This is a genomic window from Pseudooceanicola marinus, assembly GCF_002786295.1.
In the GTDB taxonomy this organism is placed as follows: domain Bacteria; phylum Pseudomonadota; class Alphaproteobacteria; order Rhodobacterales; family Rhodobacteraceae; genus Pseudooceanicola; species Pseudooceanicola marinus.
Genome location: NZ_PGTC01000009.1, coordinates 449,357 through 562,512 on the forward strand (window position 1 = coordinate 449,357; position 113,156 = coordinate 562,512).

The window sequence follows — 113,156 nt, forward strand, 5'->3', positions numbered from 1 at the left end:
CGAAGGAGACCTGCCGCTGATCGTCGTGTCGCACGGATCCGGCAGCAGCATTGACGGAACCGCCTGGCTGTCTGCCGCTCTGGCCGAGCGTGGCGCAATTGTCGTGGTGATGAACCATCCCGGGACAACGACCGGCGACAGCTCTCCCCGCCGGACAGCGCGCCTGGCGGAGCGCGCGGCGGATATGGGGGCGGCGCTTGACCACGTCCTGTCGGATCCTGAGATCGCGCAACATATCGACCGCGAGCGGATCACGGCCCTCGGCTTCTCGCTTGGTGGATCCACGGTGATGGGACTTGCGGGTCTGCGTCTCGATCCTGACGCTTACCGCGCCTATTGTGAAAGGTTCGGCGAGACCGCGCAGGACTGTCTCTTTCTGATGCGTGGCGGGGTCGACTTCGACAACCTGCCGCCAGAATTCTCGGCCGATATGTCGGACCCCCGCTTCACCTCCATCGTCGCCGTCGATCCTGGGTATACCTATGCTGCGATCCCCGAGAGCGCGGCGGAGATCGACGTCCCGGTCCAAATCGTGTCCCTGGGGGATGACTTTCCCTGGTTCGCCACGGATGTACGGACACAGGGCAGCGGGCTGATCGACATGCTGCCGAATGTGGAGCATGCCGTGATCCCCAATGCCTGGCATTATTCGTTCCTGCCGACCTGCAAGCCGAATGCCGGGCAGTTGCTGATCGAGGAGGGCGAAGATCCGATCTGCGATGATCCCGAAGACTGGGACCGCGGCGCGGCGCACGCTGCGTCTGTGGAGGCGATCGCGCAGTTCCTGAACTTGTCAGCGCGTTGATCTGGTGGGGCCCTTCCGCGGAATACCGGCGGAAGGGTCATCCTGTTCTTGTCAGAGCGCTATCTCTTGAAGCAACCCTGACGCCGCCGTTTGGACGCGGCAATCGAAAGGCTGGGTCGACCCCATACGTACCGCGCCGGGCGGCACAGTCGCTCGCAGGGCATCAAGCCGTCGTGCCGGACGGTCGATCCAGGGGCAGTACCAGGGAGGCCGAAAGACGTGTCTCCCTCGTCATGGAACCAAGGGCTGCTTCTGTTGTGCGTAGCTATACGACAAGTTGCGCAACAGCCGTCTTACGATCAGCTTATGTACGGGCGAAATCAGAAAGATATAGCAATATCCGAAGCCGTTGTTGCGACGTACCAGAGTGGTCAGCCGCACCGCGCGACCCGCCTCCTTTTCGAGGACTTGGATCACGATCCTGAAGTCCAAATGCCAGTCGTCAAAGCCGTAGACGGCAACCTCCTCCGATTGGAAGACGGCGGGGAAGGCGCCTGCCTGTGTCTCGTCGATAGAGATTTGGCCCGACTTGATCCCGAACAGTCCGACGATTTTGTTTCTGGTTACGTTCAGAAAGCGCACCCATAGGGGCGGGGCCTGACCGAACATCGCCCCGACCGCATCCGCCGCGTTCAGGTTCTCCGACAGATACCGAAATTCGTAAGCGTCGGCCCAGTTCGCGCCTTCCAGAAAGACAGAAGGCAGCGCAACCGCAACCTTGTCGATGTTATAGTTTCCCACGTCATGCCTTTCCTCGGCCCAGACGCCTCATCCGGTTGGACGGCCAGCCTGCGCTTGCTATATAATATGTAGCAAATGCCATACGCTACATAATTTGTAGCATCAAGCGAAAGATCGAGATGAGAAAACCAGGCCAGCCGAGCCGCGGATCAACCTCCGGCCGCCCGATCATGGTACTGCTTGATGTGTTGGGAAAACGCTGGACGCTGCGGATACTGTGGGAATTGACGCAGGGCCCCGCCACATTTCGCGAGTTGCAAAGACGATGCGACGGTATCTCTCCGACAATCGTCAACGACCGGGTCCGTGAGCTTCGGGAGCTCGGATTTGTAACGCGAGAGGCAGAGGGCTATGGCCTTACGCCGATCGGTCATGACCTTGCCCAACAGTTCGTCAACCTGGAGGCCTGGGCCAACCGTTGGGCGGAAATGACGCCCGAGCAATAGCTTTGCCCTGACCGAACAGCCGGAAGAGGCCGGAAAGTAAATAACATGAGATTGGAAATGGAGCGGGCGACGGGAATCGAACCCGTATCTCTTGCTTGGAAGGCAAGGGTCTTACCATTACACAACGCCCGCTCGGGTGGGGGACTGACTAGAACATCACGGCAGGGCCGGTCAAGCGGGATCTGGGCCTGACGTGGTCGGGAAATGCGGCCTCTTGCCTGCTGTCGTCCCCGGTGCGTCGCGGCTTTGCCCGGCAGGGACGCCGGGGAGCGCCCGCCTGCGGTAAAATCGCCTGCAAAGGCTGGCCTTGCCGGGCCCATCCGTGCATTCTCCTCACGGATTTTCACGAAACCGCCAGCCAACGCCAGGGGAGGGGAGTTGCATGGAGGACTTGAAAGGGGCCGTTCGGCCTGAGGAGGACTGCGTGACGCGGGAGGACAGCCAGGCTCAGGGGACGGGCGCGGCCGGGACGGAAGCGGAGGCTCAGCCCTCGGGGAAACGACGCCTCGATCTCGATCACTATGCGCCGTTCCTGCTGGCTGCCGTCCACACCGCCTGGAGCCGCCAGATCGCGGGCCCGTTCCGCGACGGCTATGAGCTGGGCGTGGTGGAATGGCGGGTCATCGCCATGCTGAGTGTCCATCCGGGCGCCTCGGCCTCGCAGCTTTGCGCGCTGCTGCGCATGGACAAGTCGGCGATCAGCCGGTCCCTGCATCTGCTGTCGAACCGTGGCTACCTGGACTGGGAGGCCAGCCCCGGCGATGTGCGTCGCCGCAGCTGGTGGCTGTCTGACAGTGGGCAGGAGCTGTTCGAGGCGCTGCTGGACATCGCTCTGGACGCCGAAGCGCGTATGCTGGAGGGCGTCAGTGTCGCCGAGCTGGAGACCTTCATGGGGGTCATGCGGAAGTTCCTGACGAACCTCGAAGAGGAGAGCGACTGAGCCCGCCGTCTGGTGTCAGGCCCGAAAACGGAAAGGGGCGGCCCGATGCCCGGGCCGCCCCTTCTTGTTTTGCGCGTCGCGGGCCGCTCTAGACCAGCGAGGGCAGGAACAGCACCAGAGACGGGAAAATCACGATGATCGCCGTTACCACCAGATCCGACAGCAGGAAGGGGCCCACGCCCTTGAAGACCTGCATCGTGGTGACATGCTCGGACGCCACGTTGCGGATGACGAAGACGTTCAGCCCCACGGGCGGGGTGACCATGCCGATCTCCAGCAGCTTCACCACCAGCACGCCGAACCAGACCAGGCTGATCCCTTCGGCGTTCAGGATCGGGATGAAGATCGGCAGGGTGACCAGCATGGCGCCGAACGGCTCCATCACCATGCCCAGCAGGAAGTAGATCACCACCACGATCAGCATCAGGTGGTAGTAGCTGAGGTCGGAGCCGCTGACCTGGGCGGCGATGAAGTTGGACAGGCCGGTGATGCCGAGGAAACGGGTGAACATGGCCGCGCCGATGCCGATGATCAGCAGCGAGGCGGTGGTCTGCAGCGTTTCCAGCAGCGAGGTGCGCAGCACCTTCCAGTTCAGGCGCCCGACGAGCAGGGCGCAGATCAGCGCGCCCGCCGCGCCGACGGCACCGGCCTCGGTCGCGCTGAAGAGGCCCGAGAACATGCCGCCGAAGACCAGAACGATCAGCGCCAGCACCGGCCAGGTGTCGATCAGGGCCTGGCCCAGCGGGGGCGATTCGCCCTCGATCGGGCGGGGCGGCACCAGGTCGGGACGGATCCAGGCGCCGATCAGGATGACCAGCGAATAGGCCACGGCGGTCATGATGCCGATGGTGACGCCGCCCATGAAGACCTGGGTGATCGAGGTCTCGGCGAAGACGCCGTAGATGATCATGATGATCGAGGGCGGGATCAGGGCGCCGATGGTGCCGCCCGCCGCGATGGCACCCGCCGCGATGGAGGGCGAATAGCCTGCCTTGACCATCTCGGGGATCGCGATGCGCCCCATGGAGGCGGCGGTGGCGATGGAACTGCCGCAGACGGCGGCAAAGCCCGAGCAGGTGAAGACCGAGGCGATGGCCAGCGCGCCGGGGATGCGTTTCAGCAGCACCTTGGCGGCGGTGAACAGCCCCGAGGTCAGGTTGGCATGGAAGGCGACGAACCCCATCAGCAGGAACATCGGCACCGCCGACATCGTCCACTTGGCGGCGAAGTCGTAGGGCGTGTTCTGCAGGATGCCAATGGCGGGCGCGGTGCCCAGCAGGCTGACGATGCCGCCGAAGCTGACGGTGATCATCGCCAGCGCCACGGGCACCCGCAGGATCAGCAGGATCAGCAGGGCGGCAATACCGTAGAAGCCGGTTTCAACACTCATGGGTGGGCACTTTCCGGGCTGGAGCCTTGGTCCTCCGAGGGACCTTTCAGAAGCAGGATCACGCGCAGGGCCGTCATCAGCGCGGCCAGGAAGAACCCTGCGGTGGGCAGGAAGTAGCTGGGCCAGACGGGCAGTTGCCGGCCCAGGACATCGACGAAGGTGCCGATCTCCATGTTCTTCAGGGCCACGGTCCAGGTCACCCAGCCGAGCGAGGCATAGATCACCGTGGCCAGCAGGCCCACGGCGGCATCGGACAGGCGACGGCCCAGCGGGCCCAGCACCATTTCCATCACCTCGACGGTGATCATGGTGCGCTGCCGTTCGACCCAGGCCAGCGGCAGGAAGACGATCAGCACCATGTAGTAGCGCGACACGACCTCGTTCGTGGCGGGGACCGGCAGGTCGAAGATATTGCGGGAGATCACGTCGATGGAGATATGCACGAGCATGGCCATCAGGCCGATGGAGCCGATCAGGGCCAGCCCCTGCGATAGCAGGTCCGCGACCTTTTCAAGACGTTTCATGGCAGGTGTCCTGGTCTTGAGAGTGGAGAGACGGCAGGGAAGGGGCTGGCGGCCGGGACAGACCCGGCCGCCAAGGGGCATCACGTAGTATCAGCTACCGTAGGTGGAGAAGTCGACCTTGCTCCAGACCTCGTCCCAGACACGCTGGGTGATGGCGTCCTTGTCGTGGTCCAGCTCTTCCGAGATGGCTTCCCATTTCTCGATCAGTCGCACGAACTCCTCGACGCGCTCTGCCGCATCGTCCATGTCGAAACGCTCGGCCGAGATCTCGGCGGCGGCGACGCGGTCGTCGACGGCGAACTGGGTCGCGGCCTCGACGAACTCGGGCGCGGCTTCCTCGATGGTGATGCCGGCCTCCAGGGCCTGTTCACGGGCGATCTGCGGGAAATCGTAGCCCCAGCGTTGGGTCATGTCCGCGTTGGCCTTGTTGGCCGCACGCGCCATGGCGGCGCGGTCCTCTTCCGACAGGCTGGCCCAGGTGGGCTGCGCCACGGTCATGTTCGAGGTGGAGAAGTAGGTGCCCAGCGGGATCAGCGTGACATGTTCCACCAGTTCGATCAGGCGGAACGCCAGAAGGTCCCCGATGGAGGCCATGGAGCCGTCGATGGTGCCCTGGGACATCGCCTCGAAGGTGTCCAGCACCGAAACGCTGACCGGGGTCGCGCCGAAGTGTTCGGCCCAGCGGGCATAGGGCGCACCGCCCGAGCGCAGGCGCAGGCCGGCCACGTCATCGGCGGTGCTGACCGGGGTCCTGGTCAGCAGGGCATACTGGTCGGACGAGCCGGAGCCCAGGTAGACTATGCCGAAGTCCGACAGCTCCTGCTGGCACATCTCGCAGTTGACGGTGTATTCGGTCAGCGCCGCGCCCATGGCATGGGCGTCACGGCCTGACAGGGACAACTCGCCCGCCAGGGCGAAGTTCGGCAGCTCGGCCGGGAAGTAGAGCGGCAGCAGGTTGCCCACGTCCACCAGCCCGGTCTGCAGCGCGTCCTTCATCTGGCCCAGGCCCACGACCTCGGTGCCCAGCTCGATCGTGCCGAGAGAGCCGTTCGATTCCTCCGGCAGGTATTCCGCGAAGGGCTTGTAGAGGAAGCCGTTCGACGGGTGGGCCGGCGGGGCGCCCGAGGCGATCCGCAGGTCCCGTGCATCCGCGGTTGCCGCAAAGGCCATCCCTGCCGTTGCCGCGATCATCATCGTCTTCTTGAAAGCCACCATTTTCTCCTCCCTGGTTGCTTAACAGTCTTGCTCTTAGATCTTCAGGAGACGCCTCGCGTTTTCCTTCAGGATCAAAGGTTTGACCTCTTCCTTGAGGTCGAGATCCTGAAATTCGGACACCCAGCGGTCCGGCGTGATCGCCGGCCAGTCAGAACCGAAGAGCATCTTCTTCTTCAGGATCGAATTCGCATATTTCACGAAGATCGGCGGGAAGTATTTCGGCGCCCAGCCCGACATGTCGATGTAGACGTTGGGCTTGTGCTGGGCCACCGACAGGCCTTCCTCGGTCCAGGGGAAGGAGGGGTGCGCCAGCACGATGGGCATGTCGGGGAAATCCACCGCCACGTCATCCACGTGCATCGGATTGGAATACTTCAGCCGCATCCCCATGCCTCCCCGCATGCCCGAGCCCACGCCGGTCTGTCCGGTGTGGAACAAGGAAATCGCCCCTTCCTCGGCGATCGCCTCATAGAGCGTATAGGCCATCCGGTCGTTGGGGAAGAACCCCTGCATGGTGGGATGGAATTTGAACCCCTTCACCCCATAATCGCGCACCAGGCGGCGCGCTTCGCGGGCACCGGCCTTGCCCTTGTGCGGGTCGATGGAAGCAAAGGGGATCAGCACGTCGGCGTTCTCCGCCGCCAGCTCCGCCACTTCCTCGTTGGAATAGCGGTGGAAGCCGGTCTCGCGTTCCGCATCGACGGGGAAGATCACCGCGCCGATCTTGCGCTCGCGGAAATACTCGGCCGTCTGCGGCACGGTGGGCAGCATCCCGTCGGCCCCGGCGGGGTTCTTGAAATACTTGGCCATGCCGGCCTGGAACTCGTTGTAGCCGTCGTCGCGGCTGCACTTGCAGGGTTCCTCGGCGTGGGTGTGGAAGTCGATGGCGATCAGCTCATCAACGTTCATCGTCCGGGTCATCGGAATCCTCTCCCTTGGTCTTGTCGAGGCCGTTCAGCTTGATCAGCAGACGGCGCAATTCGGCACCTTCGGCCGGCGTCAGCGCGGCCTGCGTGCGGCGTTCTATCTCCGGGAAGCGCGCAGTGATGCCCGCGATCATCGCTTCCCCCTCCTTCGTCAGGCGCAGTTCGATCGCGCGACGGTCGTCCTCTGGCACGGCGCGGGCCACCAGACCCTCACGTTCCATCTCGCGGATCATCTTCGACATCTGCGCGCGCTTGATCTTCAGCGTTTTCGACACCATCCCCTGCCGGATCCCGGGGTTTTCCCGGATCAGGTCCAGCACCGTCGCCTCGCCCGGGCGCACCTCCTCGTCGCCCAAGACGGCGAAGAAATGCCCGAAAGAGCGAAGCTGGGCGACCCGCAGCAGAAAGCCGAGGGAGCCGCGAAGGCTCTCGGTCGTGATCTTCTGCGCGGGGGCTATGGGGGTGGGGCTGGCCATGGTCAGTCCGCCAGCACCTTCTTGGCGCGCTTCTCCAGGAAGGCGCGCAGGCGGTCCTGGGCTTCGGGCGTCATCGAGGCCAGGGCCGAGACCATGGATTCGACGAACAGACCGTCTTCCGAGGACATGTCACGGATGCGGGGCAGGGCGTTCATCACCGCGTAGTTGGAAAACTCGGAATTGCTGGCGGCCTCTTCGGCCAGTTCGATGGCCTTGTCGATGGCGCCGCCGGCGGGAGCAAGGTAGTTCACGCCGCCCCAGCGTTCCATTTCCTCGGCCTTGGCGACACGGCCGGTCAGCATCATGTCGGTCATCCGCGATGTGCCGATCAGCCGCTCGATCCGGACCGAGCCGCCACCGCCGACGAAGATGCCGCGCTGGCCTTCGGGCAGGCCGAAATAGGTCGTCTCATCCGCCACGCGGATCTGGCAGGAGGAGGCCAGCTCGAAGCCGCCGCCGACGACCGCGCCGTGCAGGGCCGCGAAGAAGGGGATGGTGCCGCGCTGCATCCGGTCGAAGACCTCGTGCCAGCGGCGCGAACCCATGATCGAATCGAGCAGCGGCTTTTCCGAATGCTCCGCCAGGTCCAGCCCGGCGCAGAAATGCTGCCCTTCACCGAAGATCACGGCGGCCTTCGCCTCGTTGCGTGCGCGTTCGATCACGAGGGCAAGCTCTTCGATCACCGCGTCGCTGATCGCGTTGCGCTTTTCCGGCCGGGTCAGGCCGATCAGCGCAACATTGCCGCGCAACTCATAGGAAACAAACGACTTTCCTTCGGTCTCCGCCATCGGACCGCACTCCTTCCACATCGTCTTTCGACTGTTATTTGTTTCCTAGTAGACAAAATAAAATTGCTGAGTCAATCTCTGATCAACCAAGCCCGGGCAGTGAGGAGAGTATTGTCCGGGCATTTTGGAAATGGAGGAGACACATGTCCGACAGTTCTCGGGCCCAGGATTTCTGGGCGCCCGTCATTCGTCACGAGACCCGCGAAGACGGCTCGATTCTGGTCTGGCAGGAGGAGGAGCTTGGCCCCTATCCCCGCTGCATGACCGAGAAATTCATGCATTGGGCAGAGGTCGCGCCGGACCGCAGCTGGATGGTCGAACGCGGCGGGCCGGACGGTGCCTGGCAGCACATGACCTACGGCGAGGCGGCGCGACAGATCCGCGCCATCGGATCGGCTCTGCTGCAGATGGGCCTGTCGGCGGAACGGCCGCTGCTGATTCTGTCGGGCAACTCGGTGCGTCACGCGATCATGGCGTTGGCGGCGCAACACGTGGGCGTGCCCTCCGCCGCGCTGGCGCCCGCCTATGCCCTGGCCAAGGGCGACCTGGCCAAGCTGATCGACGTAGCCGCCCAGCTGACACCCGGCATGATCTACGCCGAGGACGCCACGCCCTTCGGACGCGCCATTCATGAGGTTTTCGACGCTTCGGTTCCCGTGGTCAGCGTCACCGGCCAGCTGAAGGACCGCGAGGTGCTGCGCTTCGACGACCTGGCGGCGACGGAGCCCTCGGCGGAGATGGAAGCCGCCTTTGCCGCGCTTGGCCCCGACACTGTGGCGAAATTCCTCTTCACCTCCGGCACCACCGGCTCCCCCAAGGCGGTGATCCAGACCCAGCGGATGCTGTGTTCCAACCAGGTGATGATCAACGACAGCTACCGCTTCCTGAACCATGAACCGCCTGTCGTCTGCGACTGGGCGCCGTGGAATCACACCGCTGCCGGCAACAAGGTGTTCAACCTGATCATCTACAACGGCGGCACGCTCTACCTCGATGATGGCAAGCCGACTCCGAAGGATATCGGCAAGACCATCCGCAACCTGCGCGACGTTTCACCCACCTGGTATTTCAACGTGCCGCTCGGCTATCAGATGCTGCTGGATGCGATGGAACGTGATGCGGACCTGCGGAAGACCTTCTTCAAGCGGGTGAAGATGCTGATGTACGCGGGCGCCGGCATGTCGCAACCCGTGTGGAATCGGATCACCCGTATTGCCGACCAGGAGGTCGAGGGCGGCGTGGTCCTGGCCACCGGCTTCGGCTCGACCGAGACCGGGCCGTTCTCGCTGATGTGCTGCGAAAAGCAGGAAACGGCGGGCAATCTCGGCGTGCCGTCGCGCGGTATCACCCTGAAACTGGCGCCCCAGGGCGACAAGTACGAGGCGCGGGTGAAGGGGCCCAACATCACCCCCGGCTACTGGCGCAACGAGAAGCTGTCGGCGGAGGCCTTCGACGAGGAGGGCTTCTACTGCTTCGGTGACGCCTTCCGCTTCGTCGAGCCGGGCAACCCGGCGGCGGGCTTCTACTTCGACGGGCGCCTGGCCGAGAACTTCAAGCTGGCCTCGGGCACCTGGGTCGCCGTCGGCGCCCTGCGCGCGCAGCTGACCAACGACCTGAAGGGTCTGGCCTCGGACGTGGTCGTGGCGGGGGAGGGGCATACCGAACTGGGCGCACTGGTCGTGCCCGACTGGGATGCCCTGGCCGCCATGGTCGACGAGGACGTCTCCGACGAGGCGCTGTTGAACCACCCCAAAGTGCGCCGCGTGGCCGCTGACCTGCTGGATGCCCATGCGGCGCGGGCCACCGGCTCGGCCAGCCGGGTGACCCGGATGATGTTCCTGGAGGTGCCGCTGTCCTTCGAGAAGGGCGAGGTGACCGACAAGGGCTCGATCAACCAGCGCGCGGTGCTGCGCCACCGTGCCGACCTGGTGGAGAACCTGTGGTCCGAGGACCCGCGGGTGATCTCCCTGCATATGGAAAGGACCTGAAGACATGAACCTGACCGACGCACATGTGGCCGTCACCGGCGGCGGCTCCGGCTTGGGCGCGGCCACCGCGCGGCGCCTGGCCAAGGCGGGCGCCAAGCTGACCATCGTGGATCGGAACGCCGAGGCGGCCGAGGCCGTGGCGGCGGAACTGGGCGGCGTGGCCAAGGCGCTGGACGTGGCCGACCCGGTCGCGGCGGAAACGGCCCTGGACGAGGCGATCGCGGCGCAGGGTCCCCTGCGCGGGCTCGTGAACTGCGCCGGCATCGGCGAGGCGGGCCGCGTGGTGGGCCGCGAAGGCCCGCTGCCCTTCGAGGACTTCGAACGCACCATCCGGGTGAACCTGCTGGGGTCTTTCAACATGCTGCGGCTGGCCGCGGCGCGCATGGTGCCGACCGACCCGCTGGAGGACGGCGAGCGCGGCGTGATCGTCAACACCGCCTCGGTGGCGGCCTTCGACGGGCAGATCGGCCAGGCGGCCTATTCGGCGTCCAAGGGCGGCATCGTCGCCATGGCCCTGCCGATCGCACGCGAGCTGGCGAAGTTCGGGGTGCGGGTAAACACCATCGCCCCGGGCCTTTTCCTGACCCCGCTGCTGGAAGGCCTGGGCGAAGAGGTGCAAAAATCCATCGCCGCCACCATTCCCTTCCCGCAGCGTCTGGGCGACCCGGATGAATATGGCCGCACCGTGCAGTACATCTTCGAGACGGCCTACCTGAACGCCGAGGTGATCCGCCTCGACGGCGCCGTGCGGATGCAGCCGAAATGAGCGCAGAGCTGATCTCCGACATCCTGCACCTGACCCCCGGCTGGGCTGCCCAGGCCGAGGCCGCGGGGCTGGAGAAGGACGATACGACCATGATCCTCGGCGAGGCTTCGCGCCTGGCCGAGGAGGTGCTGGCGCCGCTGGCCGGGCGGGCCGACGAAGAGGGCTGCACGGTCGAGAACGGCCGGGTGCGCACACCCCAGGGCTACCGCGAGGCATTGGCCAAGCTGGGTGCCGACGGCTGGCTGGCCGCCGACCTGCCGGAGGACTTCGGCGGGCAGGGCCTGCCGACGGCGGTGCATGTCGCCGCCTCGCTGGCGTTTGAGGGTGCGGCGATGCCCTTCATGATGATCGGCGGCTCGACCCGGGCAGGCGCCCATTGCCTGATCGCCGCCGCGCCGGAGCTGGCCGCCACCTGGGCGCCGAAACTGGCCTCGGGCGAATGGACGGCGACGATCTGCATCTCGGAACCCGACGCGGGCTCCGACGTGGGGCGCATCCGTACCCGGGCGACGGATCTGGGCGATGGCCAGTGGTCGATCACCGGGCCGAAATGCTGGATCTCCTTCGGCGATCACGACATGGCGGCCCGCATCGGCCACCTCTGCCTGGCGCGCACCGGCACGCCGGAGGAGGGCACGCGGGGCCTGTCGCTGTTCCTGGTGCCGGACGTAAAAGACGACGGCAGCCGCAACGCCATCCGGGTCGAACGGATCGAGGAAAAGCTGGGCCTGCACGGCTCGCCCACCTGTGTCCTCAGCTTCGAGGGGGCCGAGGGGCAGATGGTGGGCGAGCCGGGCCGGGGCCTGGTCACGCTGTTCCGCATGATCGAGCTGATGCGCCTGCAGACCGGCTGCCAGGGGGCCGGTGTGGCCCTGCGGGCGGCGGCGCTGGCGCGGCATTACGCGGGCGAGCGGTTGCAGGGGGGCAAGCCCTCCGAGCCGCCGGTGCCGATCCTGTCTCACCCCGACGTGCGGCGGCAGTTGCTGGACATGCAGTCCAATGCGGCGCTGCTGGCCGCCCTGGTGGCGGAGGCGGCGGTGACCACCGACGCGGCCCGGGCGGGCGATGCGGAGGCCGAGATGCGCTCCGCCTTCCTGCTGCCCCTGGCCAAGAACTTCGGCGGCGAGATTGCTTTCGAGGTCGCATCGGGCGCAGTGCAGGTGCTGGGGGGCGCGGGCTATACCCGCGAATGGCCCGCCGAACGCTACCTGCGCGACGCCCGCATCATCACCATTTACGAGGGCACCACGGGCATGCAGGGGCAGGATTTCCTGATGCGGCGCCTGCTGAAGGACGAGGGCCGCAGCCTTGATGCCTTCACCCGTGCCGCCCGGGCAGAGCTGACAGCCTCCCCCCATGAGGCCGAGGCGGCCCGCGCCGCCGCAATGCTGGACCGCTTCATCGCCCTGGCCGACAGGCTGATGAGTTCCGGCGCGTCCACGAAAGTCCTGCTGGGGCAGGCCGACGGCTACCTGCGCGCTGGCTGGACGGCCGTATCTGCCCTGATGGCGGTGCGGCTGGCTGGACTGGGCGAGGAGGGACGCGCCTGGGCGCGCTACCGCCTGCACTTCTCGGAAGCTGAAATGACGCGCGCCGAAGCGTCCTGCAGTCTGCCGCCCGAGTTGCTCGACAGCGTCGTCTGACCTTGACGCGCGGCCGCCCCGGGTGGCCGCGCGGTCGTCCGGCGGGCCGGTCCGTAGGCCCCTGGCTCCGCTGGACGTGCCGCGGCCGCGACAACTTGCGCACAGAAACCACTTGATCGCCCGTTCCGCATCACGCTTAGATGCGGACGCTGTCATTTTCCGTGTCTTTCTGTGTGGTTGGTTGATGAGTTTCACAATGAATGCGGGAGGCCTGTCCATGGATGTCGCCGCCTTGCGCAAGGCTACGCCGTCTCTGCCCGGACTGGCGCATTTCAATGCTGCCAGCAGTGGACTTTTGTCGTCCGAGGTGGTCGAGGCACTGCAATTCCACCTGGGCGAAGAGATCCGCACCTCGTCCCATGCCGCCGGCCTTGCCGCTGCCGAGAAGATCGAGAATGCCCGCGACGAGATCGCCTGGCTGATCGGCGCCACTGCCCCCCAGATCTCCTTCATGAGCAGCAACAGCGAGGCCTGGAACCTGGCTGTCCTGTCGCTGCCGCGTCTGCGGCCGGGGGACCGGGTGCTGGTCGGCGGCGGGGAATGGGGCGGCAACATCCTGACGCTGGCCCAGGAATGCGCTGCCGTCGGCGCCCGGCTGGGACGGATCCCCGAGCTGCCCGATGGCCGCATGGACCTGTCGGGCCTGGAAGAGATGATGGACGACCGTCTGCGGCTGATCGCGGTGACCTGGATCGGGGCGCATCTGGGCCATGCCGTCCCGGTGGAGCGGATCGGTCGGCTGGCCCGGGCCGCCGGCGTGCCGTTCGTCGTCGACGCGGCCCAGGCGGCAGGGGTCCTGCCCATCGACGTGAACCGGATCGGCTGTGATATCCTGACGGCGTCGGGGCGCAAGGGGCTGCGCGGGCCGAAGGGCAGCGGGTTCCTCTATGTCCGCGAGGGCGCGCTGGAGCAGATGGTGCCGAGGCCGATGAACCTGCGTGCTGCCAGCCTCGTCGCGGGCGAGGTGGTGCAGAGGCGCGACGGCGGACGGTTTGAAGCCTCCGAATACGCCCCGGCATTGCGCCTCGGCCTCGGCGCGGCGGTGCGGCTGGCCAACCAGCTGGGCGCCAGGGCGATCGCGGCGCGGATGCTGGAGCGAACGACGCGCCTGCGCGCGGCCCTGGCAGAGGTGCCGGGGTTGGTCCTGCGGGAAACCGGCCCGGCGGAAAGTCATATCACCACGTTCCACATGCCGGAGATCACGCCTGCCCAGGTTCAGCTGGCTCTGGCCCGTCGCGACGTGACGATCACCACGGTCAACACCTCCTATGCGCCGTTTTGCACCCTGCCGATGCCGCAGGGCTCGGTCTGCCGGGCCTCGGTCAGCTACTTGACCGATGATGCGGAGATCACGCGGCTGACCGAGGCGCTGTGCGAGATCGTCGCGCAGCATGCCAAGGCTAGCGGGCGCCGGGCCCGCCTGATGGCTCAGGGCCAGGCGGGCAGGTCGGGCGCGTAGCGGGCGCGCAGGTAGCGGGCCAGGGCGGCGATGTCCGTCTCGGGCAGGTCTGCGGCAAAGCCCGGCATGTCGCGCAACTCGGTCCCCAACGGGCCGGAGAGACCCTCTCGGATCACCGTCATCGCCGTTTCCGGGCTCGGGGCGCGCAGGGCGGGCGACCGGCCCAGCGGGATCTGCGCCGCCGTCAGCAGGTCGGCGAAGGCGGGTTCGTGGCAGCTGGCACAGGCGGATTCGTAGATACGGTGCATCCGGTCGGGCGTTGCGGGCAGGACGGGCTCGGGCACCGGCGCGGCACTGCCTTCGGCCAGCGAGGCCAGGTAGGTGGCCATGGCCGTCAGATCCCCCTCGGGAAGTTGTGACGTGCCCTCGATCACCTCGGCCATAGGCCCGGAGGCCGCCGAGAGGCCGGGCGCGGTGCCGGTCTTCAGGTAGCGGGTCAGCGTTGGCACGTCCCAGCCGCGGGCACCGGCCTCTGGTCCAGCCAGGGCAGGGGCGAACCAGTCGCGAATCATCGCCCCGCTCAGCGCGCGCGTCTGGTCCTCGACGCCAAACGTGCCGCGCGGCGTGTGGCAGGCGGAACAATGGCCCAGGGTTTCCACCAGGTAGCGGCCCCGGTTCCAGGTCGCATCCTGCGCCGGGTCGGGGGACAGCGTGTCGACCTTGTGGAACAGCGCGTTCCAGGCGGCCAGCGCCGGGCGTGGGACCTGCATCTGCGCGGCGGGCACCTCGGCCCGGATCGGCTCCAGCGACTGGATATAGGCGTAAAGGGCCTGCAGGTCGGCCTCCGCCATCTTCGCGAAGGAGGTATAGGGGAAGGCGGGGTAGAGGTTGCGCCCGTCGCGGCTGACACCGTGGCGCATGGCACGGGCGAAGGCCGCGTAGGACCAGCGGCCCAGCCCGGTTTCGGCGTCTGGTGTCAGGTTGGTGGAAAAGACCGTGCCGAAGGGCGTCTCGACCGGTTTGCCGCCCGCGTTCTTCAACCCGCCGGTGGCGGTGTGACAGGACGAACAGTTGCCGAGCGCAAAGAGCGTTTCCCCCCGTGCCAGTTGCTCCGCCGTGGTGGCGATCTGCGGCGTCACCGGCGCGATGGCACGATGCAGAGGCAGGGAGGCGGCGCCGAGCCCGGCCAGCCCCATCAAGCCGATGGCGCCGGCGGCCAGGCGCGTGCGTAGGGGCAGGCGCGGTTTGCGCGGGGGCGGGGGAAGGGCTGTTGCCGGTGTTTCCGTCTGTCCCAGGGCCGCGCGCATCTTTTCGGGGGTGAAGGGCGCCTCGCGCATCCGCACGCCGGTGGCATCGAAGATCGCATTGGCGATGGCGGCGGCGGCGGGCACGGCGGCGCTTTCACCGACGCCAAGGGGCGGATCCTCGGGGCGTTCCACCAGCAGGGTGCGGATCTCGGGCAGCTGCGGGAAGGTGGTGAGGGGATAGTCGGCAAAGCTCTGGTCGGTGACGCTTATCTCGTCGAAGCTGACCTCCTCGGTCAGCACCCGTCCGGCGGTCTGGATGACGTTGCCGTGGATCTGCTGGCGCACCCCGTCGGGGTTGATGACCAATCCCTGATCCTGGCCGACGAAGACGCGGGACAGGGTGACCTCGCCGGTCTCGGTGTCGACCGCCACGTCGACGACCCAGGCGGCGGCGGCCGCTGCCACGCCGGGGAAGGGGCCGTGGACATAGGTGGCGAAGGCGAAGCCTTGGCCATAGGCCATGCGGCCCTCGCGTTGCAGCCGGGGACCATCATGTTCCTCCCACCCCGCCTCTTCGGCGGTGCGGCGCACCAGTTCGGCCTGGCGCGGGTCGTCCATGTGGCGCAGGCGGAAGGCCACCGGGTCTTCGCCCGCCTCCGCCGCCAGCTCGTCGATATAGCTTTCGTGGGCGAAGGTATTGGGCAGGGCCGAGACGCCGCGCAGCCAGGCGGCGCGCACGATGGGCGCCATGTCATGTGCCACGATCCGGCGGTGCGGGATGCGGTAGGGCGGCACGGCCGTCCGGTCGCCCATGGTGTCGGGGCGCGGATCGGGGCTGATCCGTCCGGTCAGCAGCAGCGCCAGGTTGGGGCCGCGGTTCGACGGATACCAGCTTTGGAAGTCGTAGGCGTGAAAATCCTTCGCGGCATCCAGGCCGCCGCGGATCTCCATCAGCTGCGCGGCCCCCTTCGGTTCCCACAGGCTTTCCTGCGCGCGGGTCAGCTGCACCCGTACGGGCCGCCCGCAGGCGCGCGACAGCAGCAGGGCATCGCCCGCCACGTCATCGGCGCAGTTGCGCCCGTAACAGCCGGCGGCCTGGTGGCGGCGGATCTCGATCTGTTCCTCCGGCAGGTCGACCAGCACGGCCAAGTCCCCGCGTAGCATGTGCGGGTTCTGGGTGCCCGACCAGACCAGCGGTGTGCCGCCGTTCCAGTCGGCCACGGCGCAGCTGGGCCCAATGGAGGCGTGCATGTGCCACGGCCAGACATAGCGCCGGTCGAGCCGATGCGCCGTCTCGGCCAGCCCGGCGTCGATGTCGCCGCTGGCCAGCAGCGGCCGGGGCGTCGAGGGCTGCGCCTTCAGCGTATCGGCGATGCTCTCCATGTCGGGCAGGGGCGGCGGCAGGCGCCAGTCCACCTTCAGCGTCTCGGCGATGGCGCGGGCCTGGGGCGCGGTTTCGGCCAGCACGGCCAGGAAGTCACCCTCGTGGTGGATGCCCAGGTAGCCCGGCATGCCCTCCACGCTGGTGGCGTCATAGCCGATCAGGCTGCGACCGATGAAATCGCCGCTGTCCCGGCCGGCGTAGGGCGGGCGGATCACATGGCCGTGGATCATGCCCGGCAGGCGCACGTCCTGGATATAGTCGAACTCGGCCCGAAGTTTCGCCGGCAGGTCCAGCCGCCCGGCCTTGCGGCCCACGACGCGATAGCTGGCCGGATCCTTGACCGGCGCGGCCTCGTCCAGGGGCAGCGCCTCTGCGTGGTTCTGCAACAGGGCGTCGTAGGGCAGGCGCCGGTCCTGCCAGAGGCAGGCGCCGTCGAGGGTCGTGATCTCCGCCTCGGGGGCATCACACTGCCGGGCGGCCTGGGCCACCAGCCAGGCACGGGCCTGGGCGGCGGCGCGGCGCAGGGGCGCGGCGGTGATCTGGATGGTTTCAGAGGCGATCGTCGGCCCCTGGTTCGGCGTGTGGGCCGTGTCGCCCAAGTGGATGGTCACCGCCTCCAGCGGCAGGTCCAACTCCTCGGCGACGATCTGCGTCAGGGCGATGCCGATGCCGGTGCCCAGGTCGACGTGGCCGTTGTAGCCGGTGGCGTGGCCCTCGGGGGAGAGCGTCAGGAAGACGTCACGCCCGCTTTCGGTGGCGCGGTAGATGGTCAGGGCATTGGTCACGGGCGGCGCCCCTTTTCGGCACCCGGGCAGAGGTCACGCATGGCCGGCCTCCCGCATCAATTCCGCCGCGCGGCGGACGGAGGCGATGATTTCCAGGTGCGCCCCGCAGCGGCAGAGGTTGTGGCGCAGGGCGCTTCGGATCTCCGCCTCGGACGGGTCGGCGTTGGCGCGCAGCAGGGCCGTCGCGCTCATCACCATGCCGTTCAGGCAGTAGCCGCATTGCGCGCCCTCCATCTCCAGGAAGGCCTGCTGTGTGGGGGAAAGGGCGCCGGTGTCGGGATCGGCCAGACCTTCCAGCGTGGTGACGGACCGCCCGGTTACGCGCTCTGCACGCAGGATGCAGGACCGCGCGGGCGCGCCGTCGACCAGCACCGTGCAAGCGCCGCATTGCGCCAGGCCGCAGCCGTACTTCGGGCCGTTCAACCCCAGTTCCTCGCGCAGCAGATCCAGCAGGGTTAGCCCCGCAGCACCGCCGCAGGTGACCTGCGTCCCGTTCAGGGTGAACCTCAGTTCCTCCCGCATCCTTCCCTTCCCCGGGCGCATGGCTGCGCCTCTCTTGCTGGCCCTGTCCCGTCGTTGCGGGGCGGACAAATTGCTTGCGCACGAACAATGTCCCGAAACCTGTCCCCGCGCCAGAGGGAGTGAGCCACGAAATGCCCCCGCGGCTCAAGTTTGCTCTGCGGCTGCGTAAGGGCTGGGCAGCGCTGCGGGGCGTCGCGCCTGGCGCCCTGTCGGGGCCTGCGCTTGACCGGGACGGCGCGGGGGGGCATGAAGCCCCTGTTTTGCGCCCGCAAAGGAAGGAGCCCCCCTTGGCCCGACGTCCCCAGACCGATCCCGGCCAGCTTGATCGCGACCCCTCGCGCCGCGTCGGCGCATTGGGAGAGCTCTGGCCCTTCCTGCGCCCCTACCGCGCGCTGCTGATCGGCGCGCTTCTGGCGCTTGTGCTGACCGCCTCCGTCTCGCTGGTGCTGCCCCTGGCGGTACGCCGCGTGGTCGACAATTTCGAGGAGGGGTCGGCCCAGATCCTCGACCAGTATTTCCTGGCCGCCATCGGCATCGCGGCGCTTCTCGCCCTGGGCACGGGGCTGCGCTATACGCTGGTCACAACCCTGGGCGAACGCGTGGTGGCTGACATCCGCAAGGCCGTCTTCGGTCGTGTCATCGGGATGAGCCCGGCGTTCTACGAGAGCACGATGACCGGTGAGGTCCTCAGCCGGATCACCACCGACACGACCCTGATCCAGTCGGTCGTCGGCTCCTCCGTCTCGGTGGCGCTGCGCAACGTGCTTATCTTCTTCGGCGGCTTCGTGATGATGCTGCTGACCTCGGCCAAGCTGACGGGGCTGGCCCTGCTGATCGTGCCGCTGGTGGTGGTACCGATCCTGACCCTGGGCCGCCGCCTACGAAAACTCAGCCGCGAGAACCAGGACTGGATCGCGCAAAGCTCGGGCAATGCCTCCGAGGCGCTCTTGTCGGTGCAGACGGTGCAGGCCTTCACCCATGAGACGCAAAGCCGCGCAACCTTCGATGCGGTGACCGAGGAAAGCTATCGCTCCGCCATGCGGCGCATCCTGACCCGTGCGGTGATGACCGTGATCGTGATCTTCCTGATCTTTGCGGGCATCGTCGGCGTGTTGTGGATCGGCGCCAATGACGTGCGCACCGGGCTGATGACCACCGGCGGGCTGGTGCAGTTCGTGATCTACGCGGTGATGGTCGCAGGCTCCGTCGCGGCCCTGTCGGAGATCTGGGGCGAGCTGCAGCGCGCCGCCGGCGCCACCGAACGGCTGGTGGAGCTGCTGACGGTCGAGGATGCTGTGCAGGACCCGGCCGTGCCGCTGGCACCGCCGTCACCGGCGCGCGGGCGGATCGGCTTCGACGGTGTGACCTTCCATTACCCCTCGCGCCCCGCGCGGGCGGCGCTGGACGAAGTGAGCCTGCAGGTGAACCCGGGTGAGACGGTGGCCGTGGTCGGCCCCTCGGGGGCGGGCAAGTCGACCCTGATCCAGCTGATCCTGCGCTTCTACGACCCGGAGGCGGGTGCGGTGACCCTGGACGGCACCGACCTGCGCCAGATGGCGCGGGATGCCTTCCGCCGCCACGTGGCCCTGGTGCCGCAGGACCCGGTGATCTTCGCGGCCTCGGCGCGCGACAACATCCGCTTCGGCCTGCCGGGCGCCAGCGATGCGGCGGTCGAGGCCGCGGCCCGTGCCGCCGCCGCGCATGAGTTCATCGAGGCGCTGCCCGAGGGCTACGACAGCCCTGTGGGAGAGCGCGGCGTGATGCTCTCGGGTGGCCAGAAACAGCGCATCGCCATCGCCCGCGCCATCCTGCGAGATGCCCCGGTGCTGCTGCTGGACGAGGCGACCTCGGCGCTGGACGCGGAAAGCGAGGGCCTGGTGCAGAAGGCGATCGAGACCGTGTCCGAGGGGCGCACCACCATCATCATCGCGCACCGCCTGGCTACGGTGAAACGGGCCGATCGGATCGTGGTGATGGAGGAGGGCCGGATCGTGGCCCAGGGCCGTCACGACGACCTGGTGGCCGAGGGCGGCCTCTACGCCCGCCTGGCGCGACTGCAATTCACCGACGGATCGGCGGCGGCCTGAGGGCCCCGCCGCCCGTCCTGCGCCTGTCTCCCGTCGGCCCCTTGCGGGGCGGGTCCGGGCGGCGTTCTCTGACTCTTCCGACATTTTTTCTCGCCAATTGTCTTTCCATGCTAGGCTTTACGTCACGTTGCGCATCGGAGGGGAAACGCAGCGTAATGCTTGCCTTTGAAGCGGCGAAAGAAAATCTAGCGAAGAGCGCAAGGAGGCGCACGAGGCGATGGGAGGAGAACGCATGACCTTTACAGGCGTGCCTGATGTCAAGCGGATCGAAGCGGAGATGCCCTGGGAGGCGCGGGACGTTCCGAAGACGGTATTCGGAATGGTGGAGCGCACGGCTGCTGCCTTTCCGTCGAACAAGGCGGTCACATTCCAGCTTGAATCCGGGCCGAAGGACAAGGCCGAAACCCTGAGCTGGAGTGAGCTGAAGGGCAAGGTGGCGCAATGCGCCAACATGTTCCGCAAGCTGGGCGTCGGGGAAAACGACGTGGTCGCGCTGGTCATGCCCAATTCGATGGAAACCGTGGTCGCCACCCTGGGCGGCATGACGGCGGGCATCGTGAACCCGGTGAACCCGCTGCTGGAGCCGGAGCAGATCTCCGCCATCCTGCGCGAGACCGGCGCCAAGGTCGTGGTCACGCTGAAATCCTTCCCGAAGACCGACGTGGCGCAGAAGGTGGCCCAGGCGGTGCAGTTCGCCCCCAATGTCCGCACCGTGCTGGAGGTGGACCTGAACCGCTACCTCAGCCCGCCGAAAAGCTGGATCGTGCCGCTGATCCGTCCCAAGACGTCGGACCGGCACCATGCCGACGTGCTGAACTTCGGCGAGCAGATGGCCGGCCAGCCGAGCGAGCTGGCCTTCGCCGACAGCCAGACCGACCGTATCGGCGCCTATTTCCATACCGGCGGCACGACGGGCATGCCGAAGGTGGCGCGCCACCTGCATTCGGGGCTGGTCTACAATGCTTGGGTGGGGGCCTCGCTGCTCTACACCGAAGAGGACAGCATCATGTGCCCGCTGCCTCTGTTCCACGTCTTCGCCTGTCACGTGATGCTGATGGGGGCCTGCATGTCGGGCGCCCATGTGGTCTTCCCGACGCCGGCGGGCTATCGCGGCGACGGCGTCTTCGACAACTTCTGGAAGCTCTGCGAGCGTTACAAGACGACCTTCATCGTCTCGGTGCCCACGGCGATCTCGGCGCTGATGCAGCGTCCGGTCAATGCCGACATCTCGACGGTGAAGCTCTGCTTCTCGGGCTCGGCGCCCCTGCCGGTGGAACTGTTCAAGCGGTTCGAGGCGGCGGCCGGCCTGAAGATTCTCGAAGGCTACGGGCTGACCGAGGCGACCTGCCTTGTGTCCTGCAACCCGGACCAGGGGGAGCGCAAGAACGGCTCGGTCGGCGTGCCCTTCCCCTATACCGACGTGCGCATCCTGGATGCCTCGGGCGGGGGCGAGCCGCGCGAATGCGCCGTGGACGAGGTGGGCGAGATCTGCGTCGCCAACCCCGGCGTCTACGCGGGGTCGACCTATACCGAAGAGGCCAAGAACCGTGAGCTCTTCCACTATGACCGCTACCTGCGCACGGGCGACCTGGGGCGTCTGGACGCCGATGGCTACCTCTTCATCACCGGGCGCGCCAAGGACCTGATCATCCGCGGCGGTCACAATATCGACCCGGCGGAGATCGAGGAGGCGCTGCTGGCCCATACCTCTGTCGCCTTCGCGGGCGCCATCGGCCAGCCCGACGCGCGCACCGGCGAGCTGCCCTGCGCCTATGTCGAACTGGTGGACGGGGCCGAGGTGACCTCCGAAGAGCTGCTGGCCCACTGCAAGGTGCACGTGCACGAACGCGCCGCCATCCCGAAATACGTCGAGGTGATGGACGAGCTGCCCAAGACCGCCGTCGGCAAGGTGTTCAAGCCCGCCCTGCGCAAGAGCGCGATTCAGCGGGTCTACAACGCCGCCCTGGCCGAGGCGGGGATCCCGGCCGAGGTGGTCGAGGTGGTCGACGACAAGAAACGCGGCCTGACCGCGCGGGTCGTCCGCAAGGGCGAGGTGGATGAAACCGCCCTGAAGACCTTGCTGGGCAATTACACCAATCCCTGGGAATGGGCCGAGGACGTGTCGGAACTGGCCTGAGCCGTCGCCGCTCCCTGATCAAATCAACAAGCCCCGGCCTCAGCGCCGGGGCTTTTTCGTGCTGCGTCGCAGGTTTCCCCTGCGGGGAAAGCCTTCGGCGAGGATGTTTTCAGGACCGGAAATGGAGAAAGGGGATGGTCCCTCATCCCAAGGGCACCCCGGCTACCAGGTAGAGCGCCCCCTTCCATTCATTTGTGGGCCGGAAATATCCTGGGGGGAGGCGTGCGGCACGCGCGGCGGGGGGCAAAGCCCCCTCTGACCGGAAACGCAAAAAGGCTCCCCCGCATCGCTGCGGGGAAGCCCTGGTGCTCATGCGGAGTTCAGTACCGCGTTCAGGCGATGTCGAACCGGTCGGCGTTCATCACCTTGGTCCAGGCGTTCACGAAGTCGATCACGAACTTTTCTGCCGCATCGTCCTGGGCATAGACCTCGGCATAGGCGCGCAGGATCGAGTTCGACCCGAAGACCAGGTCGAGCCGCGTCGCGGTGCCCCGGATCTTGCCGCTGTTGCGGTCGCGGATCTGGTAGACCCCCTCACCGGCGTCGACCCAAGTGTAGGTCATGTCGGTCAGGGTGGTGAAGAACTCGGTCGTCAGCGCGCCAGGCGCCTCGGAGAAGACGCCATGCGCCGTGCCACCGTGGTTGGTGCCCATGGCACGCATGCCACCGACCAGGACCACCATCTCAGGTGCGGTCAGGCCCATCAGCTGCGTGCGGTCCAGCATCAGCTCCTCGGGCGCCACGGCATAGTCCTTCTTCAGCCAGTTGCGGTAGCCGTCGTGGATCGGCTCCAGCGGCTCGAAGCTTTCGGCGTCGGTCATCTCGTCCGTGGCGTCGCCCCGGCCCGGTGCGAAGGGCACCGTGATGTCGAAGCCAGCCGCCGCAGCGGCCATTTCCACGCCGAGGTTGCCGGCCAGCACGATGGTGTCCGCGACCGAGGCGCCGAACTGCGCCGCCAGCGGCTCCAGCACCGACAGGACGCGGGCCAGGCGTTCAGGCTCATTGCCCGCCCAGTCCTTCTGCGGGGCCAGGCGGATGCGCGCCCCATTGGCGCCGCCGCGCATGTCGGACCCGCGGTAGGTGCGGGCGCTGTCCCAGGCGGTGGTGACCATGTCCTGCTGGCTGAGGCCCGAGGCCGCGATGGCCGCCTTCAGACCGCCGATGTCGTAGTTCGACGGACCTTCGGGGATCGGATCCTGCCAGATCAGGTCTTCGGCAGGCACATCGGGGCCGATGTAGCGCGCCTTCGGGCCCATGTCGCGGTGGGTCAGCTTGAACCAGGCGCGGGCGAAGGTATCGCGGAAGTACTCGGGATCCGCCATGAACTTCTCGCAGATGGCGCGGTAGGTCGGGTCGACCTTCATCGCCATGTCCGCGTCGGTCATCATCGGGTTGCGGCGCTTCGTCGGATCGGAGGCGTCGCGGGGCTTGTCTTCCTCCTTGATGTCCACCGGCTCCCACTGGTTGGCCCCGGCGGGGGATTTGCGCAGCTCCCACTCATGGCCGAAGAGCATGTCGAAGAAGCCCATGTCGAACTTCGTCGGCTCGGTCGTCCAGGCCCCTTCGAGGCCCGATGTCACGGCGTTGGCAGCCTTGCCGCCCATGTTGGGGTTCACCCAGCCCATGCCCTGCGCCTCGGGGCCGGCGGCCTCGGGTTCGGGGCCAAGCGCCTCGGCATCGCCGTTGCCGTGGGTCTTGCCGACGGTGTGGCCCCCGGCGGTCAGCGCGGCGGTTTCCTCGTCGTTCATCGCCATGCGGGCGAAGGTCTCACGCACCTGGTCGGCGGTCTTCTGCGGGTCGGAGACACCGTTCACGCCTTCGGGGTTCACGTAGATCAGACCCATCTGCACGGCGGCCAGCGGGTTCTCCATCGTCTCGGGCGCATCCACGTCGTCGTAGCGTGCGTCGGACGGCGCCAGCCACTCCTTCTCGGAGCCCCAATAGACGTCCTTTTCCGGGTGCCAGATGTCTTCCCGACCGAAGGCGAAGCCGAAGGTCTTCAGGCCCATGGATTCGTAGGCGATGGTGCCCGCCAGGATGATCAGGTCGGCCCAGGAGAGGGCATTGCCGTACTTCTTCTTGATCGGCCAGAGCAGGCGGCGGGCCTTGTCGAGGCTGACGTTGTCGGGCCAGGAGTTCAGCGGCGCGAAGCGCTGGTTGCCGGTGCCGCCGCCGCCACGGCCATCGGCGAGGCGGTAAGAGCCGGCGGCGTGCCAGGCCATGCGGATCATCAGCCCGCCGTAGTGGCCCCAGTCGGCCGGCCACCAGGCCTGGCTGTCGGTCATCAGTGCGTGCAGGTCCGCCTTCAGCGCACCCACGTCGAGCTTCTTCAGCTCTTCGCGGTAGTCGAAATCGGGGCCCATCGGGTTCGTCTTGCTGTCGTGCTGGTGCAGGATGTCCAGGTTCAGCGCGTTCGGCCACCAGTCGGTCACCGAGGTTCCGCTGGATGTCATCCCCCCATGCATCACCGGACACTTGCCGCCCGTGTTCACGTCGTTTCCGTCCATGTCGTCTCTCCGGATTGGTGCTGCGTATCTCGTTGCCGACCGCGCGGCGGCTGCCCGGGCAAGGGCCGCTGCGATCATTCCTCCTCTTGCGCCTCAACCGATAGCAGTGCGCATCAATAACGTACAATTGGATTTATAAAAGTTCTAAATAGGATTTTATTATAGCTCGGCACGGCAGGTCGCCGGACGCTTTTTCGCGCCCTGGTTTGCGTCTCCTCCGGTCAGCCCCGTTAATGCCCTGTTGACAACCCGGCCCGCATACGTGACGGTCCGGCCATCAACCAGGGGTGCTCCGTCAGGGGCTGAGATGCGCAGCCGCGCGAACCCTTCAAAGCTGATCTGGGTAATACCAGCGGAGCGAGGTACGCATATGTTCATTGGCGCGCAGGTGTCACTGTATCCGATGACGTCCGATTTCGTGGATGTCGTCAAATCCGGGCTCACCGCCCTGACCCCCTACACGGATGATCTGCGGATCGAGACGGACGACATGTCGACCCTGATGGTCGGCGCGCCGGAGCCGCTTCTGGATGCTATCCGCGATCTTTTTGCCGAGGCCGCCCGCCGGCCCGAGCATGTGACCATGCATGTCACCCTGTCGCGCGGCTGCCCGGGCGAGCCGGACGATCCCAGCTGTCACTGCGAGGCCCTGGTGCGGGCGCAGGACCTGTTGCTGGAGGATCGCAAGGCCCTGGCCAGCGAGGCCGTGGCCGCCGCGCCCGACCTGGGCGTGGGGATCGACGTGCAGTTTTCTCTCTACGTGCTGGGCCAGGATCACCACATGGATGAGATCTACGGCTGCATCGACTTCCTCAAGGCCTCGGGCACCTTCCTGAAATCGAAGAATTTCTGCACCCGCCTGCGCGGCGATGCCGGGGCCGTCTTCGAGACCCTGCGCCAGGCTTTCCTGCGCTTCGGTCCGGCGGAGGGGCATGTCACCATCGACCTGACCGCCTCGGCCAACAGCCCCAGCCTGCGCTGATCCCGCTGTCCTGATCCGACCGCCGCCCCGAGGGGCGACGCGCCCCGTTCGCGAGGTATCCCCATGTCCGTCCTGCGGCAGTTCCTGCCCGCGTTCTTCCTGACTGCCGCGCTGCTGGCCCTCTGGCAGGGCTATTGCGCCCGGGCTGATGTGTCCCCCCTGATCCTGCCCGCGCCCAGCGACGTGGCGCGGGGGCTGTGGGCAAACCGCGCCGATCTGGCGCGGCATGCGGGCGCCACGCTGCTGGTGGCGGGGCTGGGGTTTTCGCTCTCGGTGGTGTTCGCCTTTGCCTCGTCCGTGGCGCTGTGGTTCCTGCCGGCATTGCGGCGCGGGGTGCTGCCCCTGATGGTGGCCAGCCAGACGGTGCCCATCGTGGCGCTGGCGCCGCTGATGGTGCTGTGGTTCGGCTTCGGCCTGCTGCCCAAGGTCCTGCTGGTGATCCTGGTCACCTTCTTCCCGATGCTGGTCAGCCTGCTGTCGGGCTACGCCCGCCTGCCGCAGGCCTACCACGACCAGCTGGTGTCGATGGGGGCAGGGCGGGTCGCCCTGTTCCGCCGCGCGGCCCTGCCGGTGGCCCGCCCGCAGTTCTTCGCGGGTCTGCGGATCTCGGCCACCTATGCCATCGTGGCCACGATCTTCGCCGAATACGCCGGCGCGCGGCAGGGGCTGGGGATCTGGATCCTGACCGCCAAGAACAACTTTCGCGCCGATCTGGTGCTGTCAGCGGTGGTGCTGTCGGCCGTCCTGACACTGTCCCTGCTGGGATTGCTGCACCTCATCGACCGGGTGACCGGGCGCCGGTTCCGCGGAGGCGATGATGCTGCGGCTTGAGGATCTGACCATTCGCGCCGCCGACCGGCTGCTGGTCGAGCCCACCTCGCTGACCCTCGTGCCGGGGCAGGTGACCTGCCTGATCGGCCCCTCGGGCTGCGGCAAATCCTCGGTCCTGAAGTGGCTGGCCGGCGTACTGGCCCCCGGGCTGACGGCTGAAGGGCGGGCCGAGGTCGAGCGCACCCCCCTGGTGCCGCCGTCGCCCGCGCTGGCCTACCAGCCGCAGCAGGATACGCTGTTTCCCTGGCTTACGGTGGCCGAGAATGCGGCTCTGGGGTTGGAGCTGTCTGGGCTGTCGCGCCGCGCGGCGCAGGCGCGGGTGCGGCCATTGTTCGACCGCTTCGGTCTGGCAGGCTGCGAGGATCGTTTCCCGCGTGAGCTGTCGGGCGGCATGCGCCAGCGCGCCGCCTTCCTGCGCACCATCGTGCTGGATGCCCCCTATCTGTTGCTGGATGAACCCTTTTCCGCGCTCGACGCGGTCACGCGGCTGCGCCTGCAGGACTGGCTGCTGGCGCGGCTGGCGGAGCGTCCGCGTGGGGTGCTGCTGGTGACCCACGATCTTTACGAGGCGACGCAGATGGCCAACCGCATCCTGGTCATGGCCGCCTGCCCGGGCCGCATCGTCGCCGACATTTCCCTGACCACCCCGCGCCCCGCGCGCAGCGAGGCCGCCCTGGCGGGCGTCCGCGCGGACCTGAGATCCCTTTTGATGGAGGAAACACCATGACGATCCGACAGGCTTTCACCGCCGCGACACTGGGCCTTGCACTGCCCCTGGTTGCGCAGGCCGAGGAGCTGACCGAGGTCAGCCTGGCGCTCGACTGGACGCTGAACACCAACCACGTGGGCCTGATCGTGGCGCGCGAGAAGGGCTTCTACGAAGAGGCAGGGCTGTCGGTCGACATCCTGCCCTATTCCGACAGCTCCTCCACCGCGCTGCTGGCGGCGGGGGCGGCGGATTTCGCCTACATGACCTCGCTGGGCTTCATGTCCGCCCGTGCCGGGGGCGCCGATATCGTCGCCCTCTGGGCCACGATGCAGCATGAGGCCGGGCGGCTGGTCTACAACAGCAACAACGACGCGATCGCCCGCCCGGCGGACCTGGAGGGCAAGACCTACGCGGGCTTCGGCAGTGCCTGGGAAGAGGCGCTGATCTCGACCATGATCGAGGCCGATGGCGGCACGGCGGATTATGACACCGTGACTCTGGGTACGGGCGCCTACGAGGCGCTGGCCTCGGGCGCGGTCGATTTCACCCTGGAGGTGGCGACCTGGGAGGGCGTGAACAGCGACCTTCTGGGACGCGAGCAATCCCATTTCACCTATGCCGACTACGGCGTGCCCGATCAGCAGACCGGCTATATCGGGACGCGGTCGGAGGTGCTGGAGGCGCATCCCGAGCTGGTCCGCGCCATGATGCAGGCGACGCAGCAGGGCTACACCTGGGCCGCCGATCACCCGCAGGAGGCCGCCGAGATCCTGATCGGGGCCGGTGATTTTCAGAACCCGGAGCTGGTGCGCGGCTCGATGGAGGTGATCGTCGACGGCGACTACCTGCGCGATGGCGACACGCCCGTGGGGCAGATCGACCCGGATCGTTTCGCCACGATGGCGCGGTTCCTCTTCGACAGCGGCGTGCTGAAGGGGCAGGGCGGCGCTGCGCTGGAATGGCCCGGCGACGTGTCGGACTGGATCAGCCAGGACTGGATGGCCGAGTAAGCGGCACGGGCCGGCGGGGCGATGCCCCGCCGGCTCACAGCAGCGCGGAAATCTCCCGCGCGGTGTCCAGCACCTGGGCCACGCGGGCATCGGTTGGCGTCAGCTGCATTTCATGGCCTGAAAGGTTGATCGCCGCGACATAGGCGCCGTGGCGCGAGATCAGCGGCGCGGCGATCGACACCGTGCCGGTGGCCAGATGCGAGGACTGCGCCACGTAACCGCGCGCCCGGTCGGCCTTCAGCATCTGTTTCAGCTCCGCAAGGGAGTCGGGGGCGGCGTCACTCATCCGGTCGAAGGCGTAGCCCTCGAACCGGCGGTTCAGCTCGGCCTCCGGCAGATCGCTCAGCAGGACGCGGCCCATGGTGGTGGAGAAGGCGGGCAGGCGCGAGCCCACGGGCACGTTCGACACCATCGCGCGGTCCGACAGTGCCCGGTAGACATAGACGATCTCGTTGCCGTCCAGCACCGCCACATGCACGGTGAAACCGGTCGCGTTGCGCAGCGCATCCGCGGGCAGGCGTGCGACATCGTAGACATCCAGCGATGCCAGGTAGCGATAGCCCAGGTCCATCACCCGCGGTGCCAGGCGATAGCAGTTCTCGCGCCGGGTCAGGTACCCCTCTCGTTCCAGGGTGACGACGAAGCGATAGGCGGCAGAACTGGTGACCGAGATCGCCTCCGCAATCTCGGTCAGGGTCATCTCCGCATGGCGATGGTCGAAACACTCCAGGATGCTGAGCCCGCGCAGAAGCGAGTTCGAGCGGTAGTCGGGTTCCTTCGCCATATGTCCTGCGGCCCTCCCCGGCCTTAGCTGATGCTGCGGTCGTCCATCCGCGCGGCAATCTTCGCCATGGCCGCGGCATAGTCGGCGAGGATCGCCTCTTCCTGCGGGTGCCGGCCGGACTGGACCACCCTGCGGCCGCGTACGACCACGTCACCGACGTGGAAGCCCCGTCCGGCGAAGATGTGGAAGTCGAGGCAGGCTTCGGCGGCAACAGGGGCCATGGCGGCGGGCTCCGGGCTGGTCAGCTCGACGAAGCTGGCCATGCCGCCGGGGGTGATGGCGCCGGTCGGGCGGCCTGCGGCCTGCGCGCCGCCCAGGGCCGCGCGGGACCACAGGTTGGTGCCGACATGGGGCTGGGCCTCGGAGGCCAGGGCATTGCGGGTGCGGTCGCGGAAGCGCTGGCTGTATTCCAGCGATTGCAGCTCCTGCGCCGTGACGGTGGCGATGTTGCTGTCGGAGCCGATGCCGAAGACACCACCCTGCGCCAGGAAATCCGTGGCGGGGAAGATGCCGTCGCCCAGGTTCGCCTCGGTCAGCGGGCAGAGGCCCACGACGGCGCCCGAGTTGGCGATCTGCGTGACCTCCGCCTCGGTCAGGTGGGTCGCGTGGATCAGGCACCAGCGGTCATCGACGGGCGCGAAATCGTAGAGCTGTTCGACGGGGCGGCGGCCGTTGAAGGCGACTGCATCGTTCACTTCTTTCATCTGCTCGGCCACGTGGATGTGGACCGGGCAGTCGGGCAGCTTGTCGGCGCGCAGCTCCAGCAGCCTGGTGATTTCCTCCGGCGTGGCGGCGCGCAGCGAGTGTGGCGCGATACCCAGGACGTGACCGGCCTCGGCGGCGGGCGCGCGCAGGGCCTCGATCATCTCGGCATAGCCATCCAGGGTCTGGATAAACCGGCGCTGGCCCTCGTTGGGGACGGCGCCGCCAAAGTCGGAATGGGCGTAGAAGACCGGCAGATGCGTCAGTTCCAGCCCCGTGGCCTGGGCCGCGTCGAAGATCGCCAGAGACAGCTCCTCGGGGCGGGCATAGCGGCTGCCGTCCACATCGTTGTGGACGTAGTGGAATTCGGTGATTCCGGTGTAGCCGCCCTTCAGCAGCGACAGGTACAGGCGGGCCGCCACCGCCCGCATGTCCTCGGGCGAGAGAGTGAGGGCGAAGAAATACATCATGTCCCGCCAGGACCAGAAGCTGTCGACGGGGTTGCGGCGCACCTCGGTCAGCCCGGCCATGGCGTATTGGAAGGCATGGCTGTGCAGGTCGGTGATGCCCGGCACGACGGGGTTTTCATAGACGGGCAGGGCGTCGGGATTGTCGTCCTCGGCCATCGTCGCAATCGTGCCGTCGGCGGCGAAGTGCACCGACAGGTTCCGGCGCCAGCCCTCGGGCGTCAGGGCCAGGTGGAAATGCGCGCCGGTCATCTTTGGGGCGGTCATGTCAGGAAAGCTCCGCTTCGGGGATAAAGGATGTCATGGCGGCGATCAGGGATGAGAGGGCGACCTTCAGCTGGTCGGCCCGCTCGGGTCGGTAGGTCCAGGGGGAGACCTCCTCCATGTAGCATTCCTGCGCGATCTCGATCTGCAGGGCATGGACGCCGCGGGCAGGCTGGCCGTAGTCGCGGGTGATGAAACCGCCCTTGAAACGGCCGTCGCGCACGGCGCTGAACCCGCTGGCCTGCAGCGCGGCAAAGGCCGCGTCCGACAAGGCGGGGGCGCAACTTTCGCCGACGTTGGTGCCCAGGTTCAGGTCGGGCAGGCGACCGTCGAAGAGGCGCGGGATGCGGCTGCGGATCGAATGCACGTCCAGCAGCAGGCAATAGCCGTGCCGGGCACGGATCCGCTCGATCTCCGCGGCCAGGGCATCATGGTAGGGCTGCCAGTAGGTGGCGATGCGCGCGTCCCGCTCGGCGGCGTCGGGCTCCATCCCCTCGCGGTAGAGGGGGATGCCGTCGAAATCGATGGTCGATATCAGCCCCGTTGTCGCCCCGGCGTAAAGGGGCACGTCATCGGCGGGGCGGTTCAGGTCGACCACGTAGCGCGACTGGCGCGCGGCCATCAGGCTGGCGCCCTCGGGCAGCACGTCGCGGGCGATCCGGTCCATGTGCCAGTCGGTGTCGCTGAGGTCGAGTGCCTCCGGGGTGAGCGCCGCGCGCACCGACTCGGGCATTTCAGTGCCCGCATGTGGCACATTCAGCAACAGCGGAGAGCCCCCCTGTGCGCTGGAATAAAGTTGTGTTTCCATGACCTTGCCTGCTACTGACTGACGTGTCAGCCGGATTTCATATTTGAAATCGGATATTGACATGCAAAAACTTAAGGTCAAGATCCGTTCATCCCCCCGCGGCCCGCACGGACTGCTCCGCGCAGGCGGGGGACCAACAGATCTAGGAGGATTCCTGATGTCTCTTTCCCGGCGCCATTTCCTTGGCACCTCCGCTGCTGCCGCCACCCTGGCAGCCCTCGCAACCCCCGGTCTCGCCCAGGGCCGCACCTTCTTCGGGATCGCCACCGGCGGCACCGGAGGCACCTACTACCCGCTGGGCGGCATGCTGGCGCAGTTGATCTCCAACACCGCCGAGCTGCCCGACACCCGCCTGTCGGCCACCGCCGAAACCGGTAACGCCTCGGTCGCCAACGCTCAGCTGCTGGGCCGTGGCGAGATCGAATCCGCCTTCGCTTCCGCCGACATCCTGGACGCCGCCTACAACGGCACTGGCCAGTTCGAAGGCGAGCCGATCGAGAACCTGCGCGCCATCGGTGCCCTGTACCCGGAAACCGTCCAGCTGGTCGTGCGTGCCGAAAGCGGCATCACCTCGATCGAGGACCTGCGCGGCAAGTCCGTCTCCTCCGGTTCGCCGGGCTCGGGCCAGTGGCAGCTGCTGGGTGACTTGCTGGAAGCGCACGGCATGACCCGCGAAGACATCAACGAGGACTACTCCTCCTTCGCGCAGTCCGTGGACAAGATCAAGGACGGCAACCTGGACGCCTCGCTGATCACCGCCGGCCTGCCGACCTCTTCGGTGACCGATCTGGCCAACGGCCACGAGATCGCCATCGTTCCGCTGGTCGGCCCGGCCATCGAAGCGATGCAGGAAGCGCAGCCCTACTACGCCTCCGCCGTCATCCCCGCCGGTGCCTACAACGGCATCGAGGAAGACGTGCCGACCCTGGCCGTGCGCGCCATCTGGACCACCCACGCCGAGGTGTCCGAGGATGTCGTCTACGCCGTGACCAAGGCGCTTTACGAGAACACCGAGACCCTGGGTCAGGTGCACCCGATGGGCAAGCAGATCTCGGTCGAGACCGCTTTGGAATCCGTCTCGATCCCGCTGCACCCCGGCGCGGAGCGCTACTACAAAGAAATGGGCGTTACCGAGTAATGCTCCGGCGCGGTCTACTGCGCCGGCCAGGAGGGGCGAGCCTGCTCGCCCTCCTGGTCCTCTCCATCGGCTCCGGCGTCTCACTGGCGGCGGAGCCGAGTCATTTCCTGTGCCTGAGCGAAACGCGTGGCACGCAGGCGCTGGTGAAACGGGTGCCCCTGGGCCCCGACGCCACATTCGCCCTCAGCTTCATCCACTCCGTGTCGCGTACGCCCGTGACGGACTACTACCGTGTTGAGCAGGGCCGTATCCTGCAGACGCGCGAAGAGTTCATGGCCCATGGGGCCGGTTTGCCGTCGATCGCGAACGACATGGATGCGACGGGCTGGCGACACGAAAACGGGCATTTCATTCTCGACATGCATCGCTATACGGGCCCGATTCCACTGCGCATCCAGGCCCAGTTCGAGAATACCCTTCATACCGCCGATACCGAGCTGACCCTGGCGACGCTCGGGATTTCCGCCCTTACCCTTGCCCCCTGTGACGAGGAGACCCTCCCGTGACTCAAAGTAGTCCCCCGAAGACCGACAACCGCGGCCACACCGCGGCGGACGGTGATCACCAATTTACCGCCGACGAGGTCGAGGCGCTGGTGCGCGAATACGATTCCGAGTCGAATTTCCGCAACCTGGTCGGACCGACCGCGAAGCTGGTGACCGTCGTTTCGGTCATCCTGTCGCTGTTCCATGTCTACACCGCCGGTTTCGGCCTGCTGAACGAGGTGATGCACCGCACCATCCACCTCGCCTTCGTCATGGGCCTGATCTTCCTGGTGTTCCCGCGCAAACGCGCGAAACCGACCCGGAAGCTGTGGATCGAGTCGCTGATCTTCGCGGCCTTCTACCTCTACATGCTGTGGACCATGGTGCCGACGCTGCCCGAGGGCACGCTGAAATACGTCTTCATCGCCGTGGTGCTGGTGCTGACCGTGCTGACGCTGCCCTTCAACCGCCGTGGCGCGGACCCCGAAAAGGTGGCGCTGCGTGACTGGATCTTCGCCGCCTGTGGCGCGGGCTTCTCGGCCTACCTGTCCTTCGGCTTCGACTACGTGTTCATCCAGAATGTCGGCAACCCGCCGCAGGAAGTCTACCTGATGGGCTTCGTCGCGATCCTGATGACGCTGGAGGCAACCCGCCGCACCATGGGGCCGACCTTGGCCTACATCGGTATCGGCTGCCTTCTGTATGCGCTGTTCGGCCCCTACCTGCCGGGCATCTTCGCGCACCGCGGCTACTCGATCTCGCGCATCATCAACCACCTGTTCATCGGCACCGAAGGCATCTACGGCGTCGCCGTGGGCGTCGTGGCAACTTACGTGTTCCACTTCGTGCTGTTCGGGATCCTGGCGCAGATGTCGGGCCTGGGTCAGCTGTTCATCGACCTGGCCACGATCATCGCCGGTCGTGCCTCGGGCGGGTCGGCCAAGGTGTCGGTCGTCTCCTCGGGCTTCTTCGGCATGATCTCGGGCTCGCCGATTGCCAACACGGTGACCACGGGCGCCTTCACCATCCCGCTGATGAAGAAGTCGGGCTTCTCCGGCCGCTTCGCCGGTGCGACCGAGGCCTCGGCCTCCTGCGGGGGGCAGATCACCCCGCCGATCATGGGGGCCTCGGCCTTCGTCATGACCGAGATGCTGGGCATTCCCTACAACGAGCTGATCCTGATCGCGATCGTTCCGGCCGCCTTCCACTACATCGCCATCCTGCTGATGGTGCACCTGGAGGCGAAGAAGCTGGGCCTGACCGGCATGACCAAGGAGAACATTCCCCAGTTCGCCAACGTCCTGGCGAAGTCCTGGCACCTGTTCATTCCGCTGGGCGTCATGGTCGCGATGCTGCTGATGCAGTACACGCCCTTCCTGGCCGCCTTCTGGGGCATCATCCTGACCATCGTGTGCAGCTATATCCCGTGGGTCATGTCGAAGATAGGCAACACCACGATGGACACCTCCACCGTGCTGACACCGCCGCGCCTGGTGCGTGGCTTCGAGGATGGCGCGAAGTTCGCGCTGGCCATCGGCGCCGCCTGTGCCTGCGTGGGCTTCCTGCTGGGCATGACCACCCTGACCGGCCTGGGCTTCAAGTTCTCGGCCGCCGTGGTCGAGCTGGCCCATGACCTGGCGGGCTGGGTCACCATGATCGACTTCACCGGGCTGCTGTCCGAGGATGGCATGGCGCTGTTCTTCGGCCTGATCTTCGTGGCCATCGCCTGCATCATCATGGGCGCGGGCATCCCGACGACGCCGACCTATATCATCCTGGCCTCGATCGCGGCGCCTGCGCTGATGGAATTCGACGTGCCGCTGATCGCCACGCACTTCTTCGTCTTCTACTTCGGTGTGCTGGCCGACGTGACGCCACCGGTGGCGTTGGCCGCCTATGCGGCGGCAGGTCTGGCACGGTCGGAACCGATGACCACCGGCACGACGGCCTTCCGTCTGTCGATGGGCAAGGCCCTGGTGCCCTTCATGTTCGTCTACGCGCCCGCGCTGCTGTTCGTTAACTTCACCTGGATGGAGTTCATCACCGCGCTGCTGTCGGGCCTGGTGGGCGTGCTGGCCCTGTCGGCGGCCTACATCGGGTGGTTCCGTCGCAGCCTGGCCACCTGGGAGAAGCTGGTGCTGACCCTGGCGGGTCTGCTGCTGATCTCCACCAACATGATTGCCATCGCCGTGGGCGCCCTGATCGTTCTGGCGATCCTGGCACGTCCCGCCCCGGCGATTTCAGCTCCGGGGACGTGACGACCGGCAGGTTGCCGAAACGAGCGGGCGGCGCATCAGCGTCGCCCGTTTTCGTTTGGGGCAGGCGGACGGCATAAGGCAGGGCAGGGGGCGTTCCTGAAACGCACCGCGCAAGGGTCCGTGAACCCGGGCAGGTCGCCGCAGGACATGCAGACGCATGAAGCGCAGACGCGAAAAAATTTTCTTTTCTTCCAGGTGGTTAGTGGTGCTGCTGGAGAGAATTGAACTCTCGACCTCTCCCTTACCAAGGGAGTGCTCTACCTCTGAGCTACAGCAGCATCCGGGGGCCGTTTGCGATGTCGCATCTGGCGTGGCCCGTAGCCGCGGCTGCCGTCTCCGGCTGCCGTGGGCGGGGATTTAGACGCAAACCGCCGAGGGTGCAAGCACAAACTGGACGCTTTTTTCCAGCTCGTTTACAGAAGGCCTATGGCAAGGAAATCGAGCGTTGGAAAAGACGCGCAGACGCGCGAGGAGAGGCTGAGATCGGCCCTGAAAGCGAATCTCGCCCGGCGCAAGGCGCAGGCGCGGGCCAGGGCGGAATCAGACAACGCGACCGAGGCGGACGAATCCCCCGGCGCGGAAAACGGGAAAGAGGACTAGGGCAGATGGATTCGATCGTTGTGACGGGTAATGGCCCGCTGAAGGGCAGCATCCCGATCGCGGGCGCCAAGAACGCCTGCCTGGCGCTGATGCCGGCCACCCTCCTGTCGGAAGAGCCGCTGACGCTGACCAATGCGCCGCGGCTGTCGGACATCAAGACGATGTCGAGCCTTCTGCAGTCGCTGGGCGGCGAGGCGATGCCGATGGCGGATGGCAAGGTTCTGGCCCTGTCGAGCCATGATCTGACCTCGACCCGCGCGGATTACGAGATCGTGCGCAAGATGCGCGCCTCCAACCTGGTGCTGGGCCCGCTGCTGGCGCGCGAAGGTCATGCCGAGGTGTCGCTGCCCGGCGGCTGCGCCATCGGCGCGCGGCCCATGGATCTGCACGTCCACGGGCTGGAGGCCCTGGGCGCGGAAATCGAGCTGCGCGACGGCTACCTGCACGCCAAGGCGCCCGGTGGGCTGAAGGGCGCAGAGATCCGCCTGAGCTTCGCCTCGGTGGGCGCGACCGAGAATATCGTCATGGCCGCGACCCTGGCCAAGGGCACCACGGTGCTGAACAATGCTGCGCGCGAACCCGAGATCGTCGACCTGGTGAAATGCCTGCGCGCCATGGGCGCCCAGATCGAGGGCGAGGGCACCGACCGGATCGAGATCCAGGGTGTCGACCGCCTGCATGGCGCCACCCACCAGGTGGTGGCCGACCGGATCGAGCTGGGCACCTACATGCTGGCCCCGGCCATCGCCGGCGGCGAGGTGGAATGCCTGGGTGGCAGCCTGGACCTGCTGGGCGCCTTCGTCGAGAAGCTGGACGAGGCGGGCGTCGATGTCGAGGCGACCGAGAACGGCGTGAAGGTGCGCCGCCGTGGCGACCGCATCCAGGCCGTCGACGTGAAGACCGAGGTCTTCCCGGGCTTCCCCACCGACCTGCAGGCGCAGATGATGGCGCTTCTGTGCACCGCCGAGGGCACCTCGGTGCTGGAGGAGACGATCTTCGAGAACCGCTTCATGCATGCCCCGGAACTGGGCCGCATGGGCGCCAATATAGAGGTGCACGGCGGTGTCGCCACGGTGCACGGGGTCGAGCGCCTGAAAGGGGCCCCCGTGATGGCCACCGACCTGCGCGCCTCGGTCTCGCTGATCCTGGCGGGCCTGGCGGCCGAGGGCGAAACGGTCCTGAACCGGGTATATCACCTGGATCGCGGGTACGAGCGGCTGGAAGAGAAACTTCAGGCCTGCGGGGCCAAGGTGGAGCGGGTGTCGGGCCAATGACGGAAGATGCACGTTTCGAAGACGGTGGCGAGGCGCCTCTGAACCTGGGTGCCCTGACGCAGGAGGACCTTCAGGTGCTCTCGGCGCTGATCCAGGACGCGGTCCTGCCGGTGTCGGAAATGCGCTGGTTCCGCGATGAACGCCGATTTGCCATGCTGCTGAACCGCTTCCGCTGGGAAGACACGGCGCAGGATCGCCACGGGGCGGAGCGGGTGCGCTCGCTGCTGGTCTTCGAGAACGTGATGGCGGTGACCTCCCAGGGGGTGACCCGCGAGGATCCGGAGATGATCCTGTCGCCGCTCACCCTGACCTTCCTGCCCGATGCCGAGCCTCCATCGGGCCTGGTGGAGATCACCCTGGCCGGTGACGGGGCCATCCGCCTGAAGGTCGAGGCTCTGGAGGCGGTGCTGAAGGACGTGACGCGCCCCTATCGCGCCCCCTCGGGCCGGGCACCCGATCACGGGGAATGAGACCAGATGCAGCCGGGCAGGGGGCGAGCTGTCTCCGTCGCTTGAACCCCTGTGCTGCTTCGGTCTAGAGAGGTCCGACTTTCGGAGAGACCCATGCCGCACTTCCTGTCCACGACCGACGCCGATTTCGAGACCCGCTTCACCGCCCTCCTGGGCGCCAAGCGTGAGGACAGCCCCGACGTGGATGACGCGGTGGCCGCGATCATTGCCGACGTGCGCGCACGCGGCGACGCCTGCCTGGTGGAGCTGACGGCGAAATTCGACCGGCTGGAACTGACGTCTGATACGCTCGCTTTCACGCCCGAGGAGATCGACGCCTATTGCGCCCAGGTCTCGGCGGAGGAGAAGCAAGCGCTGGAGACGGCGGCGCAGCGCATCCGCGCCTACCACGTGCGCCAGATGCCCGAGGATGCCTTCTGGACCGATCCCGACGGCGCCTCGCTGGGCTGGCGCTGGACGCCGGTGTCGGCGGCGGGTCTTTACGTGCCCGGTGGTCTGGCCTCCTATCCCTCCTCGGTGCTGATGAACGCCATTCCCGCCAAGGTGGCGGGGGTCGAACGTCTGGCCATCGCCGTGCCGACGCCGGACGGCAAGGTGAACCCGCTGGTCCTGATGGCGGCGCGTCTGGCCGGGGTCGATGAGATCTATCGCATCGGCGGCGCGCAGGCCGTGGCGGCCTTCGCCTATGGCACTGAGACGGTGAAACCCGTCGACAAGATCACCGGCCCGGGCAACGCCTTCGTTGCCGCCGCCAAGCGGCGCGTCTTCGGCAAGGTGGGCATCGACATGATCGCCGGCCCGTCCGAGATCCTAGTGATTGCCGACGCCGACAACGATCCCGACTGGCTGGCCCTGGACCTGATGAGCCAGGCCGAGCACGACGAAAGCGCCCAATCGATCCTGATCACCGACAGCCCCGAGCTGGCCGAGAAGGTCGTCGCGGCGGTCGAGGCGCGTCTGGAAACGCTGGAGCGGCGCGAGATCGCGGGCGCCAGTTGGCGCGATTACGGGGCCGTCATCACCGTGCGCGATCTGGACGAGGCGGTCGCGCTGTCGAACCGTGTGGCACCCGAGCACCTGGAGATCTGCACCGCCGAGCCGCTGCAGCTGTCCGAGAAATGCCAGCACGCCGGCGCGATCTTCCTTGGCGGCTGGACGCCCGAGGCCATCGGCGACTACGTCGGCGGTCCGAACCACGTCCTGCCGACCGCGCGCTCGGCGCGATTCTCCTCCGGGCTGTCAGTGCTGGACTTCCTCAAACGGACGACGCTCGCGCAGATGACGCCCGCCGCGCTGAAGGCCATCGGCCCCGCTGCGGAACGGCTGGCCAACTCGGAAAGCCTTGAGGCCCATGGCCTTTCCGTCCGGGCACGTCTGGACAAGCTCAACAAGGGTTGAGTGACGTTACGTTTACGTCGTAGTGCTGTCGTGAAACCTTAACCTTCGGGTAAGAATTTCTAGCGTTTTTCTGCGGCGCAGCATAGTCTGTCGGCGAGGGGAGCGCTGACAGGAGTCCGAGGGAAACACGCCATGTCCCATATTGCGCAAATAGAGCTGGATGACCGCAATCTGCCGCCTCCCACCCCGGAGATCGAGCAGGAGCGGCGCGTCGCCATGTTCGATCTGATGGAGGAGAACTCCTTCACCCTGCCGAAGCGGGATGATCGCGTGGTGCCCGAAGGCCCCTACAAGGTCGGCCTGTCGATCCGTGACAGGCGGCTGGTCTTCGACGTGCAGACCGACGCGGGCGAACCGGCCGCGCAATTCCTGCTGTCGCTGGGCCCGTTCCGGCAGGTGGTGAAGGATTATTTCGCTATCTGCAAAAGCTATTTCGACGCGGTGAAGAATCTGCCGCCCGCGCAGATCGAAACCATCGACATGGCACGCCGGGGCATCCATGATGAAGGCGCGCGGGTGCTCGAAGAACGTCTCGAAGGCAAGGCCATCGTGGATCACGACACCGCGCGACGGCTGTTCACGCTGATCTGCGTGCTGCATTTCGGAGGATAACGGACCCTTGCCAGCGGAACGTCCGCAATCGGTGTTGTTCTGCTGCGACCACAACGCGGTCCGTTCCCCCATGGCCGAGGGCATCATGAAGAAGCTCTACGGTATGGATATCTACGTGCAATCCGTGGGGGTGAAGAACGATCTGGAGATCGACGGCTTCGCCATCGCCGTCTGCCAGGAGCTGGGGGTGGAGTTGTCGCGCCACCGCTCGCGGTCCTTCGAGGAGATGCAGCAATGGGGCGATGACCTGTCCTCCTTTGACCTGGTGGTCGCCCTGTCGCCCGCCAGCCAGCGGTCCGCGCTGGAGCTGACGCGCTATTTTCATCTTGACGTGGAGTACTGGCCGATCATGGATCCCACGGGCATCGGCGAGACGCGCGAGCAGAAGCTGAACGCCTACCGGCAGAGCCGGGACCAGATCATCTCGAAGCTGAAGGACCGTTTTGGTCCCCCTACAGAGGCCGCATGACCCAGATACTCCAGCGCTATTTCGATGCCTTCAACGCGGGCGATACCGATGCCATGCTCGACTGCCTGTCCGAGGATGTCCGTCACCATGTGAACGAGGGCCAGGTGCGCACCGGCAAGGCGCTCTTTGCCGAATTCAACGCCCACATGACCCGCTGCTACAAGGAACGTCTGACCGACATGGTGCTGTTCGAGGCCGAGGGCGGGCGCCGCATGGCGGCCGAGTTCGTGGTCAACGGCACCTACCTGGCGACCGACGAAGGCTTGCCCGAGGCCAAGGGCCAGACCTACCGCCTGCCGGCCGGCAGCTTCTTCGACGTGGACGAAGATGGTCTGATCTGCCGCGTGACGACCTATTACAACCTCGCGGACTGGGTGGCCCAGGTCTCCGCATGAAGGTCGAGGTCCTGACAGGGCAGGCGCTGGAGGCTGCGCTGGATGACGTAGCCCGGCTGCGCATCGAGGTCTTCCGCGCCTGGCCCTATCTCTACGACGGCGACCTGGCCTATGAACGGCGCTACCTGACCGAGTATCGGGCCGAAAGCGCCGTGGTCGTGGCCGCCGTCGACGCGGGCCGGATCGTGGGCGTCGCCACCGGCATGGCGATGGAGGCCCATGCGGAGGATTTCGCGGCAGCCTTCGCCGACCGGCCCGAGCCGCTGAACCAGATCTTCTACTGCGCCGAGTCGGTGCTGCTGCCCGAATACCGGGGCCGTGGCCTGGGGCATGCCTTCTTCGACGCGCGTGAAGCCCATGCTCGCACCTTGGGCCGCCGCTATTCCGCTTTCTGCGGGGTGCAGCGGCCAGAGGATCATCCGGCACGGCCCGCGGATTATCGGCCGCTGGACGGGTTCTGGCGCAAACGCGGCTATGAACCGCTGCCCGGCGTCGTCGCGCACTTCCGCTGGACCGACATCGGCGACAGCGAGCAGACCTCCCACCCGCTGCAATTCTGGATGAAGACCCTATGAAGATCGCCGCCGCCGCCTATCCTCTGACACGGTTCGACACCTGGGCCGATTACGAGGCCAAGCTGACCCACTGGGTGGGCGAGGCCGCAGGGCAGGGCGCCGATCTTCTGGTATTCCCTGAATACGGGGCCATGGAACTGGCGACCCTGGGCGGCGAGGCGGTCTGTGCCGACCTGGCGCGGGCGACACGGCAGGTGTCCGATGTGATGGAGGAGGCGAACCAGCTGCACCGCGATCTCTGCGCGCGATATGGCGTCCACATCCTTGGCGCCTCGGGCCCGGCGATCCGCGCCGATGGATCCATCGTGAATCGCGCGCATCTGCACACGCCCACCGGGCAGACCGGGTTCCAGGACAAGGTCGTGATGACCCTTTGGGAGCGGGACCCCTGGCAGGTCACCGGCACCGGCCCTCTGAAGGTCTTTGACACCGCCCTGGGCAAGATCGCGATCAACATCTGCTATGACAGCGAGTTCCCCCTGCAGGCCCGCGCACAGCGGGCGGCGGAGCTGCTGCTGGTGCCCTCGGCCACCGACGCGCTGGAGGGCTTCTGGCGCGTGCGCATCGGAGCCATGGCGCGCGCCCTTGAAAATCAATGCGTTGCGGTTATGTCCTCGATCATCGGTGACTTCCCCGCGCTGGATGCGGTGGATGTCAGCGTGGGCATGGGCGGCATCTTCGGCCCGCCCGACGACGGCTTCCCGCCGACGGGCGTCCTGGCCGAAGGGGTGTTGAACCAGCCCGGCTGGACCTATGCCGAGGTGGACCTGGAGGCCGTCCGCCATGTGCGAAATTCGGGCCGCGTCCGCAATCTGGCCCACTGGCATGAGCAGGCGGGTGAGGATTCCGTCGAATCCTGTCCGCTGAGGTAGATTATTTCCTTGAATTTCTGCCGATCTGCGCCCATTTACGCGTCACGGTCGCGCTCTTCGCGCGTCCCTTACTGAAAACAGGAGACCACATGGCCAAGGAAGACATTCTCGAATTCCCCGGCGTCGTGAAGGAACTCCTGCCCAATGCGACATTCCGGGTCGAGCTCGAGAACGGCCATGAAATCATCGCACATACGGCAGGCAAGATGCGCAAGAACCGCATCCGCGTTCTGGCTGGCGACAAGGTGCAGGTCGAAATGACCCCCTACGATCTGACCAAGGGTCGGATCAACTACCGCTTCAAGTGACGCCGCGCGCAGTGTGCGCGACTCACGTCCCAAACAAGAGGGCCTGACTTGAAACTCGTCCTCGGATCGGGCAGCCCCCGGCGGCTGGAGCTTCTGGCCCAGCTGGGGGTCGTTCCCGACGACATCCGCCCCCCCGACATTGATGAAACGCCCGCTAGGGCCGAGCTGCCGCGCCCCTATTGTCAGCGCATGGCCCGGGAAAAGGCGCAGGCCGTGCCTGCCGCCGAGGATGAGATCGTGCTGGTGGCCGATACCACCGTGGCCCTCGGGCGCCGCATTCTGGGCAAGCCCGCGGATGCGGGCGAGGCGGCCGCGTTCCTCTACGCCATGTCGGGCCGGCGCCACCGCGTCGTCACCGCTCTTGCGGTGAAGCGGGGCGATCAGCTCTGGCAACGCGACGTGGTGACAGCGGTGAAGATGAAGCACCTCTCGGATGACGAGGTGAACGGTTATCTCGCCACCGGCGACTGGCAGGGCAAGGCCGGGGGCTATGGCATCCAGGGGCCTGCGGGTGCCTTCGTGCCCTGGCTTCAGGGCTCCTATTCCGCGGTCATGGGTCTGCCCCTGGCCGAAACCGCCACGCTGCTGACAGCCGCCGGATGGCCGCTGTGGCAGGACAGGGAGGCCATCGCATGAAGGGCCGTCAGATCGTTCTCGACACCCGGGTGTTCCCCACGCCCGAGGGCGAGGAAACCGTGGAAATGGCCGCCCTGATCGAGGATGGCCGTCTGATGGACCTGCTGGTGGATCATCCCGCCCAGGTGGCCCCCGGCACGATCTATCGCGCCGTGGCCGACCGACCCGTGAAAGGGCAGGGGGGCATGTTCGTGACCACCCCCGACGGCGCCGCCTTCCTGCGTCAGGTCAAGGGCATCGCTCCGGGCGATGTGATGCTGGTCCAGGTCACCGGCTACCCCGAGCCGGGCAAGGCCCTGCCGGTCACCGCCAAGATCCTGTTCAAGAGCCGCTATGCCATCGTCACCCCCGGCGCGCCCGGGATGAACATCTCGCGCTCCATCAAGGACGATGACCTGCGCGATGAGCTGCAGGTGCTGGCGCATGAGTGTTTCGCCGATCACCCGGTGGCCGCGCGGGGCGCGGGGCTGATCCTGCGCTCGGTCTGTGCCGAGGCGGATCCCGAGGCCGTGGCCGAGGATATCCGCGCCATGGCCGATCTGGCCGAACAGGTGCTGGCGGATGAGGGGGCGGAGGCCGAGCTCTTGCTCGACGGCCCGTCCGCCCATGATCTCGCCCTGCGCGACTGGGAGGTGGGCGACGTGCTGGACAGCGCCGCGCTGCCCGCGAAGGAGCGCCAGAGCGCCTTCGAGCTCGCCGAGGTGCTGGAGCTGGCCGCGCCGATGTGGTCGGGCCTGTCGCTGCCGGGCGGCGGACGCGTCTTCGTCGAGGCCACCCGCGCGGCGGTCTGCGTCGATGTGAACACCGGCGGCGACAACAGCCCCGCAGCCGGGTTCAAGGCCAACCTGGCCGCCGCCCGCGAGCTGCCCCGCATCCTGCGCGTGCGGGGTCTGGGCGGCATCATCTACCTGGACCTCGCCCCCATGGGGAAGAAGGACCGCCGCCAGTTCGAAAGCGTCCTCCGTGCAGCCTTCAAGAGCGATCCGGTGGACACGGTCCTGGCCGGTTGGTCGCCCCTGGGTAACTACGAACTGCAGCGGAAACGCGCCCGGCTTCCGCTGGACCACTTTGCGGAAAGCTATGCCGATGACCTGTCCGATCTGTAACGGAAAGACCGATCCTGACTATCGCCCCTTCTGCTCGCGGCGATGCGCGGACCGCGACCTGGCGCGCTGGATGAACGGCAGCTATGCCGTGCCCTCGACCAACCCGGAGGACATCGAGGCGGCCATCGACGCGGTCGAGGAAGAGGTTGAGAAGGCGTTGAAGTCGCAGCGGTTTTCCTGAACGGTTCCGGGGTGTTGGGCGCCGTCCCGCGGCCGTTTGGGGCGTGTCGCAAGAGGGGCGCATCTTTTTGCAAAAACCCTCTGGACACTCCCGCGCCCCTCGCCTAGAACGCCTCCACCCAACGGCAAACGCCGTTCCCGTGCCCGGGTAGCTCAGGGGTAGAGCAGTGGATTGAAAATCCTCGTGTCGGTGGTTCGATTCCGCCCCCGGGCACCATTACACTCCCGTGAATCATTGGTTTCGCTTCAGCTTCTCGCTTGTACCGGGAGCCGCAGACCATTTCCTCGCCCACGTTCACCTTTCGCAAGGCTTGAATGTTCTACTTCAGCCGCCGTGTGTCCTCTCACCCTGAGGTAAACCTTGAGCGCAGCTGCGCGTTGCTGGATTTCAGCCTTGGCTATTGCGGCGGCATGGCGTGGCCCGCGAAGGTCAGGGCGTCCTGGGCGGCGGTGGAAAGGGTTTCCCGGCGATAGGCCGCAGAGACCTCGAGAGGGCCTGGGGGGCGTTCGACGATGATCCGGACCAGCTGGCCGCTCTCCAGTTCCTGCCGAACGGCAAGCTCGGGTACCAGGGCCAGGCCCATGCCGTTCACGGCAAGGCGGATCATCATGAAGAGGCTGTCGGAATGGGTGAAACGATGGTGCCGGCCAGCGCCGAATGCGGGGGTGCGGGTGCTGTCGTGGATCGGGGAGTCCCAATTGTAGCCGATGATGGGGGAGCGGGAGAGGGCCTCTTCGTCGAGCGTGTCGCCATAGCGGGACGGGGCACCGACCCATATCATGGGGAACTGTCCCACTGGCACGAGCTTCAGCTCCGGTTGCGCCGTGTCGGTCGAGAGGAAGGCGAGGTCGAGCTGGCCGGTGGTGAGATGTTTGAGCAAAGTCGCGCTCTGGTTCACTTCGATCTCCAGCCGCAGGGCCGGGTGCCGCGCTTCCATGTGGTCGACCAGCGCCATCAGCCAGGTGGCCGCCACTGGCCCGTTGGCGCCCAGCCGCAGCCGGGTTGCGCGGGACTGCGGGGCGTTCTGAAACGACAGGTCGTCTGTCAGGCGCAGCACCTGGCGTGCGTAGTCCAAAAGCTCTGCGCCCTGGGGGGTGAGGCTGAGGCCGGCATCGCGCAGCACCAGCGTCACGCCCAGCTCCTCCTCCAGTCCGCGGATCCTGGCCGAGACGGAGGGTTGCGAGATGTTCAGCGCCTCCGCCGCCTTGCGGAAGCTGCCGAGGCGATTGACCCAGTAGAAGGTGCGCAGGCTATGGATCTGCATGTTGCCCCCGATGTGATAGGAAAATTTTATCGCATGGATCAGCTATTTCAAGTGGACCAGGCCCGCGAACCTGTTGCGTGATAGGGAAAAAGAGTTGGAGATCCCATGACCTATTCCCTTGCCCCCATGCCCGTCATGATCACCGCCGACAGGCTGGAACGGCTGGCCCAGTTCGAGACCGTCCTGCTGGGGCACTTTCTGGATCGTGGGGTGATGGCGCCGGAAATCCGCCCGGTGGCGCCGGTGGCACGGCTGGTGGGCACCGCGGTGACCCTCAGTCTGCCGGGGTTCGATTCAACGCTGCTGCATCATGCGGCGGGCTTGCTGCGGCCCGGAGACGTCCTGGTGATCGACCGGCGGGGGGACCGGCGGGCGGCGTGCCTGGGCGGTGGCGTGGCCCGGGCGATCCGCAATGCCGGGGCCGCCGGGGTGGTGATCGACGGCTGCCACACCGATACGCAGGAACTGGCGGAGCTTGGCCTGCCGGTCTTCAGTTGCGGCATGGCGGTGCTGACCACGCGGTTGACCGGGCAGGGGGGCGCGATGAACCGCCCCGTGTCGGTCGGTGGCGTTCCGGTGCTGGCGGGGGATGCGATCCTGGCTGACGACCTGGGCGTCGTGAGCTTGCATGCAGCAGAGCTGGACGGTGTTCTGGCGAAGGCCGAGGCGCTACAGGCGCTGACCGATCGTACCATCGCCGGCGTGGCAGCTGGCCATCCCATCGGAGAGCTGTCTGGCGCCAGCAAGATGGTGGCTGCCCAGGCCGAGGAGATCGCCTGATGGCGGCGGCAGGGGCGCAAGTCGATCAGGCCTTCGCTGCCCTTGCGCCAGGGGTGCTGGGGCTGGTCTACGATTATTCCCCGCAGCCCTTCAGCCCCGACCCGGCCCGCTTCATCTTGCCCGAGGTGATCGAGGCCCGCGGCAGTGCCGAGCAGCTGGTGGCGGACTGGTGTGGCCGGGCACTTTACCGGGCCGATCCGGTGCAGGGGCGGGCGGCGCGGATGCTGCAACCCTTCGCCTGGAGCTATCACGCCGGAGAGCCCTCGCGCATCGCCGCCGACCTTGAACGGCCCGAGGTGGGCGAGGTGCGGGAGCGGCTGCTGTCCTGGGGATTGGGGCGCGGTATGACGGTGCCTCTGCACCTGCCCGGGCGCGGCTTCGCCACGCTGACGGCCTTTGTAGAGGCAGAGGTGGGGGAGGCGGCTCTGGCGCGCTTCGCGTTGATGGCCTTCGGGGTGCAGGACCGGATCGGCACGGCCACAGGGCGGGGGCCGCTGTCCCCGCGCGAGGCGGAATGTCTGGGCCATACCGCCGAAGGGCTATCGGCCAAGCAGATTGCCCATGTTCTGGGGCGGTCCGAAAGCATGGTGGTGAAGCACCTTCAGGCGGCAGCGGTCAAGCTGGGGGCGCGCAACCGCTCTCACGCGGTGGCGCTGGCCACCCGTCAGGGCTGGATCGCCTGAACCGCGCGATTGGCCGCCTCGCGCAGCAGGCCGACGTCGGAGGTGGCAGAGACCAGGGCATGGCCCCGCGCAAAGAGGTCCTGCGCCGTCTCGCCGGGCAGGCAGGCGCCCCCCAGCATCTTGCCGCTGGAACGGATCGCTGCCTCCGCCCGACGCAGAGCGTCGGCCAGTTCGGGCGAGGTGAGGTCGCCGAAGGTGCCGTAATCCGTCGTCAGGTCCAGCGGGCCGAGGAACAGCAGGTCGATGCCGGGCACGGCGGCGATCTCGGGGATCGCCTCCAGTCCCGCACGGCTTTCGATCATCACCGCCACCAGCAGCGCGTCATTTGCCCGCGCCGCGTGGTCCTCCTCGGCCCCGTAGTCCGCGGCGCGCGACACGGTGAACTGCGCCCCGCGCCGACCCAATGGCGCATAGCGCGCCGCCTCGGCGATGGCGCGGGCCTGCGCCGCGCTGCGCACGTCGGCCACCATCACCCCGTCGAAGCCCGCATCCAGCAGCGGCTTGATCGCTCCGGGCGATCCGTCGCGGGCGCGGGCCATGACGAAGGCGTCTGAGACAGAGCGGATGGCGCGCAACTCATGCAGGGCGCCGGACAGGTCAGCCGCCGCATGTTCGCGGTCGACGATCAGCAGGGGCAGCCCGGCACTGGCCATCACCTCTGCCACGTCCGGGGCGCCGAGGAAGAGAAACGCGCCTGCCAGGGGCGTGCCGCCCAGCAGGGTCAGGCGCAGGGATCTGTCGGAAGAGGACATCGCATCGCTCCGTTTTGGCGCAAGGCTAGCGGTGGCAGTGGGGCATGGCAGCCTGCAAGATCTTGCAGCTTACGTGGTCGGGGCGGGTTCGCGCAGGATCGGTGGACGGAATGAAGGAGGGCAGCATGCCGCAGGAGATGATCAGCGAAGAGGGCCATTGCCCCTTCCGGGGGCACCGGACCTGGTACCGCGTGACGGGCGACCTGCGCGCCGGGCCGCCGCCGCTGATCGTTGCCCATGGCGGGCCGGGCTGCACCCATGATTACCTCGACGCCTACCGCGCCATTGCCGAAACGGGCCGCGCCGTGGTGCATTACGACCAGCTGGGCAATGGCCGCTCCACCCACCTGCCCGAAGCGGGGGCAGAGTTCTGGACGGTGGAGCTGTTCCTTGAGGAACTCGATACGCTGCTGGATCATCTCGGTCTGCGCGACCGCTATTGTCTTCTGGGGCAAAGCTGGGGCGGGATGCTGGCAGCGGAACACGCCGTCCTTCGCCCCGCCGGGCTGAAGGGATTGATGATCGCCAATTCCCCAAGCTCCTTCCCGATCTGGGTGGAGGAGGCACTGCGCCTGCGCCGGGATCTGCCGGGCGGGGTGCATGAGGCGCTTCTGGCCCATGAGGCGACCGACGATTTCAGCCATCCCGACTACCTCGCCGCGACCGAGGTTTTCTACCGCGCCCATGTCTGTCGCATCGACCCCTGGCCGGCCGAGGTGGTGGCCACCTTCGACGCGATCGACGCCGATCCGACTGTCTATCACACCATGAACGGCCCGACCGAGTTTCACGTCATCGGCACGCTGAAGGACTGGACCATCGAGGACCGCCTGCACCGGGTCACCGCGCCGACGCTGGTGCTGACCGGACGCTATGACGAGGCGACGCCGCGCGCTGCCGAGGCCTACGCCGAGAAGATCCCCGGCGCGCAGTGGGTGATCCTCGGGCGGTCCAGCCATATGCCCCACGTCGAAGAACCCGCGCTTTGCATGCGCAGCGTTGCCAGCTTCCTGGACGAGGTGGCCGCATGACCTGCTTCGCTGCAATCCAGATGTGCTCGACGGCCGATGTCGCGGCCAACAATGCAGAGATCGACAGACTGGTCCGGCAGGCCGCCGGACAGGGCGCGCAGGTTGTCAGCCTGCCGGAAGCCGCCAACCTGCTGCTGCGCGACCAGTTTGACTACCTCGAAACTTGCCGCACCGAGGCCGAGGACCGCACGCTGGCCCTGTGCCGCGCGCTGGCGGCCGAGCTGGGGATCTGGCTGCACACCGGCTCTCTTCTCCTGCGGCAGGAGCACGGGGAGCGGATCCATAACCGGGCCCACATGATTGCTCCGGACGGGCGGATCACCGCACGCTACGACAAGCTGCATACCTTCGACGTGGCCTTGGGCGGGGCAGGGGATTTCATCGAAAGCCGCGTGGTCGCGCCCGGCGAGCGGGGCGCCATCACCTGTGACGCGGCGGGGCAGACGCTGGGGTTGGCCATCTGCTATGATCTGCGGTTTCCCTATCTTTTCCGGGCGCTGGCCAGCGCCGGGGCGGGGGTGCTGATGATCCCTGCGTCCTTCTCGCCGATCACGGGACCGCTGCATTGGGAGCCGTTGCTGAAGGCGCGCGCCATCGAAACCGGCTCTTACGTCGTGGCGGCGGCGCAATGCGGCACCCGTGACGGGGTGACGACCTTCGGCCAGTCGCGGATCATTTCCCCCCTGGGCGAGGTGCTGGCGGCCGCCGAAGATGATCCAGCGGTGATCTTGGCCGAGATCGACCCGACGCAGGTCGCGGAAACCCGTCGACGCCTGCCGGTGCTGCGCCAGACCCGCCTGCTGGAGGGTGTGAGGCATGAAACCTGACACCCCTGGTGCGGCGAGCCTTGCAATTGTTCCAAAATTGACAAGCCTCGAATTGGCGCCAATATCGGCGGCAAAGCGTCAGCCCCGACGCGCCTCGCCCGAAAATACCTGTCTGAAAGCTTCCGAATGACACCTGCCACCGCTTCCGATCCCTTGACGACCCTTGATGCACGACTGGACGGCTTGCCCGTTCGCGGGCTGCCCCCGGGCGGTTGGCGGTACGTCTTGCGGCCGGCGCACCGACCCGGCGCGCCCTTGTTGATCGCGGCCCATGGTAGCGACCGCGACCTGCGTGGTCTGTTGCATGGGTTGGACCTCGGGGGCGAGGTCAACCTGCTGCTGCCCTATTTCCCGGAAAGGGTGGAAGGGGAGGATGTGGCGGATGATTACAAGTTCCTGCGCGGCGGCAGCGCTGACTACCTGGCGCTTATGGACGCGATCCTGGAGGACGCGCTTCGACACCTCGGGCAGGCGCCCCGGGCGCTATGGCTTTTCGGATTTTCCGGTGGGGCGCAGTTCGCGCAGCGCTATGCGCTCGTCCGGGCCAGCCGCCTTGACGGGCTGATCCTGGCGGCGCCGGGCGGCGTGACATTGCTGCGCGAGGACGTGGCCTGGTGGCCCGGCCTGAAGGGGGCAGAGGCCGCCTTGGGCGAAGCGCCGGACCTTGCAGGGCTGGCGCGGCTGCCCACGTCGATCCTGATCGGCGCCGAGGATCGCGCGGCGGGGCTGGTGTCCCGCGCACCGGGCACCCGCTTCGGCTCTGCCGATGCCGACCTTGCGGGGCTGTCGCGCCAGGACAAGGCACGCAGCCTGAGGGACGACCTGGCGGCCCATGGCACCCCGGTCACCTACACCGAAATTGCCGGCGTGGGGCACAAGCTTGCCCCCTGCGCCGGGGCCGCTGCGCAGATCCTGCGCGGCTGGCTGGACGAAACCCAAGACGCAAGCCAACCTCAGACCACCAACAGGAGTGAAACATGACCCGTTACTGGATCGCCGGGGCCGCGGCCCTGCTGACCGCCGGCGCCGTTCAGGCGCAGGACGTCCCCGCTGGCTACCCCGCCGACTACGCAGAACTGATCGCCCAGGCCAGGACCGAAGGGGCGCTGCTGATCTACACCAACCTGTCCAACACCAACCTCGGCCCGGTGGTGGAGGCCTTCAACGAGGCCTATCCGGACATCGAGGTGCAGTCGGTGGAGATGGGCCCCTCGGAGGCCTTCTCCCGCTACGAGGCGGAGATCGGCACCGGTGTCGACAGTGCGGACCTGGTCATTGCCAACTCGATCCCCGACTGGATCCGCGCGGTCGAGGCCGGCACCCTGGCCGACTACGTCTCGCCCGAGCAGGCAAACCTGCCGGCCTGGTCCTACCCTGAGCCCGGCCTCTACACCTTCTCGGCCGACCCGATGGTGACGATCTACAACAAGATCACCGTCCCGGAGGAACTGCAGGTCAGCTCCATGCAGCAGTACTTCGAGAACATCGTGGCCCACCCGGAGATTTTCGAGGGCAAGGTTGGCACCTATGACGGGCGCTACGCCTTCGGCGGCTCCATCGGTTACGCCTTCGCCAAGTTCCACGGCGATGCGGCTTGGGATTGGTTCGCCTCCGCTGGTCCGTTGACCCGTCCGGGCGGCGGCGCAGGCGGGATGATCGAACGCACGCTGACGGGTGAGCTGTCGTCCTCCTTCTTCGTGTCCGGCCCGGTGGTCTTCGGCAAGCTTGATGACGGTATCGGCCAGGTGCTGGGCTGGACCTTCCCCTCGGACGGGACGCCGGTCTTCCTGCGCGGTATGGGCATCACCGCCGAGGCCCCGCATGGTGCAGCGGCGCGGGTCTTCCTGGACTTCGTTCTGTCGGAGGCCGGCCAGTACGGCGTGGCGGCAGGTAAGCTGACCGCCTATCGCCCCGGCGTCACGCCCGAGGGCGAAACCGCCTTCTCGCTGGATGACGTGCTTGCGGCCATCGGCGGCGAGGAGAACCTGATCCTGGTCGACTATGATCCCGAGATGGTCGCGAACTTCGAGGCCTTCAACGCCCGTTGGGGCGACGCCTTCAAGATGTGACCTGAAGGGACCGGCGCACCGCTCCCCGCGCCGGTCCCGACCTGAAAGGAAGTTTCCATGGCCCACCTGTCCCTGACCGGGTCCGACCCGGCCCCGGGCGCCGCGCCGCCCTACGATCGCGCCCGACTGGCGCAATGGCTGATCTTCGCGATCACGGCCGCGCTGATGTTGGCGCCCGCGCTGCCGATCCTGCTGCAGGTCTTCGTCGACCGACCGCTCTATTCCGATGGCTGGCAGTTCACGCTGGACAACATCGGCCAGCTGGTCCGCGATGAGCGGATCGGCCGCATCGCCCTGACCACCGGCCTTTTCGCGCTGTTCAGCGTGGTGATCGCCGAAGTGCTGGGCATTGCCGCGGCCCTGCTGATCGGGCGCACCGACATGCCGGGGCGCAAGATCATGGGCGATGTGCTGATGTGGCCGCTCTACCTGTCGCACCTCATCTTCGCCCTAGGCTGGGTAGTGATGTACGGCCCCTCTGGCTTCATCACGCAGTCGATCACCCAGCAGGTGGGCGGCGGCACGCCGTGGAACCTCTATTCCATCGCCGGCATGGCCGTCGTGGCCGGCGTCAGCCAGGCGCCGCTGGCCTATCTCTACTGCCTCTACGGCGCGGTGCGTTCGGTCGACTCGACGCTGGAAAGCGCGGCCCGCACCGTTGGGGCAGGACCCCTGCAGGTGTTGCGCAAGGTCACGCTGCCACTGATGATCCCGTCGATCATCACCTCCACGGCGCTGAACCTGGTCATCGCGGTGGAAACCCTGTCGATCCCTCTGTTCCTGGCCCGGCCGGCCCGCATCGACACCCTCTCGACCTTTCTCTACGGCGAGGGCATTGCGGCCTCGAACCCGAACCACGGACTGGTGGCAGCCTCTTCCCTGCTGCTGATGGCTCTGGTCGGATCGACCCTGATCGTGCAGCGCATCCTGCTGCGCCAAGGCCACCGCTATGAAACGGTGAAGGGCAAGGGCACGCGCCCGATGACGCTCAGCCTTGGCCGGTTGCGCTGGCCGCTGGCGGCGGTCTTTGCCACGCTGCTGCTGGCCACGGTCGTCGTGCCGGTGGCGGGGATCATCCTGCGCGCCTTCACCTCCTTCCTGTCGCCGCTGGTGCCGGTCACCCAGGTGCTGACGCTCAACAACTTCGCCAAGCTCTTCGCGGATGAGGCGAATGTGCGGGCGATCTGGAACACGGTTGAAATCTCGCTTCTGTCGGCCAGCCTCGGGACCGTGCTGGCGGTGGCCGTCGCCCTGGTGATCCAACGCTCGGACTTCCGCTGGTCCGGCTCGCTGGAGGCGCTGGCCTATTCGCCGCGTATCATTCCGGGCATGATCACCGGCCTCGGCGTCTTCTACGCCGCGGTGATCCTGCCGCCGATGGGCTGGTTGCGGGGCAACATCGGGATCATCGTCGTGGCCTATGTGATGGCGACACTGCCGCTGGCCCTGGGCGTCATCCAGCCCGCCATCGTGCAGATCGGTCGTGACCTGGACAAGGCCGCCCGCACTGTCGGTGCCGACTGGCTTGGTGCCATGCGGATCGTGCTGCTGCCGCTCCTGAAACCCGCTCTGCTGGGCAGCTTCATCCTGCTCTTCGTGTTCCACCTGAAGTCCTACATCATCGCCATCTTCCTGATGGCCCCGGGGCTGGAGGTCATGGGCGTGTCGATGCTGTCCCTCTGGACCAACGGGGACGTGGGGCCGCTGGCTGCCTTCGCCTCCTTCCAGATCGTGCTGATCGCTGTGCTGCTGATCCTCGCCCGCGTCCTCTTCAAGGTTAAGATCTATGACTGAACTCGTTCTCACCGACCTGTCGCGCCGCTATGGTCCGGCGCTGGCCATCGACGGCATCAACCTGACCGTGCAGGAGGGGGAGTTCCTGACCCTCCTCGGGCCCTCGGGCTGCGGCAAGTCCACGACGCTGGCCTCCATCGCAGGGCTCGATCAGCCCACGGGCGGGCGTATCACCTTTGGCAGCCGCGTGTTGGCAGATGCGGAAACCGGCGCCTACCTGCCGCCAGAGGCGCGCGGCTTCGGCGTGGTGTTCCAAAGCTACGCACTCTGGCCGCACCTGTCGGTGGAAGACAACGTCGGCATGGCGCTGAAGCTGCGCAAGGTTCCTGGGGCCGAACGGGCGAATCGCGTCGCCGATGCGTTGGAGCTGGTGGAACTGGGCGCCTTGGCCAAGCGCTATCCAGGTGAGCTGTCAGGCGGGCAGCAGCAACGTGTGGCCCTGGCCCGCGCCATCGTCTTCCGCCCGCCGCTGCTGCTGCTGGACGAGCCGCTGTCGAACCTCGACGCGCAGCTGCGCCAGCAGGCGCGGGTCTGGCTGAAGGACATCCAGCGGGAACTGGGCCTGACCACGATCTATGTCACCCACGATCAGGACGAGGCCCTGGCCATGTCCGACCGCATCGTCGTCATGCGCGGTGGCAAGGTGGTGCAACTGGGCACCCCGCAGGAGATCTGGCGCGCGCCGCGCCACCCCTTCGCGGCCAGTTTCATCGGCAACGCCAACCTGCTCCAGGTCTCCGGCCCGGCAGTCCCCGAGGCTGGCCCTTGCGAGGTCACGCTGAGCGACGGCCAGCTGATCCGCGCCCATACGCCGGAAGCCCAGCTGGCGCCCGGTGCGCAGCTTCTGGCAGTGCGTCCGCATCTGGTCAGTTGCGAACCGCTTGAAAATGCGTCTGAACTCAAAGTGGAGTTCGGGGCCGAGAGCTACCTGGGAGATCATTTCGAGCAGGAGGCCCATGTGGCCGGCACGTCGATCCGGCTGAGCGTCGAGACGCCGCAGCCGCGCGGCGCCGGGCGTATCTGGATCCGGGAACAGGATGCGGTGGTCTTCGCCGCCGATAAGTAGAGGGCAGGGGCGTGAGCAAGTCAGACACCATCGTCTCCGCGGACGTGACGGAGCGACTGCGCAACGACATCCTGCTGGGCGCGCTGCGCCCGGGGGAATGGCTGCGCCAGATCGATCTTCAGGACCGCTACAAGTGCACACGCGCCTCGGCGCGGTCGGCCCTGGCGACGCTGGCGGCAGGGCAGATGGTGGAGCACGTCCCCAACCGTGGTTTCCGCGTGGTGCAGCCCTCTGCCGAGGTGCGCGCAGAGATTACCGAGGTGCGGCTGTTGCTGGAACTTCCGGCGGCGGAAGCGATCATCGCCACTGCCACCGCGCAGGACGTGGCCCGCATTCAGGAGGCTGCAGAAGCCTTCGACGCGGGGGTGGATCAGGTGACCTACCCGGAGATGCGGGCCCTCAACCACGCCTTCCATCGCGCCCTGGTCGCGCCGCTGGCCAACGGCCTGCTGGCCGATACGATCAACGATCTGCGCGAACGGGATCTTCCGGGTGACTGGTCCAGCTGGTCCGTTGGCGCCAACGTCCGCCGGTCGAGCCAGGATCACCTTGATATGGCGAGAGCGGTTGCATCTCGTGATGTGGAGGCGCTCCGGCAGTTGATACGACAGCATCTGACCCGGTGGCAGGATCCTTCATAAGGGCGTGTCTTGCAGAGGCTTGGTGCACAGGAACAACGTGGACATGCACCTGATCGTGCCGCAGCCAATATGGACGAAAGCTCTCGGCCAGATCCGGTCACTGGCGCCCAGTGGATCGAGTGGCCGTAGCCAGTCCGTAGCGGCCATCGGTGCCGGGTGTGGCAAAGGTGGCAAAGGTCCACAAGGAGCCCAAAGGGGCCCTTCACGATGGGGTGGAGCAGCGATATAGCGATCCCATGCAGCGCAATCGCTATCACCATCTGGGCTGGTTTCACGGCATCGAACTATTCGAAGCCTCATTCAGCAATCAGACTTTCGCCCGCCACGCGCATGAAGGCTTTGCCATCGGTGCGATCGGAGAGGGCGCGGGTGGATACCAATGCCGGGGGGAAAGCATGGTGCTGCCTGCCGGCTCGCTTTCACTCATGAACCCCGATGAGCCCCATACCGGCCGCGCAGCGGCAGATCGTGTGCGATACAATATGCTCTATGCCCCGGAGGCCGCGGTGCGCGCAGTGCTGGGGCTGCGTGACTTGCGGGGCTTTGCAGAGATCGCTCCGCAGGATCGAGGGTTGCGGGTGACGAGGGCACTGGCGCGGTTGTCGCGGTCCCTCAACAGCCCGACAGAAATTGCTGGCCGACTGGAGGCCGAAGAGGCCGTGCATGCGGTGCTGGCACAGGCTTTCGCGCATTACGGCGGGGCCGAATTGCGGCAGTCGGGCCGTGAACCCGCTGCCATTCGCACCCTGCTGGAGCGGATCGAGGCCGGTGTCGCGGATGGCGAGAGCCTGAGCCTGTCCGTTCTGGCCGAGCAGGTGGGTTTAAACCCGTCCTACCTGATCCGCAGCACGACCCGCGCCACCGGCCTGACACCACATGGCCACGTGCTGCGGGCGCGCGTCGACCTGGCACGCCGCTTGCTGCTGGACGGTACACCTGCCGCCGAGGCAGCCATTGCTGCCGGGTTCTGCGATCAGGCGCATCTGATCCGGCAGTTCCGCCGCCACTACGGTGTGACGCCGGGCGCTCTGATCCGGCACTGAAGGTCAATTTCGTCCAATCCCGCATGGCAACCGGTGTGACATGGCAGGTCCCAAAAAAGGATCCAGCTATGTCCCAGAAACCTGTTCTCATTTTGGATGAGGCCCTGCCCACCGGGCTGAAGGCCAATTTCGCCGCCGTCCTGGGCATGAGCCTGGGGCAACTGCGCCCCGATCTGGTCGGTGCCGCCACGACCACACAGGACGGTCAGGTGCTGGGCGGGATCACGACGGTTGCGCTTCCGGTCCTCGGGGCCTCAGCGGCCGACCTGCCGACGCTCTTTGCCGCTGCGGCTGGCCTTCCGCTGCGGCTGGCCTATATGCGCGCGGCCTTCGAGGCCCGCGACTATGCGGACTATTCCGCCCGTATCGCCGCAGCGCCACTGGCGGGTCACGCGCCGCAGGCGATCCTGCTGGCCGGACCTCGAAAGGCTGTGGACCGGATCTGCGGCAGCCTGCCGTTGGTGCGCTGATGCCGCCGCTGGAGACGCTTCTGGCCATGTGTGGCTTTGCGCTGGCGTCCTCTGCGACGCCGGGGCCGGTCAACATCATCGGCGCAATGACGGGCGCGAGGCATGGAGCGTTCCGGGCGCTGCGCTTTGTCGGCGGTGCGACTGCCAGCTTCCTCGCGCTGCTTGTGATTGTCGGAAGCGGGATGATGATCGGAACCGAGTGGGTTCTGGCACTGGCACGGCCGATGACCCTTGCTGGCTCCGCCTATCTCTTGTGGATGGCATGGGGGCTGCTTCGGGGCGGTGGTGGACACCCTGCGGACAGCGCCCCCGGGATTCCCGGCTTCTGGTCCGGAGTCGTGGTTCAGGGTCTTAACCCGAAAGCCTGGCTTGCGGTGTTCTCATCCCTCTCGACCTTCGTGCTGCCACTGGAGGATCGCACCACCGGAATGGCCGTTTTCACCATCCTGTTCGGCGCGATCTGCTGGTTGTCCCTGGCCGCTTGGGCATGGGGCGGAGCTCGGATCGGGCAAAGCCAGATGCGTCTGTTCAACCGCGTCATGGCACTGATCCTCGCTGTGTCGGTCGCGTGGATGCTGGTGCAAACCGTACCCTAACTGTCCGCTGTCCGCTCAGCAGTCCGTGGTGCCAGGCGCAGCATGCCGCCAAGCACCGACACGAAGGGTGGAAAGCTGCCGCTTGCTGCGTTGCGCCCGGGCGTCTGCCGTGCGGACGAAGCTGCGATCCAAATTTCGGAACAGTGCAAGCCAAGCAAAACTGTGCTTTACGATCGTTCCGTCATCATCCTGTCGTGAGCCCCATTTATGCCCGTCCGCATCTCCCATTTTTCATTGCTGGTCCCGGATTACGACACAGCTCTCAATTTCTTCCGCAGCATTGGTTTTGAGTGCCGGGAGGATACCGATCTTGGAAACGGGAAACGATGGGTGCGGATCGCCCCCCCAGGCGCAGAAACCGAGATTTTGCTCGCCCGTGCTGCCGAAGATCGACAGTCCAGGTCTATCGGAGAGCAGGGCGGTGGACGTGTCTGGCTTTTCCTGGAAACCGAAGATTTCGCAGGTGACTACGAGCGTCTTAAAGCAGCAAACGTAGAGTTCGAAACGCTGCCGCGCGATGAACCTTACGGGCGTGTCGTCGTCTGGAAGGACCCGTGGGGGAATCGTTGGGATCTGATCGAGTATGCTCGTCCTGACCGGCGCGGAACAGGCAACTGAGGGCTCGGAGCAGACTTGCGGCATCGCGGCGTGATACGATTTCACGCCGGCATCGGATGGGCGATGAGGTGGTATGAGGCGGATCGCAGGACACGTCATGCCTGCTGCCGACCTTCCCGTCCTCCGTGCCCGTCGTCCAGCTTGGAACAGGGGCCGTACCAACGGCCGGAAACGTCGCGGCTGCGATCTCATCAGGCTGAAGGTTGCGGACGTCTACGCTGCCGGCCAAGCCTAGGAGCGGAATTCGATCACGCAGAGCAAGACCAGTCGGCGCGCTCGCTTCGAGATCGCTGCCGGGACCCGGAACTCCTTGGCCACCTGGCTCGAAGATCCACTGATGGTCGGATCTGAGCACCTTTGGCCGGGACGCTTTCATGACAGCCAGTCTTTCGCCACACGGCAAACCGAAAAGGCCGGCGCCCCGACGGGGGCACCGGCCTTGCGGGTCACTGGCCTTGCGGGCGGGGCGTCAGTCGCCTGGCGTGGCTGCGCCCCGGCGGCGGTCGGGCACCTTGCGGTCGCGGTATTTCACCGTCAGTTCCAGCGGCACGTCGTTCTCATCATAGATGCCGATCATCACCCCGCGCCGGCCTGACTTCGAACGCATCGCCTCCAGCTGTTCGGCGCTGCGGGTGGTGCGCTGCGCGGTGCGCCGCGCCCAGCGGAAGAGCTTCTCGTACATGGCATCGACGACCTCGGCATGGGCCGGATCTTCGCCCAGATCGACCAGCTCGTCCGGGTCGGTTTCCATGTCGAAGAGGATCGGGCGGAAGCCGCCCTCGAAATGCACCAGCTTCCAGCGTTTGTCGGCCACCATGAACATCACCGCGTCGCGCACCGACAGGTCGAAGCGGGCGGCGATGGGAGAGGCGGAGTAGTCGTATTCGCAGATCACGAAATCCCGCCTGGTGTCCGTCGCGGTGCCATGCAGCAGTGGCAGCAGGCTTTCCCCTTCGAGGATGTGATCGGCGACCTTTCCGCCCGCCACCTCGACAAAGGTCGGCGCCAGGTCGATGCATTCCACCAGTGCGTCCGACACGGTGCCGCGGGTCGCATCGGCGGCCGGCGAGGGGTCATAGACGATCATCGGCACCTTCACCGAGGCGTTCTGGAAGAACATCTTCTCTCCCATCCAGTGATCGCCCAGGAAATCCCCGTGGTCGGAGGTGACGACGATCATCGTGTCCTCCATCCGACCCGTCCGTTCGAGATAGGCGAACAGCTCCCCCATCTGGTCGTCGCATTGCTTGATCAGGCCCATATAGGCCTGCACCACCGGGTTGCGCACCTCATCGCGGGAGAAGGCGCGGCCCACGGGGGCGTCCATGAAGGCCTTCATCACCTCATGCGCCTCGCGGTATTCCGCGTCGGACCGGATCGCGGGGATCACGTCCTGGGGGCCGAACATGTCGTGATAGGGGGCGGGCACCACGTAGGGCCAGTGCGGCTTGATGTAGCTGAGGTGACAGCACCAGGGCCCGGCACCGCTGGCCTGCGCCTGGTCGATCCATTCGATCGCGCGGCGGGTCAGGTAGGGGGTCTCGCTGTCCTCCTCGGCGATGTTCGCCTCCTGGTCGGAGTTCTTCAGGAACCAGCCGGACAGCACGTTGCCCTCTGCATCGCGGCCCGAGTTGGCGAAGTCGTGCCAGGGGTTGTCGCTGTCGTAGCCCTTGGCGCGCAGGTAGTCGTTGTAGCGCGCGGCACCGCCTTCGTCGTAAAGACCGTCGGGGCCTTCGGGGCGCATGCCGTCGTCGCGTTCCACCACGTCGAAGCCGCATTCGGCGACGCGCACGCCGATCAGGCTGTCGGGCTCGATCCCCAGCCGGGCCATGCCCTCGGCATCGGCGCGCATATGGGTCTTGCCGATCAGGTGGCACGACATGCCGGCGGCGCGCAGGTGATCGCCCATGGTCAGCTCGCCCACCTTCAGCGGGATGCCGTTCCAGCTGGCGCCGTGGGAATGCACGTAGCGACCGGTGTAGGTCGACATGCGGGACGAGCCGCAGATCGGCGACTGGATATAGGCCCGGTCGAAGCGCACGCCCTTCGCCGCAAGCCGGTCGAGGTGCGGGGTCTTAAGATGCGGATGGCCGTAGCAGCTGAGGTAATCCCACCGCAGCTGGTCGAACATGATGAAGAGGATATTGCGGGTCTCGGGCACGTCATCGTCCTTCGTCTGGGGCGCCCGGCCCCCGCGCGGGGACCGGGCCGTCGGTGTCACTCTGCAGGGCGCAGCGCGTCGGGGATCGTCATCCCGATCTCTTCGTAATAGCGCAGGGCGCCGGGGTGCAGCGGCAGGTTCAGGTCCTGCAGGGCGATCTCCAGCTGGATGTTGCGCAGCCAGGGGGCGTTTTCCTGCATCTCGGCCACGCCGTCCCAGAAGGCCTTGGTGATCTCGTAGACCGCATCGGCCGGCACGTGCTGCCCGGCGCCGATGCCGACGGTGGAGCCAAGGGTCTGCACCGCCGCCTCGTTCACCTGGTTGTCGCCGTAGGTGCCGGCCTCGATGGTGCCGAGCGTGCCGCCGGGACGGTTCAGGATCGCCTGCACGGGGGGCTTCGCCATCTGCTCCTCGGTCAGGCCGAGGAAGCGGATCTTGCGCCCCAGGGCGAACTGCTGGATGACGGGCGAGGGCGCGTTGGTGGAGTTTACGTAGACATCCAGCCGGCCATCCTGGAAGGCCTGCGCAGCGGCGTCCCAGCCCAGGCGGGCCTGTTCGAAGTCCTCGCCCGGCACAAGCCCCGTGGCCCCTTCGACCACGCGCTGCATGATCGTCGTGGCGCCGCCGCCCGGCGGGCCGAGGAAGACGGTCTTGCCCGCCAGATCGTCCAGCGAGGTGATGCCGGAATCCGCGTAGGTGGTGATGTGGTAAAGGCCCAGGGGGAAAGCGAATACGGCGCGCAGGTTCCCGCTCAGCTCCGGCGCCTGGGGCACCTTGGCGTACATCGCCGCGCCCTCCTGCATGAAGGCATGGACGCTGGCCGACCACATGAAGAAATCGAGCTGGCCGGCGCCCGCTTCCAGCGCGTGCTGGGTGGCAGAGCCGGTGGCGTTGACCTGGATCTCCACGTCATCCAGCCGGTCGCCCACGATCTGGGCTGCCGTGCTCATCACCAGGTAGGGTGACGAGCCGGGGCCGAGCGTGGCCATGGTGTAGAACTCCTTGGCCTGGGCCACGGGGGCCGTGGCCAGGGCGAGGGTCAGCCCGAGGGCCGCTTTCAGTGTGCTCATGTCTTATCCTCCCTGATCGACGTGAGGTGGTGAGGCAGGGCGCTAGGGCGCCTCTGCGGGGATGGTATCGGCCCGCTCCGGGGCGGGGGCGTCGTCGCTGTCGCGCAGGCGGCCCTGCCAGTCGCGCCAGACCAGCGCCAGCGCCACGAGGGTGCAGGCCGCCTCGACCCAGATCATCGGCACCAGCACGCCCAGGCCCAGGGCAAAGCGCAGTGCGCGCTCCGGAGCGCCCAGCCGGGCCGAGGCATAGCCGGAGAAGCCGGTGGAGAAGAGCCAGATGGTCAGCGTCAGTCGCAGGCAGACCCAGGCCAGGCCCGCCCAGGTGAAACCGGTGACGAGGCTGAGCGAGGGGTTGTAGACCAGCACGAAGGGAATGATGAACCCGATCAGCGCGATGCGGCAGGCGTCCACACCGATGGCCACCGGGTTGGCCTTCGCGATCGGCGCGGCGGCGAAGGCCGCGATGGCCACCGGGGGCGTGATGGAGCTCAGCACGCCGAAGTAGACGACGAAGAGATGCGCGATGACCACCGGCACGCCCATCATCTGGATGGCCGGCCCCATGACCAGGATCACGATCAGGTAGGCCGGCACCGTTGGCATGCCCATGCCCAGCACCAGCGAGCCCAGCATCATCATGACCAGCGACAGGAACAGCGAGTCGCCCGAGATGTCCTGGATGATCCCGGCAAAGCGCAGGCCGAGCCCGGTCATGTTCATCACCCCGATGACGATGCCGATGGCCGCCACGGCGATCAGGATCTGCGCGGCGGCCAGTCCGCCCTGTCGCAGCCCCTCCAGGATGACCTGCGGGCTGCGGCGTACCTCGGGGTTCAGCACGAAGCCCAGCCCGATGGCCGAGATCACCGCCCAGAAACCCGCCATGGCCGGCGAGCGGCCCGAGATCATGATCGCCAGCATCAGCGCCAGCGGCAGCAGGAAGCACAGCGACATACGCCAGTCGTGCCCCGTCAGTACCGGCAGCTCGCGCCGGGGGATGGGGCGGATGTCGCGCGACACCGCCTCCAGGTGGACGGCGACGAAAAGCGAGGCGTAGTAGAACAGCGCCGGCAGCAGGGCCGCGAGGCAGATGGTCAGGTAGGGGATGCCGGTCACGTCCGACATGATGAAGGCCACCGCGCCCATGATCGGCGGCATGAACTGCCCGCCGGAGGAGGCCGCGGCCTCCACGCCCCCGGCATAGCGCGCCGGGAAGCCGCGCTTGACGATCATCGGGATGGTCATGACCCCGGTGCCCACCACGTTGCCGGAGACGGAGCCCGACATGGTGCCGAAGACCCCGCTGGCGGCGATGGCCGCATGGGCCGGCCCGCCCCGCATCCGCCCCGTGGCGGCGAAGGCGAAACGCAGCAGCACGGGGCCCGCGCCGACGGCTTCCAGGATGGCGCCGAAGACGATGAAGACCAGGATCAGCGTGGTAACCACCGACAGGGGCCGCCCGAAGACGCCGTCGAAGGAATACCAGATCACCTGCATCACCTGCTGCAGGGAATAGCCGCCATGTTCGAAGATCCAGGGCAGGTAGCGCCCGTACAGCGCATAGGCCACCGCCAGCAGGCAGACGACCACCAGCGGCAGGCCGAAGGCGCGGCGGGTCAGCTCCATCAGCACGACGACCCCGGCGACGCCGATGGCGATATCGGACGGCTGGAAGAAGTAGAGGCCGATCTCCAGCGCCTCGCCGATGGCCGCGTAGCGCTGCATCGCCACGCCGAGCGCCGCCAGCAGCACGAGGTCCAGCGCGATCATCCACGGCTTGTCCTGCTCCAGCCGTAGCTGGATTCGCGACACCAGCAGGACGCCGGCCGCCAGGGTGAAACTGCCAATGCGCAGCAGGGTCTCGCTGGTGCCGCCGAAGCCCGCGATCCAGACCCCGGCCAGCGCCAGCGCGACCGCGCCGATCCAGGCCAAAGACGCCACTGCCCGCCCCAGGGGGCGCGGTTTGGGGGTGCTTTCCATGATATCCTCCCTTGGCATGTCCTCCCCGACATGCACTGTCCGGAGGTTCCCCCAAGTCAGTTCGCCTTGAAAGGGAAATGCGGACGTGTTTCACTTGGTGAAACGTCGGCAGGGCGCCGGCGTGCCCCTGACCGGGGCGGGGAGGAGCCGCTTGAAACGTATTGAGAGCCTGCGGCGCGGCCTGAGCGTGATGGACCTGCTGCAGGGCAGCGGGCCGCTGAGCCTGGCCGAGTTGGCGCGGCAGAGCGGGTTGGCCAAGGCCACGCTGCTGCGCATCCTGCTGACGCTGGAGGAGGCGGGGCATGCGCGGCGCGGACTGGCCGACGGGTTGTGGCATCCGGGCGCACAAGGCGTCCACGGACCGGCGCCGGAACGGCGTCTGGCGCAGATTTCCGGCCCGCCGCTGGACCGGCTGTGCCAGAAGGTGCTCTGGCCCTCGGACGTCGGCGTCTACGACACGCGCACGATCCGCGTGCTGGAAACCTCGCGCCGCATGTCGCCCTTCCTGGTCAACCGGGTGGTCAACTACGGCATACATGTCCTGCCCTCGGCCATGGGCCGCGCTATCCTCGCCTGGAGCCCGGAGGCGGAGCGGGAGGCGATCCTGGACGACCTGCGGAAAAGCGACGAACCGCACGACCGCCTGGCGGCCCATCCCGACAAGGTGGCCCAGCTGATCGAGGAGACCCGCGCCCGCGGCTATGCCACGCGCCACCCGGGCTATTTCGTCAACGTCCGGCGGGAGGCGCTGGTGTCCGCCATCGCCGTGCCGGTGCTTTCGCAGGGCCGGGTGATCGCGGCGGTAAACCTGTCCTGGGTCCTCAGTGCCCAGTCCGAAGCCGAGTTCGCTACCGCCCATCTGGAGGCTCTGCGGGATGTGGCGCAGGAGATCGCCTCGGCCTGGGAAGAGGGGCAGGGGGCGCCTGCCGGCTGAGCGGCGGAGGGGGTGATTGCACCTACCGGTGCGGGCGATAGACTGCGCCCGGGTCCGGACGGCGGGCCGCGCAGGGAGTGCACCATGCTGATACATGCCGGAGCCGATCGCAGCGTCTCGGTCGATCTGCGCCTGGCGGTCTGGCTGGCCCTGGCTGCGGGCGCCGTGAATGCCGCGGGGTTCCGCGCCCTGGGCTATTTCTCCGCCAACATGACGGGCAACGTGTCGACGCTGTCGGACATGCTGGCCCTGGGTCGGATCGGCACCGCGCTCTGGTTCTTCCTGCTGGTGCTGGCCTTCGTCCTGGGGGCCTTCGTTTCTGGCCTGCTGATCGAGGCGGGGCATCGGCGGCGCATCCGGGGCATCTATGCCTTCAGCATCCTGCTGGAGGCGGCGCTGCTGGTGGTGCTGGCGCTGATGGATCTCTACTGGTCCGTGGCCTTTGCCGGGCACGTGATGCTGATCGGTCTCAGCGCGCTGATGGGGTTGCAGAACGCGGCCACCACGCGGATTTCCGACGGGCGGGTGCGCACCAGCCATGTCTCGGGTATCGCCACAGACATCGGGCTGGAACTGGCCGCCCTGGCCAGCCCCGGCGCGGCCCCCCATGACACCCGCCGCCTGGTCGCGGCCCGGCTGGGGTTGCACCTGGCGACCCTGTTGGCCTTCTTCGGCGGTGGTCTGGCGGGCGTCTGGGGTTATGAGCTGACGGGCCCCGTGGTCTTCCTCGCCGTGGCGCTGCTGCTGTTCGCGCTGGCGGTGCCGCAACTGCGGCGCAGCTTCGCGCCCGAGGGCTGAGGCGTCCCGAACTGCCGCGTCGGGTTTTCCTTTTCCTTCCGGGCCCGTTTCCGGCAGCATGGTTGCCATATTTCCCAATGACCGGAGCCGCCCCGTGCCGACACCTGCCTCTTCCCCGATCTCCGATGCGCCCGAGCTCTGCCGCCTGTCCGCCGCCGAGCTGACCGAGGCCTATGCGGCCCGCCGTCTGTCTCCGGTCGAGGTGACGCGCGCCGCATTGGCCCGTGCGGAAGAGGTGCAGGGAAGGTTCAACGCCTTCACCCGGCTGGAGGCCGAAAGCGCCCTGGCTTCCGCTGTCGAGGCCGAGCGGCGCTGGCAGGCGGGCACGCCCCTGTCGCCCATCGACGGGGTGCCCGGGACGCTGAAGAACCTGGTGGCGACGCAAGGATGGCCGCTGACCCATGGCAGCACCTTGCTGGACGACACGCCGGCGACCGAGGATGCCCCCTGCGTCGCCCGGCTGCGCGCCGCCGGCATGGTCTTCATCGGCCAGACGACGATGCCCGAGTTCGGCTGGAAGGCGGTGACGGACAGCGCCCGCGACGGGGTGACCCTGAACCCCTGGGACCCGGCGCTGACGCCGGGCGGGTCGTCGGGCGGGGCGGCGGTGGCCGCCGCCACGGGCGCAGGCGTGCTGCATCTCGGCACGGATGGGGGCGGCTCAATCCGCATTCCGGCGGCCTTCACCGGCACATCCGGGATCAAACCCACCTTTGGCCGCGTGCCCGCCGCGCCTCCGTCGCCCTATGGTACCATGGCCCATATCGGCCCCATGGCTCGCCGGGTGGAGGACGTGGAGGCGATGCTGGCCGCCCTGTCGGGACGTGACCGCCGGGACTGGTATCAGGGCGCAGGGGTCCTGCCGCCGCTCGACCCGGTGACGGCGCGCCCGGAAACCCTGCGCATCGGGGTCTGGTCCGCCCCGCCGCGCGGGGCCGTGGATCCCGAGGTCGCCGCCTCCCTCAGTACCGCGAGCGCCCGCCTTGCGGCGGCCGGCGCCGTCGTGGAGGAGGTGACCCTGCCCATGGCGGATGAGCTTTACGACATCGCCACCTGCCTGTGGTTCAGCGGAGCCCGCGTCAGGCTGGAAAGCTTCGGCCCGCTGGGGGACCTGCCGCGCGACCGGCTCGACCCGGGCCTTCTGGCGGTGGCCGAGCAGGCGGGCGGCTGGAGCACCTCCGACTACATCCGGGCCATGGGGCGCCGGGCGGCCTTCGGCGCGCAGATGGATCGGCTGATGGAAGACTATGACCTGCTCATCGCCCCGGGCTGCGCCGTGCTGCCCTTCGCCGCCGGGCAGGAGGTGCCGCCGGACAGCGGGTTGACGCGCTGGTACGACTGGGCGGGCTTCAGCTATCCCATCAACCTGTCGCAACAGCCCGCCGCCGTGGTGCCCGCCGGGCCGAGCGAGGCGGGGCTGCCCCTGTCGCTGCAGATCATCGGCGCGCGTGGCGCGGATGCGGACGTGCTGGCCCTGGCGCGCTGGTGGCAGGATCTCGATCCGGCGCATTGCCCGTGAGCTTGGGCGGGGAGGGGGCGCTGCCCCCTTTGAGCCCTCGCGGGCTCAATTCCCCCCGGTATATTTCCGGCCAACAAATGGACAGGGGCGAGGCGCCCCGGCTGCAAGGGGCGCGCTTCGGGGCGCTGATCCGTGACGTCAGGGCGTTGCAAGGGGGCCGTGGGAGGTGCAGTCTGGAGTGAACCGGGCGGGGCGCGCTGCCGCCGCCTTGCGATGCGGCGTGAGGTGGCGAAAAACGGCGATCTGATGCCGCTTGCCATTGGTTTTACCGCTAACATTGGCTATGCAGCCAGCGACGACAGCTTTCGGCGAGGGAACGATGAAACTGGTTGCTGATGTGGGCGGAACCAACGTGCGCTTCGCGCTGGCCGAGGGGGCGCGGATCCTGCCGCAGACCATCCGGGCCTTCCGCAACGATGATTTCGCCACCTTCTATGCCGCGGCCGATCACTACCTGGCCGAGGCCGCGCCCGGAGCGCTGGACCGGGTGTGTGTGGCCGTGGCCGGCCCGGTGACAGGGGATCATGCCCGGCTGACCAACCGCGACTGGTCCTTCCAGATCGAGCGGCTGATCGAGAACTACGCGCCGGAGGCGCGCCTGATCAACGATCTTGAGGCTCTGGGCTACTCCGTGCCGTCCCTGTCGGCCGATGGCGTGCGGATGGTGACCGAGGGTACGCCGGCCTGGGGCAACCAGGCGCTGGTCGCGGGGATCGGCACCGGGTTCAACGTCAGTCCCGTGGTGATCCGTGACGACGGCCCCGTGGTCCCCAAGGCCGAGATGGGCCATGTGCAGCTGGCCGCCCGTATCCACGAGGCGGTGTCGGCGCGGGCCAAGGGAGCCGCGCATGGATTCGAGACGGTCGAACACCTGTTCTCGGGGCGCGGGTTCGAACGGCTGTGGCACCTGTCCACCGGTCGTAGCGAGACGCCCGCCAAGCTGATGGGATCGGACGACGCCGAGATGGTGGATCACGTGATCTTCTACGCCGGGCTGATGGCCATGCTGGCGCAGGACCTGACCCTGGCCTTCCTGCCGGGGCAGGGGATCCATTTCGCCGGCGGCGTCGCGCGCGCCGTGCTGCAAAACGGCGGCGGCCCGGCCTTTGCCGAGGCCTATGGCCGACCGCTGGCGCTGGACACCGCCTGGCACGTGCCGGTGAAGCTGATCCTAGATGACACCGCCGCCCTGGCGGGCTGCGCCGCGGCCTGAGATTCCTTTGCGGGCGTCCGGGAGGGCGCCCGACGTCCTTCGTACGCTGGCATCCTCCGAGCGCGCTGCCGGACCTCCGCAGAGGCAAGCAAACCGTAGAGCGATGGTCTGTACGGTGGCGACAGTCTAAGCCTTTGAGAAAAAGTGGTAGCCCGTAGGGGAATCGAACCCCTCTTTCCAGGTTGAAAACCTGGCGTCCTAACCGATAGACGAACGGGCCACGGGACGGTTCAGGGCGCGGGACGCTACGAACCTATGTCGCACAAGTCGCTGCTGTGCCACCTTATTCCGACGTGACCTCTTTCTGCGAAGAGGGGCGGAGGGTGGTAGCCCGTAGGGGAATCGAACCCCTCTTTCCAGGTTGAAAACCTGGCGTCCTAACCGATAGACGAACGGGCCACGGGACGGTTCAGGGCGCGGGACGCTACGAACCTATGTCGCACAAGTCGCTGCTGTGCCACCTTATTCCGACGTGACCTCTTTCTGCGAAGAGGGGCGGAGGGTGGTAGCCCGTAGGGGAATCGAACCCCTCTTTCCAGGTTGAAAACCTGGCGTCCTAACCGATAGACGAACGGGCCGCGCTTGGCGTGAGGCGGTTTCTATGAAATGGCGTGTCCCACTGCAAGGGGTTTTTTCACCTGCAAGTGACTTTTTTGGACCGCCCGCCGCCACCGCGCGATCTGCGCCGCAAGTCCCTGTCTTGATTTATTTTTCCGAGGCGGGCGCGGCGTCTTCCAGGCGCAGCTGCACGCTGCGGCGGCCACCCCAGTCGTTGATCTCCAGCCGGCCGGCCAGGTGGAAGCTCTGGCCGCCGTGGGACTCCAGCGCCGGACCCAGCGGGCCGTCAAAGGCGCCGAAGCTGATCGCCTCGATCCGGCCGCCCATGCCGTCGGAAAAGGCGATCTTCAGGTGGTTTTCCCCGACCCGCTTGGCGAAGGAGATCCGTTGCGCGGGGAAGGCAAAGCGGGGGGCAGGGGCGGCGGCGCCGTAGGGGCCGGCGGCCTCCAACTGGGCCACCAGTTCCGGGGTCGCGGCGCCGGGCATCAGCAGGCCGTCGACCTTCAGGTCCGCCGGGCCGGCAGTGCCCGCGCCCTGCTTCTCCAAAAGCTCGGTCAGCCGCGCCATGGCCGGTTCCAGCTGCTCGCGCGTCACGGTCAGGCCCGCCGCCATCTTGTGCCCGCCGCCCTTCACCAGCAGCCCTTCGGCGGCCAGTTTCTGGATCGAGGCCCCCAGATCGACGCCGGAGACCGAGCGGCCCGAGCCCTTGCCCTCGTCCCCGTCGAAGCCGATGACGACGGCGGGGCGGTTGGTGGCCTCCTTCAGGCGCGAGGCGACGATGCCGACGACGCCGGGGTGCCAGCCCTCTCCCGCGGCCCAGACCAGCGGGGCGTCCAGCCCGCGCGCCTCGGCCTGGGCCATGGCGTAGGCGCGCACCTCGGCCTCGATTTCGCGCCGTTCGGCGTTCAGCGCGTCGAGACGTTCGGCCATGGCCTTGGCCTCCAGCGGGTTGTCGGTGGCCAGGAGGCGCGCGCCCAGGTCTGCGGCCCCGATGCGGCCGCCGGCGTTGACCCGGGGACCTAGCAGGAAGCCCAGGTGATAGGCCGCCGGCGCCGTGGTCAGGCGCGCCACGTCGGACAGGGCGACCAGCCCGGGCCTTTCGCGCCGCGCCATGATCTTCAGCCCCTGGCGCACCAGCGCGCGGTTCACCCCCAGCAGGGGGGCCACGTCGGCCACGGTGGCCAGGGCCACAAGGTCCAGCATCCCCATCAGGTCCGGCCCCGCCGTTCCGTCCGCGCGCATCTGGCGGTTGGCCTCCACCAGCATCAGGAAGACCACGGCGGCGGCACAGAGATGCGCCAGCGCCCCGTCCTCATCCTGTCGGTTGGGGTTCACCACGGCCACGCAGTCGGGCAGGGTTTCACCGCCCAGGTGGTGGTCGAGGATCACCACGTCACATCCCGCGGCTGCGACAGGGTCGTGGCTGAGCGTGCCGCAGTCGACGCAGAGGATCAGGTCGTGATTGCGTCCCAGCTCCTGCATGGCAGGCACGTTGGGGCCATAGCCCTCGTCGATGCGATCGGGAATGTAGAGGGTCGCCTGTCGGCCCATGGCGCGCAGCCAGTCGATCAGCAGGGCGGCGGAAGAGCCGCCGTCGACGTCGTAGTCGGCGAAGATGGCGATGCGTTCGCCGCCCTTCACCGCGCGCAGGAAGCGGGCGGCGGCGGTTTCCATGTCCTGCAGGCTGCGCGGATCGGGCAGCAGCGCGCCCAGTTTCGGGTCGAGGAAGGCCTCGGTCTGGCCGGGTTCGACGCCGCGGCGCGCCAGCACGCGGGCCAGCGGATCGGGCAGGTGATCGGTCTGCACGATGGCTTCGGACAGGCGTTCGATCTCCGGCCCCGGGCCGACCCAGCGGCGGCCGGTGAGGGAGCGTGAGACGTCGAGAAAATCCATGTCCTGGCCTTCCGCAGCGGAGGTGGCGCCCTGCGCCTGGTCACCGGGGCGGGCAGTGCCCCGCGCCCCGGTGTCGGTCCCGGCGCAGGGGCGGGTCAGACGGTTTCGATACGCAGGGCGACCGGTTCGCCCTCGACCACGCCGGTGCCGGCCATTCCGGTGATCGCCAGGTCCAATGCCGCGCGCTGGGTCTTGTGGGTGACGATCAGCACCGGCGCGCCGGCACCTTCGTGATCGTACTGGCGCATGCGATGGATCGAGACGCCGGATTCGCCCAGGACCGAGGCCACCTTGGCCAGCGCGCCCGGTTTGTCCTGCAGCGTCAGGCGCAGGTAGTAGGGGGCGGGCGTGTTGGACTGGGCGCCGTCGACTTCGCGCAGGGTCCCGGCCGGCTGGCCGAAGACAGGCAGGCGGAAGCCGCGCGCCACGTCGCAGATGTCTGATAGCACGGCCGAGGCGGTCGGGCCTTCGCCCGCGCCCGCGCCGCGCAGCACGATCTGGCCCACGGCGTCGCCTTCCAGCACGACCATGTTGGTGCCGCCGTCCAGCTGGCCCAGGGGGCTGCTGGCGGGCACCAGGCAGGGCGCCATGCGCTGTTCCAGCCCGCGGCCGGTCATCTGGCTGACCCCCAGAAGCTTGATCTTGAAGCCCATGTCGGCGGCGGCGCGGATGTCGTCCAGGGTGATGCGCTGGATACCCTCCAGCTCCATCTTGTCGAAGGCGACGCGGGTGCCGAAGGCCACCGAGGCCAGCAGCGCCAGCTTGTGGCCCGCGTCGATGCCGCCCACGTCGAGGTTCGGATCGGCCTCCAGGTAGCCCAGCTTGTTGGCCTCCTCGAAGAGGGTGTTGTAGCCCGAGCCGGTCGCCTCCATCCGCGTCAGGATGTAGTTGCAGGTGCCGTTCATCACGCCCATGACGCGGGTGATGTTGTTGCCTGCCAGGCCTTCGGTCAGGGCCTTGACCACCGGGATGCCGCCCGCAACGGCGGCTTCGAAGCGGATCACGCGGCCCGCGGCCTCGGCCGTCTCGGCCAGTTCCTGGCCGTGGATCGCCAGCATCGCCTTGTTGGCGGTCACCACGTCCTTGCCGGCGGCCAGCGCCGCTTCGGTCGCGGCCTTGGCGGGCCCGTCGGAGCCGCCCATCAGTTCCACGAAGATGTCCACGTCATCGCGCTGTGCCAGGGCGACGGGATCGTCTTCCCAGGCGTAGTCGTCCAGCGACACGCCGCGGTCCTTGCTGCGGTTGCGGGCGGAAACGGCGGTAACGGTGATCTCGCGCCCGGTGCGGGCGGTCAGCATCGCGGCCTCCTTGCGCAGGATCTTCAACACGCCGATGCCGACGGTGCCGAGGCCGGCAATCCCCAGTCGCAGGGGTTGAGGGCGCAAGCTGTCGCTCATGTGGTCTCTCCAGAATTCGTGCAAGGCTATTGCTGCAAGGGCCTACCGCCTTCGCGGTGACCTTGCAACGCGACTCTGCGCCTGTCGGCCCAGACAGGCCCTGTCGGGGTCCACACGGACGGCGGAGGCGATGTCAGGTGTCGAATTCCCGAGCGCGCAGGGCGTCGGCGCGGCGGCGCAGCAGGGCGGCGCGGGCGGCCAGCGCCGCCTCGGGGTTGCTCTGGGGTTCCGCGGCCTCGGGCGCCTGGGCCAGCAGTTCTGCCGTGGCCATCAGGTCGGGGTAGGGCTGATCCGCGACCGCCGCCTCCTGGCGGGCAACATCCGGGGTGCGGGTGCAGGCCGTGGCGGAGACGAGCAGGACCGCCGCGGTGGCGGTCAGCAGGCAGCGGGGGAGGGCAGCGGGACGACGGGTCATGGCCAAGAAGTGCCCCAGGGCGCCTGTCTTGGCAAGTCTCGGCTGCGGGCGCGGGCGGCTTTGCCGTCGCGCCGGGCGCCCGGAGCCTCCGTGGCCCGGTTTTTCCTTGCCGGGTCCGCACGGCGGGGTAGAAGGGGGCATGACCCGAACCGTCGGATCCACTGCCGCCGACACTGGCGCCCGGCTGCGCCAGGCGGCGCTGCAACTTTTTGCGCGCCATGGCTATGCTGCCGTCTCCATGCGCCAGATCGCCGCCGAGATCGGCGTGCAGGTCGGCGGGCTCTACAATCACATCCCCGACAAGCAGACCCTGCTGTTCCGCCTTCTGTCGGAACACATGGCCGAGCTGCTGGAGGCGGTGGAGGCGGCCGAGATCCCGGCGGAGCCGCTGCCGGCGCTGGAAGCCTTCACCCGCTTTCACATCCGCCACCACGCGGCCCGGCCCGAGCAGGTCTTCATCTCCTACATGGAGCTGCGCAACCTCAGCCCCGAAAACTTTGCCCTGCTGGAGGCGCAGCGCCAAGACTACGAGGCCCGGCTGAGTGCCATCCTGGAGCGCGGCGCGGCTGCGGGCGTCATGCAGGTGGAGGATGCGCGCATGGCGACCATGGCGATCATCGCCATGCTGACGGGGGTGAACACCTGGTTCCGGGAAACGGGCCGGCTGAGCCTGGGGCAGGTCGAGGAAGTCTACTGGGGCATGGTCCGCCGCATGGTGGCGGCCTGAGCCGGGCGGGGCTGGAAAACGAGCCGGAAACCGGGTCGTCAACGGGCTGTAAGCCGCGTAGAAGCGGTGAAACAGCTGCAAAGAGGAAAACCCACGTGGAGCCATCCCAGCAAAGCCCGGTCCTGGCCAGCCTCGCCGTCGGCGCGGGGCGCAAGTATGTCGGTCTTCTGGTCACCGGCGCCCTGGCGGTGGCCCTGGCCTGGCTGGCCCTGTCGCCGCAGCCCGCACCCTTCGGGATGCGCCTGCTGCTGCTGGCCCTGGCGGCTGCGGAAAGCTTCGTGACCTGGCGCCTCTACCGCGCGACGCAGCTGCGGCTGGAGTTGACCGAAGCGGGCCTGCGCGACAGCTCGGGCGAGATGCTGGCGGCGATGGAGGATATCGCGGCGGTGGATCGCGGCCTTTTCGCCTTCAAGCCGTCGAACGGTTTCCTGCTGCGGCTGAAGACGCCGGGGCGGCGCCGCTTCCGTCCCGGGCTCTACTGGCAGTTCGGGCGCCGTCTGGGCGTCGGAGGGCTGGTGCATGGCGCCGAGGCCAAGCAGATGGCGGATACCCTGGCGCTGATCCTGGCGCAGCGGGACGGCGAGGCGGACTAGCGCCGGCCAACCGGGCGACGGCTGAGGGCGTGCTTTGCCGCCGGATGCGGACCCTTCACGAGTTGGTGTCGGCGTACCTCAGCACGGGCGCGAACCGCGGGCGCGTGTAGACGAAGCTATGCAGGTTGATGTCGTTCAATTCGAGGATCGAGAAGCTCATCTTGTACGTATACCAGGTCTCGACCAGGATCAGCTCATCCATGTCGGCAACCATCGGCAGGCGGTCGTCCCAGTCGGATACATCCGTGGTCGTCAGGCTCTGCTTGTCGCCCCGGGCCCGAGACCAGACCACTTCGTAGCGTTCCCGATCCGCGTTGTACTTGATCGAACTGACGCGCACGGCATTGTCGCGTTCGACCGCCATGAGGTAATCGAACAGCTTCTTGGTGTTGTCGATATAGGTCGGCGTGATGTTCTCGGTCTCGCGCGCGAGCATGTCCGAGATCACGTAGGCGGCCTTCTGGTGCTGGGTGTTCACGCGGTACATGTCGAAGAAGACGAACATCGCCACATAGGTCCAGACGACCAGCGGGAACATGATCAGGAACTCGACGGTGACGACCCCGTCCTCGTCGCGCCGGAAACGGCGAAGATATGCGCGCAGCCCCGGCTTCATGGTTCGTTCACATAGGCGGAAATGGCGTACATCACAGCGTCCCCGTTGGCATCCTTGCCGAAGTTGCGGCCCAGGCCGGCATTGGGGAAGATCGGCGTGAACTTCAGGCAGGCGCGCAGCAGCATCAGCTCGTTGGCCTGACCATTGGTGAAGGTGCGCACCGGGTTTACCTCCTCGGCGCGGTCGACGCAGTCCAGGCCTTCGGGCAGCGTCGAATAGGACCGCAGGTCGATCGGCATCATCTCCAGCTTCAGCGCATTGTCGCAATCGGGCAGGTAGCCGCCCGAGTAGTCGCAGATCAGCTCCTTGATCGTGTCGTGGTCCACGTCTTCGGTCAGGCCGATCTGCAGGTCGCGCACCACCAGGTTGAGCCCCTGTTCCAGCAGTGTTTGCCGCACGGTCAGCATGCCCAGTTCGACCGTCGACATGAACATGGTCACGAAGATCGGGAACAGGATGACGAACTCGACCGTCACGTTGCCGTCCTCGCGCCGGCGGAAGCGGCGGAGGTTCAGGCGCAGGCGCCGCAGGATATGGGAGGGGCGGGCCATTCTCAGTTCGTCAGGTGCAGCGCGTTGAGCTGGCGGGCGATGGAGGCGAAGGCCTCCTGGATCTCCAGACCTTCGACTCGGTAGAAGTGCGCGGGCGAAGAGGCGCATTCCTCCATCTCGTTGGCGCCGTTGTTCGAGACCTCGAAGCCGATGGTCCAGATGATGACGCCCTTTTCCTTGGCCGCGTCACAGACGCGTTGCAGGTAGGTGTTGCCCTGATTGTAGGTGTAGGCGTCTTCGTAGAAGTAATCGTCGAGCCTGTAGTCCATGTCGTTGGTCACGTTGAACAGCGGGTTGCGGGCCCAGAAGGCCCGCATGTCAGGCGTCTCGTAGACCTCCGGCTTCAGGCGGCGGGTCCGCACGTTCACGCCGTCGGTCATCAGCACGATGGTCTTCAGGGCGCCCGCGCCCCAATTCTGGGGGCGCCCGTCGAAGTCCTGATCAACCAGCCCGTCGTCAACCATGTCGGCGATCACCGGCTGGAAGGCCGGGTCGAGCAGGCCGGCGGCCCATTTCATGCCCAGGTGGATCGAGGTGTTCTGGCGCGGGCGCATGTCGCTGATCTGGTCCTTCAGCGCCGTGGCGTTCTGGCTGAAGGGCGTGATCCGCTCATAGCTCTCCTGCGGGCAGCCGGGGTCACTGATCAGACCGCTGCTGCTGTACGAGCCGACGGAGAAATGCGGGAACTGGATATGGAAGCTGGTCGGGGAGATCTCCGTCGTGTCGAAGTCGGCCGAGTTGAATTCCATGCAATGGGAATAGCCCTGCAACTGCAGCACGTTGAGACGGCTGAGGATCTCGGGACCGGCGTTCACCTGGCTGGTGTAGGGCACGATCGAAAGCGACACGGTACCAAGGGTGTCCTCGGAAATCACGGTGTCGACGAATTCCTTGGCCGCGTCACGCATCCGCGAGATCCGCTGGTTCGACCGCATGGAGCCGGAGATGTCGAGCACCAGGGACACCTCGGCATCACCGATGGATTCCTCGGCCGTGCCGCCGACGTTCACGTCGATGGTGGGCTGGCCCACGGCGGCCAGGAAGCGGGTCTGCATCGGGTTCTTGGCGACGGCCGAAACGGTGCGGTAGCCGTGACCGGCGTCGACGGTCACCGATTGCAGGTAGTCGCTCATGCCGGCCTTGGCGAAATAGTCGCGCACCACCTCTTCGGGGTCGAGATCGTTCTTGGTGTTGGCCGCGGCCAGCACGGCCCGGTCCAGGGTCGACTGGAGCTTGGCACGTTCGTACTCGTGGCGCATGAAATCGACGCCCATGCCGCCCAGAAGAAGCGTGACCAGCAGGAAGAACACGACAAGCGGGATCATTGCACCCGATTCGGAGCGCCCGAAGGAACGCAGCCTTCGGCGCAGTCGTGCCGCGACGCGGCTGTCGCAAAGCGATGTCGCAAGGTCGATCATGGTCAATTTCCCTACCCGCGCCTTATGGGGTGGCGCTTTGAGTCCTTATTCTCCTAGGCGTGGAAAACGGCGGAAATTGGGCGGTATTGGGGATCCTGCAGGCCATTCGGGCCCTTTGGTGTGCAAGGGAGCCGAAGGGGAGCGGGGCGGGCGCATCGCCTTCAGAACGCGCCTCGGCCCGGAAAGGCACTGGGCCATGCCGTTGGGGTGCCGGATCCGCGCGGCAGAAAACTGGTAGCGCGGAGGCACGTTATTAATTGACGGATCATCGTTGGGCGTCAGATTGGTGCCTACCGGGGGCCTTGGCTCCCGGGCACGGCAATCATGGGAGGAGCGTCATGCAACCGATCAAGGAGCCGGGTTTCCGCCGCAGCGTGGACCTGATGTTCAACCGCGCCGTCGCGCTGATGGATCTGCCCCCGGGGCTGGAGGAGAAGATCCGGGTTTGCAACGCGACCTACACCGTGCGCTTCGGCGTGCGCCTGCGCGGCCAGCTTCAGACCTTCACCGGGTATCGCTCGGTGCATTCCGAACACATGGAGCCGGTGAAGGGCGGCATCCGCTATGCGCCCAATGTCGATCAGGACGAGGTGGAGGCGCTGGCGGCGCTGATGACCTTCAAGTGCGCGCTGGTCGAGGCGCCCTTCGGCGGCTCCAAGGGCGGGCTCTGCATCGATCCGCGCGAGTACGACGAACATGAGCTGGAGCTGATCACCCGCCGCTTCGCCTATGAGCTGATCAAGCGGGACATGATCAACCCCGCTCAGAACGTGCCCGCCCCCGACATGGGCACGGGCGAGCGTGAGATGGCCTGGATGGCCGATCAATACGCCCGGATGAACACCACCGACATCAACTCCAAGGCCTGCGTCACCGGCAAGCCGCTGAACGCGGGCGGTATCGCGGGCCGGGTAGAGGCGACGGGGCGGGGCGTGCAATATGCCCTGCGCGAGTTCTTCCGCGAACCGCTGGACGTGCAGCGCGCGGGCCTCGCCGGGTCGCTGGACGGCAAGCGGGTGATCGTCCAGGGGCTGGGCAACGTGGGCTTCCACGCGGCGCATTTCCTGCAGGACGAGGATGGCGCGAAGATCATCGCGGTGATCGAGCGCGACGGCGCGCTCTATTCCGAGGACGGACTGGACGTGCGCGCGGTGCACGATTGGATCGGCACCCACGGCGGTGTCGCCGGGTTCCCCCACGCGCAGTACGTCGAGGAGGGCGCCAGCCTGCTGGAGGAGGATTGCGACATCCTGATCCCTGCCGCGCTGGAAGGGGTCATCAACCTGTCCAACGCCGAACGGATCCGCGCCAAGATGATCATCGAGGCGGCCAACGGCCCCATCACCTTCGGCGCCGACGAGGTGCTTCGGCAGAAGGGCACCGTGATCATCCCCGATCTCTATGCCAATGCCGGCGGTGTCACCGTCTCCTACTTCGAATGGGTGAAGAACCTCAGCCATATCCGCTTCGGCCGGATGCAGCGGCGCCAGGAAGAGGCGCGGCACCAGCTGATCGTGGACGAACTGGAGCGGCTGTCGGCCGACACCGGCATCGGCTGGCAGCTGTCGCCCGGCTTCAAGGAGAAATACCTGAAGGGCGCGGGGGAGCTGGAGCTGGTGCGCTCGGGCCTCGACGACACGATGCGCGGGGCGTTCCAGTCCATGCGGGAGCTGTGGCACGAGCGGTCGGACGTGGAGGACCTGCGCACGGCGGGCTTCCTGGTGTCGATCAACCGCGTGGCCGCTGCCTATCGCGCCAAGGGGCTGTGAGCCGCGCGGACGGCGGTCAGGCTGCCAGGGATCAGGCGGCCAGTGATCAGGCAGACTGGCGGTAGCGGACCACGCATTGGTCCAGGAAATGCTCCACCGGGCCTTTCCAGGTGCCGCTGGTCAGCTCCGGCCGTCCCAGATGCAGGACGGCGACGGGCTTGCGCCCGGTCAGGGCGGTCAGATCCTCGACCGCCTCGGCCGGGTATTGGCTGCCGTTGGAGGTCAGTACGAAGGCCACGCGCTCGGGCAGATCCGGGCGGGTCTCAAGCCATTGCCGCAGGGGGCGTGCCCCGCGTCCCTGCCAGACCGGTGCGCCGAGGATCAGCAGGTCGCTGCGGTCCCAGGGCTGGTCGGGCACGTCGACGGTCAGGGCCCCGGAGAAAAGGGCGAAAAGCCCGGATTTCATTCGAGACCAGACGCCGTCCTCGCCGGCGCTCGCCTCGATCTCATGCAACTGCGCGCCCAGAGCCCAGGCCAGTTCCTCCCCGATCTTCAGGGTGGCCCCATCGTCGCAGTAAACCAGAATACGGCACGTCATCCGAACATCCCCCAGCCCGTCACACGAAGTGTGTCAACGGCGTGACGGCTTGTCATCTCTGCGCTTTCCGCAGTGCAGAAAGGAGATGCGATTAGGCGGCGGACCGGCGGAGTTTGACGAAAAATTCAGCAATTTCGCGCGGCGGATTGCACCAGCGCCCCGAAGCGGCTTAGCTCGGCCCGACGTAAGAAGGAGCGAGAGATGCGGTTTTCCGGGCTGCGTGTCCTGAAGGAGGGACTCACCGGCAATCGGGGGTGGGGGCCGCACTGGCGCGACCCGGCGCCGAAACCGGCCTATGACATCGTCATCATTGGCGGAGGCGGCCACGGTCTGGCGACGGCCTTCTATCTCGCCAAGGAACACGGGCTGCGCAACGTCGCGGTTCTGGAGAAAGGCTATCTCGGCGGCGGCAACGTCGGGCGCAACACCACCATCGTGCGCGCCAACTACTTCCTGCCCGGCAATTCCGAGTTCTATTCCCATTCCCTGAAACTCTGGGAAGGGCTGGAGCAGGAGCTGAACTACAACGTGATGCATTCGCAGCGCGGCCTCATCAACCTGTTCCATTCCGACGGGCAACGCGATGCGGCGGCGCGGCGTGGCAATGCGATGATCAACCAGGGCGACGATGCGGAACTGCTGGACCGCGAGGGCGTGCGCCGCCTGCTTCCTTACCTCGATTACGACCAGGGGCGGTTCCCGATCTACGGCGGCCTCTACCACCGGCGCGGCGGCACGGCGCGGCACGATGCGGTGGCCTGGGGCTTTGCCCGTGGCGCCTCTGATCGCGGTGTCGACCTGATCCAGAACTGCGAGGTGACGGGGATCGACGTCGAAGGCGGGCAGGTGACCGGCGTGCAGACCTCACGCGGGGCGATCCGGGCGCGCAAGGTGGCCATCGTCACCGCCGGGCGCTCGGGCCAGGTGGCGGCCATGGCCGGGATGCGCCTGCCGATCGAAAGCCACATCCTGCAGGCCTTCGTGACCGAGGGGCTGAAGCCCGTTCTCGACAACGTGGTGACCTTCGGCATGGGGCATTTCTACATCAGCCAGTCGGACAAGGGCGGGCTGGTCTTCGGCGGCGACCTGGACATGTACCCGTCCTATGCGCAGCGCGGCAACCTGCCCACGGCGGAGCATGTGATGGAGGCCGGAATGGCCCTGATGCCGATGATTGGCAAGGCACGGGTGCTGCGCAGCTGGGGGGGCATCATGGACATGACCCCCGACGGATCCCCCATCATCGACCGGACCGACATCGGCGGTCTCTACCTCGATTGCGGCTGGTGCTACGGCGGGTTCAAGGCGGTGCCGGGCTCCGGCTACGCCTTGGCGCATCTGCTGGCCACCGACCGGCCGCATGACAGCGCCACGGGCTTCCGGCTGGACCGGTTCCGCGACGGCGTGGGCCTGATGGACGAAGAGGGCACCGGTGCGCAACACAACCTACACTGACGGCCCGGCACCGATCCGCCCGGGAAAGAGGAGCGCGGCATGAGACTGACCTGTCCCCTGTGCGGCGAACGCGACCTGCGGGAATTCACCTATCGCGGCGCGGCCCTGGCCCGCCCCGAGGGGGAGGCCTGGGGCGACGACTGGCACGACTACATCCACCTGCGCGACAACCCGGCGGGCGAAAGCCGCGAATACTGGGCCCATTCGACGGGCTGCGCGGCGGTCTTGCTGGTGACACGCGACACCCGCACCCATGAGGTGCTGGGCAGCGCACTGGCCAAGGGGGGCGGGGCATGAGGCTTTCCACCGGCGGGCAGATCGACCGCTCGCGCCCGCTCGACTTCCGCTTCGACGGCGTGGCCTACTCCGGCTACCACGGCGATACCCTGGCCTCGGCCCTGATGGCGAACGGGCTGAAGGTCGTGGGGCGCAGTTTCAAGTACCACCGCCCGCGCGGCATCTTCAGCGCCGGCAGCGAGGAACCGAACGCCCTGGTGATCCTGGGCGCAGGGGCGCGGGCTGAACCCAACGTGCGCGCCACCATGCAGGAGCTGTTTGCCGGCCTTGAGGCGCGCAGCCAGAACCGCTGGCCCTCGCTGGACTGGGACGTGATGGAGGTGAACGACCTTGTCGCCGACTTCCTCGGCGCGGGGTTTTACTACAAGACCTTCATGTGGCCGAAGGCCTTCTGGGAAAAGCTGTATGAGCCGGTGATCCGTCGCGCCGCCGGACTGGGCGCCCTGTCGGGGCAGGCCGACCCGGATGCCAACGAAAAGGCCTTCGCTCATTGCGACCTGCTGGTGATCGGCGCGGGGCCCGCCGGTCTGATGGCCGCTTTGCAGGCAGGCGAGGCCGGGGTCGACGTGATCCTGTGTGACGAGGACCGAACCCCGGGCGGCAGCCTTCTGTCCTCCACCGAGGACGTGGACGGCATGGCCGCGCCCGACTGGGCCGCCGAGGCCGTGGCGCGGCTGGAGGCGATGCCCAACGTGCGGATCATGACCCGGACCACCGTCACCGGCGTCTATGACGGCGGCACCTATGGCGCGCTGGAACGGGTGGGTCGGCACCTGCAACACCGTCCCGGACCACTGCCTGTAGATTGCTTCTGGCGGATCGTGGCGAAACGCGCCGTGCTGGCCGCCGGGGCGCTGGAGCGTCCGGTGGCCTTCCAGGACAACGACCGGCCCGGCGTCATGCTGTCCAGCGCCTTGCGGGCCTACGTGAACCGCTATGCCGTGGCGCCGGGCAGTTCGGTCACCGTCTTCGGCAACAACGACGACGCGCATCGCACCGCCCGCGACCTGCTGGCCGCAGGCGTTCATGTGGCCGGCCTGATCGACGCGCGGCACGAGGCGACGACGGACCTCGACCTGCCGTTCTACCCCGGTGCCGTGGTCAGCCGCGTGACCGGGCGCATGGGGCTGGAAACGGTGTCGCTGCGCACCCACAAGGGCGAGGTGAAGCTGCAAAGCGACTGCCTGGCGGTCTCCGGCGGCTGGAACCCCTCGCTGCACCTGACCTGTCACCTGAACGGGCGACCGGTTTGGGACGAGGGCATCGCCTCCTTCCTGCCCGCGCCCGAAGGCATGCCGGGGCTGATCCCGGCGGGCGGCGCGGCTGGGCACTTCCCGACCTGGGAGGCGCTGGAGTCGGGCCGCGCAGCGGCCGCCCGCGCGCTGGAGGAAATGGGCCATGCAGTGCCCCACCAGAAGGTGCCGGAGGCCGAGGGCGCGCCCTACAGCGTGAAGGCCCTGTGGCATGTCCCCGGCAAGGGTCGCGCCTGGCTGGACCTGGCCAATGACGTGACGGTCAAGGATGTGCGCACGGCGGCCTCCGAGAACTTCCGCTCGGTCGAGCATATGAAGCGTTACACCACGCAGGGGATGGCGCCGGACCAGGGCAAGACCTCGAACCTGTCGGCCATGGCGGTGCTGGGCGACGCGACGGGCCGCGACGTGGCCCAGACCGGCATTACCACCTATCGCCCGCCTTACGTGCCGGTGCCAATCGCCGCCATGGGCGCGGGGGGCAAGGGCAGGGGATTTGCCCCGGAACGGCTGACCACCAGCCATGGCCGCAGTCTGGCGATGAACGCGCCGATGATCGAGGCGGGCCTGTGGTATCGTCCCAGCTATTTCCCCCGCGCGGGCGAAAAGACCTGGCGCCAGAGCTGCGACCGCGAGGTGAGCATGGTGCGCCAGTCGGTGGGCATCGCCGATGTGTCGACCCTGGGCAAGATCGACATCCAGGGGCGCGACGCGGGTGCCTTCCTCGACTTCGTCTATGCCAACACCTTCTCCACGCTGAAGGAGGGGCGGGTGCGCTATGGCCTGATGCTGCGCGAGGATGGGCATGTGATGGACGATGGCACCACCGCGCGCCTCGGCCCGCAGCATTACCTGATGACCACCACCACCGCGGCGGCGGGCGAGGTGATGGGCCACCTGGAATTCGCCGCCCAGGTGCTGCGCCCCGACTGGGACGTGCGCCTGATCTCGGTGACCGAACAATGGGCGCAGTTCGCCGTTGCCGGGCCGCAGTCCCGCGCCTTGCTGGAGGAGGTGCTGGGCCGCGATCTGGGGTCCGACGTGCTGCCCTTCATGGGCTGGATGCCGGTCACCATCGGCGATGTCGGGGGACGGCTCTTCCGCATCTCCTTCTCCGGTGAACTGGCCTATGAGCTTGCGTTGCCTGCGCGCTACGGCGAAAGCCTGTTCACCCAGCTGGTCAAACGGGCCGAGGCGCGGGGTGGCGGCGCCTACGGGATGGAGGCGCTGAACGTGCTGCGGATCGAGAAGGGGCTGCTGACCCATGCCGAGCTGCACGGGCGCACCACGGCCTTCGACCTGGGGCTGGATCGGATGATGTCGCGCAAGAAGGCCTTCATCGGCCAGGCGGGGGCGTCGCGTCCCGGGCTGTTGGCCGAGGACCGCGAACGGCTGGTCGGCCTGCGCCCTGTCGGCGCGGTGCAGATGATCCCGGCCGGCGCTTTCCTCTTCAACGAAGGCGACGAGGCGGTGCGCGAGAGCGCCCAGGGCTATGTCACCTCCACCGCCTTTTCGCCGACCCTGGGGCATACCGTGGCGCTCGGCTTCCTGAAATCCGGCCCCGACCGGATCGGAGAGCGGATCCGCATGGTGGATCACCTGCGCGGCGTCGTGACGCTCTGCGAGGTTTGTGAGCCCTGTTTCCTGGACCCGGAAGGGGAGAGACCCCGTGCCTGAGCTGACCCTGATCGCCCAGAACGCCCTGCCGCAGGGCGTCGTGACCACCCTGGCCGGCACCCGGATCGAGGTTCTGCCGATGCGCCGCCTGACGGCGCTGATGCCCGGCCCCGATGCGGGGCCCCTGGCCGAGGCGCTGATGGCGCAGCATGGGCTGGGCCTGCCCGCGCCCGGCGCGGTCGAACATGCGGAGCAGGCCGAATGCCTGTGGTTCGGCATGGGGCAGTACCTGCTGGTCGGCCCGGCCCCCGCGCCCGGCCTGGCGGAGGCCGCCACCCTGACGGATCAGTCTGACGCCTGGGCCACGGTCCTGCTGGAGGGGCCGGCGGCGCGCGACGTGCTGGCGCGGCTCTGCCCGCTGGACCTGCGCGCGCGGGCCTTCGCGCCAGGAGCCACCGCCCGGACAGAGCTGGCCCACATGGCCGCCTCGGTCACCCGCACCGGCCCGGATGGCTTCCGTGTGATGGTCTTCCGCTCCATGGCGGAAACGCTGCTGCATGAGCTGCGCGCGGCGCTGGAGGCGGTCGCGGCACGCGGCATGGTCTGAACAACGGGCGCGTGGCGTGGTGCTGTCCCTCGGGGCATCTGGACTCCGCCGCGCGCAGAGACGATATTCCGGCCATGAAGCTGGACCCTTCTTTCCTCGACGAACTTCGCAACCGCATCTCCCTGACCCAGGTGGTCGGGCGCAAGGTGCTGTGGGACAATCGGAAATCCATTCCGTCCAAGGGGGATATGTGGGCGCCGTGCCCCTTCCACCACGAGAAGACCGCCTCCTTCCACGTCGATGACCGCAAGGGATTCTACTACTGCTTCGGCTGCCACGAAAAAGGCGACGCCATCTCCTTCGTGCGCAAGACCGAGAACGTGGAGTTCATGGAGGCGATCGAGATCCTCGCCCGCGAGGCCGGCATGCCGCTGCCCGAACGCGATCCGCAGGCGGCGAAGAAGGCCGAGAAGCGCGCCTCGCTGACCGACGTGATGGAAGAGGCGGTGAAGTTCTTCGCGATGTCGCTGCGCGGCGGGGGCGGGCGGGATGCCTCTGCCTACCTGCCGAAACGGGGCCTGGACGAGGCCGCGCGGGGGCGCTGGAACCTCGGATTCGCGCCGGATGCCTGGCAGGGCCTGTGGGATCACCTGATTGGTAAAGGTGTGAAGCCTGACGATATCCTGGCCTGTGGCCTGGCCAAGCCGTCGAACAAGGGCGGCAAGCCCTATGACACCTTCCGCAACCGCATCATGTTCCCGATCCGCGACACCCGTGGCCGCTGCATCGCCTTCGGCGGCCGGGCCATGGATCCGAATGACAACGCGAAATACCTGAACTCGCCGGAAACTGTGCTCTTCGACAAGGGGCGCACCCTTTACAACCATGGGCCTGCGCGCGAGGCCGTGGGTAAGGGCCAGCCGCTGATCGTGGCCGAAGGCTACATGGACGTGATCGCCCTGTCGGAGGCCGGGTTCGGCGGCGCGGTGGCGCCCCTGGGCACGGCGGTGACCGAGCATCAGCTGGACATGCTGTGGCGCATCGCGCCCGAGCCGCTGATCGCGCTGGACGGCGACACGGCGGGCCTGCGGGCGGCGCGCAAGGTGATGGACCTGGCCCTGCCGAAGCTGAACGTCGGCCATTCCGTGCGCTTCGCCCTGATGCCCGAGGGGCAGGACCCCGACGAGGTGCTGAAGGCCAAGGGGCGCGAAGGGATGCAGGCGTTGCTGGACAGCGCTCTGCCGCTGGTGGATCTGCTGTGGAGCCGCGAGACCGAGGGTAAGACCTTCGACAGTCCCGACCGTCGCGCGGCACTGGACCGCGCGCTGCGCAATGCCACCGCCCAGATCCCGGACGAAGGGTTGCGCTATCACTATGACCAGGCGCTGCGCGAGAAGACGCGGGAGCTGTTCCGCCCGGCCCGCTTCTCCGGCAAGGGCAGCGGTGGCGGTGGGTTCAGCCCGGCCCGCGGCAAGGGTGGTTTCGGCCGCAACGCGCGGTTCCAGCCGGCGGTGCCCATGCCCAGCACCAAGGCCAGCCTGTTGGCCGGACAGGACATCGACGCGACGGAATACCTGCGCGAGGCGGTGATCCTGGCCTCTCTCTGCGTCACCCCCGGGGTGGCGGATGAGTTCGAGGGGCAGCTTCTGAGAATGGATTGCCGGGATGAGACTCATGCCCGGCTCCGCGACCTGATTCTGGCCCATGCCGGTGAAGGGGCGGAAAATCTTTCCGAAAAACTGACCGAGGCGCTCGGTGCGCCGGCCCTTGACGAATTGCTCGGGCGGACCCATGTGGCCCTCTGTCCGCCGGTCCGTCACCCCGGCGACGAGGAGCAGGCCCGGATGACACTGGGCGAGGAATTCGCCAAGCTCCAGGCCGTGCGGGCGCTCAGGGACGAGGTTGAAGAGGCCACGCAGGATATTGAAACGATGGAGGACGAAGCGGTGACCTGGCGCCTGGGCGATGCTGCCCGCACCAGCCACTCGGCGCTTCGCGGCCTGCAGGAGGACACGGCCGAATACGACGTTGGAGACAATGGGGCCCCGATCAACCGGGATGAACGCAGCGCCTTGGATGCGCTGATGCAGACGATTCGCTTCGACAAGCCCCGCCGCAACGGCTGAACCAGGGGCGAATCAGGTGAAATGACAGGGACCCTCAAGAAAAACAGGGTAAACGGGTGTGCGAATCGGTGAAAGCAGGTATTGATTCGGTTCAATCGAATCACAGCAGCTGCACCGCCGCATCCAGTGCGCAGGAGTACCGCCATGGCCGCCAAGGATAACGACGACAACCAGATGGAAGAGCAGGAGGCGGAAGTCTCCCTCGACATGAGCCAGGCGCAGGTGAAGAAGATGATCGCGGAAGCCCGCGAGAAAGGCTTCATCACCTATGATCAGCTGAACCAGGTTCTGCCGCCGGATCAGGTTTCGTCCGAACAGATCGAAGATGTCATGTCCATGCTCTCCGAGATGGGCATCAACATCATCGAGGACGAAGAGGCCGAGGACGAGGAACAGAAGACCACTGCCGTCACCACGACGCAGCAAAACCGTGAGGTTGCGCTCGGCTCCACCGGCCAGGAGAAACTGGACCGGACCGATGACCCCGTGCGGATGTACCTGCGCGAGATGGGCTCGGTCGAGTTGCTGTCGCGCGAGGGCGAGATCGCCATCGCCAAGCGGATCGAGGCCGGCCGCAACACGATGATCGCGGGGCTCTGCGAGAGCCCGCTGACCTTCCAGGCGATCACCATCTGGCGCGACGAACTTCTGTCCGAAGACATTTTGCTGCGCGACGTGATCGACCTCGAAACCACCTTCGGCGACCAGCTGGGCGACGAGGACGGCGTGGCTGAGCCGGTGGTCAATCCCGCGACGGTGGGGGATACCTCCGCGTCCCAGACGAAGAAGGAAGACAGCGGTCCCGAGCTGGACGCCGACGGCAACCCGATTGCCAAGGACGACGACGACGACGAGGACGATCAGGGCAATATGTCCCTGGCCGCGATGGAAGCCGCGCTGAAGCCGCGCGTGCTGGAAACGCTGGACCGCATCGCCCATGACTTCGAAATCCTGTCGGAGATCCAGGACAAGCGCATCAGCGCGACCCTGAACGAGGATGGCTCCTTCTCCGACAACGACGAGAAGACCTACCAGAAGCTGCGGTCGGAAATCGTTCTGCTGGTCAACGAGTTGCACCTGCACAACAACCGTATCGAGGCGCTGATCGACCAGCTTTACGGGATCAACCGCCGCATCATGTCCATCGACAGCGCCATGGTGAAGCTGGCCGACCAGGCTCGCATCAACCGCAAGGAATTCGTCGATGAATACCGCGGCCACGAGCTTGATCCCAACTGGATGGAGCGCATGGCCCAGAAGCCGGGTCGCGGCTGGCAGATGTTCATCGAACGCTCCTCCGACAAGGTTGAGGATCTGCGCAACGACATGGCGCAGGTCGGCACCTACGTGGGTCTGGACATCAGCGAATTCCGCCGCATCGTCCAGCAGGTCCAGAAGGGTGAGAAAGAGGCCCGCGCGGCCAAGAAGGAGATGGTCGAGGCGAACCTGCGCCTGGTGATCTCCATCGCCAAGAAGTACACGAACCGTGGCCTGCAATTCCTTGATCTCATTCAGGAAGGCAACATCGGCCTGATGAAGGCCGTGGACAAGTTCGAGTACCGCCGCGGCTACAAGTTCTCGACCTACGCGACCTGGTGGATCCGTCAGGCGATCACCCGGTCCATCGCGGACCAGGCGCGCACGATCCGTATCCCGGTCCACATGATCGAGACGATCAACAAGCTGGTCCGCACGGGCCGCCAGATGCTGCACGAGATCGGCCGCGAGCCGACCCCGGAGGAACTGGCCGAGAAGCTGCAGATGCCGCTGGAGAAGGTCCGCAAGGTGATGAAGATCGCCAAGGAGCCGATCTCCCTCGAAACGCCGATCGGCGACGAGGAAGACAGCCAGCTGGGCGATTTCATCGAAGACAAGAACGCGATCCTGCCGCTGGACAGCGCCATTCAGGAAAACCTGAAGGAAACCACGACCCGTGTTCTGGCCAGCCTGACGCCGCGCGAGGAACGGGTTCTGCGGATGCGTTTCGGCATCGGCATGAACACCGACCACACGCTGGAAGAGGTGGGGCAGCAGTTCTCCGTGACCCGCGAACGGATCCGTCAGATCGAGGCGAAGGCGCTGCGCAAGCTGAAGCACCCGAGCCGGTCTCGCAAGCTGCGCTCCTTCCTGGACCAGTAAGCGCCGCACCGTGTTGCCATTCTCAGCCCCGCGCCGTCAGGCGCGGGGTTTTTCATGTCGAAACCAAGGACAGATGATTGGGGGTGGGCGGAGTTTGGCGCGTCCATGCCAATGTGATGGAAGAACTCTGCTCATTGGTTGAGCATTTTGTTTTTGTAGGGCAGACCTGCGCTGACAAAACACCAAGAAGGAATTTGGAATGAGAAAGATTTCTTTTGCTCTGTTGGGTATTGCCCTTCTGCCCACGCTTGCGGCAACGCCTGTTGTCGCAAAATCGACCGGCGGCACCATTGCCCAGGCCCTGAGCGCCGCGTCGCGCGCGCTGGACGACGACGGGTCGTCTGAACCGGTCGACGTGCCCGAAGGGATGGTGTCTGCCGTTGATCCCGACGGTGTCGCCGCCGCGCTTCAGGCCTTGGGCTACAAGGCCGAAATGGATGTGGACGGCATCGGCGACCCGCTGATCCGCTCGGCGGCCGAGGGTGCGAACTATCGCATCTACTTCTTCGGCTGCAGCGACAACACCAATTGCGATTCCCTGATGTTTTCCGCCGGGTTCGATCTGACCGACGGTATGGGCGTTACTGCGATCAACGACTGGAACTCCGATGCGGTCATCACCCGGGGCTACCTCGACGACGAGGATGATCCCTACCTGGAGATGTACCTGCTGACCGGGCGCGGTGATGGCATTTCCACCGAGGTTTTCGAAGCGGCCGTCGGGGAATGGAACCAGTCCCTGGCTCGCTTCCAGGACGCCATCGACTGGTAATTGCGGCCCCGCGAATGATCTGAGGAGAGGGCGTGCCGGCAATGTCGGTGCGCCCTTTTCCTTGGCCGCTTGTCAGGCCGGGGCAGGGGAGGTCGGCGCTGACCGGAAATCGCACGTCTACCTACAAGAAACCGTCATATCCTGCTGTTAGGCCGCGACCAAACTCGCGATCCTGCATTCCGGAGACAGACATGAAACGCGCCCTTTCGCTCGCTGCTGCCCTGACCCTGACCGCCACAGTCGCCCTGGCCGATGTCGGCGGCAAGCTGGTCCTCTACACCAGCCAGCCCAATGCCGATGCCCAGCAGACGGTCGATGCCTTCATGGCCGAATACCCCGACGTCGAGGTAGAGTGGTTCCGCGACGGTACGACCAAGGTCATGGCGAAGCTGCGGGCGGAGTTCGAGGCGGGGCAGCCGCAGCCCGACGTCCTGCTGATCGCCGACAGCGTGACCATGGAAGGCCTGAAGGCCGAGGATCGCCTGATGGCCTACCCCGAGGCCGACACCGCCGCCTACGAGGCCGGCGTGATGGACCCGGAAGGCTACTGGTTCGCCACCAAGCTGATCACGACCGGCATCATGTACAACACCAACGCGCCGATGGTGCCGACGTCCTACACCGACCTGCTGTCGGAGGAGGCCAAGGGCAAGCTGGCGATGCCCTCGCCGCTGACCTCGGGCGCCGCCACCATCCACATGGCCGCGCTGACCGCCAACCCCGACCTGGGCTGGGACTTCTACGAAGGTCTGGCCGATCAGGGCGCCAACCCGCAGGGCGGCAACGGCGGCACCTACAAGGCGATCGCCGGCGGGGAGAAGCTCTATGGTTTCGTCGTTGATTTCCTGCCGATCCGTGAAGCCGTCAAGGGCGCGCCCGTGGCCTTCGTCTTCCCCGAGGAAGGTGTGTCGGCGGTCAGCGAACCGGCGGCGATCCTGTCCACCGCGCAGAACCCCGACGCGGCGAAGGCCTTCATCGACTTCGTGATCTCCGAACAGGGGCAACTGCTGGCCGCGGACATGGGCTATCTGCCCGCGCACCCGACCGTGCCCGCGCCCGAAGGCTTCCCGGCGCGCGACCAGATCAAGCTGATGGACTTCGACCCGGCCCGCGCCCTGGCCGAGGACGATGAGAACAAGATGCGCTTCATGGATATCTTCGGCGGTTGATGTCTTGCTGAAACGACTATCGCGCGGCGAGCCCCTGGTGCTCGCCGCGCTTTGCCTTTTCGCCCTGGGGCTGCTGGTCATGCCCCTGGGCCTGTTGTTCCGGGTGGGCCTGGCCGAGGGGGCGGGTGCGCTGCTCGACGCCCTGGGCGGGCGGTCCGTGCGCGCGGCGCTGTGGCATTCGCTGGAAAGTGCCGCGGTGTCGGGGACAGGGGCGCTGGTGATCGGCACGGTGATGGCGCTGGTCATCGGCCTGAGCGATCTGCGCGCCAAGGGGGGCTTCGTCTTCGTCCTGTTGCTGCCGATGATGATCCCGCCCCATGTGACCGCCATCGCCTGGGTGCAGGCGCTAGGGCCCGCCTCGCCGGTCCTGCAGGCGCTGCACCTGGCGCCCGAGATGGGGGCGACCCATCCGCTCTATTCCCCCGGCGGCGTCTGGCTGCTGCTGACGCTGCAACATGCGCCGCTGGTCTTCCTGGTGGTGCTGGCCGCCCTGCGCGCCCTGCCGCGCGAGATGTCGGAGGCCGCACGCATTTCCGGTGCCCGCCCCGCGCGCCTCCTCCGTCGCGTCCTGCTGCCGCTGCTGGCGCCCTCGCTGCTGGCGGCATTCGCGCTGGCCTTCGTCTCGGCGCTCGGCAACTTCGGCATCCCGGCCCTGCTTGGGATCCCGGCGCGCTACGTCACCCTGCCGGTGCTGATCTGGCGACGCCTGTCCAGCTTCGGCCCCTCGGTGCTGCGCGACGTGGCGGTGATTTCCCTGATGCTGGCGGCGGTGGCGGTGGTGGCAATCTGGCTGCAAAGCATGCTGCAACGGCGGGCGCGGTCGCAGGTGATCGGCCCGGCCCAGGCGCCACTGCGCATCGCGCTTGGTCGCTGGCGCGCCCCGGTGACGGCCGCGATGGCGCTCTACGCTCTGGCCACATTGGTCCTGCCGCTGGCCTCGCTGCTGGCGACGGCGCTGGTGCCGACCTATGGGGTGCGCCTCAACCTCGACACCCTGACCTGGGCCAATTTCGCGGAGGTGCTGTTCCGCCAGAGCGTGACCCTGCGCGCCTTCCTCAACTCCACCCTGGCCGCCGGGCTGGCGGCGCTGGTCCTGGCGGCGCTGTCCTGCCTGCTGGCCTTCTTCCTGAACGCCCGCGCCCGCCCCCCACGCCGGATCGCAGGCGGCATCGCCACCCTGGCCGAGATCAGCTATGCGATTCCGGGGCTGGTCATCTCCATCGCCTTCATCCTGGCCTTCCTGCGGCCGCTGCCGCTGACGCAGCTATCCCTTTACAACACCCTGTGGATCATCGTGCTGGCCTATCTGACGGCCTTCTTCTCCGTCGCGCTGAAGCCGGTGGCGGCGGCCTACGGGCAGCTGGACCCGTCGCTGGACGACGCGGCACGGGTGTCGGGGGCGGGGTTCGGGCGCCGGATGGGGCGGATCTACCTGCCGCTGGTGGCCCCGGCGGCGGCCTCCGGCGCGATCCTGGTCTTCCTGACCGCCTACAATGAGGTGACGGTCTCGGCCCTGCTGTGGTCGACGGGCCATGAGACGATCGGCACCACGATCTTCAACTACGAGGATGGCGGCTATTCCGTGCTGGCCGCCGCCATGGCCAGCGTGACCGTGGCGGCGACGCTGGGCCTGATGCTGATGCTGGATCTGGCCGGGCGCCGCCTGCCGCCGGGCGTGGTGCCCTGGCGGATGTAGGGGCGGCGGGGACGGGCCGGGGGCCAGCCCCCGGACCCCCGGAGTATTTCCCGCTGTCGGATAAGGGCGGGGCGGGCCCTATGGTTGGCCCGGTGCCTTAGCCCGCGGTGGCGCTGCGCAGGGCTTCGGTCGCGGCCATGTCGGCGCTGTGGCCCGTCAGGACCACCCCGAACATCTCGCGCGCCTGCACCGCGGTGTAGCGGCCCAGTCGCACGTCTTCGGCCACCGCTTCTGCGGGCCGGGTCATCGGGTCGCCGTAACCGCCGCCACCGGGGGTGCGCACGTGCACCACGTCGCCCGGGGCCAGGGGGATGTCCTGCTCCTTCGACAGATGCGAGGGGATATGGACCTCGCCGTCGCGGATCACCCGCACCTTGTTCACCGCCCCGTCGACGCCGCCAAGCGCGCCCTGCGGCCCGGTGCGGCCATGGTCCATGACGAAGCTGGCGGTGGCCAGCCCCCGCCGCAGCTCCACCGCGTAGTCGAGGCCGAAGCCGCCCCGGTGGAAACCCGCGCCGCCGGACCCCTCGTGCAGGGCATAGTGGTGGTAGAGGACGGGGAACTGCGCCTCCATGATCTCCACCGGGGGCGCCTTGGAAATGCCGATGGTGGAACAGCCGTTCGACAGCCCGTCGTGGTCGGCATTGCCGCCGTAGCCGCCGCCGGAGATCTGGTACATGACGAAGTCGCGCCCCTTCTCGGGGTCGTGCCCACCCAGGGCAAAGTTGCCCGAAGACCCGGCGGGCGAGGCCGTCACGCGATCGGGCAGCGCAGGGGCGAGGGCGGCAAAGACCGCCTCGGCGATGCGTTGGCTGACCTCTGCCGCGCAGCCCGAGACCGGGCGCGGGTAATGGGCGTCGAGGAAGGTGCCCTCGTAGCCCGTGACGTGCAGCGGCTCGAAGGCTCCGGCGGAGATCGGCACCTCGGGGAAGATATGGCGCATGGCCAGGTAGACCGAGCTGAGGGTCGTCGCCAGGACCGAGTTCATCGGTCCCGTACAGGGCGCCGAGGAGCCGGTGAAGTCGAAGCTCAGTCGGTCGCCCTCGCGGGTCACCGCCAGGCGGATCTCCAGCGGTTCGTCCACCACGCCGTCGCTGTCGATCCAGGCGGAGGCGCTGTGGGTGCCCTCGGGGATCTCCTCGACATAGCGGGTCATCTGGGCGCTGGCGCGGGCACGCAGCTCGGTGATGGCCTGGGCCACCACGTCGTCGCCGTAGCGGTCCAGAAGCTCGTTCAGGCGTTCCTCGCCCACCTTCAACGCGGCGGCCTGGGCCTGAACGTCGCCGATGCGCTGGTCGGCCACGCGGATGTTGGAACAGATGATCTGGTAGATCTCGCGGTCCAGCACCCCTTCCTTGAACAGGCGCACCGGCGGCAGGCGCAGGCCTTCCTGTTCCACCGAGGTCGCCGAGGCCGAGAAGCCGCCGGGCACGGCGCCCCCGGTGTCGGGCCAGTGGCCGGTGTTGGAAAGCCAGCAGAAGATCTTGCCGTTGCGGTAGTAGGGCCGGGCAAAGCGCACGTCCATCAGGTGGGTGCCGCCCAGGTAGGGGTCGTTGACGATGTAGATATCGTCGGGTTTCGGGTCCGCCACCAACCCTGCGGCGATGCCCTCGATCAGGACGCGGGTGGAATATTGCATCGTGCCGACGAAGACCGGCAGCCCCATGTTCCCCTGGGCGATCAACGAGCCGTCCTCGGCCGAGTAGATCCCGTCGGAGCGGTCGTTCGCCTCGGCGATCACCGGTGAAAAGGCGGCACGGGAGAAGGACAGGTCCATCTCGTCGCAGACCTGTTGCAGGCCCGCCTGGATGACGGAGAGGGTGATCGGGTCGATGGTCATCGGGTCACCTCGGATGCGATGGAAGGAACGGAATTGTCAGCGCGGTATGCCGAGGCCTGTGCCCGGTCGCGGGTGGGCGGATGTCCTGCATAGGACAGCCCTGCGCAGGGCTGTCCCGGGCGCCGGAGGGGGCGGGACGCGCAATGGGTCATTTGGCGCCCCGGATCTCGATCAGGATGTTGCCGATAGCATCTGTCGTCACGCGGTCGCCCGGGGGCACGAGGATGGTCGTGTCCATCTGTTCCAGGATCGCCGGGCCGTCGAAGGCGGCATCGGCGGGCAGCAGGTCGCGGCGGTAGAGGGGCGTTTCATGCGTCTCGCCGTCGAAGATCACCGGACGGGTGGCGCGCAGGGCCTCGGCCAGCGTGGCCTTGCGGTGTTCGGCCGGGATCAGCCGGGCCGGGTCCAGCGAATTGCGCGTGCCGATGACCGAGGTGTTGGCATTGACCACCGCCGCGCGGATCGTGTCGAGCCGCACGTGGAAGCGTTTCCAGTAGACCTCCTCGAAGGCGGCCTGCAGAGCCTCGCGGCTGATAACCGGACCCTCCAGTTCCACCCGCAGAAGATGGGTCTGGCCGATGAACTGCATGTCCAGCGAATGCAGCACCCGGGTTTCGGTAATCTCGACCTTTTCGCGGGCGATCAGGGCGCGCCCCTCCGCCGCCTGGGCGGTCAGCGTGTCGGCGAGGGCGTCCATGTCCAGCGTGTCCAGTGGCTGGGCCACGGTATTGGTGAAGTCATGACGCAGGTCGGCGACCAGGCAGCCAAGCGCGTTGGTGATGCCGGGGCGTGCGGGGGTCAGCACGCGGGGGACCCCCAACTCGCGCGCCAGCGAGGCGGCGTGCAGCGGACCGGCGCCGCCGAAGGCAAAGAGGGCGAAGTCACGCGGATCGGCGCCGAGAGAGACGGAAACCATGCGGATGGCGCCCGCCATCTTCACGTTCGCCAGCTGGATCACGGCCTCGGCGGCCTGTTCGGGCGTCAGGCCCAGCGGGTCGCCCAGCTTTTTTGCAAAGATGTCGCGGACGGTTTGCAAAGTTACCCCGCCCTCGACCGACTTCAGCCGCGCAGGGTCGAGCCGTCCGAGCAGCAGGTTGGCATCCGAGATCGTGGGTTCCGTGCCGCCGCGACCATAGCAGATCGGGCCGGGGGTGGCGCCGGCCGATTCCGGCCCGACCTCCAAGAGGCCCGCCGCATTGACCCGCGCGATGGAGCCACCGCCGGCGCCCACGGTGCGCACGTCGACCATCGGCACGTGGATCGGCATGGCATATTCCACCTCGATCTCGTTCGAGACAGCGGGTTGCGCATTGCGGATCAGCGCCACGTCGGTGGATGTGCCGCCCATGTCGTAGGTCAGCAGGTCGGGGATGCCGGCGGCGCGCCCGGTGAACGCCGCGGCCATGACGCCGGAGGCCGGGCCAGACATGACGGTGCGCGCGGCCTCTTCCGCCACACGGCGGGCCGACACCATGCCGCCGTTGCCGTTCATGACCAGCAGTTCCCCGGCGTAACCGCCGCTTTCCAGCGAGCCGGCCAGGTTCTGCACGTAGCGGTCGAGGATCGGCTGCACCGAAGCATTGACCGCCGCGGTCACGCCGCGCTCGTATTCGCGACTTTCCGACAGCAGGGCATGGCCGAGGGTGACATAGGGATTGGGCCAGATCTCCTTGAGGATCTCGCCCGCGCGCAGCTCATGCGCCGGATTTCGGTAGGCATGCAGGAAATGGACGACGACGGCGGTGCAGCCCAGATCCAGCAGGGCCTGGGCGGCGGCGCGCAGGGCGTTTTCGTCCAGGGGGGTCACGACGCGGCCTTCGGCATCCATCCGTTCGGGCACCTCCAGGCGCAGGTCGCGGGGGATCAGCGGCTTGAAATCACCTTTCATCCCGTAGGCCTGCGGGCGGGTGCGGCGGCCCAGCTCCAGCACGTCGCGGAAGCCCTGGGTCGTGATGATGCCGGTGCGGGCCAGCTTGCGTTCCAGCACGGCATTGGTCGTTGTGGTGGTGCCATGGACGATCAGCGCGGTGCCAGGCAGGGAGGCCTCGGCCTCTGCGACCGCGTTCATCACGCCGCGCGACTGGTCATCCAGCGTCGAGGGCACCTTGGCGATGCGCACCTCGCCCGTGGCCGGGTCCATCAGCACCAGATCGGTGAAGGTGCCGCCCACGTCACAGCCGATGACCTGTCCGCTTTCCATGTCCTGTCTCCATCGTTGGCCCGCGCCGTCGGATCGGGCCGGTAGATACATTTGTGTGCAAATGAATTTCCGATGCGCCGCACGATGTCAATTCCTCTTTGCATCTGCGGCGGGGGAAGTTCTGACTTGCATGAGGAGGTGCCCGGAGCATGATCACGACACGGACAACCTGCGGGTCGGGGGAGCCATTGCAAAGACAGCTCGGACAGATCGCGGCGCTGGCGGCGGCGCTGCTGGTGCCGGGGCAGGCGCTGGCACATGCCTCGGAAGGGGGCTTCGTGCTGCTCTTGCCGACGGATGCCTATATCGCGGGCGGCGTGGCCTCGGTGCTGGCCACCGTCGTGCTGATCGCGCTGATCCCTGAGGGGGCCGCGCGGCGGCTGTTCCGGACGCGGGACCTTGGCCGGGCCGGACCGCCGCGCGGGGTCGCGGTGACCACGGCGCTGTCGGCGCTACTGCTGCTCTGGGCGATCAGCCAGGGGTTCGCGGGGTCGCAGGATCCGGTGAAGAACCCCCTCCCGTTGCTGGTCTGGACGGGCCTCTGGCTGTTCCTCGTGGCGGGCTGCGGGGTCTTCGGCGACCTCTGGCGCTGGCTCAGCCCGTTTCGCGCGACCCTCGGCGTGATGCGCCTTTTCGGGCTGCGTCCCTTGCTGCGCTATCCCGCCCGTTGGGGGTATTGGCCGGCAGGCCTGAGCTATCTGGCCTTTGCCGGCGTGCTGATGGTCCATATCGCGCCCACCGATCCCGACCGGCTGGCCTGGATGGTGCTGGCCTACTGGGGTGTCACGGCCCTTGGCTCTGCGCTGTTCGGGGCGCGCTGGCTGCTGCGCGGCGAGGGGCTGGGCGTGCTGATGCATCTTTATGCACAGCTGGCTCCGCTGCGGCGGCGGGGCGGGCGCTGGCGCCTGGGCCTGCCCGGATGGGACCTGGATCAGAGTCGCGCGCCGTCGGTCAGCCTGGCGATCTTCATGCTGATGTCGCTGGCGCTTGGCTCCTTCGACGGTCTGAACGAGACCTTCCGCTGGTTCGGCTGGATCGGGATGAACCCGCTCGAATTCACTGGGCGCAGCGCCGTGGTCGGACCCAACCTGACCGGGCTGATCCTGTGCGGTCCGCTGTTGGTCCTGCTCTACGCCGCCTCGGTCAAGGCGGGGCTGATCCTGGTGGAGGCCGGCGGTTTCGGCGCCAGTTTCCGCGTGCTGGCCCCGGCGATTCTGCCGATCGCCTTCGGCTACCACGCGGCACACTACCTGCCTGCGGCCCTGGTGGAGGGGCAGTACCTTTGGAACATGGTCGCGCATCATCTGGGCCTGCGCGAGATCACTGTCAGCACGGGATTTTTCAATCGTCAGGCCTCCGTCCGGGTGATCTGGCTTAGCCAGGCGGCGGCGGTGGTGCTGGGCCATGTCCTGGCGATCGTGATGAGCCACGTGGCCGCCCTGCGTCTGCACGGCAGCCATGGCCGCGCGGCGCTGAGCCAGGCGCCATTGGCGCTGTTCATGATATTCTATACGCTGTTCGGGCTATGGCTTCTGGCCTCGCCCCGGGGGGCGTGAGGATGCGGCGGGCCGGATCACGCCGCGCTGCCCTTTCCTTGGGCATTGCGCCGAAACTGGCGCGACAGCGGCCGAGGGAAAAGACTCAAAAGGCTGGACAGATCGTTTGTGTGCCTACAGACTTTCTCCCAGGGTCAGCCGAATAAGATCCGGTAAGAACGTTGCCAACAGGGAAAATGAGATGACCGAGACAACCAGCAAGACCAAGACCAGCGGGCTGATCCAGCCCACGCGCCGCGGGGCGCTGAAAACGCTGGCCATGGGCGCGGGCGCGGCTGCCACCATGCCGCTCTGGGCCCGCTACACCAGCGCGCAGAGCGCCGAGCCGATCCGCATCGGCTTTGGCAAGCACGCCACCGGCATCGGCGCCGCCTATGGCCGCTGGTACGAACGCACCTCCGTCGCCGCGATCGAGAAGATCAACGGCGAAGGCGGGATCAACGGTCGTCCCGTGGAACTGGTGACCGAGGATGACGGCACCGATCCCCGCCGCGCCGCCGAGGTGCTGGAGAAGTTTGCCAACCAGTCCAACTGCGACGTGGCCTTCGGCACGCTCTTCTCCCACGTGGTCGTGGGCGCCGCGCCCCGCGCGGGCGAGCTGAAGCTGCCCTATTTCGTCTGCTCCGAAGGGCACCACGTGGCCTCGGGCATGCTGAACCGGTGGACCATGCAGCCGGGCATCACCGACGTGAAGAGCCAGATTTCGGCCATGGCGCCCTTCATCACCGACGTGCTGGGCAAGAAGGTCACGATGATCTACCCCGACTATGCCTTCGGCTACGATCACCGCGACAACCTGGCCCCGGCCATCGAGGCCGCAGGTGGCGAAATCGTCGGCTCCATCGCGATCCCGCCGACCGAGACCTCCTTCACCAAGTACTTCCCGCAGATCCCGCGCGATACCGAGGTCATCTATCACGTGATGATCGGTCCCGCCGTGCTGACCTTCGTCAAGGAAATGGGCGAATTCTTCGGCCCCTCCCGCCCCGAGATCTTCGGCTTCATCGACAGCCTGGAGGCCACCGACCTGACCTCGCCTGGCCTTGAGTTCCTTGATGGGACCTACTTCTGGGAAGGCATGCCGCGGTACCTGCAGGACGATGCGCCCGATTATGTCACCGCCTACCGCGATGCCGTGGGGCTGGATGCCAACGGGGCCTCGGTCAGCGATCCCTCGGACGTTTCGACCTCGGCGCATATGTTCTCCTGCTGGGAGACGCTGCATGTCATCAAGGCGGGCATGGAGGCCGCGGGCTATCAGTCCACCGAGGACCGCCAGGCCCTAATCGAGGCGGTCGAGGCGATGACGCTGATGGAGGCCGGTCCGGCCCACCCGGGCGGCACCAAGATGTTCAACGGCAAGACCCACCAGGTCTTCGGCCCGCAGTACATCTCGAAGGTCGAGGGCGGCAAGCTGGTGGTGCAGAAGACCGTCGACTACGAAGAGACGATGTATCCCGACGAGGTCGACTACACCTCGATGAGCTTCTGACGTCAGACTGCCAGCGCCCGGGGGACAGCCGTCATCCGGGCGCAGACCTTTCAACATGAGTATTTTTGGCTATCGGATTGGGGCAGGGCGCGCGCACCGTGTCGCCCGTCCGCTGCGGGCCTTCGCGCGGGCGGAATGTCTGTTCATCCGATAGCTGGAAATGCTGCGGGCATGCAGGGCCTGGCCCCCGCGTTGCCCGACAGGCCGCGCCGTTCGCTGGTTCGGCACCGGAAATCAAGAGAGAGAAGATGGAATTCGGACCCTATCTGATGCTGGCCATGCTGGAGGGCGCCGTTCTGGCCGCCGTTCTGGCATTGATGGCCAGCGGTTTGAGCCTCGTCTTCGGGGTGATGCGCGTGGTGAACGTCGCCCATGGCGAGTTCTACATGCTGGGCGCGGTGATGGCCTGGGTGGTGACCCAGTTCATGATGGGCCTCGGCGGCGGCCCGGCCGTCAACTTCATCGCCGCCGCTGTCCTGGCGCCGCTGATCGTGGGATCCATCGCGGCCGCGGCCGACGTGGTGATCCTGAAACGGCTGAACTATGACCCCGAACGGGTGATCGTGGCGACCATCGGACTTCTCTACATCATCCAGCAGGCCGCCCTCATGGGCTATGGCCCGGATGCGAAGCCGGTGGTGGCCCCCTTCAATGAACGCATCGCGCTGCCCTGGGTCGCCTGGGGCGAAAACGGGCTGGAGATGTATTATCCCTGGGGCCTGTCCACGACCTCCTACAAGCTGTTCGTCATCGTTGCCGCCGTGGTGATCCTGGCGGGGCTGCGTCTGTTCATGACGCGCTCTCGTGCCGGGTTGGTCATGCGCGCCACGCAGCTGGACGGCGAAATGGCCACGGCCTTCGGCATTCCGGTCGAACGAGTCTACGCCATCGTCTTCGGCGCCGGTGCCGCCCTGGCGGCGCTGGCCGGTGTGCTGATCGTGCCGATCCAGCAGGCGCATTACCTGATGGGCGGTGACGCGTTGCTGCTGTCGTTCATCGTCGTCATCATCGGCGGGCTGGGCAGCCTGGCGGGCACTGTCGTGGCCGCGGTGCTGATCGGCATGTCCGACGGCATCATCTCCGTCTTCTTCACGCCGACGCTGGCCAAGATCATCGCGACGCTGGCCGTGGCGCTGGTGCTGGTCTTCCGTCCGCAGGGCCTTTTCGGGGTGAAGAACCGATGACCAGACGTGACCTGACATTGCACCTTGGCCTGATCGCGGGCCTCTTCGCGCTGCATTTCCTCCTGCCGGCCTATCACCATGGGGTCTTCGCCCGGGTGATGGTGCTGGCGGTCTATGCCATCGGCTACAACATCGCCTTCGGCTATACCGGCCTGCTGTCGCTGGGCCATGCCATGTTCTTCGGCGCGGGCATGTATGGCGTCGGGCTGGCCAGCTATCACTTCGCCATTCCGGCGCTGCCGGCCTGGATCATCGGGCTGGGCTGTGGCGCCCTGCTGGCGCTGGTGGTGGGCCTGCTGGCGCTGCGGACCGAGGGCGTCAGCTTCATGATCGTGACGCTGATGTTCGCCCAGGCGGCCTATCTCGTGATCCTCTACTACAGCGAATACACCCGCGGCGACGACGGGCTGGTGATCCCCGGCGACATGCGCGCGATCGGATCCTGGGACCTCAGCGACGAGGGCACGCGCTACCTGCTGGCCTGGGCGCTGTTCTCCATCGCGCTGATGCTGTCGCTGTGGCTGGTGCGCCATCCCTTCGGCCGCGTCCTGGTGGCCCTGCGCGAGAACGAGGAACGCGCCCGCCTTCTGGGCTATGACACCGGCGGCCGCAAGCTGGCTGCGCTGGTGATCTCCGGCACGATCTCGGCTGCGGCGGGCGGCGCCTATGCGACCATGTTCGGCTATGTCGGCGCCAGCTTTGCCGGCGTGCAGTATTCGATCTTCGCGCTGCTCTGGGTCCTGCTGGGCGGGGCGGGCACCGTGCTGGGGCCCTTCGTGGGCGTGCTCTTCATGACCTACCTCAATGATGTGGCCTCCGGCGTGACCGAAGCCTACATGCTGATCGCGGGCGTTGTGCTGGTCCTGCTGACCCTCTTCGCGCCCCAGGGCATCGTGGGCGAGATCCGCCGCCGCTTCTGGAAGGATCTGCCATGAAACACGAAACCGACGTGATCCTGTCGACCGAGGGGCTGGGCAAGTCCTTTGACGGGCTGCGGGCCAATCACGACATCGACTTCACCCTGCGCAAGACCCAGGTGCATGCGCTGATCGGGCCGAACGGGGCGGGCAAGACCACCTTCGTTTCGATGCTGATCGGTCGGTTGGAACCCACCGACGGCGCGATCTGGTTCGACGGCCGCAACGTGACGCAGATGCCGGCGCATAAACGCGTCGCGGCGGGCATGGGCTATACCTTCCAGATCACCTCCGTCTTCGCGCGGCTCAGTTGCCACGAAAACGTGGCCCTGGCGGCCCGGCGCAAGCAGGGCGGCGATGCTGCGAAGGTGGAGCAGGTGGTCGCCGACGCCCTGTCCCGCGTGGGTCTGGCAGATCGCACCGCTGACGTGGCGGGGGATCTGTCCTACGGCCACCAGCGCCTGCTGGAGATCGCCATGGGCCTGGCCTCCGCGCCGCGCTTGCTGATCCTGGACGAGCCGACCCAGGGGCTGGCGGAAAGCGAGATCACCGCCTTCAAGGCGCTGATCCGCGAGCTGTCGGCGGAGACCACCATCCTGCTGATCGAGCACAACATGTCCGTGGTCATGGAACTGGCTGACGAGATCACCGTGCTGAACTTCGGCGAGGTCCTGGCCCGCGGCACCGCAGCGGAGATCCACGCCAACCCGGCGGTGCAGGCCGCCTACCTGGGAACGGAGGCGAGCTGATGTTCCAGATCGAGGGGCTGACCGCCGGATATGGTCAGGCAACGATCCTGCGCGAGGTGTCGCTGCAGGCCGCGCCGGGGGAGATCACGGTGCTGATGGGCCGCAACGGCGCGGGCAAGACCACGCTGATGAAGGCGATCATGGGTCTGGTCCGGGCCGAGGCGGGGCAGGTGCGGCTGGACGGCACCGACCTGGCGGCCCTGCCGCCACACCAGGTGCCGGGTCACGGCGTGGGCTATGTGCCGCAGGGCCGCCGGCTGTTTTCGGAACTAACGGTGGCGCAGAACATCGAGATCGGTCTGGGCGCCGGGCCGAAAGAGGCGTCCAAACGCCGCGAGACCCGCGACGAGATGTTGGAGTTGTTTCCGCGTCTGGGCGAACGGATGGGCCAACGCGCCGGCACGCTCTCGGGCGGAGAGCAGCAGATGCTGGCCACCGCCCGCGCGCTGTGCCTGCGGCCCAAGCTGCTGTTGCTGGATGAACCGACCGAGGGGCTTCAGCCCTCGATGATCGAGGCGATCCGTCAGGTCATGGTACAGATGCGCGACCGCGGGCTGGCCGTGCTGCTGGTGGAACAGCGCATCGACGCGGTGCTGGAACTGGCCGACCGCATCAGCGTGATCGAGATGGGCCGCAACGCCGAGGATTTCACCAAACCCGAGATCGCCCCGGGCGAGGCGCGGCTGCGCGCGCACCTTGGCGTCTGACCGCCGCGAAGGGAACGAGACGGGGGCCCCCACGCGGGCCCCTTTTTCGTTTCAGGGGCCCTGAATCAGATCCGCCCGGAGCTTTCGCTCCGGGCGGGCTCCGTCACTCCCCGTTACCTGAGTGGAAAACGGGGCGACACACCTCTTTGCCGCGGGTCTTCGTGAGTGGTGGCACGGGATCGGCGCATGGGGGCAGGGCCCTGGCGGATCAGCCCATCTTGGCAAGCAGGGAGAGGAGGGTTTCGCGTTCCTTGTCGCTGAGCGGCGCAAGGGTTTCGGTGCTGATCTTCAGCGCGGCCCCCGCCAGTTCGGCATAAAGCGCGCGACCGGCCTCGGTGGGGATCAGGTAGTGGCGGCGGCGGTCCACCGGGTCGGGTTCCGCCGTCACCAGGTCACGGGCGCGCAGCCGGTCGGCCACCCCCTTGATCGTGGCGGCATCCATCGCCGTGGCACGGCCCAGGGCGTTCTGCGACGTCGGGCCCAGCTCACAGAGTTTGGCCAGGGCCGCGAACTGTGTCGCGGTCAGGGCGGAGAGGTTCTGGGAGAAGATCGACAGGTGACGCTGGCTGGCCTTGCGCAGCAGGAAACCGACCTGTTCGTCGAGGCGGTAACGGGCCGCGTCGTCATCTGAAAAGTCGTAATGCATGGAAAATGGTCTCTCGATCAAAGCGGGGAGGATCAGACTGTCGGGGATCTGGAAAGGCATTGACACCTGCGGGTCATCTGAGTCAATACCATTTGTATACCAACGAATGTGACGCGGCGTGAAAACCCCTGCTTCACGTTACGAGGCCCCTGTTCCTCGCGAACGCGCAGGCCTGCGAGCCACTCTTGAAAGGATGTCCGCCATGGCGCCCGTGGACAAGATCAGATGCGATGCCTGCCCTGTCATGTGCTACGTGGCCGAGGGACGCACCGGCGCCTGCGACCGCTATGCCAATGAAAACGGCAAGATCGTGCGCTGCGACCCGGTGACGGTGCTGGATCGCACCCTGGCCGCGGGCCAGGAGGTGCGCCCCTTCCTGCCCGCCGAGGGCGACTGGGATGGCACGATGATCGCGGGGCGCGACCTCTTCGTCTCCGGCCTGGGTGCCGGCACCACCTATCCCGATTTCAAACCCGCCCCCTTCATCGTCAGCCGCGAGGTCGAAGGCGTCGATACCGTCACCGTGGTGACCGAGGCGATCTATTCCTATTGCGGCGTGAAGGTGAAGATCGACACCGACCGCCACCTCGGCGACGAGGCCGCGGCCGTGCGCGCCGAGGGCGAGGTGATCGGCCATGTGACCACCGGCGAATATGGATCGCAGATGTTGTCGCTGGGCGGCGTGGACCACCTGACCGGCGGGTCGAAGGCCGAGGGCCGCGCCACCTGCAACAACCTGATGGCGCTGTGCAACGGCGAGGCGGTGGAGTTGTCGATCGACGGCGGCTCGACCGTCATCGTGCAGGCGGGGCAGGCGCCGATCGTGGACGGCCAGGCCGAAACCCGGATGCGCGTCGGCTGCGGCTCGGCCACCATCGGCATGTTCGCGACCCAATGGCAGGGCCACGTGGACGAGGTGGTGGTGGTCGACGACCACATCACCGGCGTCGTCTCTGAACACCAGGCGGGCAAGGTCATCGGCTGGGAAGATACGGGCATCCGCATCAAGGGCCGCCGGTCCACCCCGGGGCGCTACTTCCAGGTGGCCGAACCGGGCCTGGGCTGGGGCGGCACCGATATCTCGGATCCGCTGACCATCCTCGACAAGTGGCTGGAAAAGAAGGGCGCGCGGCCCGGGCTGACCCTGCTGATGGTTTCGACCACCGGCGAACACGCGGCCTACTACGTGCTGGACGAGAACCTTGAGCCGCAGCCCGCGCCCATGCCCGAGGCGCTGGTGCGCTCCGTCGCGCTGATCGAGGAGAACTGCGAACCCGCGCTTTGCACCGTGATGTTCTGTGCCGGCGCCGGCGGGTCCCTTCGCTCTGGCGTGACGCAGAACCCGGTGCGGTTGACCCGTGCCGTGCAGGCGGGCGAGGCGAAGGTGACCCTGGGCGGGGCCGATGTCTTCCTCTGGCCCGGCGGTGGCATCACCGTGATGGCCAATGTGCTGGACATGCCGAAGAACTCCTTCGGGTATGTGCCCACACCCGCGCTGGTGGCGCCGCTGGAATTCACCATGCCGCGCGACCTCTACGTGGGTCTTGGCGGGCATGACGGGGCGATCCGCCCGATCCGCGACGTGCTGGAACGGGGGGGCGAGTACCACAACGTCTTCCGCGCCCTTGGCCGAGAGGTTGGGGCCGACGACGAGACGGTCAAGCCCTTCCCGGGTGACAGCAAGAAGGCCGGCTGATGCAGGCGGGGCTGTTGCCCGACGGGGTGCGGCTGCACCTGAACGCCGGGCCGATCGACCTGGTGATCTTCGCCGAAGCGGCGCTGCGGCAAGCGGCCTATGACGCCGCCTGCGCCCGATTTGACGGCCTGCTGGAAGAGCTGGTGGCGGAACTGCCGGAGCTGCGTCGCGCAGGCGGACAGGGGCAGGGCCCGGTGGCGGCGCGGATGGTTACCGCCGTCGCACCCTTCGCCCCCGATTTCATCACCCCCATGGCCGCCGTCGCCGGCAGCGTCGCCGAGGAGATCCTGGCGGCGATGATCGCGGTGGCTCCCGAAGCGAAGCTCTGGGTCAACAATGGTGGCGACATCGCCTGGGCCCCCGGCCGCGAAGGCATGCGGCTGGCGCTGCCCGGAGGCCGCGTGGACCTGCCGCCCGAGGCGCCCTTTCGCGGCTGCGCGACGTCGGGCCGGGGCGGGCGCAGCCATTCCCTTGGTATCGCAGACGCGGTGACGGTACTGGCGCGCGGCGCAGCCGCGGCGGATGCGGCGGCCACGATGATCGCCAACCGCGTGGATCTGCCGGACCACCCGGCGGTGACGCGACAACCCGCGGAGGAGCTGAGCCCCGACAGCGACCTGGGCGCGCGACCCGTTACGGTTGACCTGGGGCCGCTGACCTCGGAAGAGGTGGCAAGGGCGCTGGACGCGGGCCTGACCTATGCCGAGGATCTGCGCGCGCGGAACCTGATCGGCGCGGCGCATCTGGCGCTGGCGGGCGAGGTCCGGACGACGGGCGCGATGAAAGACATGCTGCGCGGCTGACCGGCCGGGCGGACAGAACCGGACGCGCCGGGCGCGTCCCCGACAGATGGAGGGCCCGATGGCCGAATTCACCCTGCGCAAGACGCAAGTCATCCTCGAAGAGATCCACCATGACGGCGGTCCCGTCAGCGGTCCGCGTGTCCGCGGCGCGGTGCTGGCCCTGGTGAAGAACCCCTATGCGGGCACCTACCAGGAGGATCTGACCCAGGCGATGGAAGACCTGAAACCCCTGGGCCTGGCCATGGCGCGCAAGCTGGTCGAGGCCATGGGCGGGGTCGAGGGGATCGACGCCTACGGCAAGGGCGCCATCGCCGGGGAGCAGGGCGAGCTGGAACATGCCGCGCTGTGGCACGTCGCGGGCGGCTATTCCATGCGCGAAGTGCTGGGCGAATCTCTGGCCATCGTGCCTTCGTCGAAGAAGCAGGGCGGGCCGGGCACCCGGTTGGACGTGCCCCTGGGGCACACCAATGCCGCCTACGTGCGCTCGCATTTCGACGCGATGGAAGTGGGCCTGCCCGAAGGTCCGCGCGCGGATGAGATCCTCTATGTGCTGACCATGTCCAAGGGGCCGCGCATCCATGCCCGCCTCGGCGGTCTGGCAGCGGACGAGATCAGCAAGTTCGATGGGTTGCGCTGAGGCGCGACCTTATTTGCAATGGGCCGGTTTGCAGTTTGCAACCGGCCCCGCCGCACCCGTGACCTCGCGGATCAGCTCTCCGCGCGGTCGATGGAGCGCAGCAGGGCGGTGACCATCTCCAGCTTCGGCGTGGCGATGCCGTGGCTGCGGCCCACGGCCAGGGCGGCGCCGAAGATCGGTTCGATCTCCATCGGGCGGCCGCGCTCCAGATCCTGCAGGGTCGAGGGCTTGAAGGCAGCGCCCTCGCGGGCGCGGATCAGCCGCTTTTCCGGATCTTCCAGCAGTTCGGCGCCCTCGGCATCGGCCACGGCGGCCACCTCCATCACGATGTCGCGGGTCAGCTCGAACAGGACCGGATCGGCCAGCATGCTGTTCATCGGCGCCCGCGCCAGGGTGCAGACGGAATTGAAGCCGCAGTTCGAGTAGAGCTTTGAAAAGATGGCGTTCTGGAAGGGCTGCGTCTGTTTCGTCACCAGCCCAGCCGCGTCGAAGATCGTGGCCAGCCGCTCCACGTCGGTACGGTCCTGACCGGGCAGGCGGCCCAGGTCGAAATGCCCATCGATGTTGACCTCAACGTGGCCCGGCTCTGGCAGGGTGGCGCCGATGACGGCAATGGCGCCGATGGCGCGCTCAGGCCCGATCTCGCGCCACAACACGCCGCCCGGATCGACCTCTTCGGCACCCTTCTGCCCGCCCGATCCGTCGGCGATCGGGTACCACCAAGGCACCCCGTTCACCACCGGCAAGATGCGCCCGTGCGGGGCCAGCAGGCGGCCCAGCTTCTCGGCCATGGGCGGGACCTGATGGCCCTTCAGCGCGGTGATCACGATGTCCTGCGGCGGCAGGGTGTCGGGGTCGTCGGTGGCCGTCACCTGCACCACCTGGTTGCCCTCGGGTGTGGTCAGGCGCAGTCCCTGGGACTGGATCGCGGCCAGATGCGCGCCCCGCGCCACGACCGACACGTCCGCCAGACAGGCCGCCTCAGCGGCCAGGGCCAGCTTCGCGGCGATGGTGCCGCCGATGGCCCCGGCGCCGACGACACAGACAGACAGCGGGCGATCGGGCAGGGGCGGCAGCGGGGCGGATGCGGGCATGGGGCGTCTCCTCGGAACGTTTGCTGCTTCCGGAGTCGCACGCCGGCGGCGCGGCGGCAAGCGCGAGGCTTGACATGCGCGGTCCCGCGGCGGACATACGAGGGGTTCCTTGCCCCGACTGTCGGCTCCGCGCCGTGACGGAGCGGCAAGGACGGCATTTTCGGCCCCACGCGGGCCCTGGAGAGGACGAAGGGCAATGCTCGGGAAGCGATGGCAATTCTGGCCGCTTTCCTGGCGATGGTGACACCATCGCCCCGCTGACCCTTTTCCAAATTCCGGCGGCCCCGGCCCGATTGCCCCGCGCTGACACGCTGCGTGCCGCCCCTGCCAAGAGAAGCTGACATGACTGACCTGACCTTCCGAACCAAGGGGGGCGTGAACGTCACCCGCAAGGAACTGCCGGGGGTGTATCCCCGCGACACCGAGGCGCTGGCCCGACGGCTGGATTCGCACCGGGGCGTTCTGCTCTCCTCCAACTACGAATACCCGGGCCGCTACACCCGCTGGGATTTCGGTTTCGCCGAGCCGCCGCTGGTGGTCGAGGCGCGGGGCCGCGCGATGCGCATCGCCGCCCTGAACGGCCGGGGCCGCGTCCTGCTGCAGATCATCGCGCCGGTTCTGGAAGGGCTGGACGCGATCGAGACCGCCGAGGCGAGCGAGGATGAGATCGCCCTGACGATCCGCAAGCCGACGCGGGTGATCAGCGAGGAAGAACGCTCCCGCGCGCCCTCCGTCTTCTCGGTCCTGCGCCAGATCGTCGATCTGTTCTTTACCGAGGAAGACGGGCACCTGGGGCTTTACGGCGCCTTCGGCTACGACCTGGCCTTCCAGTTCGAGCCGATTGATTTCGCCCGGGAGCGCCCGGAGGATCAGCGCGACCTGGTGCTGTTCCTGGCGGACGACATCATCGTCAGTGACCACTATTCCACCACGACCACCCGCTATCGTTACGAGTTCAGCGCCGGCGACCTGAGCACCGAGGGTCTGGCGGGCGGGATTGCCGCCGAACCCTTCCAGCAGGGCCCGGAGGATGTGCCGCGCGGCGACCACGTGCCTGGCGAATATGCCAAGCTGGTGGTGTCCGCGAAGGAGAGCTTCCGCCGCGGTGACCTGTTCGAGGTGGTGCCGGGCCAGGTTTTCTACGAGCCTTGCCACGACAGCCCCTCGGCCATTTACGAGCGGCTGAAGAAGATCAATCCGGCCCCCTTCGGTTTCATCATGAACCTGGGCGAACAGGAATACCTCGTGGGCGCCAGCCCCGAGATGTTCGTGCGCGTGACCGGGCGCCGGGTGGAAACCTGCCCGATCTCCGGCACCATCAAGCGCGGCCGGGACGCCATCGAAGACAGCGAGCAGATCCTGACGCTTCTGCAGTCGAAGAAGGACGAGAGCGAGCTGACCATGTGTTCCGACGTGGATCGCAACGACAAGAGCCGCGTCTGCGAACCGGGGTCGGTGCGGGTCATCGGGCGGCGCCAGATCGAGATGTACTCGCGCCTGATCCATACCGTCGACCATATCGAGGGCCGTCTGCGCGAGGGCATGGACAGCATGGATGCCTTTCTCAGCCACACCTGGGCGGTGACGGTGACTGGTGCGCCTAAACTTTGGGCGATGCGGTTCATCGAGAAACACGAAAAGAGCACGCGCAAATGGTATGGTGGTGCCGTGGGGGCGGTGCAATTCAATGGCGACATGAATACCGGCCTGACCCTGCGCACCATTCGCATCAAGAACGGTGTGGCGGAGGTCCGCGCGGGCGCAACCCTGCTGAATGACAGTGACCCGGACGCCGAGGAGGCCGAGACCGAGCTGAAGGCCTCTGCCATGCGCGCCGCCATTCGCGGGGATCGCGGCAGCAATGACGGGGCCGGCGACGGAACGCGCCTGCCGCGCGGCAAGGGGCGACGCATTCTTCTGGTCGATCACGAGGATTCCTTCGTCCATACGCTTGCGAATTATTTCCGCCAGACCGGCGCAGAGGTAATGACGACGCGCACTCCGGTTATTGAACAAGTGTTCGACGATTTCGCCCCGGATCTTGTTGTCCTTTCTCCCGGGCCGGGCAGCCCATCCGATTTCGGGACTGCGGAAACGATCCGGAAATGCCTGGATCGTAATCTGGCGCTATTTGGCGTCTGTTTGGGGCTGCAATCCATTTGCGAACATGCTGGCGCTGAATTGCGTCAGTTGGAGGAACCGATGCATGGCAAACCCTCCCGCATTCGGATTTCGGAACCGGGACTCGTATTCGATGGCCTGGGCGAGGAGGTTACCGTCGGGCGCTATCATTCGATTCACGTGGTCGAAGCGACCCTGCCGCCGGAGTTGCGCGTCACCGCCCGCACAGATGACGGGATCGTGATGGGCGTGGAGCATCGCGATTTGCCCGTCGCAGCCGTGCAATTCCACCCCGAGTCCATCATGTCATTGGGGCAGGATGCCGGAATGCGCATGATCGAAAACGTCGTCGAGCGTTTGGGTATTTTAAACAAGTAGGTAAAGGGTGTCGCTTTTTAGCGTCTGCATTTGCACGAAACTTCGGCAAAGATGGCCGGGCGAAGCAGTTCGCCCGGCCATTTTTCGCCGAGAACGTCCCGCATGTGAATGGCGGGAAAGTTGCTTTTGACAGTTTCCGCGATGTGACGCTGGTTTGTTAATAGAAATTAGATACATTTTGGTTGCTCATTGCAAAATCACTGGTGTAAGAGGCGGAATGGGTGACGGGAAGTCTCCTTTCCCCAAGCGTAAAGGATGTGTGATTATGCTGGATATTGATTTGGATACCCTGTCCCTGGGTGATCTGAAGAAGCTGCAGGCCCGTGTTTCGACGGCGATCAAGACCTACGAAGAACGTCAACGCAAAGCGGCTCTGGTCGAACTTGAAGCCAAGGCCGCCGAGATGGGCTTCAGCCTTTCCGAATTGACCGGGCAGACCGGGCGGAAGGCGAAAGTGAACCCGCCGAAATACCGCAATCCGGAAGATGGCACGCAAACCTGGAGCGGCCGCGGTCGCCAGCCGGCCTGGATCAAGGATGCCCTGGCGCGTGGTGAATCCCTGGATGCGTTCCTGATCGTGAAGTGATCTAAGACGTTCTGAGGGCGATCGATATGACTGGTCGCCTGAGATCGTCAGGCACCGCCAGCGGTGCAGAAGGGCCCCTCGTGGGCCCTTTTTCCTGTCTCCGCTTCCGGTCGCCAGAGTGATCTGCCGTCATCCTGTCGGAAATCCCCCGGGCGACAGGGCCCGAAGGCTTGCCATGAGCGCGGCGCCGGGGCAGGGGAGTGGCATGAGCGATCTGACGATACTGGACGGGGTCCTGAGCGACCGGGGCTCCAAATACGCGGTGGCGGGCGGGCCGGCGACCAGCCGGGCCGAGGCCGAGGCGCTGGTGAAGGCGCTGAAGCGGAAGAAGAAGTTTGCCAAGGCCACCCATAACACCTGGGCCCTGCTGCTGCCGGGCGAACCGGTGAAGGCCGATGACGGCGAGGCTGGCGCGGGCATGGTGATTTTGCGGATGTTGGAGCGCGCGGGGCTGGAAGGCCACGTTATCGTGGTCACCCGCTGGTTCGGCGGCACCCACCTGGGCGGCGACCGCTTCCGCCACGTGCAAAGCTGCGTACGCGCCTACATGGAAGAGATCGGCGTGGACCCCGGCGGGGCAGACTAGATCGTCAGCACCCGGGTGAAGAGCGTGGTCAGGTAGGCTTCCGCATCCGGGAAGGGGTCGGGCTTCTCCGGGCCCAGCACCGCTTTCACCTGCACGTCGAAATCCGCGTAGTGCTGGGTCAGCGACCAGATGGAGAAGATCAGGTGCCAGGGATCGGCGGGGGCCAGGTGCCCGTCCGCCATCCAGCCCTGGATGACCCGGGCCTTTTCATCGACCAGCTCCTTCAGCTCCGTCTCCAGCATCTCATGGATGCGCGGAGCGCCCTGCACGATCTCATTGGCGAACAACCGGCTTTCGCGCGGATGATCCCGGCTCATCTGCAGCTTGCGGCGCATGTAGGTCAGGATCTCGTCCAGCGGCTCGCCGTTCTCATCCAGCTCGCGCAGCGGATCCAGCCAGGTTTCCAACAGCGACGACATCAGGTACTGGTGGATCGCCTCCTTGGAGGGGAAGTAGTAGAGCAGGTTGGGTTTCGACAGGTTCGCCTCCTTGGCGATCTGATCGACGGTGGAGCCGCGAAACCCCCAGGTGGAAAAGACCGACAGGGCGGCCTCTGAAATCAGCGCGATATTCTTGCGCTGGATGCGCGTGCGGGCGACGGGTTGCGTCATGCGGCTCAACTGCTCCTTGCGCCGAGAGGCTGGCGGCAGGCGCCCGTTTCGGTGCGTTTTCAAGTGTTTTTCCGGGGCATGATTTTTGACCGGGCGGACGGAGATGTCCAGCGATGATCGTTTAGGCAATTTGCCCGTCGCAGGCGTATTGGCTGTCGCGGGAGGCGGGGGTTTTCTTGACTGGTCACCGGGCTCTGCTAGCCTCGCGTTTGACCAAGTGGTCAAAATGAAGACAGTAAGCTTTGGAGATCCTGCCATGTCCGCACCCGGAGAAAACCTGAAGATCAACGGGGAGAGGCTGTGGGACAGCCTGATGGAGATGGCGAAGATCGGCCCCGGCGTGGCGGGCGGCAACAATCGCCAGACCCTGACCGATGCCGATGCCGAAGGCCGCGCCCTGTTCCAGAGCTGGTGTGAGGCCGCAGGCTGCACCATGGGTCTGGATACCATGGGCAATATGTTCGCCCAGCGTCCCGGCACCGATCCCGAGGCGCTGCCGGTCTATATGGGCAGCCACCTGGACACCCAGCCCACGGGCGGCAAGTACGACGGGGTTCTGGGCGTCCTGGGCGCGCTGGAGGTGATCCGCACGCTGAACGATCTGGACGTGAAGACCAAACACCCGATCGTGGTGACCAACTGGTCGAATGAGGAGGGCACCCGTTTCGCCCCCGCCATGCTGTCCTCGGGCGTCTTCGCCGGGCTGCACACCGAGGAGTGGGCCAAGGCCCGTGTCGATGCGGAGGGCAAGTCCTACGGTGATGAGCTGAAACGGATCGGCTGGGAAGGTGAAGAACCCGTCGGCAGCCGCAAGATGCATGCCATGTTCGAGCTGCACATCGAACAGGGCCCGATCCTGGAGGCCGAGGGCAAGGACGTGGGCATCGTGACCCATGGCCAGGGCCTCAGCTGGACCCAGGTGACGATCACCGGCAAGGATGCCCACACCGGCTCCACCCCCATGCCGATGCGCAAGAACGCAGGGCTGGGCATGGCCAAGGTACTGCAACTGGTGGACGAGATCGCCTGGTCGCATGCGCCGCATGCCGTGGGTGCCGCCGGTCACATCGACGTCTATCCCAACTCGCGCAACGTGATCCCCGGCAAGGTGGTCTTCACCGTCGACTTCCGCAGCCCCGAGCTGTCGGTGATCGAGGACATGGAGGCCCGCCTGAAGGAGGGCGCCCGGAAGATCTGTGACGAGATGGGCCTTGGCGTCGAGTTCGAGAAGGTCGGCGGGTTCGACCCGGTGAAATTCGACGAGGGCCTGGTGGGCAAGCTGCGCGAGGCAGCCGAACGCCTGGGCTACAGCCATCAGGACATCATTTCCGGCGCTGGCCACGATGCCTGCTGGATCAATCAGGTGGCTCCGACCGCGATGGTCATGTGCCCCTGCGTCGATGGCCTCAGCCACAACGAGGCCGAGGAGATCAGCAAGGAATGGGCGTCCGCGGGCGCCGATGTTCTCTTGCATGCCGTGCTGGAAACGGCTGAGATCGTGGAATGAAGAAAAAAGGGGGCTCTGCCCCCGCCCGCGCCTGAAGGCGCGGACCCCCCGGAGTATTTCCAGCTTTCGGATAAGGCTGGGGCGCCCGGGGCAATAACAGGGAGACTATCATGATCAAGGTGATCAAGGGCGGCACCGTCGTGACCGCAGACCGTCAGTGGAAGGCCGATATCGCCATCGAGGGCGAGACCATCAAGGAAATCGGCGAGGACCTGAAGGGCGACGAGTATATCGACGCCGAAGGCGCCTACGTCATTCCGGGCGGCATCGACCCGCACACCCACCTGGAAATGCCCTTCATGGGCACCACCGCCGCCGAAACCTTCGAGAGCGGCACCTGGGCGGCGGCCTGCGGCGGTACGACGATGCTGATCGACTTCTGCCTGCCGGGCTCGGACGGGTCGATCAAGAACGCGATCAACGAATGGCACCGCAAGTCGGCGCCGCAGATCTGTTCCGACATCGGCTATCACATGGCCATCACCGGCTGGAACGAGCTGATCTTCGACGAGATGAAATATGCCGTGGACAACGGCGTGAACTCCTTCAAGCATTTCATGGCCTACAAGGGCGCGCTGATGGTCGAGGACGACGAGATGTTCGCCTCCTTCTCGCGCTGCAAGGAGTTGGGCGCCATGCCCATGGTCCACGCCGAGAACGGCGACCTGGTCGACCTGATGCAGAAGAAATTCCTGGCCGAGGGCAAGACCGGGCCCGAGTGGCACGCCCGTTCGCGCCCCGCGGAGTTCGAGGGCGAGGCCGCCAACCGCGCGATCACCATCGCCGATGCCGCCGGCGTCCCCCTCTACATCGTGCACGTGTCCTGCGAACAGGCGCATGAGGCCATCCGCCGCGCGCGCCAGAAGGGGATGCGCGTCTACGGCGAGCCGCTGGCGCAATTCCTGACGCTGGATGACGAGGAGTACCTCAGCAAGGACTGG

101 protein-coding genes, 6 tRNA genes and 1 riboswitch (2 of these 108 running past the window's edge) are annotated in these 113,156 nt (G+C 67.0%); of the genes, 72 read left to right on the forward strand and 35 right to left on the reverse strand.

What is annotated here, in order from left to right:
* Window positions 1-805, forward strand: the 3' portion of a protein-coding gene (locus CVM50_RS03235) for an alpha/beta hydrolase family protein (protein WP_085886139.1). Its footprint begins 224 nt before the window's first position; 805 of the gene's 1,029 nt are visible here — the last part of the coding sequence; its start codon lies beyond the left edge, outside the window; it ends in the stop codon at window positions 803-805.
* 231 nt (window positions 806-1,036) lie between these two features.
* Here CVM50_RS03235 and CVM50_RS03240 read toward each other — a convergent pair whose 3' ends face one another.
* A complete protein-coding gene (locus CVM50_RS03240) occupies window positions 1,037-1,546 on the reverse strand; it encodes a DUF2867 domain-containing protein (protein WP_085886138.1) in 510 nt (169 codons plus the stop codon).
* A 170-nt stretch (window positions 1,547-1,716) separates the two neighbouring features.
* Here CVM50_RS03240 and CVM50_RS03245 point away from each other — a divergent pair, with 170 nt between their 5' ends.
* Window positions 1,717-1,992: a winged helix-turn-helix transcriptional regulator gene (locus tag CVM50_RS03245; protein ID WP_232618135.1), complete on the forward strand. Its 276-nt coding sequence runs from the start codon at window positions 1,717-1,719 to the stop codon at window positions 1,990-1,992.
* A gap of 58 nt (window positions 1,993-2,050) precedes the next feature.
* Here the strand turns inward: CVM50_RS03245 and CVM50_RS03250 are convergent.
* A tRNA-Gly gene (locus tag CVM50_RS03250) sits at window positions 2,051-2,124 on the reverse strand.
* A gap of 292 nt (window positions 2,125-2,416) precedes the next feature.
* On the opposite strand from CVM50_RS03250, the gene CVM50_RS03255 reads away from it, so the two are divergent.
* Entirely contained in the window at window positions 2,417-2,932 is a 516-nt protein-coding gene (locus CVM50_RS03255) for a MarR family winged helix-turn-helix transcriptional regulator (protein ID WP_232618136.1), read from the forward strand.
* A gap of 88 nt (window positions 2,933-3,020) precedes the next feature.
* Here CVM50_RS03255 and CVM50_RS03260 read toward each other — a convergent pair whose 3' ends face one another.
* From CVM50_RS03260 to CVM50_RS03285, 6 genes are all read right to left on the reverse strand, one after another.
* Window positions 3,021-4,322: a TRAP transporter large permease gene (locus CVM50_RS03260; RefSeq protein WP_085886135.1), complete on the reverse strand. Its 1,302-nt coding sequence runs from the start codon at window positions 4,320-4,322 to the stop codon at window positions 3,021-3,023.
* Window positions 4,319-4,846: a TRAP transporter small permease gene (locus CVM50_RS03265; RefSeq protein WP_085886134.1), complete on the reverse strand. Its 528-nt coding sequence runs from the start codon at window positions 4,844-4,846 to the stop codon at window positions 4,319-4,321. Before CVM50_RS03265 ends, CVM50_RS03260 begins: the two co-directional genes overlap by 4 nt.
* 90 nt (window positions 4,847-4,936) lie before the next feature.
* A complete protein-coding gene (locus CVM50_RS03270; RefSeq protein ID WP_085886133.1) occupies window positions 4,937-6,061 on the reverse strand; it encodes a C4-dicarboxylate TRAP transporter substrate-binding protein in 1,125 nt (374 codons plus the stop codon).
* Between the two features lie 33 nt (window positions 6,062-6,094).
* Window positions 6,095-6,970, reverse strand: coding sequence for an amidohydrolase family protein (locus tag CVM50_RS03275; protein ID WP_085886617.1), 876 nt, complete (start codon window positions 6,968-6,970; stop codon window positions 6,095-6,097).
* On the reverse strand, window positions 6,960-7,463 hold the full coding sequence (locus CVM50_RS03280; protein ID WP_085886132.1) for a MarR family winged helix-turn-helix transcriptional regulator: 504 nt from the start codon (window positions 7,461-7,463) through the stop codon (window positions 6,960-6,962). Before CVM50_RS03280 ends, CVM50_RS03275 begins: the two co-directional genes overlap by 11 nt.
* Before the next feature lie 2 nt (window positions 7,464-7,465).
* Window positions 7,466-8,251: a crotonase/enoyl-CoA hydratase family protein gene (locus CVM50_RS03285; protein WP_085886131.1), complete on the reverse strand. Its 786-nt coding sequence runs from the start codon at window positions 8,249-8,251 to the stop codon at window positions 7,466-7,468.
* Window positions 8,252-8,394: 143 nt separating this feature from the next.
* On the opposite strand from CVM50_RS03285, the gene CVM50_RS03290 reads away from it, so the two are divergent.
* From CVM50_RS03290 to CVM50_RS03305, 4 genes are all read left to right on the forward strand, one after another.
* The gene (locus tag CVM50_RS03290) at window positions 8,395-10,239 is read left to right on the forward strand and encodes a feruloyl-CoA synthase (protein WP_085886130.1); all 1,845 of its coding nucleotides are present in this window, start codon (window positions 8,395-8,397) and stop codon (window positions 10,237-10,239) included.
* Between the two features lie 4 nt (window positions 10,240-10,243).
* Entirely contained in the window at window positions 10,244-11,005 is a 762-nt protein-coding gene (locus CVM50_RS03295; RefSeq protein WP_085886129.1) for an SDR family NAD(P)-dependent oxidoreductase, read from the forward strand.
* Complete coding sequence (locus tag CVM50_RS03300; RefSeq protein ID WP_085886128.1) at window positions 11,002-12,648, forward strand: acyl-CoA dehydrogenase family protein; 1,647 nt, start codon at window positions 11,002-11,004, stop codon at window positions 12,646-12,648. The genes CVM50_RS03295 and CVM50_RS03300 overlap by 4 nt, the downstream gene beginning before the upstream one ends.
* Before the next feature lie 217 nt (window positions 12,649-12,865).
* Window positions 12,866-14,107, forward strand: coding sequence for an aminotransferase class V-fold PLP-dependent enzyme (locus CVM50_RS03305; protein WP_157792121.1), 1,242 nt, complete (start codon window positions 12,866-12,868; stop codon window positions 14,105-14,107).
* On the opposite strand, the gene CVM50_RS03310 is transcribed toward CVM50_RS03305, so the two are convergent.
* Both CVM50_RS03310 and CVM50_RS03315 read right to left on the reverse strand, forming a co-directional pair.
* Window positions 14,077-17,463 (reverse strand): molybdopterin cofactor-binding domain-containing protein, encoded by a 3,387-nt coding sequence (locus CVM50_RS03310; RefSeq protein WP_085886126.1) that lies wholly within the window; start codon window positions 17,461-17,463, stop codon window positions 14,077-14,079. The two genes, CVM50_RS03305 and CVM50_RS03310, sit on opposite strands and share 31 nt — an antisense overlap.
* A gap of 33 nt (window positions 17,464-17,496) precedes the next feature.
* Complete coding sequence (locus tag CVM50_RS03315) at window positions 17,497-17,985, reverse strand: (2Fe-2S)-binding protein (RefSeq protein ID WP_085886125.1); 489 nt, start codon at window positions 17,983-17,985, stop codon at window positions 17,497-17,499.
* A 287-nt stretch (window positions 17,986-18,272) separates the two neighbouring features.
* Between CVM50_RS03315 and CVM50_RS03320 the strand changes: the two genes are divergently transcribed.
* Both CVM50_RS03320 and CVM50_RS03325 read left to right on the forward strand, forming a co-directional pair.
* A complete protein-coding gene (locus CVM50_RS03320) occupies window positions 18,273-20,072 on the forward strand; it encodes an ABC transporter transmembrane domain-containing protein (RefSeq protein ID WP_085886124.1) in 1,800 nt (599 codons plus the stop codon).
* Between the two features lie 232 nt (window positions 20,073-20,304).
* Window positions 20,305-22,209, forward strand: coding sequence for an acyl-CoA synthetase (locus tag CVM50_RS03325; protein WP_085886123.1), 1,905 nt, complete (start codon window positions 20,305-20,307; stop codon window positions 22,207-22,209).
* Between the two features lie 332 nt (window positions 22,210-22,541).
* Here CVM50_RS03325 and katG read toward each other — a convergent pair whose 3' ends face one another.
* Entirely contained in the window at window positions 22,542-24,716 is a 2,175-nt protein-coding gene (gene katG / locus CVM50_RS03330) for a catalase/peroxidase HPI (protein WP_085886122.1), read from the reverse strand.
* A 273-nt stretch (window positions 24,717-24,989) separates the two neighbouring features.
* Window positions 24,990-25,094, forward strand: a riboswitch (TPP riboswitch).
* Between katG and CVM50_RS03335 the strand changes: the two genes are divergently transcribed.
* The 4 genes from CVM50_RS03335 (at window position 25,087) to CVM50_RS03350 (ending at window position 28,248) form a co-directional block, all read left to right on the forward strand.
* Window positions 25,087-25,698 carry a YkoF family thiamine/hydroxymethylpyrimidine-binding protein gene (locus CVM50_RS03335; protein ID WP_085886121.1) on the forward strand — a complete coding sequence of 204 codons (612 nt, stop codon included), beginning with the start codon at window positions 25,087-25,089 and terminating at the stop codon, window positions 25,696-25,698. Its footprint overlaps the riboswitch before it by 8 nt.
* 63 nt (window positions 25,699-25,761) lie before the next feature.
* Window positions 25,762-26,529, forward strand: a complete 768-nt coding sequence (locus CVM50_RS03340) for an ABC transporter permease (RefSeq protein ID WP_085886120.1) — start codon at window positions 25,762-25,764, stop codon at window positions 26,527-26,529.
* On the forward strand, window positions 26,516-27,256 hold the full coding sequence (locus CVM50_RS03345) for an ABC transporter ATP-binding protein (protein ID WP_085886119.1): 741 nt from the start codon (window positions 26,516-26,518) through the stop codon (window positions 27,254-27,256). The genes CVM50_RS03340 and CVM50_RS03345 overlap by 14 nt, the downstream gene beginning before the upstream one ends.
* On the forward strand, window positions 27,253-28,248 hold the full coding sequence (locus CVM50_RS03350) for an ABC transporter substrate-binding protein (protein ID WP_085886118.1): 996 nt from the start codon (window positions 27,253-27,255) through the stop codon (window positions 28,246-28,248). Before CVM50_RS03345 ends, CVM50_RS03350 begins: the two co-directional genes overlap by 4 nt.
* A gap of 34 nt (window positions 28,249-28,282) precedes the next feature.
* On the opposite strand, the gene CVM50_RS03355 is transcribed toward CVM50_RS03350, so the two are convergent.
* The 3 genes from CVM50_RS03355 to hutG are packed head-to-tail and all read right to left on the reverse strand — an operon-like array spanning window position 28,283 to window position 31,273.
* The gene (locus CVM50_RS03355) at window positions 28,283-29,032 is read right to left on the reverse strand and encodes an IclR family transcriptional regulator (RefSeq protein ID WP_085886117.1); all 750 of its coding nucleotides are present in this window, start codon (window positions 29,030-29,032) and stop codon (window positions 28,283-28,285) included.
* Window positions 29,033-29,055: 23 nt separating this feature from the next.
* Complete coding sequence (locus CVM50_RS03360; protein WP_198431839.1) at window positions 29,056-30,468, reverse strand: formimidoylglutamate deiminase; 1,413 nt, start codon at window positions 30,466-30,468, stop codon at window positions 29,056-29,058.
* 1 nt (window position 30,469) lies between these two features.
* Window positions 30,470-31,273: an N-formylglutamate deformylase gene (gene hutG, locus CVM50_RS03365; RefSeq protein WP_085886116.1), complete on the reverse strand. Its 804-nt coding sequence runs from the start codon at window positions 31,271-31,273 to the stop codon at window positions 30,470-30,472.
* A gap of 157 nt (window positions 31,274-31,430) precedes the next feature.
* Here hutG and CVM50_RS03370 point away from each other — a divergent pair, with 157 nt between their 5' ends.
* From CVM50_RS03370 to CVM50_RS03380, 3 genes are read left to right on the forward strand one after another with little or no spacing between them, the layout of a single operon-like run.
* Window positions 31,431-32,411 carry a TAXI family TRAP transporter solute-binding subunit gene (locus CVM50_RS03370; RefSeq protein ID WP_085886115.1) on the forward strand — a complete coding sequence of 327 codons (981 nt, stop codon included), beginning with the start codon at window positions 31,431-31,433 and terminating at the stop codon, window positions 32,409-32,411.
* Window positions 32,411-32,917 (forward strand): DUF1850 domain-containing protein, encoded by a 507-nt coding sequence (locus tag CVM50_RS03375; RefSeq protein ID WP_085886114.1) that lies wholly within the window; start codon window positions 32,411-32,413, stop codon window positions 32,915-32,917. The genes CVM50_RS03370 and CVM50_RS03375 overlap by 1 nt, the downstream gene beginning before the upstream one ends.
* Complete coding sequence (locus CVM50_RS03380) at window positions 32,914-35,154, forward strand: TRAP transporter permease (protein WP_085886113.1); 2,241 nt, start codon at window positions 32,914-32,916, stop codon at window positions 35,152-35,154. The genes CVM50_RS03375 and CVM50_RS03380 overlap by 4 nt, the downstream gene beginning before the upstream one ends.
* Before the next feature lie 203 nt (window positions 35,155-35,357).
* Here CVM50_RS03380 and CVM50_RS03385 read toward each other — a convergent pair.
* Window positions 35,358-35,432, reverse strand: a tRNA-Thr gene (locus CVM50_RS03385).
* 327 nt (window positions 35,433-35,759) lie between these two features.
* Between CVM50_RS03385 and murA the strand changes: the two genes are divergently transcribed.
* The 13 genes from murA to CVM50_RS03450 all read left to right on the forward strand — a co-directional run bounded on the left by murA (window position 35,760) and on the right by CVM50_RS03450 (window position 44,266).
* Window positions 35,760-37,028, forward strand: a complete 1,269-nt coding sequence (gene murA / locus CVM50_RS03390; protein WP_085886112.1) for a UDP-N-acetylglucosamine 1-carboxyvinyltransferase — start codon at window positions 35,760-35,762, stop codon at window positions 37,026-37,028.
* The gene (locus CVM50_RS03395) at window positions 37,025-37,498 is read left to right on the forward strand and encodes a DUF2948 family protein (RefSeq protein ID WP_085886111.1); all 474 of its coding nucleotides are present in this window, start codon (window positions 37,025-37,027) and stop codon (window positions 37,496-37,498) included. Before murA ends, CVM50_RS03395 begins: the two co-directional genes overlap by 4 nt.
* 93 nt (window positions 37,499-37,591) lie before the next feature.
* The gene (gene hisD / locus CVM50_RS03400) at window positions 37,592-38,896 is read left to right on the forward strand and encodes a histidinol dehydrogenase (protein WP_085886110.1); all 1,305 of its coding nucleotides are present in this window, start codon (window positions 37,592-37,594) and stop codon (window positions 38,894-38,896) included.
* Between the two features lie 132 nt (window positions 38,897-39,028).
* Window positions 39,029-39,508, forward strand: a complete 480-nt coding sequence (locus tag CVM50_RS03405; protein WP_085886109.1) for a UPF0262 family protein — start codon at window positions 39,029-39,031, stop codon at window positions 39,506-39,508.
* A 7-nt stretch (window positions 39,509-39,515) separates the two neighbouring features.
* Complete coding sequence (locus CVM50_RS03410; RefSeq protein WP_198431841.1) at window positions 39,516-39,977, forward strand: arsenate-mycothiol transferase ArsC; 462 nt, start codon at window positions 39,516-39,518, stop codon at window positions 39,975-39,977.
* Complete coding sequence (locus CVM50_RS03415) at window positions 39,974-40,372, forward strand: ketosteroid isomerase-related protein (RefSeq protein WP_085886107.1); 399 nt, start codon at window positions 39,974-39,976, stop codon at window positions 40,370-40,372. Before CVM50_RS03410 ends, CVM50_RS03415 begins: the two co-directional genes overlap by 4 nt.
* Complete coding sequence (locus tag CVM50_RS03420) at window positions 40,369-40,947, forward strand: GNAT family N-acetyltransferase (RefSeq protein WP_085886106.1); 579 nt, start codon at window positions 40,369-40,371, stop codon at window positions 40,945-40,947. The genes CVM50_RS03415 and CVM50_RS03420 overlap by 4 nt, the downstream gene beginning before the upstream one ends.
* Window positions 40,944-41,819, forward strand: a complete 876-nt coding sequence (locus tag CVM50_RS03425) for a carbon-nitrogen hydrolase family protein (RefSeq protein WP_085886105.1) — start codon at window positions 40,944-40,946, stop codon at window positions 41,817-41,819. The genes CVM50_RS03420 and CVM50_RS03425 overlap by 4 nt, the downstream gene beginning before the upstream one ends.
* Window positions 41,820-41,908: 89 nt before the next feature.
* Complete coding sequence (gene infA, locus CVM50_RS03430; protein ID WP_010137880.1) at window positions 41,909-42,127, forward strand: translation initiation factor IF-1; 219 nt, start codon at window positions 41,909-41,911, stop codon at window positions 42,125-42,127.
* A gap of 48 nt (window positions 42,128-42,175) precedes the next feature.
* Complete coding sequence (locus CVM50_RS03435; RefSeq protein ID WP_085886104.1) at window positions 42,176-42,763, forward strand: Maf family protein; 588 nt, start codon at window positions 42,176-42,178, stop codon at window positions 42,761-42,763.
* Complete coding sequence (locus CVM50_RS03440; protein WP_085886103.1) at window positions 42,760-43,869, forward strand: ribonuclease E/G; 1,110 nt, start codon at window positions 42,760-42,762, stop codon at window positions 43,867-43,869. Before CVM50_RS03435 ends, CVM50_RS03440 begins: the two co-directional genes overlap by 4 nt.
* A complete protein-coding gene (locus CVM50_RS03445) occupies window positions 43,850-44,050 on the forward strand; it encodes a DNA gyrase inhibitor YacG (protein WP_085886102.1) in 201 nt (66 codons plus the stop codon). Before CVM50_RS03440 ends, CVM50_RS03445 begins: the two co-directional genes overlap by 20 nt.
* A gap of 141 nt (window positions 44,051-44,191) precedes the next feature.
* A tRNA-Phe gene (locus CVM50_RS03450) sits at window positions 44,192-44,266 on the forward strand.
* Window positions 44,267-44,447: 181 nt separating this feature from the next.
* On the opposite strand, the gene CVM50_RS03455 is transcribed toward CVM50_RS03450, so the two are convergent.
* Window positions 44,448-45,314: a LysR family transcriptional regulator gene (locus tag CVM50_RS03455; protein ID WP_085886101.1), complete on the reverse strand. Its 867-nt coding sequence runs from the start codon at window positions 45,312-45,314 to the stop codon at window positions 44,448-44,450.
* Between the two features lie 105 nt (window positions 45,315-45,419).
* Between CVM50_RS03455 and CVM50_RS03460 the strand changes: the two genes are divergently transcribed.
* Together CVM50_RS03460 and CVM50_RS03465 are read left to right on the forward strand one after the other, a co-directional pair.
* Window positions 45,420-46,094, forward strand: coding sequence for an RraA family protein (locus CVM50_RS03460; protein WP_085886100.1), 675 nt, complete (start codon window positions 45,420-45,422; stop codon window positions 46,092-46,094).
* Window positions 46,094-46,777, forward strand: coding sequence for a helix-turn-helix transcriptional regulator (locus tag CVM50_RS03465; RefSeq protein WP_085886099.1), 684 nt, complete (start codon window positions 46,094-46,096; stop codon window positions 46,775-46,777). Before CVM50_RS03460 ends, CVM50_RS03465 begins: the two co-directional genes overlap by 1 nt.
* On the opposite strand, the gene CVM50_RS03470 is transcribed toward CVM50_RS03465, so the two are convergent.
* Complete coding sequence (locus CVM50_RS03470; protein WP_085886098.1) at window positions 46,759-47,529, reverse strand: HpcH/HpaI aldolase family protein; 771 nt, start codon at window positions 47,527-47,529, stop codon at window positions 46,759-46,761. The genes CVM50_RS03465 and CVM50_RS03470 overlap by 19 nt on opposite strands.
* Window positions 47,530-47,654: 125 nt before the next feature.
* Here CVM50_RS03470 and CVM50_RS03475 point away from each other — a divergent pair, with 125 nt between their 5' ends.
* The 11 genes from CVM50_RS03475 to CVM50_RS03525 all read left to right on the forward strand — a co-directional run bounded on the left by CVM50_RS03475 (window position 47,655) and on the right by CVM50_RS03525 (window position 57,684).
* Complete coding sequence (locus CVM50_RS03475) at window positions 47,655-48,560, forward strand: proline iminopeptidase-family hydrolase (RefSeq protein ID WP_085886615.1); 906 nt, start codon at window positions 47,655-47,657, stop codon at window positions 48,558-48,560.
* The gene (locus CVM50_RS03480) at window positions 48,557-49,387 is read left to right on the forward strand and encodes a carbon-nitrogen hydrolase family protein (protein ID WP_085886097.1); all 831 of its coding nucleotides are present in this window, start codon (window positions 48,557-48,559) and stop codon (window positions 49,385-49,387) included. The genes CVM50_RS03475 and CVM50_RS03480 overlap by 4 nt, the downstream gene beginning before the upstream one ends.
* 255 nt (window positions 49,388-49,642) lie before the next feature.
* Window positions 49,643-50,368 carry an alpha/beta hydrolase gene (locus CVM50_RS03485; RefSeq protein WP_232618138.1) on the forward strand — a complete coding sequence of 242 codons (726 nt, stop codon included), beginning with the start codon at window positions 49,643-49,645 and terminating at the stop codon, window positions 50,366-50,368.
* Window positions 50,365-51,456, forward strand: a complete 1,092-nt coding sequence (locus CVM50_RS03490) for an ABC transporter substrate-binding protein (RefSeq protein ID WP_085886095.1) — start codon at window positions 50,365-50,367, stop codon at window positions 51,454-51,456. Before CVM50_RS03485 ends, CVM50_RS03490 begins: the two co-directional genes overlap by 4 nt.
* A 57-nt stretch (window positions 51,457-51,513) precedes the next feature.
* Complete coding sequence (locus tag CVM50_RS03495) at window positions 51,514-53,250, forward strand: ABC transporter permease (protein WP_085886094.1); 1,737 nt, start codon at window positions 51,514-51,516, stop codon at window positions 53,248-53,250.
* On the forward strand, window positions 53,243-54,316 hold the full coding sequence (locus CVM50_RS03500; protein ID WP_085886093.1) for an ABC transporter ATP-binding protein: 1,074 nt from the start codon (window positions 53,243-53,245) through the stop codon (window positions 54,314-54,316). The genes CVM50_RS03495 and CVM50_RS03500 overlap by 8 nt, the downstream gene beginning before the upstream one ends.
* Window positions 54,317-54,327: 11 nt before the next feature.
* Window positions 54,328-54,957 carry a GntR family transcriptional regulator gene (locus CVM50_RS03505; protein WP_085886092.1) on the forward strand — a complete coding sequence of 210 codons (630 nt, stop codon included), beginning with the start codon at window positions 54,328-54,330 and terminating at the stop codon, window positions 54,955-54,957.
* 167 nt (window positions 54,958-55,124) lie between these two features.
* Entirely contained in the window at window positions 55,125-56,000 is an 876-nt protein-coding gene (locus CVM50_RS03510) for an AraC family ligand binding domain-containing protein (protein WP_232618139.1), read from the forward strand.
* Window positions 56,001-56,068: 68 nt separating this feature from the next.
* A complete protein-coding gene (locus CVM50_RS03515; protein WP_085886091.1) occupies window positions 56,069-56,470 on the forward strand; it encodes a DUF2000 domain-containing protein in 402 nt (133 codons plus the stop codon).
* The gene (locus tag CVM50_RS03520) at window positions 56,470-57,066 is read left to right on the forward strand and encodes a LysE family translocator (RefSeq protein ID WP_085886090.1); all 597 of its coding nucleotides are present in this window, start codon (window positions 56,470-56,472) and stop codon (window positions 57,064-57,066) included. Before CVM50_RS03515 ends, CVM50_RS03520 begins: the two co-directional genes overlap by 1 nt.
* A 207-nt stretch (window positions 57,067-57,273) precedes the next feature.
* Window positions 57,274-57,684: a VOC family protein gene (locus CVM50_RS03525; protein WP_085886089.1), complete on the forward strand. Its 411-nt coding sequence runs from the start codon at window positions 57,274-57,276 to the stop codon at window positions 57,682-57,684.
* 469 nt (window positions 57,685-58,153) lie between these two features.
* Here CVM50_RS03525 and CVM50_RS03530 read toward each other — a convergent pair whose 3' ends face one another.
* The 3 genes from CVM50_RS03530 to CVM50_RS03540 are packed head-to-tail and all read right to left on the reverse strand — an operon-like array spanning window position 58,154 to window position 62,895.
* Entirely contained in the window at window positions 58,154-59,845 is a 1,692-nt protein-coding gene (locus CVM50_RS03530; RefSeq protein WP_085886088.1) for a sulfatase-like hydrolase/transferase, read from the reverse strand.
* Window positions 59,846-59,901: 56 nt separating this feature from the next.
* A complete protein-coding gene (locus CVM50_RS03535; RefSeq protein ID WP_085886087.1) occupies window positions 59,902-60,915 on the reverse strand; it encodes a TAXI family TRAP transporter solute-binding subunit in 1,014 nt (337 codons plus the stop codon).
* Between the two features lie 42 nt (window positions 60,916-60,957).
* Complete coding sequence (locus CVM50_RS03540; RefSeq protein ID WP_157792122.1) at window positions 60,958-62,895, reverse strand: TRAP transporter permease; 1,938 nt, start codon at window positions 62,893-62,895, stop codon at window positions 60,958-60,960.
* 151 nt (window positions 62,896-63,046) lie between these two features.
* On the opposite strand from CVM50_RS03540, the gene CVM50_RS03545 reads away from it, so the two are divergent.
* The 4 genes from CVM50_RS03545 (at window position 63,047) to CVM50_RS03560 (ending at window position 67,359) form a co-directional block, all read left to right on the forward strand.
* Window positions 63,047-63,829, forward strand: coding sequence for an IclR family transcriptional regulator domain-containing protein (locus tag CVM50_RS03545; protein ID WP_085886085.1), 783 nt, complete (start codon window positions 63,047-63,049; stop codon window positions 63,827-63,829).
* Between the two features lie 84 nt (window positions 63,830-63,913).
* Window positions 63,914-64,627, forward strand: coding sequence for a YoaK family protein (locus CVM50_RS03550; protein ID WP_085886084.1), 714 nt, complete (start codon window positions 63,914-63,916; stop codon window positions 64,625-64,627).
* 94 nt (window positions 64,628-64,721) lie between these two features.
* Window positions 64,722-66,146: an amidase gene (locus CVM50_RS03555; protein ID WP_198431842.1), complete on the forward strand. Its 1,425-nt coding sequence runs from the start codon at window positions 64,722-64,724 to the stop codon at window positions 66,144-66,146.
* Between the two features lie 319 nt (window positions 66,147-66,465).
* The gene (locus CVM50_RS03560; RefSeq protein ID WP_157792123.1) at window positions 66,466-67,359 is read left to right on the forward strand and encodes a glucokinase; all 894 of its coding nucleotides are present in this window, start codon (window positions 66,466-66,468) and stop codon (window positions 67,357-67,359) included.
* A gap of 145 nt (window positions 67,360-67,504) precedes the next feature.
* Here CVM50_RS03560 and CVM50_RS03565 read toward each other — a convergent pair.
* The 6 genes from CVM50_RS03565 to CVM50_RS03590 all read right to left on the reverse strand — a co-directional run bounded on the left by CVM50_RS03565 (window position 67,505) and on the right by CVM50_RS03590 (window position 71,622).
* A tRNA-Glu gene (locus CVM50_RS03565) sits at window positions 67,505-67,579 on the reverse strand.
* A gap of 104 nt (window positions 67,580-67,683) precedes the next feature.
* Window positions 67,684-67,758 (reverse strand) — tRNA-Glu (locus CVM50_RS03570).
* A 104-nt stretch (window positions 67,759-67,862) separates the two neighbouring features.
* Window positions 67,863-67,937: transfer RNA gene (locus CVM50_RS03575), tRNA-Glu, on the reverse strand.
* A gap of 127 nt (window positions 67,938-68,064) precedes the next feature.
* On the reverse strand, window positions 68,065-69,810 hold the full coding sequence (gene recJ, locus CVM50_RS03580) for a single-stranded-DNA-specific exonuclease RecJ (protein ID WP_085886080.1): 1,746 nt from the start codon (window positions 69,808-69,810) through the stop codon (window positions 68,065-68,067).
* A 95-nt stretch (window positions 69,811-69,905) separates the two neighbouring features.
* The gene (locus CVM50_RS03585; protein WP_085886079.1) at window positions 69,906-71,207 is read right to left on the reverse strand and encodes a homoserine dehydrogenase; all 1,302 of its coding nucleotides are present in this window, start codon (window positions 71,205-71,207) and stop codon (window positions 69,906-69,908) included.
* A 133-nt stretch (window positions 71,208-71,340) separates the two neighbouring features.
* The gene (locus tag CVM50_RS03590; protein ID WP_085886078.1) at window positions 71,341-71,622 is read right to left on the reverse strand and encodes a hypothetical protein; all 282 of its coding nucleotides are present in this window, start codon (window positions 71,620-71,622) and stop codon (window positions 71,341-71,343) included.
* A 139-nt stretch (window positions 71,623-71,761) separates the two neighbouring features.
* Between CVM50_RS03590 and CVM50_RS03595 the strand changes: the two genes are divergently transcribed.
* Window positions 71,762-72,349, forward strand: a complete 588-nt coding sequence (locus tag CVM50_RS03595) for a TetR/AcrR family transcriptional regulator (RefSeq protein WP_085886077.1) — start codon at window positions 71,762-71,764, stop codon at window positions 72,347-72,349.
* Window positions 72,350-72,444: 95 nt separating this feature from the next.
* Window positions 72,445-72,942, forward strand: a complete 498-nt coding sequence (locus CVM50_RS03600; protein WP_085886076.1) for a hypothetical protein — start codon at window positions 72,445-72,447, stop codon at window positions 72,940-72,942.
* Window positions 72,943-72,997: 55 nt separating this feature from the next.
* Here the strand turns inward: CVM50_RS03600 and CVM50_RS03605 are convergent, their stop codons facing one another.
* From CVM50_RS03605 to CVM50_RS03615, 3 genes are read right to left on the reverse strand one after another with little or no spacing between them, the layout of a single operon-like run.
* Window positions 72,998-73,558 carry a TadE/TadG family type IV pilus assembly protein gene (locus CVM50_RS03605; protein WP_085886075.1) on the reverse strand — a complete coding sequence of 187 codons (561 nt, stop codon included), beginning with the start codon at window positions 73,556-73,558 and terminating at the stop codon, window positions 72,998-73,000.
* Window positions 73,555-74,109 (reverse strand): TadE/TadG family type IV pilus assembly protein, encoded by a 555-nt coding sequence (locus CVM50_RS03610; RefSeq protein WP_085886074.1) that lies wholly within the window; start codon window positions 74,107-74,109, stop codon window positions 73,555-73,557. Before CVM50_RS03610 ends, CVM50_RS03605 begins: the two co-directional genes overlap by 4 nt.
* 2 nt (window positions 74,110-74,111) lie before the next feature.
* Window positions 74,112-75,527, reverse strand: coding sequence for a Tad domain-containing protein (locus CVM50_RS03615; protein WP_085886073.1), 1,416 nt, complete (start codon window positions 75,525-75,527; stop codon window positions 74,112-74,114).
* Window positions 75,528-75,865: 338 nt separating this feature from the next.
* Between CVM50_RS03615 and CVM50_RS03620 the strand changes: the two genes are divergently transcribed.
* Window positions 75,866-77,296 (forward strand): Glu/Leu/Phe/Val family dehydrogenase, encoded by a 1,431-nt coding sequence (locus tag CVM50_RS03620; RefSeq protein ID WP_085886072.1) that lies wholly within the window; start codon window positions 75,866-75,868, stop codon window positions 77,294-77,296.
* A 46-nt stretch (window positions 77,297-77,342) separates the two neighbouring features.
* On the opposite strand, the gene CVM50_RS03625 is transcribed toward CVM50_RS03620, so the two are convergent.
* A complete protein-coding gene (locus tag CVM50_RS03625; RefSeq protein WP_085886071.1) occupies window positions 77,343-77,834 on the reverse strand; it encodes a hypothetical protein in 492 nt (163 codons plus the stop codon).
* Between the two features lie 201 nt (window positions 77,835-78,035).
* Here CVM50_RS03625 and CVM50_RS03630 point away from each other — a divergent pair, with 201 nt between their 5' ends.
* From CVM50_RS03630 to CVM50_RS03670, 9 genes are all read left to right on the forward strand, one after another.
* Window positions 78,036-79,289, forward strand: a complete 1,254-nt coding sequence (locus tag CVM50_RS03630; RefSeq protein WP_085886070.1) for a sarcosine oxidase subunit beta family protein — start codon at window positions 78,036-78,038, stop codon at window positions 79,287-79,289.
* Between the two features lie 39 nt (window positions 79,290-79,328).
* Entirely contained in the window at window positions 79,329-79,586 is a 258-nt protein-coding gene (locus tag CVM50_RS03635) for a sarcosine oxidase subunit delta (protein WP_085886069.1), read from the forward strand.
* Window positions 79,583-82,516 carry a sarcosine oxidase subunit alpha family protein gene (locus CVM50_RS03640; protein ID WP_085886068.1) on the forward strand — a complete coding sequence of 978 codons (2,934 nt, stop codon included), beginning with the start codon at window positions 79,583-79,585 and terminating at the stop codon, window positions 82,514-82,516. Before CVM50_RS03635 ends, CVM50_RS03640 begins: the two co-directional genes overlap by 4 nt.
* Window positions 82,509-83,063, forward strand: a complete 555-nt coding sequence (locus CVM50_RS03645; protein ID WP_232618140.1) for a sarcosine oxidase subunit gamma — start codon at window positions 82,509-82,511, stop codon at window positions 83,061-83,063. Before CVM50_RS03640 ends, CVM50_RS03645 begins: the two co-directional genes overlap by 8 nt.
* Before the next feature lie 74 nt (window positions 83,064-83,137).
* Entirely contained in the window at window positions 83,138-85,129 is a 1,992-nt protein-coding gene (gene dnaG, locus CVM50_RS03650) for a DNA primase (RefSeq protein WP_085886067.1), read from the forward strand.
* Between the two features lie 144 nt (window positions 85,130-85,273).
* Entirely contained in the window at window positions 85,274-87,268 is a 1,995-nt protein-coding gene (gene rpoD, locus CVM50_RS03655; protein WP_085886066.1) for an RNA polymerase sigma factor RpoD, read from the forward strand.
* Window positions 87,269-87,467: 199 nt separating this feature from the next.
* Window positions 87,468-88,040 (forward strand): YbjN domain-containing protein, encoded by a 573-nt coding sequence (locus CVM50_RS03660; protein WP_085886065.1) that lies wholly within the window; start codon window positions 87,468-87,470, stop codon window positions 88,038-88,040.
* 191 nt (window positions 88,041-88,231) lie between these two features.
* The gene (locus CVM50_RS03665) at window positions 88,232-89,209 is read left to right on the forward strand and encodes an ABC transporter substrate-binding protein (RefSeq protein WP_085886064.1); all 978 of its coding nucleotides are present in this window, start codon (window positions 88,232-88,234) and stop codon (window positions 89,207-89,209) included.
* Between the two features lie 4 nt (window positions 89,210-89,213).
* On the forward strand, window positions 89,214-90,905 hold the full coding sequence (locus CVM50_RS03670; RefSeq protein WP_232618141.1) for an ABC transporter permease: 1,692 nt from the start codon (window positions 89,214-89,216) through the stop codon (window positions 90,903-90,905).
* A gap of 97 nt (window positions 90,906-91,002) precedes the next feature.
* On the opposite strand, the gene CVM50_RS03675 is transcribed toward CVM50_RS03670, so the two are convergent.
* Window positions 91,003-92,745: a hydantoinase B/oxoprolinase family protein gene (locus tag CVM50_RS03675; RefSeq protein WP_085886062.1), complete on the reverse strand. Its 1,743-nt coding sequence runs from the start codon at window positions 92,743-92,745 to the stop codon at window positions 91,003-91,005.
* A gap of 148 nt (window positions 92,746-92,893) precedes the next feature.
* Window positions 92,894-94,945, reverse strand: a complete 2,052-nt coding sequence (locus CVM50_RS03680) for a hydantoinase/oxoprolinase family protein (protein ID WP_085886061.1) — start codon at window positions 94,943-94,945, stop codon at window positions 92,894-92,896.
* A 188-nt stretch (window positions 94,946-95,133) separates the two neighbouring features.
* Between CVM50_RS03680 and CVM50_RS03685 the strand changes: the two genes are divergently transcribed.
* The 6 genes from CVM50_RS03685 (at window position 95,134) to CVM50_RS03710 (ending at window position 101,550) form a co-directional block, all read left to right on the forward strand.
* Window positions 95,134-96,501 carry a hypothetical protein gene (locus CVM50_RS03685; protein WP_232618142.1) on the forward strand — a complete coding sequence of 456 codons (1,368 nt, stop codon included), beginning with the start codon at window positions 95,134-95,136 and terminating at the stop codon, window positions 96,499-96,501.
* Between the two features lie 181 nt (window positions 96,502-96,682).
* Window positions 96,683-97,993: an ABC transporter substrate-binding protein gene (locus tag CVM50_RS03690; protein WP_085886060.1), complete on the forward strand. Its 1,311-nt coding sequence runs from the start codon at window positions 96,683-96,685 to the stop codon at window positions 97,991-97,993.
* Between the two features lie 248 nt (window positions 97,994-98,241).
* Window positions 98,242-99,177: a branched-chain amino acid ABC transporter permease gene (locus CVM50_RS03695; protein ID WP_085886059.1), complete on the forward strand. Its 936-nt coding sequence runs from the start codon at window positions 98,242-98,244 to the stop codon at window positions 99,175-99,177.
* Entirely contained in the window at window positions 99,174-100,112 is a 939-nt protein-coding gene (locus tag CVM50_RS03700) for a branched-chain amino acid ABC transporter permease (RefSeq protein WP_085886058.1), read from the forward strand. Before CVM50_RS03695 ends, CVM50_RS03700 begins: the two co-directional genes overlap by 4 nt.
* Window positions 100,109-100,843 carry an ABC transporter ATP-binding protein gene (locus tag CVM50_RS03705; RefSeq protein ID WP_198431843.1) on the forward strand — a complete coding sequence of 245 codons (735 nt, stop codon included), beginning with the start codon at window positions 100,109-100,111 and terminating at the stop codon, window positions 100,841-100,843. Before CVM50_RS03700 ends, CVM50_RS03705 begins: the two co-directional genes overlap by 4 nt.
* Complete coding sequence (locus tag CVM50_RS03710) at window positions 100,843-101,550, forward strand: ABC transporter ATP-binding protein (protein WP_085886057.1); 708 nt, start codon at window positions 100,843-100,845, stop codon at window positions 101,548-101,550. Before CVM50_RS03705 ends, CVM50_RS03710 begins: the two co-directional genes overlap by 1 nt.
* A 208-nt stretch (window positions 101,551-101,758) precedes the next feature.
* Here CVM50_RS03710 and CVM50_RS03715 read toward each other — a convergent pair whose 3' ends face one another.
* Entirely contained in the window at window positions 101,759-102,196 is a 438-nt protein-coding gene (locus CVM50_RS03715; protein WP_085886056.1) for a MarR family winged helix-turn-helix transcriptional regulator, read from the reverse strand.
* A gap of 202 nt (window positions 102,197-102,398) precedes the next feature.
* On the opposite strand from CVM50_RS03715, the gene CVM50_RS03720 reads away from it, so the two are divergent.
* The 3 genes from CVM50_RS03720 to CVM50_RS03730 are packed head-to-tail and all read left to right on the forward strand — an operon-like array spanning window position 102,399 to window position 105,332.
* Window positions 102,399-103,892: a 6-hydroxynicotinate reductase gene (locus tag CVM50_RS03720; RefSeq protein ID WP_198431844.1), complete on the forward strand. Its 1,494-nt coding sequence runs from the start codon at window positions 102,399-102,401 to the stop codon at window positions 103,890-103,892.
* Window positions 103,892-104,695 carry a UPF0280 family protein gene (locus tag CVM50_RS03725; protein WP_085886054.1) on the forward strand — a complete coding sequence of 268 codons (804 nt, stop codon included), beginning with the start codon at window positions 103,892-103,894 and terminating at the stop codon, window positions 104,693-104,695. The genes CVM50_RS03720 and CVM50_RS03725 overlap by 1 nt, the downstream gene beginning before the upstream one ends.
* Before the next feature lie 58 nt (window positions 104,696-104,753).
* Entirely contained in the window at window positions 104,754-105,332 is a 579-nt protein-coding gene (locus CVM50_RS03730; protein WP_085886610.1) for an amino acid synthesis family protein, read from the forward strand.
* 71 nt (window positions 105,333-105,403) lie between these two features.
* On the opposite strand, the gene CVM50_RS03735 is transcribed toward CVM50_RS03730, so the two are convergent.
* Entirely contained in the window at window positions 105,404-106,426 is a 1,023-nt protein-coding gene (locus CVM50_RS03735) for a ketopantoate reductase family protein (RefSeq protein WP_085886053.1), read from the reverse strand.
* A gap of 342 nt (window positions 106,427-106,768) precedes the next feature.
* On the opposite strand from CVM50_RS03735, the gene CVM50_RS03740 reads away from it, so the two are divergent.
* From CVM50_RS03740 to CVM50_RS03750, 3 genes are all read left to right on the forward strand, one after another.
* Window positions 106,769-108,925, forward strand: coding sequence for an anthranilate synthase component I (locus CVM50_RS03740; RefSeq protein ID WP_085886052.1), 2,157 nt, complete (start codon window positions 106,769-106,771; stop codon window positions 108,923-108,925).
* Window positions 108,926-109,190: 265 nt separating this feature from the next.
* The gene (locus CVM50_RS03745) at window positions 109,191-109,511 is read left to right on the forward strand and encodes an H-NS histone family protein (RefSeq protein ID WP_085886051.1); all 321 of its coding nucleotides are present in this window, start codon (window positions 109,191-109,193) and stop codon (window positions 109,509-109,511) included.
* A 205-nt stretch (window positions 109,512-109,716) separates the two neighbouring features.
* Entirely contained in the window at window positions 109,717-110,097 is a 381-nt protein-coding gene (locus CVM50_RS03750) for a YigZ family protein (RefSeq protein ID WP_085886050.1), read from the forward strand.
* Here the strand turns inward: CVM50_RS03750 and CVM50_RS03755 are convergent.
* The gene (locus CVM50_RS03755) at window positions 110,094-110,708 is read right to left on the reverse strand and encodes a TetR family transcriptional regulator C-terminal domain-containing protein (protein ID WP_085886049.1); all 615 of its coding nucleotides are present in this window, start codon (window positions 110,706-110,708) and stop codon (window positions 110,094-110,096) included. The genes CVM50_RS03750 and CVM50_RS03755 overlap by 4 nt on opposite strands.
* A gap of 256 nt (window positions 110,709-110,964) precedes the next feature.
* Here CVM50_RS03755 and CVM50_RS03760 point away from each other — a divergent pair, with 256 nt between their 5' ends.
* Both CVM50_RS03760 and hydA read left to right on the forward strand, forming a co-directional pair.
* Window positions 110,965-112,215 (forward strand): Zn-dependent hydrolase, encoded by a 1,251-nt coding sequence (locus CVM50_RS03760; RefSeq protein ID WP_085886048.1) that lies wholly within the window; start codon window positions 110,965-110,967, stop codon window positions 112,213-112,215.
* Between the two features lie 110 nt (window positions 112,216-112,325).
* A protein-coding gene (gene hydA / locus CVM50_RS03765; protein ID WP_085886047.1) for a dihydropyrimidinase crosses the window boundary here: on the forward strand, window positions 112,326-113,156 show its 5' portion. The gene runs 630 nt beyond the window's last position; only the first 831 of its 1,461 coding nucleotides appear in the window; the start codon lies at window positions 112,326-112,328; its stop codon lies beyond the right edge, outside the window.

Coding starts and splice junctions, on each gene's coding strand:
- CVM50_RS03245 (WP_232618135.1), top strand. CDS start 1,717: ATGGTACTGCTTGATGTGTTGGGAAAACGCTGGACGCTGCGGATACTG.
- CVM50_RS03260 (WP_085886135.1), bottom strand. CDS start 4,322: ATGAGTGTTGAAACCGGCTTCTACGGTATTGCCGCCCTGCTGATCCTG.
- CVM50_RS03265 (WP_085886134.1), bottom strand. CDS start 4,846: ATGAAACGTCTTGAAAAGGTCGCGGACCTGCTATCGCAGGGGCTGGCC.
- CVM50_RS03270 (WP_085886133.1), bottom strand. CDS start 6,061: ATGGTGGCTTTCAAGAAGACGATGATGATCGCGGCAACGGCAGGGATG.
- CVM50_RS03275 (WP_085886617.1), bottom strand. CDS start 6,970: ATGAACGTTGATGAGCTGATCGCCATCGACTTCCACACCCACGCCGAG.
- CVM50_RS03280 (WP_085886132.1), bottom strand. CDS start 7,463: ATGGCCAGCCCCACCCCCATAGCCCCCGCGCAGAAGATCACGACCGAG.
- CVM50_RS03285 (WP_085886131.1), bottom strand. CDS start 8,251: ATGGCGGAGACCGAAGGAAAGTCGTTTGTTTCCTATGAGTTGCGCGGC.
- CVM50_RS03290 (WP_085886130.1), top strand. CDS start 8,395: ATGTCCGACAGTTCTCGGGCCCAGGATTTCTGGGCGCCCGTCATTCGT.
- CVM50_RS03295 (WP_085886129.1), top strand. CDS start 10,244: ATGAACCTGACCGACGCACATGTGGCCGTCACCGGCGGCGGCTCCGGC.
- CVM50_RS03300 (WP_085886128.1), top strand. CDS start 11,002: ATGAGCGCAGAGCTGATCTCCGACATCCTGCACCTGACCCCCGGCTGG.
- CVM50_RS03305 (WP_157792121.1), top strand. CDS start 12,866: ATGGATGTCGCCGCCTTGCGCAAGGCTACGCCGTCTCTGCCCGGACTG.
- CVM50_RS03315 (WP_085886125.1), bottom strand. CDS start 17,985: ATGCGGGAGGAACTGAGGTTCACCCTGAACGGGACGCAGGTCACCTGC.
- CVM50_RS03325 (WP_085886123.1), top strand. CDS start 20,305: ATGACCTTTACAGGCGTGCCTGATGTCAAGCGGATCGAAGCGGAGATG.
- katG (WP_085886122.1), bottom strand. CDS start 24,716: ATGGACGGAAACGACGTGAACACGGGCGGCAAGTGTCCGGTGATGCAT.
- CVM50_RS03335 (WP_085886121.1), top strand. CDS start 25,087: ATGTTCATTGGCGCGCAGGTGTCACTGTATCCGATGACGTCCGATTTC.
- CVM50_RS03340 (WP_085886120.1), top strand. CDS start 25,762: ATGTCCGTCCTGCGGCAGTTCCTGCCCGCGTTCTTCCTGACTGCCGCG.
- CVM50_RS03345 (WP_085886119.1), top strand. CDS start 26,516: ATGCTGCGGCTTGAGGATCTGACCATTCGCGCCGCCGACCGGCTGCTG.
- CVM50_RS03350 (WP_085886118.1), top strand. CDS start 27,253: ATGACGATCCGACAGGCTTTCACCGCCGCGACACTGGGCCTTGCACTG.
- CVM50_RS03355 (WP_085886117.1), bottom strand. CDS start 29,032: ATGGCGAAGGAACCCGACTACCGCTCGAACTCGCTTCTGCGCGGGCTC.
- CVM50_RS03360 (WP_198431839.1), bottom strand. CDS start 30,468: ATGACCGCCCCAAAGATGACCGGCGCGCATTTCCACCTGGCCCTGACG.
- hutG (WP_085886116.1), bottom strand. CDS start 31,273: ATGGAAACACAACTTTATTCCAGCGCACAGGGGGGCTCTCCGCTGTTG.
- CVM50_RS03370 (WP_085886115.1), top strand. CDS start 31,431: ATGTCTCTTTCCCGGCGCCATTTCCTTGGCACCTCCGCTGCTGCCGCC.
- CVM50_RS03375 (WP_085886114.1), top strand. CDS start 32,411: ATGCTCCGGCGCGGTCTACTGCGCCGGCCAGGAGGGGCGAGCCTGCTC.
- murA (WP_085886112.1), top strand. CDS start 35,760: ATGGATTCGATCGTTGTGACGGGTAATGGCCCGCTGAAGGGCAGCATC.
- CVM50_RS03395 (WP_085886111.1), top strand. CDS start 37,025: ATGACGGAAGATGCACGTTTCGAAGACGGTGGCGAGGCGCCTCTGAAC.
- hisD (WP_085886110.1), top strand. CDS start 37,592: ATGCCGCACTTCCTGTCCACGACCGACGCCGATTTCGAGACCCGCTTC.
- CVM50_RS03405 (WP_085886109.1), top strand. CDS start 39,029: ATGTCCCATATTGCGCAAATAGAGCTGGATGACCGCAATCTGCCGCCT.
- CVM50_RS03415 (WP_085886107.1), top strand. CDS start 39,974: ATGACCCAGATACTCCAGCGCTATTTCGATGCCTTCAACGCGGGCGAT.
- CVM50_RS03420 (WP_085886106.1), top strand. CDS start 40,369: ATGAAGGTCGAGGTCCTGACAGGGCAGGCGCTGGAGGCTGCGCTGGAT.
- CVM50_RS03425 (WP_085886105.1), top strand. CDS start 40,944: ATGAAGATCGCCGCCGCCGCCTATCCTCTGACACGGTTCGACACCTGG.
- infA (WP_010137880.1), top strand. CDS start 41,909: ATGGCCAAGGAAGACATTCTCGAATTCCCCGGCGTCGTGAAGGAACTC.
- CVM50_RS03440 (WP_085886103.1), top strand. CDS start 42,760: ATGAAGGGCCGTCAGATCGTTCTCGACACCCGGGTGTTCCCCACGCCC.
- CVM50_RS03445 (WP_085886102.1), top strand. CDS start 43,850: ATGACCTGTCCGATCTGTAACGGAAAGACCGATCCTGACTATCGCCCC.
- CVM50_RS03455 (WP_085886101.1), bottom strand. CDS start 45,314: ATGCAGATCCATAGCCTGCGCACCTTCTACTGGGTCAATCGCCTCGGC.
- CVM50_RS03460 (WP_085886100.1), top strand. CDS start 45,420: ATGACCTATTCCCTTGCCCCCATGCCCGTCATGATCACCGCCGACAGG.
- CVM50_RS03465 (WP_085886099.1), top strand. CDS start 46,094: ATGGCGGCGGCAGGGGCGCAAGTCGATCAGGCCTTCGCTGCCCTTGCG.
- CVM50_RS03470 (WP_085886098.1), bottom strand. CDS start 47,529: ATGTCCTCTTCCGACAGATCCCTGCGCCTGACCCTGCTGGGCGGCACG.
- CVM50_RS03475 (WP_085886615.1), top strand. CDS start 47,655: ATGCCGCAGGAGATGATCAGCGAAGAGGGCCATTGCCCCTTCCGGGGG.
- CVM50_RS03480 (WP_085886097.1), top strand. CDS start 48,557: ATGACCTGCTTCGCTGCAATCCAGATGTGCTCGACGGCCGATGTCGCG.
- CVM50_RS03490 (WP_085886095.1), top strand. CDS start 50,365: ATGACCCGTTACTGGATCGCCGGGGCCGCGGCCCTGCTGACCGCCGGC.
- CVM50_RS03495 (WP_085886094.1), top strand. CDS start 51,514: ATGGCCCACCTGTCCCTGACCGGGTCCGACCCGGCCCCGGGCGCCGCG.
- CVM50_RS03500 (WP_085886093.1), top strand. CDS start 53,243: ATGACTGAACTCGTTCTCACCGACCTGTCGCGCCGCTATGGTCCGGCG.
- CVM50_RS03515 (WP_085886091.1), top strand. CDS start 56,069: ATGTCCCAGAAACCTGTTCTCATTTTGGATGAGGCCCTGCCCACCGGG.
- CVM50_RS03520 (WP_085886090.1), top strand. CDS start 56,470: ATGCCGCCGCTGGAGACGCTTCTGGCCATGTGTGGCTTTGCGCTGGCG.
- CVM50_RS03525 (WP_085886089.1), top strand. CDS start 57,274: ATGCCCGTCCGCATCTCCCATTTTTCATTGCTGGTCCCGGATTACGAC.
- CVM50_RS03535 (WP_085886087.1), bottom strand. CDS start 60,915: ATGAGCACACTGAAAGCGGCCCTCGGGCTGACCCTCGCCCTGGCCACG.
- CVM50_RS03540 (WP_157792122.1), bottom strand. CDS start 62,895: ATGGAAAGCACCCCCAAACCGCGCCCCCTGGGGCGGGCAGTGGCGTCT.
- CVM50_RS03550 (WP_085886084.1), top strand. CDS start 63,914: ATGCTGATACATGCCGGAGCCGATCGCAGCGTCTCGGTCGATCTGCGC.
- CVM50_RS03560 (WP_157792123.1), top strand. CDS start 66,466: ATGAAACTGGTTGCTGATGTGGGCGGAACCAACGTGCGCTTCGCGCTG.
- recJ (WP_085886080.1), bottom strand. CDS start 69,810: ATGGATTTTCTCGACGTCTCACGCTCCCTCACCGGCCGCCGCTGGGTC.
- CVM50_RS03585 (WP_085886079.1), bottom strand. CDS start 71,207: ATGAGCGACAGCTTGCGCCCTCAACCCCTGCGACTGGGGATTGCCGGC.
- CVM50_RS03590 (WP_085886078.1), bottom strand. CDS start 71,622: ATGACCCGTCGTCCCGCTGCCCTCCCCCGCTGCCTGCTGACCGCCACC.
- CVM50_RS03595 (WP_085886077.1), top strand. CDS start 71,762: ATGACCCGAACCGTCGGATCCACTGCCGCCGACACTGGCGCCCGGCTG.
- CVM50_RS03605 (WP_085886075.1), bottom strand. CDS start 73,558: ATGAAGCCGGGGCTGCGCGCATATCTTCGCCGTTTCCGGCGCGACGAG.
- CVM50_RS03610 (WP_085886074.1), bottom strand. CDS start 74,109: ATGGCCCGCCCCTCCCATATCCTGCGGCGCCTGCGCCTGAACCTCCGC.
- CVM50_RS03615 (WP_085886073.1), bottom strand. CDS start 75,527: ATGATCGACCTTGCGACATCGCTTTGCGACAGCCGCGTCGCGGCACGA.
- CVM50_RS03620 (WP_085886072.1), top strand. CDS start 75,866: ATGCAACCGATCAAGGAGCCGGGTTTCCGCCGCAGCGTGGACCTGATG.
- CVM50_RS03625 (WP_085886071.1), bottom strand. CDS start 77,834: ATGACGTGCCGTATTCTGGTTTACTGCGACGATGGGGCCACCCTGAAG.
- CVM50_RS03630 (WP_085886070.1), top strand. CDS start 78,036: ATGCGGTTTTCCGGGCTGCGTGTCCTGAAGGAGGGACTCACCGGCAAT.
- CVM50_RS03635 (WP_085886069.1), top strand. CDS start 79,329: ATGAGACTGACCTGTCCCCTGTGCGGCGAACGCGACCTGCGGGAATTC.
- CVM50_RS03640 (WP_085886068.1), top strand. CDS start 79,583: ATGAGGCTTTCCACCGGCGGGCAGATCGACCGCTCGCGCCCGCTCGAC.
- dnaG (WP_085886067.1), top strand. CDS start 83,138: ATGAAGCTGGACCCTTCTTTCCTCGACGAACTTCGCAACCGCATCTCC.
- rpoD (WP_085886066.1), top strand. CDS start 85,274: ATGGCCGCCAAGGATAACGACGACAACCAGATGGAAGAGCAGGAGGCG.
- CVM50_RS03660 (WP_085886065.1), top strand. CDS start 87,468: ATGAGAAAGATTTCTTTTGCTCTGTTGGGTATTGCCCTTCTGCCCACG.
- CVM50_RS03665 (WP_085886064.1), top strand. CDS start 88,232: ATGAAACGCGCCCTTTCGCTCGCTGCTGCCCTGACCCTGACCGCCACA.
- CVM50_RS03675 (WP_085886062.1), bottom strand. CDS start 92,745: ATGACCATCGACCCGATCACCCTCTCCGTCATCCAGGCGGGCCTGCAA.
- CVM50_RS03680 (WP_085886061.1), bottom strand. CDS start 94,945: ATGGAAAGCGGACAGGTCATCGGCTGTGACGTGGGCGGCACCTTCACC.
- CVM50_RS03690 (WP_085886060.1), top strand. CDS start 96,683: ATGACCGAGACAACCAGCAAGACCAAGACCAGCGGGCTGATCCAGCCC.
- CVM50_RS03695 (WP_085886059.1), top strand. CDS start 98,242: ATGGAATTCGGACCCTATCTGATGCTGGCCATGCTGGAGGGCGCCGTT.
- CVM50_RS03700 (WP_085886058.1), top strand. CDS start 99,174: ATGACCAGACGTGACCTGACATTGCACCTTGGCCTGATCGCGGGCCTC.
- CVM50_RS03705 (WP_198431843.1), top strand. CDS start 100,109: ATGAAACACGAAACCGACGTGATCCTGTCGACCGAGGGGCTGGGCAAG.
- CVM50_RS03710 (WP_085886057.1), top strand. CDS start 100,843: ATGTTCCAGATCGAGGGGCTGACCGCCGGATATGGTCAGGCAACGATC.
- CVM50_RS03715 (WP_085886056.1), bottom strand. CDS start 102,196: ATGCATTACGACTTTTCAGATGACGACGCGGCCCGTTACCGCCTCGAC.
- CVM50_RS03720 (WP_198431844.1), top strand. CDS start 102,399: ATGGCGCCCGTGGACAAGATCAGATGCGATGCCTGCCCTGTCATGTGC.
- CVM50_RS03725 (WP_085886054.1), top strand. CDS start 103,892: ATGCAGGCGGGGCTGTTGCCCGACGGGGTGCGGCTGCACCTGAACGCC.
- CVM50_RS03730 (WP_085886610.1), top strand. CDS start 104,754: ATGGCCGAATTCACCCTGCGCAAGACGCAAGTCATCCTCGAAGAGATC.
- CVM50_RS03735 (WP_085886053.1), bottom strand. CDS start 106,426: ATGCCCGCATCCGCCCCGCTGCCGCCCCTGCCCGATCGCCCGCTGTCT.
- CVM50_RS03740 (WP_085886052.1), top strand. CDS start 106,769: ATGACTGACCTGACCTTCCGAACCAAGGGGGGCGTGAACGTCACCCGC.
- CVM50_RS03745 (WP_085886051.1), top strand. CDS start 109,191: ATGCTGGATATTGATTTGGATACCCTGTCCCTGGGTGATCTGAAGAAG.
- CVM50_RS03750 (WP_085886050.1), top strand. CDS start 109,717: ATGAGCGATCTGACGATACTGGACGGGGTCCTGAGCGACCGGGGCTCC.
- CVM50_RS03755 (WP_085886049.1), bottom strand. CDS start 110,708: ATGACGCAACCCGTCGCCCGCACGCGCATCCAGCGCAAGAATATCGCG.
- CVM50_RS03760 (WP_085886048.1), top strand. CDS start 110,965: ATGTCCGCACCCGGAGAAAACCTGAAGATCAACGGGGAGAGGCTGTGG.